This window comes from Acidovorax sp. LjRoot118 (genome assembly GCF_964253575.1).
GTDB lineage: Bacteria > Pseudomonadota > Gammaproteobacteria > Burkholderiales > Burkholderiaceae_C > Acidovorax.
The window spans coordinates 5,323,242-5,438,584 of the sequence record NZ_CAXURB020000001.1 but is presented as its reverse complement, the minus strand read 5'-3'; the positions used below and the strand labels follow the sequence as shown (position 1 = coordinate 5,438,584).

Annotated in this window: 94 protein-coding genes (2 of these 94 cut by a window edge); 58 read left to right on the top strand and 36 right to left on the bottom strand. The window is 65.6% G+C overall.

The features are described 5' to 3' along the window. From ACSQ9E_RS25475 to ACSQ9E_RS25445, 7 genes are all read left to right on the top strand, one after another. Positions 1–906, top strand: the 3' portion of a protein-coding gene (locus tag ACSQ9E_RS25475; protein WP_436219521.1) for a CHASE2 domain-containing protein. It extends 1,167 nt beyond the left edge of the window; 906 of the gene's 2,073 nt are visible here — the last part of the coding sequence; its start codon lies beyond the left edge, outside the window; it ends in the stop codon at positions 904–906. Between the two features lie 55 nt (positions 907–961). Beyond that, positions 962–2,506 (top strand): tetratricopeptide repeat protein, encoded by a 1,545-nt coding sequence (locus ACSQ9E_RS25470; RefSeq protein ID WP_436219520.1) that lies wholly within the window; start codon positions 962–964, stop codon positions 2,504–2,506. A 415-nt stretch (positions 2,507–2,921) separates the two neighbouring features. Next, complete coding sequence (locus tag ACSQ9E_RS25465; RefSeq protein ID WP_436219519.1) at positions 2,922–4,628, top strand: bluetail domain-containing putative surface protein; 1,707 nt, start codon at positions 2,922–2,924, stop codon at positions 4,626–4,628. 239 nt (positions 4,629–4,867) lie between these two features. Continuing rightward, positions 4,868–7,186 (top strand): O-linked N-acetylglucosamine transferase family protein, encoded by a 2,319-nt coding sequence (locus tag ACSQ9E_RS25460; RefSeq protein WP_436219518.1) that lies wholly within the window; start codon positions 4,868–4,870, stop codon positions 7,184–7,186. Between the two features lie 105 nt (positions 7,187–7,291). Beyond that, complete coding sequence (locus tag ACSQ9E_RS25455; protein WP_436219517.1) at positions 7,292–8,827, top strand: class I SAM-dependent methyltransferase; 1,536 nt, start codon at positions 7,292–7,294, stop codon at positions 8,825–8,827. A gap of 146 nt (positions 8,828–8,973) precedes the next feature. Then, positions 8,974–10,545 carry a hypothetical protein gene (locus tag ACSQ9E_RS25450; RefSeq protein WP_436219516.1) on the top strand — a complete coding sequence of 524 codons (1,572 nt, stop codon included), beginning with the start codon at positions 8,974–8,976 and terminating at the stop codon, positions 10,543–10,545. A 169-nt stretch (positions 10,546–10,714) separates the two neighbouring features. Next, entirely contained in the window at positions 10,715–11,260 is a 546-nt protein-coding gene (locus ACSQ9E_RS25445) for a hypothetical protein (RefSeq protein WP_436219515.1), read from the top strand. 55 nt (positions 11,261–11,315) lie between these two features. Here the strand turns inward: ACSQ9E_RS25445 and ACSQ9E_RS25440 are convergent, their stop codons facing one another. Genes ACSQ9E_RS25440 through ACSQ9E_RS25405 form a run of 8 tightly spaced genes read right to left on the bottom strand, consistent with a single transcriptional unit; the run spans position 11,316 to position 20,686 of the window. Further along, entirely contained in the window at positions 11,316–12,209 is an 894-nt protein-coding gene (locus ACSQ9E_RS25440) for a 3-keto-5-aminohexanoate cleavage protein (protein ID WP_436219514.1), read from the bottom strand. Positions 12,210–12,222: 13 nt separating this feature from the next. Then, positions 12,223–13,389, bottom strand: a complete 1,167-nt coding sequence (locus tag ACSQ9E_RS25435) for an acyl-CoA dehydrogenase family protein (RefSeq protein ID WP_436219513.1) — start codon at positions 13,387–13,389, stop codon at positions 12,223–12,225. A gap of 4 nt (positions 13,390–13,393) precedes the next feature. Beyond that, the gene (locus ACSQ9E_RS25430; RefSeq protein ID WP_436219512.1) at positions 13,394–15,373 is read right to left on the bottom strand and encodes a biotin carboxylase N-terminal domain-containing protein; all 1,980 of its coding nucleotides are present in this window, start codon (positions 15,371–15,373) and stop codon (positions 13,394–13,396) included. Next, on the bottom strand, positions 15,370–16,185 hold the full coding sequence (locus tag ACSQ9E_RS25425; RefSeq protein WP_436219511.1) for an enoyl-CoA hydratase/isomerase family protein: 816 nt from the start codon (positions 16,183–16,185) through the stop codon (positions 15,370–15,372). The genes ACSQ9E_RS25430 and ACSQ9E_RS25425 overlap by 4 nt, the downstream gene beginning before the upstream one ends. A 13-nt stretch (positions 16,186–16,198) precedes the next feature. Continuing rightward, the gene (locus ACSQ9E_RS25420; protein ID WP_436219510.1) at positions 16,199–17,380 is read right to left on the bottom strand and encodes an acyl-CoA dehydrogenase family protein; all 1,182 of its coding nucleotides are present in this window, start codon (positions 17,378–17,380) and stop codon (positions 16,199–16,201) included. Positions 17,381–17,432: 52 nt separating this feature from the next. Then, on the bottom strand, positions 17,433–19,046 hold the full coding sequence (locus ACSQ9E_RS25415) for an acyl-CoA carboxylase subunit beta (protein WP_436219509.1): 1,614 nt from the start codon (positions 19,044–19,046) through the stop codon (positions 17,433–17,435). Further along, the gene (locus ACSQ9E_RS25410) at positions 19,043–19,954 is read right to left on the bottom strand and encodes an SDR family oxidoreductase (protein WP_436219508.1); all 912 of its coding nucleotides are present in this window, start codon (positions 19,952–19,954) and stop codon (positions 19,043–19,045) included. Before ACSQ9E_RS25410 ends, ACSQ9E_RS25415 begins: the two co-directional genes overlap by 4 nt. Positions 19,955–19,957: 3 nt before the next feature. Then, on the bottom strand, positions 19,958–20,686 hold the full coding sequence (locus tag ACSQ9E_RS25405; protein WP_057266350.1) for a TetR family transcriptional regulator: 729 nt from the start codon (positions 20,684–20,686) through the stop codon (positions 19,958–19,960). A 313-nt stretch (positions 20,687–20,999) separates the two neighbouring features. Between ACSQ9E_RS25405 and ACSQ9E_RS25400 the strand changes: the two genes are divergently transcribed. The 21 genes from ACSQ9E_RS25400 (at position 21,000) to ACSQ9E_RS25300 (ending at position 46,961) form a co-directional block, all read left to right on the top strand. After that, complete coding sequence (locus ACSQ9E_RS25400; RefSeq protein WP_057266349.1) at positions 21,000–22,109, top strand: carboxypeptidase regulatory-like domain-containing protein; 1,110 nt, start codon at positions 21,000–21,002, stop codon at positions 22,107–22,109. Between the two features lie 735 nt (positions 22,110–22,844). Beyond that, on the top strand, positions 22,845–24,161 hold the full coding sequence (locus tag ACSQ9E_RS25395) for a M12 family metallo-peptidase (protein ID WP_436219507.1): 1,317 nt from the start codon (positions 22,845–22,847) through the stop codon (positions 24,159–24,161). A 160-nt stretch (positions 24,162–24,321) separates the two neighbouring features. After that, the gene (locus tag ACSQ9E_RS25390) at positions 24,322–24,930 is read left to right on the top strand and encodes a hypothetical protein (RefSeq protein WP_057200063.1); all 609 of its coding nucleotides are present in this window, start codon (positions 24,322–24,324) and stop codon (positions 24,928–24,930) included. Continuing rightward, positions 24,927–26,684, top strand: coding sequence for a type I secretion system permease/ATPase (locus ACSQ9E_RS25385; RefSeq protein WP_436219506.1), 1,758 nt, complete (start codon positions 24,927–24,929; stop codon positions 26,682–26,684). The genes ACSQ9E_RS25390 and ACSQ9E_RS25385 overlap by 4 nt, the downstream gene beginning before the upstream one ends. Positions 26,685–26,705: 21 nt before the next feature. Then, positions 26,706–28,454 (top strand): type I secretion system permease/ATPase, encoded by a 1,749-nt coding sequence (locus tag ACSQ9E_RS25380; protein WP_436219505.1) that lies wholly within the window; start codon positions 26,706–26,708, stop codon positions 28,452–28,454. A 58-nt stretch (positions 28,455–28,512) separates the two neighbouring features. Continuing rightward, positions 28,513–29,871 carry an HlyD family type I secretion periplasmic adaptor subunit gene (locus ACSQ9E_RS25375; protein WP_436219504.1) on the top strand — a complete coding sequence of 453 codons (1,359 nt, stop codon included), beginning with the start codon at positions 28,513–28,515 and terminating at the stop codon, positions 29,869–29,871. A 4-nt stretch (positions 29,872–29,875) separates the two neighbouring features. Then, positions 29,876–31,261 carry a TolC family outer membrane protein gene (locus ACSQ9E_RS25370; protein ID WP_436219503.1) on the top strand — a complete coding sequence of 462 codons (1,386 nt, stop codon included), beginning with the start codon at positions 29,876–29,878 and terminating at the stop codon, positions 31,259–31,261. Between the two features lie 196 nt (positions 31,262–31,457). After that, positions 31,458–32,558, top strand: coding sequence for an MraY family glycosyltransferase (locus tag ACSQ9E_RS25365; RefSeq protein WP_057200068.1), 1,101 nt, complete (start codon positions 31,458–31,460; stop codon positions 32,556–32,558). A gap of 164 nt (positions 32,559–32,722) precedes the next feature. Further along, the gene (gene argB / locus ACSQ9E_RS25360; protein WP_057200069.1) at positions 32,723–33,613 is read left to right on the top strand and encodes an acetylglutamate kinase; all 891 of its coding nucleotides are present in this window, start codon (positions 32,723–32,725) and stop codon (positions 33,611–33,613) included. A 16-nt stretch (positions 33,614–33,629) separates the two neighbouring features. Beyond that, on the top strand, positions 33,630–34,322 hold the full coding sequence (locus ACSQ9E_RS25355) for a response regulator transcription factor (protein ID WP_057200070.1): 693 nt from the start codon (positions 33,630–33,632) through the stop codon (positions 34,320–34,322). A gap of 69 nt (positions 34,323–34,391) precedes the next feature. Further along, positions 34,392–35,843 carry an ATP-binding protein gene (locus ACSQ9E_RS25350; protein ID WP_436220266.1) on the top strand — a complete coding sequence of 484 codons (1,452 nt, stop codon included), beginning with the start codon at positions 34,392–34,394 and terminating at the stop codon, positions 35,841–35,843. 178 nt (positions 35,844–36,021) lie between these two features. Further along, positions 36,022–36,690 (top strand): nucleoid occlusion factor SlmA, encoded by a 669-nt coding sequence (gene slmA, locus ACSQ9E_RS25345; protein ID WP_305745096.1) that lies wholly within the window; start codon positions 36,022–36,024, stop codon positions 36,688–36,690. Between the two features lie 136 nt (positions 36,691–36,826). Beyond that, positions 36,827–37,561, top strand: a complete 735-nt coding sequence (locus tag ACSQ9E_RS25340; RefSeq protein WP_436219502.1) for a TetR/AcrR family transcriptional regulator — start codon at positions 36,827–36,829, stop codon at positions 37,559–37,561. A 5-nt stretch (positions 37,562–37,566) separates the two neighbouring features. Further along, positions 37,567–39,363, top strand: coding sequence for an acyl-CoA dehydrogenase C-terminal domain-containing protein (locus tag ACSQ9E_RS25335; RefSeq protein ID WP_057200074.1), 1,797 nt, complete (start codon positions 37,567–37,569; stop codon positions 39,361–39,363). Between the two features lie 47 nt (positions 39,364–39,410). Continuing rightward, positions 39,411–39,851 (top strand): DUF2147 domain-containing protein, encoded by a 441-nt coding sequence (locus ACSQ9E_RS25330; RefSeq protein ID WP_057200075.1) that lies wholly within the window; start codon positions 39,411–39,413, stop codon positions 39,849–39,851. A 90-nt stretch (positions 39,852–39,941) separates the two neighbouring features. Continuing rightward, positions 39,942–42,362, top strand: coding sequence for a 3-hydroxyacyl-CoA dehydrogenase NAD-binding domain-containing protein (locus ACSQ9E_RS25325; protein WP_436219501.1), 2,421 nt, complete (start codon positions 39,942–39,944; stop codon positions 42,360–42,362). Between the two features lie 14 nt (positions 42,363–42,376). Then, positions 42,377–42,892: a DUF4442 domain-containing protein gene (locus tag ACSQ9E_RS25320; RefSeq protein ID WP_436219500.1), complete on the top strand. Its 516-nt coding sequence runs from the start codon at positions 42,377–42,379 to the stop codon at positions 42,890–42,892. A 15-nt stretch (positions 42,893–42,907) separates the two neighbouring features. Further along, a complete protein-coding gene (locus ACSQ9E_RS25315; protein WP_436219499.1) occupies positions 42,908–44,107 on the top strand; it encodes an acetyl-CoA C-acyltransferase in 1,200 nt (399 codons plus the stop codon). A 206-nt stretch (positions 44,108–44,313) separates the two neighbouring features. After that, positions 44,314–45,198, top strand: coding sequence for an alpha/beta hydrolase family protein (locus ACSQ9E_RS25310; RefSeq protein WP_436219498.1), 885 nt, complete (start codon positions 44,314–44,316; stop codon positions 45,196–45,198). Positions 45,199–45,225: 27 nt separating this feature from the next. Further along, positions 45,226–46,095, top strand: a complete 870-nt coding sequence (locus tag ACSQ9E_RS25305) for an acyl-CoA thioesterase (protein ID WP_436219497.1) — start codon at positions 45,226–45,228, stop codon at positions 46,093–46,095. Between the two features lie 89 nt (positions 46,096–46,184). After that, positions 46,185–46,961: an enoyl-CoA hydratase gene (locus tag ACSQ9E_RS25300; protein WP_436219496.1), complete on the top strand. Its 777-nt coding sequence runs from the start codon at positions 46,185–46,187 to the stop codon at positions 46,959–46,961. Between the two features lie 795 nt (positions 46,962–47,756). Here ACSQ9E_RS25300 and ACSQ9E_RS25295 read toward each other — a convergent pair. The 3 genes from ACSQ9E_RS25295 to ACSQ9E_RS25285 all read right to left on the bottom strand — a co-directional run bounded on the left by ACSQ9E_RS25295 (position 47,757) and on the right by ACSQ9E_RS25285 (position 51,917). Further along, positions 47,757–49,922, bottom strand: a complete 2,166-nt coding sequence (locus ACSQ9E_RS25295) for a 3-hydroxyacyl-CoA dehydrogenase NAD-binding domain-containing protein (protein ID WP_436220265.1) — start codon at positions 49,920–49,922, stop codon at positions 47,757–47,759. Positions 49,923–49,945: 23 nt separating this feature from the next. Beyond that, entirely contained in the window at positions 49,946–51,151 is a 1,206-nt protein-coding gene (locus ACSQ9E_RS25290; RefSeq protein ID WP_057200080.1) for an acetyl-CoA C-acetyltransferase, read from the bottom strand. Positions 51,152–51,293: 142 nt separating this feature from the next. Further along, positions 51,294–51,917: an outer membrane beta-barrel protein gene (locus ACSQ9E_RS25285; protein WP_057200081.1), complete on the bottom strand. Its 624-nt coding sequence runs from the start codon at positions 51,915–51,917 to the stop codon at positions 51,294–51,296. A gap of 263 nt (positions 51,918–52,180) precedes the next feature. Here ACSQ9E_RS25285 and ACSQ9E_RS25280 point away from each other — a divergent pair, with 263 nt between their 5' ends. Beyond that, a complete protein-coding gene (locus ACSQ9E_RS25280) occupies positions 52,181–52,486 on the top strand; it encodes a hypothetical protein (protein WP_057200082.1) in 306 nt (101 codons plus the stop codon). A gap of 136 nt (positions 52,487–52,622) precedes the next feature. Here the strand turns inward: ACSQ9E_RS25280 and ACSQ9E_RS25275 are convergent, their stop codons facing one another. The 7 genes from ACSQ9E_RS25275 to ACSQ9E_RS25245 all read right to left on the bottom strand — a co-directional run bounded on the left by ACSQ9E_RS25275 (position 52,623) and on the right by ACSQ9E_RS25245 (position 60,655). Then, positions 52,623–53,786 carry an acyl-CoA dehydrogenase family protein gene (locus ACSQ9E_RS25275; RefSeq protein WP_436219495.1) on the bottom strand — a complete coding sequence of 388 codons (1,164 nt, stop codon included), beginning with the start codon at positions 53,784–53,786 and terminating at the stop codon, positions 52,623–52,625. Positions 53,787–53,904: 118 nt separating this feature from the next. Further along, a complete protein-coding gene (locus ACSQ9E_RS25270; RefSeq protein WP_057200084.1) occupies positions 53,905–55,068 on the bottom strand; it encodes an ABC transporter substrate-binding protein in 1,164 nt (387 codons plus the stop codon). Between the two features lie 96 nt (positions 55,069–55,164). After that, positions 55,165–57,021, bottom strand: a complete 1,857-nt coding sequence (locus tag ACSQ9E_RS25265; RefSeq protein ID WP_436219494.1) for an AMP-dependent synthetase/ligase — start codon at positions 57,019–57,021, stop codon at positions 55,165–55,167. Between the two features lie 5 nt (positions 57,022–57,026). Then, positions 57,027–57,845: an ABC transporter ATP-binding protein gene (locus ACSQ9E_RS25260; RefSeq protein WP_436219493.1), complete on the bottom strand. Its 819-nt coding sequence runs from the start codon at positions 57,843–57,845 to the stop codon at positions 57,027–57,029. Further along, a complete protein-coding gene (locus tag ACSQ9E_RS25255; RefSeq protein WP_057200087.1) occupies positions 57,842–58,681 on the bottom strand; it encodes an ABC transporter ATP-binding protein in 840 nt (279 codons plus the stop codon). Before ACSQ9E_RS25255 ends, ACSQ9E_RS25260 begins: the two co-directional genes overlap by 4 nt. A 17-nt stretch (positions 58,682–58,698) precedes the next feature. Next, entirely contained in the window at positions 58,699–59,775 is a 1,077-nt protein-coding gene (locus ACSQ9E_RS25250) for a branched-chain amino acid ABC transporter permease (RefSeq protein WP_057200088.1), read from the bottom strand. A gap of 4 nt (positions 59,776–59,779) precedes the next feature. Beyond that, complete coding sequence (locus ACSQ9E_RS25245; RefSeq protein ID WP_436219492.1) at positions 59,780–60,655, bottom strand: branched-chain amino acid ABC transporter permease; 876 nt, start codon at positions 60,653–60,655, stop codon at positions 59,780–59,782. Between the two features lie 172 nt (positions 60,656–60,827). Between ACSQ9E_RS25245 and ACSQ9E_RS25240 the strand changes: the two genes are divergently transcribed. The 3 genes from ACSQ9E_RS25240 (at position 60,828) to ACSQ9E_RS25230 (ending at position 62,944) form a co-directional block, all read left to right on the top strand. Continuing rightward, on the top strand, positions 60,828–61,625 hold the full coding sequence (locus ACSQ9E_RS25240; protein WP_436219491.1) for a crotonase/enoyl-CoA hydratase family protein: 798 nt from the start codon (positions 60,828–60,830) through the stop codon (positions 61,623–61,625). Positions 61,626–61,707: 82 nt separating this feature from the next. Continuing rightward, positions 61,708–62,193 (top strand): thioesterase family protein, encoded by a 486-nt coding sequence (locus ACSQ9E_RS25235; protein ID WP_436219490.1) that lies wholly within the window; start codon positions 61,708–61,710, stop codon positions 62,191–62,193. A 157-nt stretch (positions 62,194–62,350) separates the two neighbouring features. After that, positions 62,351–62,944, top strand: coding sequence for a bactofilin family protein (locus tag ACSQ9E_RS25230; protein ID WP_057266322.1), 594 nt, complete (start codon positions 62,351–62,353; stop codon positions 62,942–62,944). A gap of 44 nt (positions 62,945–62,988) precedes the next feature. Here the strand turns inward: ACSQ9E_RS25230 and ACSQ9E_RS25225 are convergent, their stop codons facing one another. Then, positions 62,989–63,432: an acyl-CoA thioesterase gene (locus ACSQ9E_RS25225; RefSeq protein ID WP_057200093.1), complete on the bottom strand. Its 444-nt coding sequence runs from the start codon at positions 63,430–63,432 to the stop codon at positions 62,989–62,991. Between the two features lie 128 nt (positions 63,433–63,560). On the opposite strand from ACSQ9E_RS25225, the gene ACSQ9E_RS25220 reads away from it, so the two are divergent. The 12 genes from ACSQ9E_RS25220 (at position 63,561) to ACSQ9E_RS25165 (ending at position 80,096) form a co-directional block, all read left to right on the top strand. Further along, a complete protein-coding gene (locus ACSQ9E_RS25220) occupies positions 63,561–65,402 on the top strand; it encodes an ABCB family ABC transporter ATP-binding protein/permease (RefSeq protein ID WP_436219489.1) in 1,842 nt (613 codons plus the stop codon). A 212-nt stretch (positions 65,403–65,614) separates the two neighbouring features. After that, positions 65,615–66,781, top strand: a complete 1,167-nt coding sequence (locus tag ACSQ9E_RS25215; protein WP_436219488.1) for a helix-turn-helix transcriptional regulator — start codon at positions 65,615–65,617, stop codon at positions 66,779–66,781. Positions 66,782–66,973: 192 nt separating this feature from the next. Next, positions 66,974–68,032 (top strand): hypothetical protein, encoded by a 1,059-nt coding sequence (locus ACSQ9E_RS25210; protein WP_436219487.1) that lies wholly within the window; start codon positions 66,974–66,976, stop codon positions 68,030–68,032. An 80-nt stretch (positions 68,033–68,112) separates the two neighbouring features. Then, positions 68,113–70,200 (top strand): glycosyltransferase, encoded by a 2,088-nt coding sequence (locus tag ACSQ9E_RS25205; protein WP_436219486.1) that lies wholly within the window; start codon positions 68,113–68,115, stop codon positions 70,198–70,200. Between the two features lie 67 nt (positions 70,201–70,267). After that, positions 70,268–71,407 (top strand): glycosyltransferase, encoded by a 1,140-nt coding sequence (locus tag ACSQ9E_RS25200; protein ID WP_436219485.1) that lies wholly within the window; start codon positions 70,268–70,270, stop codon positions 71,405–71,407. Positions 71,408–71,459: 52 nt separating this feature from the next. Then, positions 71,460–72,431, top strand: a complete 972-nt coding sequence (locus tag ACSQ9E_RS25195) for a tetratricopeptide repeat protein (protein ID WP_436219484.1) — start codon at positions 71,460–71,462, stop codon at positions 72,429–72,431. After that, positions 72,367–73,656, top strand: a complete 1,290-nt coding sequence (locus ACSQ9E_RS25190) for a hypothetical protein (protein WP_436219483.1) — start codon at positions 72,367–72,369, stop codon at positions 73,654–73,656. The genes ACSQ9E_RS25195 and ACSQ9E_RS25190 overlap by 65 nt, the downstream gene beginning before the upstream one ends. Next, entirely contained in the window at positions 73,653–76,295 is a 2,643-nt protein-coding gene (locus ACSQ9E_RS25185; RefSeq protein ID WP_436219482.1) for a rhamnan synthesis F family protein, read from the top strand. Before ACSQ9E_RS25190 ends, ACSQ9E_RS25185 begins: the two co-directional genes overlap by 4 nt. A 20-nt stretch (positions 76,296–76,315) precedes the next feature. Beyond that, on the top strand, positions 76,316–77,497 hold the full coding sequence (locus ACSQ9E_RS25180) for a hypothetical protein (RefSeq protein WP_436219481.1): 1,182 nt from the start codon (positions 76,316–76,318) through the stop codon (positions 77,495–77,497). A 32-nt stretch (positions 77,498–77,529) separates the two neighbouring features. Beyond that, the gene (locus tag ACSQ9E_RS25175) at positions 77,530–78,144 is read left to right on the top strand and encodes a hypothetical protein (protein WP_436219480.1); all 615 of its coding nucleotides are present in this window, start codon (positions 77,530–77,532) and stop codon (positions 78,142–78,144) included. Further along, complete coding sequence (gene rfbA, locus ACSQ9E_RS25170) at positions 78,141–79,019, top strand: glucose-1-phosphate thymidylyltransferase RfbA (RefSeq protein ID WP_436219479.1); 879 nt, start codon at positions 78,141–78,143, stop codon at positions 79,017–79,019. Before ACSQ9E_RS25175 ends, rfbA begins: the two co-directional genes overlap by 4 nt. A gap of 144 nt (positions 79,020–79,163) precedes the next feature. Next, positions 79,164–80,096 carry a 2-hydroxyacid dehydrogenase gene (locus ACSQ9E_RS25165; RefSeq protein ID WP_436219478.1) on the top strand — a complete coding sequence of 311 codons (933 nt, stop codon included), beginning with the start codon at positions 79,164–79,166 and terminating at the stop codon, positions 80,094–80,096. 21 nt (positions 80,097–80,117) lie between these two features. Here ACSQ9E_RS25165 and ACSQ9E_RS25160 read toward each other — a convergent pair whose 3' ends face one another. The 6 genes from ACSQ9E_RS25160 to ACSQ9E_RS25135 form a co-directional block, all read right to left on the bottom strand. After that, positions 80,118–81,647: a TolC family protein gene (locus tag ACSQ9E_RS25160; protein ID WP_369819432.1), complete on the bottom strand. Its 1,530-nt coding sequence runs from the start codon at positions 81,645–81,647 to the stop codon at positions 80,118–80,120. Beyond that, positions 81,644–84,832 (bottom strand): efflux RND transporter permease subunit, encoded by a 3,189-nt coding sequence (locus ACSQ9E_RS25155; protein ID WP_436219477.1) that lies wholly within the window; start codon positions 84,830–84,832, stop codon positions 81,644–81,646. The genes ACSQ9E_RS25160 and ACSQ9E_RS25155 overlap by 4 nt, the downstream gene beginning before the upstream one ends. A 62-nt stretch (positions 84,833–84,894) precedes the next feature. Then, complete coding sequence (locus tag ACSQ9E_RS25150) at positions 84,895–86,193, bottom strand: efflux RND transporter periplasmic adaptor subunit (protein WP_436219476.1); 1,299 nt, start codon at positions 86,191–86,193, stop codon at positions 84,895–84,897. 261 nt (positions 86,194–86,454) lie between these two features. After that, a complete protein-coding gene (locus tag ACSQ9E_RS25145) occupies positions 86,455–87,492 on the bottom strand; it encodes a DctP family TRAP transporter solute-binding subunit (RefSeq protein WP_436219475.1) in 1,038 nt (345 codons plus the stop codon). A gap of 66 nt (positions 87,493–87,558) precedes the next feature. Beyond that, positions 87,559–88,857, bottom strand: coding sequence for a TRAP transporter large permease (locus ACSQ9E_RS25140; RefSeq protein WP_057200099.1), 1,299 nt, complete (start codon positions 88,855–88,857; stop codon positions 87,559–87,561). Continuing rightward, positions 88,854–89,417, bottom strand: coding sequence for a TRAP transporter small permease (locus ACSQ9E_RS25135; RefSeq protein ID WP_057200100.1), 564 nt, complete (start codon positions 89,415–89,417; stop codon positions 88,854–88,856). Before ACSQ9E_RS25135 ends, ACSQ9E_RS25140 begins: the two co-directional genes overlap by 4 nt. Positions 89,418–89,638: 221 nt before the next feature. On the opposite strand from ACSQ9E_RS25135, the gene ACSQ9E_RS25130 reads away from it, so the two are divergent. The 6 genes from ACSQ9E_RS25130 to ACSQ9E_RS25105 all read left to right on the top strand — a co-directional run bounded on the left by ACSQ9E_RS25130 (position 89,639) and on the right by ACSQ9E_RS25105 (position 94,982). Next, complete coding sequence (locus tag ACSQ9E_RS25130) at positions 89,639–90,565, top strand: LysR family transcriptional regulator (protein ID WP_057200101.1); 927 nt, start codon at positions 89,639–89,641, stop codon at positions 90,563–90,565. A gap of 206 nt (positions 90,566–90,771) precedes the next feature. After that, the gene (locus ACSQ9E_RS25125; protein ID WP_436219474.1) at positions 90,772–91,665 is read left to right on the top strand and encodes an amino acid ABC transporter substrate-binding protein; all 894 of its coding nucleotides are present in this window, start codon (positions 90,772–90,774) and stop codon (positions 91,663–91,665) included. Between the two features lie 112 nt (positions 91,666–91,777). After that, complete coding sequence (locus ACSQ9E_RS25120) at positions 91,778–92,677, top strand: amino acid ABC transporter substrate-binding protein (RefSeq protein WP_057200103.1); 900 nt, start codon at positions 91,778–91,780, stop codon at positions 92,675–92,677. A gap of 109 nt (positions 92,678–92,786) precedes the next feature. After that, positions 92,787–93,545, top strand: coding sequence for an amino acid ABC transporter permease (locus ACSQ9E_RS25115; RefSeq protein ID WP_057200104.1), 759 nt, complete (start codon positions 92,787–92,789; stop codon positions 93,543–93,545). 3 nt (positions 93,546–93,548) lie between these two features. Further along, entirely contained in the window at positions 93,549–94,214 is a 666-nt protein-coding gene (locus tag ACSQ9E_RS25110; protein WP_057200105.1) for an amino acid ABC transporter permease, read from the top strand. A 30-nt stretch (positions 94,215–94,244) separates the two neighbouring features. Beyond that, positions 94,245–94,982 carry an amino acid ABC transporter ATP-binding protein gene (locus ACSQ9E_RS25105; RefSeq protein WP_057200106.1) on the top strand — a complete coding sequence of 246 codons (738 nt, stop codon included), beginning with the start codon at positions 94,245–94,247 and terminating at the stop codon, positions 94,980–94,982. Between the two features lie 171 nt (positions 94,983–95,153). Here ACSQ9E_RS25105 and ACSQ9E_RS25100 read toward each other — a convergent pair whose 3' ends face one another. Next, positions 95,154–96,074: a MurR/RpiR family transcriptional regulator gene (locus tag ACSQ9E_RS25100; RefSeq protein WP_436219473.1), complete on the bottom strand. Its 921-nt coding sequence runs from the start codon at positions 96,072–96,074 to the stop codon at positions 95,154–95,156. 101 nt (positions 96,075–96,175) lie between these two features. Between ACSQ9E_RS25100 and ACSQ9E_RS25095 the strand changes: the two genes are divergently transcribed. The 5 genes from ACSQ9E_RS25095 to htpX all read left to right on the top strand — a co-directional run bounded on the left by ACSQ9E_RS25095 (position 96,176) and on the right by htpX (position 101,401). Beyond that, complete coding sequence (locus tag ACSQ9E_RS25095) at positions 96,176–97,345, top strand: M20 family metallopeptidase (RefSeq protein ID WP_436219472.1); 1,170 nt, start codon at positions 96,176–96,178, stop codon at positions 97,343–97,345. 47 nt (positions 97,346–97,392) lie between these two features. Beyond that, entirely contained in the window at positions 97,393–98,382 is a 990-nt protein-coding gene (locus tag ACSQ9E_RS25090; RefSeq protein ID WP_436220264.1) for a Bug family tripartite tricarboxylate transporter substrate binding protein, read from the top strand. Between the two features lie 46 nt (positions 98,383–98,428). Beyond that, entirely contained in the window at positions 98,429–99,475 is a 1,047-nt protein-coding gene (gene pyrC / locus ACSQ9E_RS25085; RefSeq protein ID WP_436219471.1) for a dihydroorotase, read from the top strand. Between the two features lie 44 nt (positions 99,476–99,519). After that, complete coding sequence (locus ACSQ9E_RS25080) at positions 99,520–100,209, top strand: DUF3025 domain-containing protein (RefSeq protein WP_436220263.1); 690 nt, start codon at positions 99,520–99,522, stop codon at positions 100,207–100,209. A 319-nt stretch (positions 100,210–100,528) separates the two neighbouring features. Then, positions 100,529–101,401 carry a protease HtpX gene (gene htpX / locus ACSQ9E_RS25075; RefSeq protein ID WP_057266312.1) on the top strand — a complete coding sequence of 291 codons (873 nt, stop codon included), beginning with the start codon at positions 100,529–100,531 and terminating at the stop codon, positions 101,399–101,401. 87 nt (positions 101,402–101,488) lie between these two features. Here the strand turns inward: htpX and ACSQ9E_RS25070 are convergent, their stop codons facing one another. Then, positions 101,489–102,184 (bottom strand): SDR family oxidoreductase, encoded by a 696-nt coding sequence (locus ACSQ9E_RS25070; RefSeq protein ID WP_057266311.1) that lies wholly within the window; start codon positions 102,182–102,184, stop codon positions 101,489–101,491. Positions 102,185–102,242: 58 nt separating this feature from the next. Then, positions 102,243–103,376 (bottom strand): thiolase family protein, encoded by a 1,134-nt coding sequence (locus tag ACSQ9E_RS25065; RefSeq protein ID WP_436219470.1) that lies wholly within the window; start codon positions 103,374–103,376, stop codon positions 102,243–102,245. A gap of 86 nt (positions 103,377–103,462) precedes the next feature. Between ACSQ9E_RS25065 and ACSQ9E_RS25060 the strand changes: the two genes are divergently transcribed. Together ACSQ9E_RS25060 and ACSQ9E_RS25055 are read left to right on the top strand one after the other, a co-directional pair. Next, positions 103,463–104,044 carry a TetR/AcrR family transcriptional regulator gene (locus ACSQ9E_RS25060; RefSeq protein WP_436219469.1) on the top strand — a complete coding sequence of 194 codons (582 nt, stop codon included), beginning with the start codon at positions 103,463–103,465 and terminating at the stop codon, positions 104,042–104,044. 184 nt (positions 104,045–104,228) lie between these two features. Further along, the gene (locus ACSQ9E_RS25055) at positions 104,229–105,797 is read left to right on the top strand and encodes a methyl-accepting chemotaxis protein (protein ID WP_436219468.1); all 1,569 of its coding nucleotides are present in this window, start codon (positions 104,229–104,231) and stop codon (positions 105,795–105,797) included. Positions 105,798–105,828: 31 nt separating this feature from the next. Here ACSQ9E_RS25055 and ACSQ9E_RS25050 read toward each other — a convergent pair whose 3' ends face one another. Continuing rightward, positions 105,829–106,875, bottom strand: coding sequence for a GlxA family transcriptional regulator (locus ACSQ9E_RS25050; RefSeq protein WP_436219467.1), 1,047 nt, complete (start codon positions 106,873–106,875; stop codon positions 105,829–105,831). A gap of 108 nt (positions 106,876–106,983) precedes the next feature. Between ACSQ9E_RS25050 and ACSQ9E_RS25045 the strand changes: the two genes are divergently transcribed. Next, a complete protein-coding gene (locus ACSQ9E_RS25045) occupies positions 106,984–108,327 on the top strand; it encodes an amidohydrolase (protein WP_436219466.1) in 1,344 nt (447 codons plus the stop codon). Positions 108,328–108,330: 3 nt separating this feature from the next. On the opposite strand, the gene ACSQ9E_RS25040 is transcribed toward ACSQ9E_RS25045, so the two are convergent. The 7 genes from ACSQ9E_RS25040 to cysK all read right to left on the bottom strand — a co-directional run. Beyond that, positions 108,331–108,873, bottom strand: coding sequence for a VUT family protein (locus ACSQ9E_RS25040; protein WP_436219465.1), 543 nt, complete (start codon positions 108,871–108,873; stop codon positions 108,331–108,333). Positions 108,874–108,886: 13 nt separating this feature from the next. Further along, entirely contained in the window at positions 108,887–110,617 is a 1,731-nt protein-coding gene (locus ACSQ9E_RS25035) for an NAD(P)/FAD-dependent oxidoreductase (protein WP_436219464.1), read from the bottom strand. Between the two features lie 89 nt (positions 110,618–110,706). Continuing rightward, a complete protein-coding gene (locus tag ACSQ9E_RS25030) occupies positions 110,707–111,789 on the bottom strand; it encodes a J domain-containing protein (RefSeq protein WP_436219463.1) in 1,083 nt (360 codons plus the stop codon). A 52-nt stretch (positions 111,790–111,841) separates the two neighbouring features. Then, positions 111,842–112,900, bottom strand: a complete 1,059-nt coding sequence (locus tag ACSQ9E_RS25025) for a lysylphosphatidylglycerol synthase transmembrane domain-containing protein (RefSeq protein ID WP_436219462.1) — start codon at positions 112,898–112,900, stop codon at positions 111,842–111,844. A gap of 9 nt (positions 112,901–112,909) precedes the next feature. After that, positions 112,910–114,139: a cardiolipin synthase ClsB gene (gene clsB / locus ACSQ9E_RS25020; protein WP_436219461.1), complete on the bottom strand. Its 1,230-nt coding sequence runs from the start codon at positions 114,137–114,139 to the stop codon at positions 112,910–112,912. Then, positions 114,136–114,903 carry an endonuclease/exonuclease/phosphatase family protein gene (locus tag ACSQ9E_RS25015; RefSeq protein WP_200961061.1) on the bottom strand — a complete coding sequence of 256 codons (768 nt, stop codon included), beginning with the start codon at positions 114,901–114,903 and terminating at the stop codon, positions 114,136–114,138. The genes clsB and ACSQ9E_RS25015 overlap by 4 nt, the downstream gene beginning before the upstream one ends. Before the next feature lie 171 nt (positions 114,904–115,074). Beyond that, positions 115,075–115,343: the 3' portion of a cysteine synthase A gene (gene cysK / locus ACSQ9E_RS25010; RefSeq protein WP_436219460.1), read on the bottom strand. It continues 649 nt past the right edge of the window; only the last 269 of its 918 coding nucleotides appear in the window; the start codon falls outside the window, past its right edge — the gene reads right to left on this strand; the stop codon is at positions 115,075–115,077.

Genomic DNA, 115,343 nt, shown 5'->3' with positions numbered 1-115,343 from the left:
CTGGCCGATGTATGGGTGGGCTGGCTGCTGCCCGCACTCTTCGTGCTGCTGGCGGGGGTGTTTGCCGGCACCATCGAGCACGCCCGCAGCCGCAGCGAGCGTGACCGCCTCTACCAGCACCTGGCCAGCTACCTGCCGGCGCCGGTGGCCGCGGCCCTGGCGCTGCAGCCGCCATCAAGCGCCATCCGCGCCAGCACGCGCCAGGTCAGCGTGCTGCTGGCAGACATCCGCAATTTCTCGGCCTACTGCGAAGCCCGCCCGCCCGAGGAAGCTGCGGCCGTGCTGCACGCCTTCTTCTCTGCCGCCAGCCGCATCGTGCAGGCGCACGGGGGCGTCATCGAGTCGTTCCAGGGCGATGCCGTCCTTGCCGTGTGGAATGGGGCAGACGATATTCCCCTGCCATCGGCCACCGACGAGCAGCACGCCCAGATCCACTCGCGGCAGGCAGTCGCCGCCGCGCTCGACCTGCTCACGGAATCCCTCAAGCTGCTGCCCGACCCCGCGCCTGCCGGCCTGGAACCTCTGAGCCTGGGGCTGGGTCTGGAGACAGGCCCTGCCATGGTGGGCTCCTTCGGCCTCGCCAGCCGCCGCACCCACACGGTCATGGGCCGCACCATCACCATTGCCAGCCGCCTGGTCGACCTGACGGTGGACCTGGCGCACCCCATCCTGGTCGGCGAAGGCATGGCCGCGCAGCTGGGCGGGCAGTTCTCTTTGGGCGCACGGGCCGGTGGCAGCGGCACCCAGGAAACACAGCACCTGCAGTCCATGGGCACCTTCCTGCTCGAAGGCCTGCGCGTGCCCCACCATATATATGCAGTGCCCCTGGACACCCTGGTGGCCGAGCACCCGCCTGCACCAGGGGATGACCAGGCCGCCCGATCCACAGCCCATGGCACAGCGTAGGCGGCATTACCATTTTTCTGCCGAATCCTGCGCAGCATCCACCCCCCCGGGTTCAATGCCCCGCACGGTGTGGCTGCTTGCCATGGCCATGTGCGCCGCCACGGCCGCGCAGGCCCAGCTGCCGATCGCTGGTGGCCGCGGCAGTGCCCTGCCGCCCCTGTCGGCCCCTGCCCAGGAGATGGCACCTGCATTCAACGTCCCGCAGGTGCCGCCAGCAGGTGCAGAACCCAGCGCCGCTCAGGCCGCTGCGGCTGCCGTGTGCGTCCCCGTGCCCGACGGTACGCCTGCCGACCGCCTGACCCCTTATGTGATCACCTGCCAGCGGGTGCCCGAATGGCTGGCCCAGCTGGGCGCCCTGCTCAACAAGGAGGGCCGCTACGACGAGGCCGCCGAGCACCTGGAGCGCTCACTCATGCTGGAGCCCGACCAGATCCAGGCCGGGCTCGACTACGCCGTGGCCCTGGCTGGCGTGGGCGATCTGCTCAGCGCCACCCAGTTGCTGGGCCAGTGGCTGGCCCGCCCCGACCTGCCCGACACCCTGCGCGCCAGCCTGGCCCAGGCCCAGCAGCGCTATGCCGCCGCAGGCCGGGCCAGCACCGGCTGGCAGTGGCGCCGCCACGCCGGCCTGCGGCTGGGGCGCGACAGCAACCTCGCCGGCGCCCCCGGCATCACCAGCCTCACGCTCACCCTGCCCACCGGCAACGTCACCCTGCCGGTGGAAGAAGCCAGCCTTCCGCGCCCCGGCATCTATACCCGCGCCGACGTGCGCATGGACCTGGCGCGCCAATGGGCCGACGGCCAGCGCGTGGAAGTGGCCGCTGCCGTGCTCTCCCGTTCCAGCCCCCGTGCCCCGCAGACCGAAACCACCCAGGCCGAACTGGCGGGCGAATACTCCCGCGTGGCCGGAGAAATCGGCTCTGCTGGCGACACCACCCTGCTGCAGCACTACACAGGTGCCGCCATGGCCAGCCTGCACACACGTGGTGGCACACGTTACACCAGCTTTCATCTGGGCTCGGGCCTGCAGTTGCAAGACAAATACATGCCCAGCAACGGCCCTGGCCTGGCTGGCAAAACTGAAATGTCGTCCATCTGCAACACCCGCGTGGGCGCAGAGGCGCAGCTGCGCAACCTGTACAGCAACCCCGTGCTGTCAGGGCGCTATGCCGGCGTGGCCCTGCAGTGGAGCTGCAATGCGCAGCCCCAGCAGGTGCTCGCAGACAGCCTGGGCCTGAGCGTCAGCCAATGGCAGATAGGCCTGCGCGCCGGGGTGGACATGCCCACCGACGCCACCCGCCCCGGCGGCCGCCAGCAGCAATACAGCCTGCGCGCTGCCGCCCACCTGGGGCCCCGCTGGTACGTCGATGCCGAGCTGGGCCACAACCGCGACACCACTGCCTACAGCCCCATCCTCGACAACGGGCGCGTGCGCAACACCACCCGCGTGTCCATGCGCGCCGAGTACCAGCACCCCCTGCGCCAGCTGGCGCCGGGCGCTGTGGCGGTATTCGGCTTCGAAGGTTTCAGGCAGACCGCCAACCTGCCTCTGTTCGCCATCCGCAGCAGCGGGCCGTATATCGCCATCCGCGGGCAGTGGTAGCTGGCAGGGGGCTGCTTGGGGTGCTGCCCCCTGCGTGCCCTGGGTCCCTGGGTAATGGCCGGCGCGTCTGGTTACCCGGGCGTTGCCGCCCATGCGTGCTCTGCCGAGCCGCCCCTGGTTGTTGGCCGGCTGCAACATAGAGGGCCGCGCAGCTGCGTCGCCCACAAGCGCACAGTACTTGTGATCCGCGTCACGCCCCTTCCGGTGGGTTGCTTGCTACACTTCTTCCCAAGTTGGCTAGGCATTGCTCTTGATTCGCTGGCATTTTTTTAAAAGTGCGTGTGATAATGCCAGAGCAAACTTGTAAAGATGGGGCTGAACTGGCACGCACGGCAGACAAGCGTGGTGCACTAGACGGGCTGGCCTTGCTTTAGCAACTTGTTTTCATTTTTCAACTGTTAATAGGAAGTTTCAAATGCCTAAGCAAATTTTTGGTGTCGATTCGGTTGTCACCTCGCTGAACCGCGCGTTCAACGACCAATCCCCTGCCAACGCGGTTTACAACAACCAAGTGACGCAAGCCACCTCGGTTGGCAACAATGCTTTCGCTCTGTCTTTCGGCTCGAGCTTCGTCGGTCTGACCGAAGACGCTCTGTCCACCAAGATCCTGGGCAACCTGGGCGTGCTGCCAAACACCGGCCTGCAAGCCGCAGTCAAGGACTACCTGGTTTCCGTGGGCAAGGCCAACGTTGGTATCGTTGCTCTGCAACTGGCTGACATCCTGTCCGGCCTGGAAAACGCCACCGGCGACCAAGCTGCTTTCAACGCCGCTGCTGTCAAGTGGAACGCCGAAGTGACCGCTTCGTACACCTACTCGGCCAACCCAGCCAACACCAGCGCTTCGCCTGTTGGTACCGATGACGGCGCCGTGACCGGCGTGACCCTGGCCCTGACGACGGCTGACGACTTCCTGTCGCCCCAAGCTGCTGAAGCCAAGTTCAAGACCACGGCCAACAACGACACGATCGTTGCCACGACGCCTGGTACGCTGAAGAGCGGCGACGTCATCGACGGCGGCGCTGGCACCGACACGCTGCGCGCTGAAATCGACGCCACCGGCTACGCACCTACCGTGACCAACGTCGAAAACTTCTTCATCAAGACCGGCACCGCCTGGAACTTCGACCTGAAGAACGTGACCGGCATCCAGCAATTCTGGAACGAAGGTTCCACCGCTGCCCTGACCGTTAAGTCTGTTGCCCTGGGCACGACCATCGGCGTGAAGGACACCGCCACCGACACCATCGTCGAATTCGCCAAGGCCACTGGTACGGCTGACGCTGCTACCGTTGTTCTGAGCGGCTCCACCGCTGGCAACGTGCAAGTGGACTCCATCGAAACGCTGGCTCTGCAAAGCACCGTGAAGGCCAACACCACGACCATCGTGGGCAACACCCTGGAAACGCTGACCGTGACCGGCGACAAGGGCCTGACCCTGACCGCTTCGGGCCCAGCCGCTGCTTCGCTGAAGACCATCGACGCTTCGGCCATGACCGCTGCTGCCACGATCACCGCCACCGGCGCTGTGAACACGCTGTCCATCAAGGGCGGTACGGCTGCTGACACCATCGTTGCCACGGGCGCTACCAAGGCCGTGACGGTCGACGGTGGCACCGGTGCTGACACGATCCTGCTGACCGCCAACAAGGGCCACACGATCACACTGGGTGCCGGCGCTGACGTGCTGACGCTGGACGTGGGCACCAAGGCCGCCACGACCGGTAGCCTGACCGCCACCGATCTGACGACCTCTGCCAAGCTGATCGCTGCTGCTGTCAAGGTGACCGACTTCGCTGCTGGCGACACGCTGGTTCTGAAGAGCGCTGACTACACGACGGTTGCCAACGTGACCAAGCTGACCGGCACGATCGCCGAAAACCTGGCTGCCACCGGCGACCTGCTGAACATCATCTCCGACCTGACCGACACGGCTCTGCCTGCCGGTGCTGGCACGACCACGACGATCGCTACCGCGATTGGTGTGAACCAAGCCGTGAGCTTCACGCTGGCTGGCAACACCTACATCTTCGTGAACGACGCAGTTGCTGGCCTGAGCGCCGGCGACGCGCTGATCCAGCTGACCGGCGTGGCTGCTCCTGCCACCATCACGTTCGCTGTCTAATCACGGTGTTCGTTACCGGGGTTTGCACCCCGGTGCCCAAAAGGCCGCCTTCGGGCGGCCTTTTTTTGTCCGTATTCAGAACGGATCTCTGGCTTGTGGCTTGTCCTTGCCGCCACCTTGCGCAGTTCGCGCTGCATCGTCTGCGATGGCTTGCGTCCAAGCCGTTGACCGCTAAGGGGCCGCAGGCTTGAATTACCATTGCGCCGTTTTCAGGCGGTCCGCGCCAAAACGCCCTACCTATGACGCATGAACCATCGAATCCCCTGGGTCTGAGCCAACTCTACGCGTCCCGGGAGTACGCGGCCTGCCTGGCCATGGCCCAGCAAGAACTTGCGGACAACCCGCACGATGTTGCGTCGCAGTTCTGGGGGGGGCGCAGTGCGCTGGCCCTGGGGCAGGCGGCATTGGCACGCCAATGGGCGCAGGAATGCTGCCAGGCCCATCCGGGCGATGTGCAGATGCATCTGCTCCTGGGAGACTGCCTGTTGCTGCTGGCCGACCCGGCGGGGGCGCTGGCCGTCTTCGAGCACGCCCTGCTGCTGGCCGATGCCCAACTCGCAGCCTCCGGGCAATATGCAGAACTTGTGGCCGTGCTCTGCAACAAGATCGGCGACGTGCTCTACCAACTGGAGCGTTTTGCACAGGCCCATGCCGCCTTTGCACGCGCCACCACATTGCACCCCGGCCTGGGACAGGCCTGGTTCAACCAGGGCATCACCCTGCTGGCGCTGGGCCAGGGCGAGCCTGCCGAACCTGCGCTGGCGCAGGCGCTGCAGCTGGGCCACAGCCCGCGCGACACCTTGTCTGCACTCGGGGTGAGCCTGATCGCGCAGCGCAAGTGGCACCAGGCCCAGGGGGTGCTGGTTCGGGCGCTCGCATTCGACGCCAGCGACACCATGGTCCTGAACAACCTGGCCCTGGCCCACCAGAATCTGGGGCAGCTGGCACAGGCCGAGGCCCTGATCCGCCGCAAGCTGGAGCTCGAAGGGCGCAATGCCAATGCCTGGGTCCATCTGGGCAATGTGCTGCGCGAACAGGGCAGGGGCGGCGAGGCCACTGCGGCGTTTGGCTCTGCGCTGCAGATCGATGGCCGCCACTTCGGCGCACTGCTGGGCCTGGCCGTACTCCACCGCGAAGCGCAAGCCATTTCGGATGCAATTGCCTGCCTGGAGCAGGCCTTGCAGAACGTGCCCCGCAGCCACCCCCAGTACCCCGATGCGCTGGCCGAGCTGGGCTCGGCCCATGCGGCACTGGGCGTGCACGCACCCTGTGAGGCGCTGTTCCGCCAGGCGCTGGCGCTGCGGCCCCAGGACCGGCAGATCTGGAGCAAGTGGTTTTTCGTGCTCAACAACCACCCCGACAAGACGGCAGAAGACATCTTTGCCGAGTACCAGGCCTTCCAGGTCCGCTTTCAGCCTGCCGGGCAAGAGGCCTTGCAGGCCCCCGTCCCCGCCGGCGGGGGAACTGCCAAGCCCCGCATCCATATCGGCTACGTCTCTGCAGACTTCACGCCCCACGCGGTCAGGCACTTTCTGATGCCCTTGCTCGCCCACCATGACCGCACCTTCTTCGAGGTGTCGGCCTTTGCCGGCATGGCCGGACCGGACGCGGTGTGGGCGCCCTACCGCAACCTGGTGGAGCACTGGCATTTCACCAAGGGAATGACGGCCCCGGAGGTGGCGGCGCTGGTACGGGAGAAAGGCGTGGATGTGCTGGTGGATCTGTCCGGCCACACGGCGGGCAACCGCCTGGACGTGTTCGCGCTCAAGCCCGCCCCGGTGTCCGTGAGCTGGATGGGCTTTGGCTCCACCACCGGCCTCGGTGCCATTGATTTCTACCTTTCCGATGCCCAGGCACTACCCGAACAGGACGCCCCCTTTTTCGCCGAAAAGCCCTGGCGGATGGACAGGCCCTATCTGGCATACCGGCCGGCCACCGGAATGGGCGAGGTCGGTGGCTTGCCCGCGCTCGCCAAAGGGCATGTGACCTTCGCCTCGTTGAGCCGCGCCATCCGCTTCAACGAAGGGCTGCTGGCTGCATGGGCCCATATCCTGGAGCGGGTGCCTGGATCTCGGCTGGTGCTGGACTGCAAGAACATGCAGGATGCAGGTTTCGCCAGGCGCATCGAGGCGCGGTTTGCCGCGCTGGGGATCGATGCCTCGCGCATCGAATGCGGATTCCACAGCCCGCCGTGGGACGTGCTCAGGCAGGTGGACATCACCCTCGACTGCTTTCCGCACAACAGCGGCACCACCCTGATCGAATCCCTGTACATGGGCGTTCCCTATGTCACGCTCAGCGGCCGGCCCGGCGTGGGGCGGTTAGGCGCTGCCGTTCTACACGGGGCCGGCCATGCCGAATGGGTGGCTGCCACGGAGCAAGAATATGTGGAGAAGGCCGTGGCCTTGGCCAGCAACCTGCCGGCGCTGGCCGCGCTGAGGGCCGACCTGCGCATGCAGATGGAGCAAGGGCCCCTGATGGACGAAGCGGGCTTTGCGCGCGCGGTGGAGGGGGCTTACGTGGGCATGCTGGCCCAGGCGCGCGAGCGCACACACTGAACGCCTGCGCCAGCCATGGCTGGCGGCAGATTCCTGGCAAGGGCCGCAGCAAGCGGTTGTCAACGCCATGTCAAAATGCGGCACCTCAACAAGGAGTTGCTCTGCATGTCTGAATGGACCGCCGGCTATGTGGCCGACATTGGATACACCTACGGCTATTACTCCGAGCTCAACCCCTTGCGGCTGCGCCTAGCATTCCTGAACCAGGGCCTGGCTTTCCCCGAGGTGGGCGCGGCCTGCGAGCTGGGCTTTGGACAGGGGCTGAGCGCCAACATGCACGCCGCAGCCTCCCTGGTGCAGTGGCATGGCAACGACTTCAACCCTGCGCAAGCCGGCTTTGCCCAGGAACTGGCCGCCGCAGCAGGGGCAGGGGCACAACTGACCGACGAGTCCTTCGCCGAATTTTCGGCGCGCACGGACCTGCCGCAGTTCGACTACATCGGCTTGCACGGCATCTGGAGCTGGATAAGCGACGAGAACCGCGCCCTGATCGTGGAGTTCATCCGCACCCGCCTCAAGGTGGGGGGCGTGCTGTACATCAGCTACAACACCTTGCCGGGCTGGGCCGCCTTTGCGCCCATGCGCCACTTGCTGACGCTGCATGCCCAGGTGCAGGGCTCCGAGGGGCAGGGCATCGTGGGCCGCATCGACGGGGCCTTCGAGTTCGCAGACAAGCTGCTCGAAGCCAACCCGGGCTACACCCGTGCCAACCCTGGGGTGCCTGAGCGCTTCAAGAAGGTCAAGGAGCAGAACCGCCACTATGTGGCCCACGAGTACTTCAACCGCGACTGGGAGCCCATGCACTTTGCCACGCTGGCCCAGTGGCTGGAGCCGGCAAAGCTGCAGTTCGCCTGCTCGGCCCATATCCTGGACCATGTGGACCCGCTCAACCTGACGCCCCAGCAGCAGACGCTCATCAACGCCACAAGCGACATCACCTTGCGTGAAACCACGCGGGACTTCATCGGCAACCAGCAGTTCCGGCGCGACTACTGGGTGCGTGGTGCGCGCAAGCTCAGCCCGCTGGAACAGAGCGAGGCACTGCGTGCGCAAAAGGTGTTGCTCACAACCCCCCGCGCCGATGTGACCCTCAAGGTCACGGGCATGCTGGGCTCGGCGGAAATGAGCGAGGCGGTCTACACGCCCATCCTGGATTTTCTGGCCGATCACAAGCCGCGCACGCTGGCGCAGGTCGAGCAGGCGGTCAGGGACAAGGGGGTTCCCTTCATCCAGGTGCTGCAGGCCATGCTGGTGCTCAGCGGGGCGGGCCACCTCATGGCCGTGCAGGACGATGCCCTGATCGCCAAGGCGCGCAAGCACACGGACAAGCTCAACGCCTACATCATGCAAAAGGCGCGCGGCAGCCACGAAGTGGGCTACCTGGCCAGCCCTGTGAGCGGTGGCGCTGTGGCGGTGACGCGCTTTCCCCAGTTGTTCCTGGTGGCCCTGTCGCAGGGCAAGAAGCAGCCTTCAGACTGGGTGCCTGTGGTCTGGGCGCTGCTGCAGGCACAAGGGCAAAAACTCATCAAGGACGGCCAGGCCCTGGAAACGCCCGAGGAGAACCTGGCGGAATTGCTGTCCCAGGCCACGGCGTTTGCCCAGAAGCAGTTGCCGATCCTGAAGGCCTTGATGGTGGCTTGAGAAGCGCAAGGCAGCGCGCCGCGCCCTTGCCGGGGCCGGCATATATGCCACGCCTTTCCCGCCCTGGCCGTCCCGTGGACATTGCTGCCACGGGCAATCTGCCCGGGCAAATGGGCACGCAATGGCCCGGGGAAAGGAAGTACACCATGGGACGTCATCTCGTACCAGGCACGGACGCGCAGAACCAGGCGGTATCGGTGGTGGCCGAAACAGCACTGACCGCAGGGGACTATGCAAAATTGGGTGCAGGGGGCTTGGTGCGGCGGGCGGCTGATGGCGTGTCTCTGGCGCTGCAGAATGCGCCGGCCGGGGTGACCGCCCTGGTCCCGGCGGCTACCGTTGAGAGCAGTGGGAGTGCTTGGGGGCGTTCAGCCTTTAATGCACAGATTTTCCGGGCATTACTGGCGTTGGACAATGGCAGCTTTGCGGTTGTCTACAGCGGCAATGGTTCGCAGTCTGACACCGGCGCCAACCTGCGGCTCTACGGCCCGATGCGTGTGCCGCTGTTTTCGAGGATTTCGGTCACCAGCACCAGTGGGGTGGTGGGCACCCGCCTGGCGCGGGCAGGCGGTGACGGCATCGCCATTGTCTGGCTGGAAAGCGTGAGCCTCAAGCTGGCCATCCATTCCGCCGTGACGGGTGCCCTGGTGGTGCCGGAATCCACGCTGGCAACGCTTGCCAACAATGACAACCAGAGCTGGAACGTGGCGACCCTGGCCGGCGGAGATGTCGTGGTGGCCTATGCCAAGAATGGGTCGAATGACCTGGCCTTCAAGCGCTTCAACGTGTCGGGGGTGCTGCAGGGCAGCGAGGTGGTGGTGGAGGCGGGCGCCAACCCGAGCTGTGTTGGCGTGCTACCCCTGGCCGCAGGGGGCTTTGTGCTGCACTACTACCGCAGTGCTGCGGCCACAGCCTACCGATTTGCACGCTTCAATGCCGCAGGGGCCTTGCAAGGGGCGTTGACCACGCTGGCGGCCGTGACCGCCAACCGCAATGTGACTCCTGCGGAGCGCAATGCGATGGAATTGGGCAATGGCAACCTGGCCTTTGTCGACCCGTCCATCAGCACCGCCGCAGCCGTGCGCCTTTACGACGCTGCGGGCAATTTTCTCACTACGGTGCTGGCTGCCACGGGGGGCCCAGGCATGCCCAACACCGTGTGCATCTGCCCCCGCCAGTTTGGCGGCTTCTGGCTGGCGGTGGGAGGGCAGTTGTACGAGTACGACAATGCGGGGGTCAGCCTGCGGCAGTCGGTGGCGGCCGGCTTTGCACCGTTCATGCTGATCGACCGCGCGGGCAATGGTCCGGTCATGGTGTCGCACTTGGTGGGCGGCGGGTTCACCGTCGTGCTGAGCAGCTGGAGTGCCGACCTGTCGGCCGTTGAAAACACGCTCACCTTGAGCACATCCAGTTCATATCCCTTGTCGTATGCGTGGACTGAGGTGCTGTCCAATGGCATGCTGGCCAGCGTGGTGTGTGGCCAGCCATCCACCGGTGCGGCAACCATCCATCTGTCCGTTCCCCAAGCAGCCTCCATTCTGGGCATTGCCCAGGAGGCTACTGCTGCGGGCGCGATGGTGCGTGTAGCGACGGCCGGAAAGTTCGTATCGACACAGTCGTTCAGCGGCCCGGCCTTCGACCGGCGAGCTGCCACTCCACCGGGAACGCGTGGGGTAGCGGTTGGCAACACGGCCATCCTGGGAGGGTTGGCGGGTTAGGTCATAGCGGGGGGGGGGCAGGATGGAGCATCCACAACAGCCCAACACCAAGGGGTAGGGCCACTACGCGGGAGAATGTCCATGCCCCATATTGGCGAGCAATGTTTTCTTGAAGCCACTGGCACATAGGCTCTATGCTCTGCACGTTTCACTATTTTTGGAGCTGTTTGTGGCCGTTGTCCTCTCTGCCGAACTCGAAGTCAGCATTCTGAACCGTGCGTTCAACGACCAGTCCCCTTCGAGCACGACTTTCTACCAGCAGAAGATGGCTGCTGGTGCCACGCCGCAAAGCTGGGAGGCCTACGCCTTCCAGTTCGGCACCAACTACCAGCACCTGACGACGGGGGCCCTGGCGCTGAAGATCGTGACCAACATGGGTATGTCGTACGACATTGGCCTGCAAGGCGCGTTGGTCTCTTACCTCGACGCCATAGGCAAGGAGAATGTGGGCATCGTGGCCGTGCAACTGGGCCATGCCCTGCTCGGCCTGGAAAATGCCACCGGCGACATGGCCGTCTACAACGCCCCCGCTGCGGCCTGGGCCAAGGAGATCGCAGAGGCGTACATGTACTCGACCAACTCGGCCAACGGCACCCCTTCGCCCAAGGGCGCCCCTGCAGGCGCTGCAGCCTGGAGTTCGGCGGCGGAGCACCAGCCGGTCGACGCAGCCATCGTGCAGTTGGTGGGCGTCGACGCCGGTGCTTTGCTGGTCTGAGGACGGCACATCGCTGCCGGGCCGCTGGCCTAAGGCCGTGGGCAGCCGGCCCTCGTCAAGCAGTGGTCGTCGCTTGCAAGCCCAGCAGCTCCCGCGCCTGCTGCGGCGACGCCACGCTGCGCCCCGCGCCGCGCGCCATCTGGGCCAGTTGCTCTATCAGTGGCCCGTTCGAGGCGGCCTTGCTGCCGTCGGGTAGATAAAACGTGTCCTCCAGCCCCGTGCGTAGGTGGCCGCCCAGCTCGGCCACGCGCTGGTGCACGGGCCATATCTCCTGGCGGCCGATCACGGTGGCCTGCCAGGGCGCATCCTTGATCTTGAGCTTGAGCAATATGGGCAGCAGGTCCGGGTCGGCCGGCATGCCCGATTCGACCCCCATCACGAAGTTGTATTCGGGCAGGCGCTCGGTGTACATGCCGGTCTGCACATACATCTCCACGCAGCGCACGATGCCCACGTCGAAGCATTCGAACTCGGGCAGGGTGCCTGTCTCCAGCATCACGTCGATGAAGTCCTTGACCTTGGCGGGCTGGTTGTCGAACAGCATGGGCGGCCAGGCCCAGGTGCCGTTGCTGCGCACCTTGAGGTAGTTGAGCGAGCCGGCGTTGCAGGCGGCCATCTCGGGCCGGGTGGCGCGCAGGCAGTCCAGCGGGCCCTGGTAGTGCGGGCCCACCACGCCGGTGGTCTGGTTGATGATGAGGCCGGGGCACGCTTCGCGCATGGCCTGCACGCACTCGCGCGCCACCTGCGGGTCCCACGAGGGCAGGTGGCCCTTGCCGGCCCCTTGCTGGCGAAAGTGCACATGCACCACGGCGGCGCCGGCATCCACGGCGCGGCGGGCTTCGCGCGCCAGTTGCTCGGGCGTCACGGGCACGTGGTGCTGTGTGGGGTCGGTCAGCACGCCGGTGATGGCGCAGGTGATGATGGCTTTGTCGGTTGTTGTCGTCGTCATGGCGATGTCTCTTTCAGATACCCAGTTGCCGGGCCGCCAGGTCCTTCATGATTTCTTCGGCGCCGCCGCCGATCATCATGACCTTGACCTCGCGGTAGATGCGTTCGCTGACGGTGCCGCGCATGTAGCCCATGCCGCCCAAAATCTGCACGGCCTGGTCTGCGCAGAACTGCATGGTCTGTGTGGCGTGGTTCTTGAGCAGGCAGACCTGGGCCACCCACTCGGCGCCGGTGTGGCCCGCATCGGCCTGCGTGGCCACCGATTCGAGCCAGGCGGCTGTGGAGTGGATGCGCATCTGCATGTCCACCAGCTTGTGGCGTATCACCTGGTGCGCCACCAGCGGGGCGCCAAAGGTTTTGCGCTGGCGCGCCCAGGCCAAAGCCTCGTCGTAGCAAGCCTCGGCAAAGCCCAGGGCCGATGCGGCGAGGCCAAAGCGCTCGGCGTTGAAGTTGCCCATGATCATGCGAAACCCGTCGCCCTCGGCCCCCAGCAGGTAGCGTGCTGGCACGCGCACGTTGTCAAAGCGCAGGTGCGCGGTGTCGGAGCACAGCCAGCCCATCTTGGCCAGGGCGCTGCGCGACAGGCCGGCACTATCGCCGGGCAGCAGCAGCATCGATATGCCGCCGCTGCCCCGGCTGCCGGCCTCGCCCGTGCGCACCGCCACGGTGATCCAGTCGGCGCGCATGCCCGAGGTGATGAACACCTTTTCGCCATTGACCACGTACTCATCGCCCTCGCGCCGCGCGGTGGTGGCCAGTTGCGCCACGTCGGAACCACCGCCCGGCTCGGTGATGGCCAGCGCCGCAATGCGCTCGCCCGCCAGCACGGACGGGATCACTTCGTTGCGCACGGCATCGCTGCCATGCGCCAGCACGGGGGGCAGCCCGATGTTGTGCGAGAGCAGGCTGGCCAGCACGCCCCCGCTGGTGCCATAGCGGCACAGGGCCTGCCACAGCGGCAGGCGCAGCGCATAGCTGGCGGGTGTGCCGCCGTACTGCTCGGGGTAGCCCAGGCCCAGCAGGCCGAGGTCTCCCGCGCGGCGGTATAGCGTGCGGGGGAATTCACCCGCCGCGTCCCAGGCGTCCACATGCGGGGCGATCTCGGTGCGGGCAAAGCGCGTGACTGTGTCGGTCAGCGCGGCGCGGTCTGCGCGCAGCTCATCAGCCGTCGGGACACGCATGGTCTCAAGCCTCCTGCGTTGCAAAACGCGCCAGCACCTGGCCTGGCGCCACCTGCTGGCCCGGCGCCACCAGCAGCTCGGCCACCGTGGCCGCCGTGGGGCAGGCCAGGCTGTGTTCGAGCTTCATGGATTCGAGCACCACCACCGTGGCACCTGCCTGCAAGGCCTCGCCAGCAGAGACGGGAACCGCCACCACGCGCCCGTTGAAGGGGGCTCGCAGTTCGTTGGCACCGCCTGTCGCGCCTGCGCGTGCGACCGGTTCCCAAGAGGCATCTTCCACCCAGCCGTCCACGCCACCGGCCTGCCAGTGCCAGCGGTGCGGGCCCACTGCCGCCGTGCGCACGGCGTGTGTCACGCCCTCCATGGCGCATTGCACGCGCCCGTCGGGCAGCGGCGTGAGGTGCATGCCGACGGATGCCGGCTCGGTACCTTGTTGTTCAACGCGCAGCTGTCCAGGGCCCAGCTCCCGCACGGCCAGCGGCAGCACAACGCCCTGGTGGCGCAGCCGCATGGGGCGCGCAAAGCTGCAGGGCAGGGTGGTGGTGCGGGGCGGGAACAAGGCGGCCATGGCACTGGGCAGCAAGGCGGTCTGTTCCTGCAGGCGCAGTGCGGCGCGCAGTGCATCGCCCTCCTGCGCGAGGAAGGGCACGCGTGCCTGCCCGGCGCGGAACTGCGGGTGTCCCAGGCACGTTGCCAGAAAGGCGCGGTTGCTGGGCAACCCGAGCAGCGCGGTTCCCTCCAACGCACGCACCAGTGCATCGATGGCTTCGCCGCGCGTGGCGGCATGCACGATGAGCTTGCCCAGCATGGCGTCGTAGTGGGGCGTGACCTCGGTGCCTTCCTCCAGCGCATGGTCAAAGCGCAACCCGCCCAGGAGCGCACGTTCGAAAGAGGTGGCCGACGGCGCGGCGAAATGCAGCACGCGCCCGGTGTGTGGCGTGAAGTGCGCGTCTTCCGCGCACAGCCGCACCTCGATGGCATGGCCCTGCAGTGCCACCTGGTGCTGCGCCAGCGGCAACGGCTCGCCACGTGCCACGCGGATCTGCCACTCCACCAGGTCCAGGCCCGTGAGCGCCTCGGTCACGGGGTGCTCCACCTGCAGGCGGGTGTTCATCTCCATCAGGTAGAAGCTGCCTTGCTGGTCTGAATCGTCGAGCAGAAACTCAACGGTGCCGGCACCCACGTACCCTGCCGCCTGGGCCAGCGCCACGGCACAGGCGCCCATGCGCTCACGCAGGGCCATGTCCACAGCGGGGCTCGGCGATTCTTCGATCAGTTTTTGGTGGCGCCGTTGCACCGAGCAATCGCGCTCGCCCAGGTGGATGCAGTGGCCCTGCGCATCGGCAAACACCTGCACCTCCACATGGCGCGGGTTGAGTAGCGCTCGCTCGATCAGCAGGTCGCCATTGCCGAAGCCCGCCAGCGCTTCGGAGCGTGCGCTGGTCAGGGCTGTGGGCAACTGGGCGGCTTCGACCACCAGCCGCATGCCGCGCCCGCCGCCACCGGCCACGGCCTTCACCATCAGGGGAAAGCCGATGCGCTCAGCCTCTGCTCCAAAGCGCTCATCGCTCTGGTCGCTGCCCGCATAGCCGGGCAGGCAGGGCACGCCTTGCGCCTGGGCCAGGGCCTTGGCACCGGCCTTGCTGCCCAGCGCGCGTATGGCGCCGGCCGATGGGCCAATCCACACCAGGCCCGCATCGGCAACAGCCTGCGCGAACTCTGCGCTCTCGCTGAGAAAGCCATAGCCCGGGTGAACGGCGTCCGCACCGGTGGCGCGTGCTGCCGCCAGCAGCTTGTCGATGCGCAGGTAGCTGTCGGCACTGGCGCTGCCGCCCAGCGCCACGGCTTGCGTGGCCTCGCGCACATGCAGGGCCTGGGCATCGGGGTCGGAGTGCACGGCCACGGTGGCAATGCCCATGGTGTGTGCGGTGTGCACGATGCGCCTGGCAATCTCTCCGCGATTGGCAATCAGTATTTTTTTCATGCCGCAGGGTTCCAGGGTGGTGCCTTGCGGGCCGTGAAGGCGGCCAGCCCCTCGGATGCCTCCGGTCCACGCAGCGCGCGGGCAAACTGGTGGGCGGCATCGTCGAGCAGGGCGGGCAGCGGCAGGGCGCTCTGTACCTGCAGCAGCAGGTGTTTGGTGGCCGCAATAGCCTGGGGTGCGGTGGTGGCCATGCGCTGCACGGCGGCCTGCACAGCGTCATCCATCGCGCCCTCGATGACTTCATCTACCAGCCCCGCCTGCAGCGCGGCAGCCGCCCCACTGCGCGCGCCCGACAGCAGCCACCGCCGGGCCGCCGCAGGGCCGAGCCGCCGCACCACGAACGGCGCAATCTGCGCGGGCACCAGCCCCAGCGTGACCTCGGGCGCGCCGAACTGGGCGCCCGCATCCGCCAGCACCAGGTCGCCGCAGCAGGCCAGGCCCAGGCCGCCGCCCATGGCCGCGCCTTCCACCGCGACCACCAGCCACTGGGGCAGGTCGCACAGCGCCTGCAGCAGGCTGCCGAAGCGGCGGTTGAGTGGCACCAGCGGGTCGGGCACCCCGGCATCGAGCGGCTGGCCGATGGCCTTGGTAAAGCCGCCCAGGCTGCCGCCTGCGCAGAAATGCCCGCCTGCACCGCGCAGCACCACGCCGCGCAGTGTGGTGTCGCTCTGGGCGCGTGTGCAAGCGTTCAGCAGGGCGTCCACCAGGGCATCGGTCAGCGCATTGCGGCTGGCCGGGTCGTTCAGGGTCCAGGTCTCGCAGAAAAGGCCGGTACCCAGCGGCGCGCGGTCGATCAGCAGGGCGTCGTGCATGCGGTGTCCTGGCTCAGTGGGCGGCGGGCCGCTTGGCGATGCCCATGGTCTTGGCGAGGATGCCCAGCATCACCTCGTCGGCGCCGCCGCCGATGGAGGCCAGGCGCCCATCGCGGTACATGCGCGAGACCTTGTTCTCCAGCGTGAAGCCCATGCCGCCCCAGAACTGCAGGCAGGTATCGGGCACCTCGCGGTTCAGGCGGCCGGCCTTGAGCTTGGCCATGGAGGCGAGTTCCAGCACGTCCTGCCCGCCCACGTAGAGCTCGCAGGCGCGGTAGGTCAGCGCGCGCAGGGCCTCCACCTCGGTCTTGAGCTCGGCCAGCTTGAACTGCACCCACTGCTGGTCGGCCAGCGCGCCGCCAAAGAGCTTGCGCTCCTGTGCCCACTCTATCGTCCAGCCAATGCAGTTGTTCAGCGCCTCCAGCGTGCTGGAGGCGCACCACAGGCGCTCTTCCTGGAACTGCTGCATCTGGTAGATGAAGCCCTGGCCCTCGGCGCCAATGCAGTAGCGCTGCGGCACGCGCACCTCGTCGAAGTAGAGCAGCCCCGTGTCGCTGCTGTGCATGCCGATCTTGCGGATCTTCTGTGCCACCTCCACGCCCTTGGTGAGCTGGCCGCCAGGGCCGTCGCGCAGGGGCACCATCACCAGGCTCTTGTTGCGGTGCACAGGGCCTTCGCCGGTGTTGACCAGCATGCACATCCAGTCGGCCTGCAGGCTGTTGGTGATCCACATCTTCTGGCCGCTGATCACATAGTCGTCACCATCCTTGCGCGCCGTGGTCTTGATGCCCGATACATCGCTGCCGGCAGCAGGCTCGCTCACGCCGATGCAGCCCACCGTGTCGCCCGCAATGGCAGGGGCCAGAAAGTCGCGCTTGAGCTCCTCGCTGCCGTGGCGCGCCAGTGCCGGGGTGCACATGTCGGTCTGCACACCGATGGCCATGGGCACACCTCCGCAGTGCACGTGGCCCAGCGTCTCGGCCATGGCGACAGAGTAGGAGTAGTCCAGGCCCGAGCCGCCGTATTCCTCGGGCTTGCACAGGCCCAGCAGGCCGAGCTTGCCCATCTTCTTGAAGACCTCGTGCGCAGGGAAGATCTCGGCCGCCTCCCACTCGTCCACATGGGGGTTGATCTCCTCGTCGATGAAGCGCTTGAGGGTCTTCTGGATCTCGCGGTGCTCGTGCGTGAACTGCATGGTTTGTCTCCGTTGATTTTTGTGTGGACCAGTGCAAGAAGGGGATATGCGTCTACATGCGGGCGACCCCGAACTGCATGGGGTGAAGGCTGCGCGCCTGTGCGTCGGCGCAGGTGGCTAGGCACAGGGCCAGCACGGCGCGGGTGTCGCGCGGGTCGATCACTCCGTCGTCCAGCAGCAGGCCGCTGGTGTAGAAGGCATCGGCCTGGGCCTCGAACATGGCCACGATCTTGTCGAACTGGGCCTGCGACTCGGCCGGATCGGGCGTGATGCCTTTGCGCGCCAGCGCTGCCTCGGTCACGATCTGCATGGTGCGTGCGGCCTGCTCGCCGCCCATCACGGCGGTCTTGGCGCCAGGCCAGCTGAACAGGAAGCGCGGTGCATAACCGCGCCCGCACATGCCGTAGTTGCCAGCGCCGAAGCTGGCGCCGCACTGGATGGTGATCTGCGGCACCGTGGCATTGGCCACGGCCTGGATCATCTTGCTGCCGTGCTTGATCATGCCGCCCCGTTCGCTGTCCTTGCCCACCATGAAGCCGGTGGTGTTCTGCAGGTAGACGATGGGGTGGCCGAGCTGGCACATCCACTGTATGAAGTGCGCGGCCTTGTTGGCGCCGGCCACGTCGATGGGCCCGTTGTTGGTGATGAAGCCCACGGGGCGGCCGTCGATGCGGGCCTGCGCGCAGACGGTGGCCATGCCGTAGCGTGCCTTGAATTCGAGCAGCTCGGAGCCATCGACGAGGCGCGCAATCACCTCGCGCATGTCCACGGGCTGGCGCAGGTCATCAGGCATCAGGGCCAGCAGGTCATCAGCAGCCAGCGTCGGGCCTGGGGCCGCAGACGTTGCAGGAGGGTTCGCCCATCCCGATGCCTCGACGATGGCGCGTGCCATGCCAATGGCCTCGCGGTCATCCAGTGCCAGGTACTCGCCCAGGCCCGAGATGCTGGTGTGCATCTCGGCACCTCCCAGTTCCTCCTCGGTGGCGATCTCTCCCGTGGCAGCCTTGAGCAACGGCGGCCCGGCCAGGAAGGCGCGCGAGCGGCCCTGCACCATGATCACCACGTCCGACAGGCCGGGCATGTAGGCCCCACCTGCCGTTCCCGAGCCATGCTGCACGGTGATCACCGGGATGCCGGCTGCCGAGAGCCGCGCCAGGTTGCGGAACAGGCTGCCGCCATGCACGAAGCCCTCGACCCGGTAGCGCATGAGATTGGCGCCCGCGCTTTCGACCAGGTGCACGAAGGGCAGGCGGTTGTGCAGCGCGATCTCCTGCACGCGCAGGATCTTTTCGAGGCCCATGGGCTGGATGGCCCCCGCCTCGATGCCCGAATCGCTGGCCACCACCATGCAGCGCACGCCCGACACCATGCCAATGCCGGCCACGATGCCGCCGCCGGGAACGGATTTGGCCGGGTCTTTCGTGTCCTGCAGATAGCCTGCCAGCGTGGCCAAGGGCAGCCAGGGCGTTCCGGCGTCGAGCAGCAGGGCCACGCGCTGGCGCGGTAGCAATTGGCCGCGCTTGTCGAACTGCGGCAGCGAGCGGGCCGAGGCGGCCGCAGCGCGGTCTTCGAGGGCGCGCAGGGCGTCCAGGCGCGCCAGTTGGGTGCTGCGCCGCCGCTGTACGTCGGGTGCGGAGGCATTGAACCGCGAGGCGAAAGGCGTCATGGCGCCGCCTCCGGTAGCTGTTGCTGCTGCTCTGCAAACACGCGCGGCACTTGCGCGCGGTGAAAGCCCTCGAATGGCCGCACGGCGGGCCGCCGCTGCGTTGCCACATCGGGCACTTGCATGGGCCAGCCCAGGCGCGCTTGGGGCCGTGCGCCATCGACGCGCAGGGTGGTGCCGCTGATGAAGCTGGCCGCAGGGCTGAGCAAAAAGACGATGGCTGCCGAGACCTCGGCTTCGGTGCCAAAGCGCCCCTGCGGCACCGTGTGGCGCATGGCGCGCAGCATGTCGGCGGCGGCGGGCGGGTAGTTGTCCATGCCGCTCGATGCGATGTAGCCGGGCGCCACCGCGTTCACGCGCACGCCGCTGCCGGCCCATTCGAGCGCAGCGGTTTCGGTGAAGCTGACCATGCCGGCGCGCGCTGCGCCGCTGTGCCCCATGCCAGGCATGGAGCCCCACATGTCGGCCACGATGTTGACGATGCTGCCGCCCTGGGCCTGCATCCACTGCCGGTGGCACTCGCGCGCCATCAGGAAGCCGCCGGTGAGGTTGGTGTTCAGCACCGCCTCCCAGCCCTTGGCGGAGATGCTTGCCAGCGGCGCCATGAACTGGCCGCCCGCGTTGTTCACCAGCGCATCGATGCGGCCATGCTCCGCCAGGGCCTGCTGCACCACGATGGCCACGGCCTCTTCGGAGCGGATGTCGCAGGCATGCCAGGAGGCCCGCCCGCCGTCCGCCGTGATCTCGGCCTGCACCGCCTGCAGCTTGTCGGCCTTGCGCCCGACCAGCACCACCTGCGCACCCAGCCGCGCCAGCTCGTGCGCCGTGCAGCGGCCTATGCCCGAGCCGCCGCCGGTGACGATCACCACCTGCCCCACGAGCAGGCCTGGTGCGAACACGCTCTGGTACATGGCTCATGCCTCCCGTATGAACAATGCGAGCGCTTCGCCGGTCAACTCGTCCAGCGACTTGCCACCCTTGGGGGCAAACCACTGCACGGCCCAGTTCAGTGCGCCGAAAAGGAACAGGCGCGCCACGCCCGGGGTGGCCTGCAGTGCGCCCTGCCGTGACAGGGTTTCGAGAGTGGGCATCCAGGCGGCTTCGTAGGCGTCCTTGACGCGGGCGATCCCCTTGCGTTGCGCGGGCGTCAGCGAGCGCCATTCGTACAGCATCACCGGGATGAAGCCGCTGCGCGGGCCGAGCAGTATCTCGAAATGGTGGCGGATCAGCACCTGGAGCTGCTCGCGCGGCGAGGCGTCGAGGGGCAGGGCGGCCAGCGCCTGCTGCTGGCTTTGCAGGGCCATGACCATGCCTTCGTTCATGACCGCGTGGAGCAAGGCGCCCTTGCTTTCGAAGTGGTAGAAGGGCGAGCCGCTGTGCATGCCCGCCGCCGCAGCGATGTCGCGCGTGGTGGTGGCCGCAAAGCCCTTGGTCAGGAACAGCCTGGCCGCGCCGTCCATGAGCTTGCGGCGGCGGTTGCCGTCATCCACTTCTTCGGCGGTCTTGCGCGGGCGGCCGCGCGGGCGCCGGGGTTCTTCTGCCACCCCGACGGCGGTTTTGCGGATGCGGGCGGCAGGCGTGGTAGGGGCTTCAGGAGGGCGGGGAGGCAAGGGACGTTTGCGCCGGACAGCGGGGGTTTCCATGCTCTGCACGATAGCAAAACACTTTATTTTTAGCAAGCAAGTGCTTTGTAAAAATAACGGATCAGGTTGTTGGCGTTCGTGGTTCCGGTGTATGGACAGAGTGCACGGACGAAGCCCACAAAATTGTTCCCAATCGTTGATTCATCCATCAAGTTGAAACAGGCCGCGCTGCAAAAATGGCGGTTTTTGCGAAATCTGTCACGCTTTGTCGGTTTAATGTTCGTAAAAGTGTTCTTTTGCGCATTGGCGGTGATTTGGCACGGCGGCAGTTATCCCCTACGCTCCGCGGTCAATTCAACGAGAGGCTGGTTTCATGAACACATACGGCATTGCCCGCTGGGCGCGTTGCGCAGTGGTCGCCGCGTCCGCAGCCCTGGCGCTTGGTGCGCAGGCACAGGTCATCGATTTCTCCGGCACGCGTGGCGCGGGCGTCAACCAGACGGACGTGCTGCTGGAAAACCTGCGCCTGCTGGTGCCGGTGCCCAACCCGCAGCAGCCGGGCACCACGACCACGGTGGAATCCAACTACAACATCCTGTTCCGCTTCGACCCTGCCACCTTGCACCTGGTGCCGGTGGGGCTGCAGCAGACCGGCGGGTCGGGCTCGGTGCAGTGCGCCACGGCCCAGGTGACGGTGTTCGATGCGTTGCGGGGCGCGAACCAGCCCCTGGCCAATGCGTCGGTGACGCTGGGCACGCGCTCGGCCACCACCAATGCACAGGGCGTGGCCTCTTTCGCGGGGCTGGCACAAGGTTTCTTCACCGTGACCACCACGGCGCCCAACTATTCGCCCGCCAACCAGACGGTGCTGCTCAACTGCTCCGCCCCCAACCAGGTGGCGGTGGCCCTGTCGCCAGCCAGCGGCAGCGCGGGCGGGCTGGCTGCCGGCCAGTTCCGCACCATCCTGACCTGGGGTGAGAACCCGCGCGATCTGGATTCGCACCTGACGGGCCCGGCTGCTAGCGCCAATTCGCGCTGGCATGTGTACTTTGGCGCCAAGACATCCGGCGACATGTGCGCGCTCGATGTGGATGACATCTCGTCCTATGGCCCGGAAACGGTGACCTGCCCGCCCACGGCCAGCGCAGCCAGCGCGCTGCGCCCGGGCGTCTACCGCTATTCGGTGCACCACTATGCGGGCTCTGGCAACCTCGGCACGTCGAATGCCAACGTGCGGCTGGAGCTTTCCAATGGGCAGGCCTATACCTTCACGCCCCCGGCCGCACCCTATACCGGCTCCAACAATGTCTGGACGGTGTATGAGCTGACGGTGCTGGCCGATGGGTCGGTGGGCGTGGCGCCGGTCAATTCGGTGATGGCGAACGTATCGTCTAGCAGCGTGGCCCGCGAACTGCCGATTGCCGAAGGCACCGGCCTGGGCCAGGCGGAGAGCCCTTCAGTGTTCCGGAACCTGGCGAAATAACTGCGCAGGCAGACGCCGCAAGGCGCTTGAAGTGTCCGCGTCCTGCCCAATTCGAGCCCCGGCACCCAAGGTGCCGGGGTTTTTGCATTGCGTCGCGATTGTCTGAGGGGTGACAGATTGTTCTTCGCAACCATGTGGCTCTTCGCCAGGTTTGCAATGCTTTTGATAGCGATGGAGGCAATTTCGGCGAAGTCTTCCAGCAATTTGGCCCTGCTTTTGAGCCCTATGGGTTAGCCTGGCTCACAATCCGTAGTGCCCGTTTAACAGAGACATTTGCAGGGTTAATGCGGCGGCACGCTGGCCACGGTGATAACGTAAGCGCATGAATACACCGAACCAAACCCCTACGCCTTCGCCCTCCGGTCTGGACCCCCAAAAGGTACGCGCAGATCTGGAGAACCTGTTTCGCCAGGCTGTGCCGCAGCCGGGCAAGCCATCTGCCGACAAGCCCGCAGGCAAGTAAGGCACCGAAAACCGCATTCACGCCGCCCATCCGCCTTGCGGATGGGCGGCGTTTGCTTTGGTGGTCTGCACTCCGGTGGGTGATAACTTCGCTGCACCACCGGATGGTGATCATTGGTTTTCTGTATCAACGGCGTGTGGGCGCCGGTGATACAGTGGTGCAGCGATTCACCCTGCGGCCAGATCCTGCCTTTTCACACTGACTTGCTGCCTGCTTCACGGCGGGCTGGGGCGGTTTTGGAAGGAGATGACCACACGCAAGAAAGCCCTGCCATGGCCAACGTCTCCGATCTCCAGCGCATCGTGTACTCCGGCAACCCGCAGGCCGATGCCCTGCTGGACAACCCGTCGCCGTGGAACTTCTTCCCCGATGGCCGCAAGGTGCTTTACTACACGTTTGACGCAAGCCCCGGCAGCGTGGCGGCTTCCGATGCGGGGCGTCCGATCACGGCATTCAACACAGCGCAGCAGCAGGCCACCCGGCAGATACTGCAGCATGCGGCGGCGGTCACGGGCATCGTGTTCACCGAGGTGGGCAGCTCGGCCCAGGCGGACCTCCATTTTGTTGCGACGAATATCCCGGGGGCATCGACGGCGGGATTGGCATCGACGTTCTACAACTACAGCTACAACGGCAGCCAGACGCTGACCCAGCTGAATGCGGAGTCGGTGGTGTACCTGGACAACGTGGAGCATGCCGGCATCAACAACCAGCCCACGGCGGGCGGTGCCGGCTACGAGGTGCTGCTGCACGAGGTAGGGCATGCGCTGGGGCTGGCGCACCCGTTCGACTCCTCGCGGCCGTTGCCATCGGCGCAGGACAACACCAACAACACCGTCATGTCGTACACACGTGCTGGCCCCTACAAGACCACGTTCCAGGCATTTGATCTACTGGCGCTGGACTGGATCTACGGGCGCGATGGCCTGGGCGGGACCTGGGGCATGAATTCCACGAACGGCCCGACGCTGAACTTCGCCAGCCAGCCCAGTGGTACTGCGGGGCCGGACGTGCTTACCAGCACGCAGGCCAGCGAGACATTCAACGGTGCGGGAGGTGTAGACACCTTGGTGGCCCACGGCGCGCGCAGCGGCTACTCGCTCACCCGCAAGGATGGTGGCTGGCAACTGGTGGATGGCACTGCGGGCCGCGATGGTACGGACACCTTGGTGCAGATCGAGCGCGTGCGCTTTTCGGACCGCTCGGTGGCGCTGGACCTGGATGGCGCGGCGGGCACGACGGCGCGCCTGCTGGGGGCGCTGGTCGGTCCGGCAGGGTTGGGCAGCCGCGAACTGGTGGGGGCAGTGCTCAGTGTGGTGGATTCGGGCGCGTCGCAGCTGCAACTGGCGCAGCTGGGCCTGAATGCAGTGCTGGGCGCTTCGGCCACGCCGGAGCAGGTGGTGGCGCTGCTGTTCGGCAACGTGGTGGGGGCGTCGGCCGACGCCTCCACGGTGCAGTCGCTGGCTGGCCTGATCAGATCGGGTGCCTACACCAACGCGTCCTTCACGGTGGCAGTGGCCAACCTGGACATCAATGCGACCCATATCGACCTGGTGGGGCTGAGCACACGAGGGCTCGACTACGTCTGACCACGCCGGGCACCAGATGCCTGCCGCTGGGTTTTCTCCGCCCAGGGTGGCGTGCCTGGGCTCCATCTTGCGTTGCCTGTGATTCAAATCACTCCGACGAGAAGGTGCCTTCGCTTGCGGTAAAAAATTCATATAGGAACTGGTACACTCCGTTTCCTATATGAATTCCCTACTGCGCATTCCGCTCGAAGCGACGCCTGAACAGGTGGAGCGGCTGCGTGCGTTGCAGATGGGGTTTGCCAAGGTGTGCAATGCCATTGCGCCTGTCGTTCGGCAGACCAGGGTGTGGAACAGGGTGGCCTTGCACCACCTGACTTACCGGCCGTTGCGAGAGCAGTTTCCTGAGATGGGCTCACAGATGGTCTGCAATGCCATCTATTCCGTGTCCCGCACGGGGCGCCTGATTTTTCAGCACCCCGCCAGCCCGTTCAATCTTTCGCGCCTGGGGGACAAACCCCTGCCCCTGCTGCAATTTGCAGATACCTGTCCTGTGTACTTCGACCGCCACACCCTGAGCGTCAAGGCGGGGCAGCTGTCGATGTTCACCCTGGACGGTCGCATGCGCTTTCAGCTGGCGCTGCGCACGGAGGACGAAGCGAGCTTTCATGAGAAGAAGCTGCGTGAGATTGTGCTGTCCAGACGGGCAGATGGCGTCTACGAGCTGTCGTTTCTGCTGGGAGATGAGCCCGACGGCAAGGACACCCGGCCGGACACGCCCATGCCTGACGGCGAAATTCCTGAATACATCATGGTCCAAGAGACAGTATGAAACCCAACGCCCCTCCTTCTGAACTGCGCCAAGCCATCTCGTCCTTGCGGCCTTATTTTGTCCGCGCCGGCTGGTTCAGCGTCTTCTCCAGCCTTTTGATCCTGGCACCCTCGGGCTACATGCTGGAGGTGTATGACCGCGTGGTGAACACGCGCAACCATACGACCTTGGTGATGCTTACCTTGATTGTGCTCGGTGCCTATGTGTTGATGGAGGTGCTGGAGTGGGCGCGCAGCGAAGTCATGCGAGCCGCGAGCGTCGAGCTGGATCACTCGCTGAGCAATCGGATCTTTGGTGTGATATTCGATGCGAGCCTGCGTCGCCTGCCAGGTGGCTCGCAGCAGCCGCTCAATGACTTCCGTTCCGTGCGGGACTTTCTGTACTCGCCGGCGCTTCTGGCCGCAATGGAGGCGCCCATTGCACTTGTGATGGCGGTGCTGCTTTTCATGATCAGTCCTGTGCTGGGCTGGACTTCGCTGGTGTTTGGCGTGGTGCAGGTGGCGGTGGCGTGGTTCAACGAGCGCGCCACCAAGCCGCCGCTGATGCAGGCCAATGGCAGCTCCATCGCTGCCCAGCAGTATGCCGATGGCGCCTTGCGCAATGCCGAGGTGATCGAATCCATGGGCATGCTGCGCGACACGCACAAGCGCTGGCTGAACAGGCAGCGCGACTTTTTGCGGCTGCAGGCACTGGCCTCCGAGCGCGCAGGGGGATTTCAGGCACTTTCCAAGCTAGTGCAGAACATCCTGGGCTCGCTGCTGCTCGGGCTTGGGTGCTGGTTGCTGTTGCGCAATGAACTCAACGGCGGTGCGGGGATGATGATCGTTGCATCCATTCTTGGGGGGCGCATGCTCGCTCCGCTGGTGCAGGTGGTTGCCCAGTGGCAGTCAGTGGTCAACGTGCGGGATGCATGGATGCGCCTGGACCAATTGCTGACCGCGCTGCCTGCGCCAATGCAGGGGATGGCCCTGCCCGCGCCGCGCGGCGTGCTGCAGGTGGAGCAACTCATCGCTTCGGCTCCCAACTCTGCCGGCCACATTCTTCGGGGTGTGGGGTTCGCACTGGCTCCTGGTGAGGCGCTCGCCGTGGTCGGCCCCTCCGCCTCAGGCAAAACCACACTGGCACGTCTGCTGGTCGGCTTGTGGCCTGCCGCCGGTGGCAAGGTGCGCCTCGATGGTGCCGACGTGTATACCTGGGCCAAGGCGGAACTGGGCCCTTACATGGGGTACCTGCCGCAGGGCGTGGAGCTCTTCGAGGGCACGCTGGCGGAGAACATCGCCCGGTTCGGCGAGGTGGACATGGTCAAGGTGGAAGCCGCTGCACGCGGTGTCGGCCTGCACGAATTCATTCTGTCCCTGCCGCACGGATATGACAACCCGGTAGGGCCGGACGGGGCAAGGCTTTCGGGTGGTCAACGCCAGCGTGTGGGTCTGGCGCGGGCGCTCTATGGGGATCCCGTATTTGTCGTGCTCGATGAACCCAACTCCAGCCTGGACGAGCAAGGCGATGCCGCGCTGAACCATGCCATTGCGGCGGCCAAGGCTCGCGGCACTACCTTTGTGATCATGACCCACCGCATGAGTGTCCTGGCCGTGGTCGACAAGTTGCTGGTGTTGCGCGATGGCACCCAGCAGGTCTTCGGCCCCCGTGATGAGGTGCTGGCGGCGCTGAACAAGGCCGCGCAGGCGCAGGCCGAGGCACAGGCGCCCGCAGCACAACCTGTTCCAGCTGCACCTGCACTGGCGGCATCCTGATACCCACGCGAGTTCACATTCATGAAGAAAACGGGTTTTTTCCACCGCAGCGAGCTGACTGAGGTCCTGTGGTCCTTTCGGCGGGAGTTCATCGTGGTCGGCATCTTCAGCATGGTGGCCAACCTGCTCATGCTGGCGCCCACGATGTACATGCTCCAGATTTTTGACCGTGTCATGGCCAGTCGCAGCGATCTGACGTTGATCGTGATGTCGCTGATCACACTCTTCCTGTTTCTGGTGATGGCCTTTGCCGAATGGATGCGGTCTCGCGTCCTGGTGCATGCAGGGGTGCGGCTGGACGGAGTGCTTGGCACCCGCGTCTTCAATGCCAGCTTCGAGGCACGCCTGGGCCAGACCGGGGCTTCCGTGGCACGGGCATTCAGCGACCTCATTCAGATCCGCCAGTTCCTCACGGGCAATGGCATCCTGGCGTTCTTCGATATTCCCTGGGCGCCCATTTACCTGGCCGTCTTGTTCTTCCTGCATCCGGTGCTGGGCTACGCGGCGCTGGTTTTTGCAGCAATACAGGGCGCGTTGGCTTGGTTTGGCCATCGCCACACCGTAGCGCCATCGGAAGCCGCGTCCAAGGCGACCGCAGAATCGGGCATGTATCTGCAAAGCAAGCTGCGCAATGCAGAAGCGCTGGAGTCGATGGGCATGGTGCACAACCTGCGTCCCCACTGGAAGGCCCGGCATGACAAGGCGCTGGATCTGCATGGCAGGGCACAGGCGCTGTCGCACCGGATCAGCGCCTGGAGCAAATTCATCCGCTACAGCCAGCAGTCCCTGGCGCTGGGTCTCGGCGCGCTTCTGGTGATCGATGGCCAGCTGTCCCCCGGGGGCATGATCGCGGCCAACGTGCTGATGAGCCGGGCGCTGGCTCCCATCGACATGCTGGTCGGAACCTGGCGCGGCTTCATCGGCGCAAAGGGGGCCTTCGAGCGGCTGGAGTTGCTGCTGAAAGCACATCCCGAGCGCGACCCGGCACTTTCTCGCGTGGCTCCCCAGGGCTCGGTGACTCTGCGCGACGTTGTCGCAACGGCTCCAGGCCGGCCCATGCCCATCCTCAAAGGCGTGAGCACCGCTGTGCAGGCCGGGACTGTCACGGTAGTCCTTGGTCCCTCGGGTTCCGGGAAATCCACATTGGCGCGCTGCCTCATGGGCATCTGGCCGGATGTGTCGGGGGAAGTATTGCTCGACGGGCTGCCCATCGATGGCTGGGACCGCAATGAGTTGGGCCCCCATCTGGGTTACCTGCCGCAGGATATCGAGCTGTTCGAGGGCACGATTGCCGAGAACATCGCCCGCTTCGGCAAGGTCGATCCCGAAAAGGTCATTGCCGCAGCGCGCAGTACAGGCCTGCACGAGATGATCCTGCGCTTCCCCAAAGGGTATGACACCCCCATTGGCGAGGCCGGAAATCTGCTCTCGGGCGGTCAGCGCCAGCGCGTGGGCCTGGCCCGCGCTGTCTATGGGAATCCTGTGCTGGTGGTGCTGGACGAACCCAATGCCAATCTGGATGACGTGGGTGAAGCAGCTCTGGTGCAGAGCGTGCAGCAACTCAAGGCCCGGGGGTGCACCGTGTTCCTCGTGACCCACAGGCCCGGGATTCTGGCGGTTGCTGATCGCCTACTGATCTTGCAGGACGGCGAGGTGCAGGCGGACGGCCCGCGCGATGCAATTTTGAATGCCTTGCGTGCAGCACAGGCTGCTGCGCAATCGCCGCCGCCCGCCGCTGACAAGGGCGGGCTGCAGCCCACGCCCGCCTGAGCCCGCGCTCTGATGGCGTGCACTGTTTTATTGAACCCTCTTTCTGTCGGGTACTGACATGGTCAAATCACTGTTTCCTTTGAATAAAAAGCCGGAGGCTTCGTTCGACGCCGACGAAGCGGCCACGGATTCGCCCGGGAGCTCTTCTCGGCCGGGCCGATTGGGCCTGTGGGCTCTGGCAATTGGCTTTGGTGGCTTTCTGCTGTGGGCCGCCTTTGCTCCTCTGGACGAAGGCGTTCCGGCCGCAGGTATTGTTGCCATCGACACCAAGCGCAAGGCGGTGCAGCACCTGAGTGGCGGCATCGTCAAGGAGGTGCTGGTGCGCGAAGGAGACGAAGTCAAGGAGGGTCAGTTGCTGATCCGCCTGGATTCGGCTGTGGCAAAGGCCAACTATGAATCTGTGCGTCAGCGCTACCTCGGTCTGCGCGCGATGCAGGGGCGATTGCTGGCAGAGCAGGGTGGCCTCGCAAGCATCAGCTATCACGCCGACCTTCAGGCTGCGGCATCGGACCCGCTGATCCGGCAGCAGATGCAGAACCAGGAGCAGTTGTTCATGACCCGGCGCAGCCTGCTGCGCTCCGACCTGCAATCCATCGAAGAAAACATCCAGGGCCAGGAGGGTCTGCTGCAGGCCTATGACGGCATGCTGGCCAGCCGCAAGAGCCAGTTGTCGCTGATCAATGAAGAGTTGGGTAATCTGCGTGGTCTGGTCAAGGAAGGCTATGCACCACGCAACCGCCAGTTAGAGATGGAGCGCATGGTCGCGGACTCCAGCACAGCAATTGCCGACTTGGTGGGCAATACGATCCGCGGTCGCCGCGCTATTGGCGAGTTGCGCCAGCGTGCCATGTCACGCCAGCAGGAGTACCGCAAAGAAGTGGAAACCCAGTTGGCCGAGGTCAGCCGCGAAGTGCTGTCGGACAACGAAAAACTGCATGCTGTCACTGATGACCTGGGGCGCACCGAAATCAAGGCGCCTGCATCCGGCCAAGTGGTGGGCCTTGCTGTCCAGACTGTGGGCGGCGTTATTTCGCCGGGTCAAAAGCTCATGGACATCGTCCCCAAGGATGCCTCGCTGCTGCTGGAGGCGCATGTGGCTCCGCACCTGATTGACCGCGTGCGTTCCGAGTTGCCGGTGGATGTGCGGTTCTCGTCCTTTGCCCATTCGCCCCAATTGGTGGTGGGGGGCAAGGTGGTTTCAATCTCCGCCGATTTGCTGGTCGAGCCGCAAACCAATGTCAGCTATTACCTGGCGCGCATCCAAGTGACGCCCGAAGGCCTCAAGAAATTGGGTACGCGCCAATTGCAACCGGGCATGCCTGTGGAGGTCATCTTCAAGACTGGCGAACGCTCGATGCTGACCTACCTGCTGCACCCGCTGACCAAGCGGCTGGCGGCGTCCATGACCGAGGAGTGATGCAATGACTTTGCAATATGCCATCCTGCCTGCGGGCAGCGCCCGGCGCGGATATGCATCCCGCCTGACCTGCATGGCCGCTGCCGTGGCCGGGCTGCTGGCGGCCGCGCCCGCCTGGTCCATCGACCTGCGCCAGGCCTATGAAGCCGCGCTGGCCAACGATGCGACCATCCGCTCCTCGCGTGCCGCGGCCGATGCCAACCGCGAGCAACTGCCCCAGGCGAAGGCGCAGCGGCTGCCCAACGTTTCTTTCACTGCGGGCCGCAACAAGAACGACCTCACCAGCGAAACCCAGAACATTCTGGGTCAGCCGGTCACGACAGATAACAAGTACTACAGCGGCAACCAGGGGCTGACCATTCGCCAGCCGCTGTACCGCCCGTTCATCGGCGCGCTGGTCAAGCAGGCCGAGGCGGTGGTGAAGGATGCGGATGCCACGCTGGAAAGCGCCGAGCAGAGTCTCGTGGTGCGTGTGGGCGAAGCCTACTTCGAAGCCCTGCTGGCCGAGGAGCAACTCGCTCTTGTCAGCTCGCAGAAAAGCACCTACACCACCCAGCTCGATGCGGCCAAGAAGGGCTTTGCGGCAGGCAGTGGCACGCGCACCGACATCGACGAGGCCCAGGCCCGGCTGGACCTGACCTATGCGCAGGAGCTCGAAGTCCAGCAGAACGTGGAGTTCACCCGCCGCAAGCTGGAGACCATCACGGGGCAGCCGCTGGGCACCCTAGCGCGGCTGGATCTGGCGCGTTTCACGCCAGGGGCGCCCACTCCCAGCCTGGTGGAAGACTGGATTGCCCGTGCCGAGCAGGCCAGCCCTGATGTGAAGGCCCTGCGAGCGCGGCTGGAGGCCTCGACCTTCGAGATCGACAAGGCCAAGGCCGGGCACAAGCCTACGCTGGATGCGGTGGCGCAGTGGTCGCGCAACAGCAGCGACAGCGTGACCAACGTGAATTCGCGCTATGACAACAAGTCCATAGGCTTGCAACTGACCGTTCCGATCTATTCCGGTGGCTATGTCAACTCCACGGTGCGCCAGGCGGTCGCCAGTGCAGAGCGGGCCCGTGAGCTGCTGGAGGCCACGCGCCTGGATCTGAGCGTGCGGGTGCACCGCGAATTCCGCGGAATGACCGAGGGCGTACTGCGCATCAGCGCCCTGGAGCAAGCCGTGCGCTCGGCCGAGCAGGCCGTGCTGTCCAACCAGATGTCGTTCAAGGCCGGCGCCCGCACCACGCTCGACGTGCTGAATGCCGAGCAGCAAAAGACCACGGCGCTGCGCGATCTGGCCCAGGCCCGGTACTTGTACGTGGCCTCGCGCCTGCGTCTGCAATCCCTGGCGGGGGACGAGCGTGCGGCCAGCGTATCGGAAATCAATGCCTGGCTGGCCCTCTGACCCGCAGCCGTAGACCCGTAAATGCCTCGCATGCCGGTGGTCGCTGGCAAGTGGGAGAGGCTCGTCGCGGCGTGCCTCATCCGAAGCGAGACGCATTTCTGTTGTGTGGTGCACGGACGGATTGTGTGACCGGCGGCACGCCGGGGTACATGAGGTTACGCAACGACACGGTCCCTGCAGTTACGATTGGCGCCTCATGATCTGGTTGTCCGTGGTGGGTTTTCTGGTGGCGGCGATGGCTGCAGGGTTCGTCGTACGCTGGGTGCGGGGTCATGCATCTGCGTATGGCAATGGCATGCCCCAGCGTTTCCACATGGGGGACGTACCGCGGTTGGGGGGCGCAGCCTTGCTGCTGGGCCTGGCAAGCGCCTGGGGCCTGGGCATGCTGCAGTCCTTCCTGGGCGACCCGGGTTCCTTGCGGCTCGGTTGGTGGGTTGGCAGTTGGTTGCTGGTGCTCTTGCCCGCCGTGCTCGGCGGCATTGCCGAAGACATGACCCAGCGGCTGGCCGTGCGCTACCGCCTGGCGCTGACCGGCGCCTCGGGGCTCCTGGCCATCTTCCTGCTGGATCTTTCCGTTCCCCGCATCGGTTTGCCCTGGGTTGACATGCTGCTATCGGCCTGCCCCTGGCTGGGCCTGGCCATCGTGGTGCTGGCCGTGGCGGGCCTGCCCCATGCCTTCAACATCATCGACGGTTACAACGGCCTGGCCGGCATGGTCGCCATCATCGTCTGCCTGGCCCTGGCGCACGTGGCCCTGCAGGTCGGGGACCGCTCCCTGGCGGCGCTACTGGTCACAACCGCCGCCGCCACAGGGGGCTTCCTGGTGTGGAACTACCCGCGAGGCATGCTGTTTGCCGGCGATGGCGGGGCCTATGTATGGGGCGTCGTCATTGCCCTGGCCAGTATCTCCCTGGTACAGCGCAATGCCGATGTCTCTCCCTGGTTCCCCATGCTGCTCTTGATCTACCCGGTTTGGGAGACCGTGTTCTCGATCTACCGCAAGGCGGTTCGCGGCGTTTCGCCCGGGGTGGCCGACGCCCTGCATTTCCACCAACTGATCTACCGGCGCATCGTGCGCGGGGTGTTCCACGACGACGAGTCGCGCCGCGTGCTCATGCGCAACAACCGCACCTCGCCCTATCTGTGGGGCTTCACGCTGCTCACCGTGGTGCCCGCTATCCTGTTCTGGAACAACACCTTGGTGCTGATGGGTTTCTGCTGGCTTTTCGTCATCAGCTACGTGGTGGCCTATCTGGCCATCGTGCGCTTCAAGGTACCTGACTGGCTGCGTAGATAGCCGGCTGGCCCCTGAGACGCTTCGCGTCTTCCCCGGGGGCTTTGCAAGGGGTGTGGCATGGGCCGCGCCAGTTCCTTGGACGGCGCGCAGGCACTGCTTGCCAGACCGGCCCGCGAATGCGGCACAATTTGCGCATCCTCGTTTTCTCTTGATGGCACGCCCCCATGACCGATCTTCTCTCGATTGCGCCCCGCGACAAGGCTGAAATACTGGCCCAGGCGCTGCCCTATATCCGCAAGTTCCATGGCAAGACCATTGTCATCAAGTACGGCGGCAACGCCATGACCGACCCGGCCCTGCAGGCCGACTTCGCCGAAGACGTGGTGCTGCTCAAGCTCGTGGGCATGAACCCTGTGGTGGTCCACGGTGGCGGTCCCCAGATCGAGACGGCCCTGAACCGCCTGGGCAAGAAGGGCGAGTTCATCCAGGGCATGCGCGTGACCGATGCCGAAACCATGGAAGTGGTGGAGTGGGTGCTGGCCGGCGAAGTACAGCAGGACATCGTGGGCCTGATCAACCAGGCCGGCGGCAAGGCCGTAGGCCTCACCGGGCGCGATGGCGGCATGATCCGCGCGCAAAAGCTCAAGCTGCTCGATACCAAGGACCCGAGCATCGAGCACGACGTGGGCCAGGTGGGCGACATCCTCTCCATCGACCCCAGCGTGGTCAAGGCACTGCAGGACGATGCCTTCATCCCCGTGATCAGCCCCATCGGCTTCGGCGAAAACAACGAGAGCTACAACATCAATGCCGACGTGGTCGCCAGCAAGCTGGCCACCGTGCTCCAGGCCGAGAAGCTGATGCTCCTGACCAACACCCCCGGTGTGCTGGACAAGCAGGGCAAGCTGCTCACCGACCTGACGGCGCGCGAGATCGACGCACTGTTTGCCGACGGCACCATCTCCGGCGGCATGCTGCCCAAGATCGCCGGCGCATTGGACGCAGCCAAGGCCGGCGTGCACGCCGTGCACATCATCGACGGCCGCGTACCCCATGCCATGCTGCTTGAGATCCTGACCGACCAGGCCTACGGCACGATGATCCGCAGCCATTGATGGTCCTGGTGACGGAATGAGACTGCTGCTGGTCGAAGACGACGTGATGGTGGCCAGCGGCATCAAGCTGGGGCTGTCTGACGCCGGCTACGCGGTGGACTGGGTTGGCAGCGGCGAGCGCGCCGAAGAGGTGCTGCGCGTCGAATCCTTCGATGCGGCCATCATCGACATCGGCCTGCCCGCCATGGACGGGCTCGAGCTCACGCGGCGCCTGCGCCGCCCGGACATGGCCAGCCCTTCGATGCCCGTGCTCATCCTCACTGCGCGCGATGCCCTGCATGATCGGGTGCAGGGGCTGGATCTGGGGGCCGATGACTACATGGTCAAGCCCTTCGAACTGCCCGAGCTGCTGGCGCGGCTGCGCGCCCTGCTGCGCCGCTCGCAGGCTGCCACCACCGCCGTGCTCAGCTTCGGGCCCCTGGAGCTCGATACGGCAGGCCGGCGCGCCAGCATCCGCTCCGATACCGGTGAGCAGGTGATCGAACTCGGTCCGCGCGAATGGACGGTGCTGGAGTACCTGCTCATCAATGCGCCCAAGCCCGCCAGCAAGGACAAGCTGCTGCAGGCGCTCACCGGCTGGGACAAGGAGATCACGCCCAACGCGGTCGAGGTGTATGTCTCCCGCCTGCGTGGCAAGCTGGAGCCGCATGGCGTGGCCCTGCGCTCCATCCGGGGGTTCGGTTACCGGCTCGAACTCCAGGCCGGCTGAACCCCTTCTTTCACAGCCCCGACCATGGAACCCCGGCTCCCTCCTGCGCGTCGGCCCGGGCTGCGTGCCATGACCTCGGACCTGCGCAACCGCTTGCTGCTGCTGCTGGTGCTGCCCCTGTGCGCGCTGGCGACCATCGGCGTCTGGCTGGACTACCGCTCGGCGGACGAGGCCGCCGGCCAGCACGACCAGCGCCTGCTCAGGCTGCTGCCCGCCCTGTCCGATTCGGTGCTGGCCCCGGCCATTCGCGACAACGATCCGCCCCTGCTGCTGCTGGCCCCGCCGCTGGAGGACTTTCTGCGCCAGAACGCGGGCTTCTCGGGCTACAGCGTGCGCGACCCTGCGGGCAAGCTGCTGCTGGGCGACGACTGGGTGCACAGCGCCGTGCCCACCACCCAGGCGCCCGAGTTCCACAGCATGGAGTACGGCGGCGTGACCTACCGCGTTGCCGTGCAGCGCGGGCGCACGGGGGCCGGCGAGATGGTGGTGGCCCTGGCCGATGGTTCCGACCCGCGCCAGCAATGGGCCCAGCAACTGCTGCTGCGCGTGCTGCTGCCCAACCTGGTGCTGGTGGCCGCCGCCGCGCTGGCCATCCACTGGGCTGTGCGCCAGGCCTTCAAGCCGCTGGTGGACCTGGCCGAAGCCGTGGAGCACCGCTCGCCGCGCGACCTGAGTCCCATCGACGAAGCCTCCTCGCCGTCCGAGGTGCGGCCGCTCGTGCACTCGCTCAACCGCCTGTTCGCCCTGGTCAATGCCCAGGCCGAAGGGCAGCGCCGCTTCGTGGCCGACGCCGCACACCAGCTGCGCACGCCGCTCGCAGGCCTGCAGGCCCAGGTCGAGGCCTGGGCCATGATGGCCAAGGCGGCTGCGCCCCAGCGGCAGCCATCGACTGGCCTGGACAAGAAGGGCCCCGTGTCCACCGACGGCCGTACCCAGGGCGCCATCGTGCTGGGCGTGGACCAGATCGAGAAGCTGCGCAATGCCACGCGCCGCACCTCGCAGCTGGCGCACCAGTTGCTCGCCCTGTCGCGCGCCGATGCGCGCAGCCTTGATGCCCAGCAGCCGCAGCGCGTGGACCTCAAGGACCTGTGCGAGACCCTGCTCGAAACCTTTCTCGACCCCGCCACCGGCAAGGGCCTGGACCTGGGCCTGGAGGTGCAACCCGTGCACGTCACGGGTCACGGCTGGCTGCTGCGCGAGTTGCTGTCGAACCTGGTGGACAACGCCATCAAGTACACCCCGCCCTCGGGCATTGTCACGATCCGCTGCGGCATGCGCCAGGGCAAGAGCGGGCCGCCGCGCGTTTTTCTGCAGGTGGAAGACGACGGCCCCGGCGTACCCGATGCCGAGCGCACCCGGGTGATGCAGCGTTTTTACCGGGTGCCGGGCACGGTGGGGGAGGGCACGGGCCTGGGCTTGGCGATTGCCGACGAGATCGCCCGCGTACACCGCGCCTCGCTGACCCTGAGCACCGGCGTGCAAGGCCGTGGCCTGGTGGTGACTGTGGTGTTTCCGCTCTAGCGGGGCTGCTTGCCTGGGGCTCCCCAGGGGCTGTGCGAGAATCATTTCCATACATGATTTACGCCCTGCCGCAGACTGGGCATGCTGTTACCCCGGCATGCGTTCCAGGTGGTGGGGACCACAGGCCCCAGGGCTCTGGGGCTGCCAGCCCCGGGGCGTACTCACTTCCTCTTTGCGCATGTCCGATCTTTTCACGCCTCCCGAGCCAGCCAGCACCGCCGATGCAGGGGACAGCCCTGCCGCGCGCAAGCGGCCCAAGCCCGGTGAGCGCCGGGTGCAGATCCTGCAAATGCTGGCCACCATGCTGGAGCAGCCGGGGGCGGAGCGCATCACCACCGCCGCACTGGCGGCACGGCTGTCCGTCAGCGAGGCCGCGCTGTACCGCCATTTCGCCAGCAAGGCGCAGATGTTCGAGGGGCTGATCGACTTCATCGAGCAGTCCGTGTTCACACTCGTGCAGCAGATCACGGGTCGCGACGTGCCCGATCCGGACCAGCCGGCCGAAGTGGGCCTGCGCCAGACGGCCCGCATCGTCGCGGTGATTTTGCAGTTCGGCGAGCGCAATCCGGGCATGGTGCGTGTGATGGTGGGCGATGCGCTGGTGTTCGAGCACGAGCGCCTGCAGCAGCGCATGAACCAGTTCTTCGACCGCATCGAGTCCACGCTGCGCCAGTGCCTGCGGCCGGCCAGCGCAGCATCCGCCACGCCCACGGTCGACGCCCAGGTGGCCGCCAGCGTGCTCACCGCGTTTGCGCTGGGGCGCCTGCAGCGCTATGCGCGCTCGGGCTTTCGCCGCATGCCCACCGAACACCTCGACGCCAGCCTGGCGCTGATGATCCAGAAGTAAGCGCCATTGGCGCAGCGCCCGCAGGTCGCTGCGGTGCAACAGAGTTTTGGTGCGGTCTCCCTATTTTTGGAGAGGCTTTTGGCGGTGGGGCGAATTTGCTGCAGAATAGTACGAACGTTCGTTTTTATTTGCACGCATGCCCGCCACCTCCGACTCTCCTGCGGTCACCCGCATCCCCCGCGCCCGCAGCGGTACGGGGCGCGCCCTGCAAAAAGGCCAGCATACCAAGGCGGTCATCGTCGAGGCGGCGCTGGGTCTGGCCACGCACATCGGGCTTGAAGGCCTGTCGATTGGCGCACTTGCCGACGTGACGGGCATGAGCAAGTCGGGCGTGTTCGCCCACTTCGGCTCGCGCGAGGAGTTGCAGATCTCCGTCATCCGCGAATACCACACGCGCTTCGAGCAGGAAGTGTTCTACCCCGCCATGTCGGCGCCGCGCGGCGTGGGCCGCCTGAGTGCATTGTTCGACAACTGGATGAAGCGCACCTCGATCGAGATAGATTCGGGCTGCATCTACATCAGTGGCGCGGTCGAGTTCGATGACCGCAACGGCCCCGTGCGCGACGCGCTTGCCAGCTCGGTCCTCACCTGGCTGGCCGCCATGCGCCGGGCCATCGAACAGTGCAAGGAGTGCGGTGAGCTGCGCCCTGACACCAATGAGGAGCAGATGCTCTTCGAGATCCACGGCCTGATCCTCGCGCTGCACTACGAGGCGCGCTTTCTGCGAACCCCCGGCTCCATGGCGCGCTCCGTCACGGGCTTTCGCAACATCCTGGCGCGCTACAGCGCGCAGGCATCCGCACCTGTGGCCGCAGCACCCGCTGCGGCACGCCGCAAAGTTTCCAACCAAACCACCATATCCAAGGAGTAACCCCCATGCCCAGCTATACGCCGCCCCTGCGCGACATGCAATTCGTCATGCACGAAGTGCTCAAGGTCAGCGACGAACTGAAGGCCCTGCCGGCCCATGCCGAGGTGGATGTGGACACCATCAATGCCGTGATCGAAGAAGCCGGCAAGTTCGCTGCCGAGGTCATCTTCCCGCTCAACATCAGCGGTGACACCGAAGGCTGCGTGCTGGACAAGGCCACGCATGAGGTGAAGACCCCTACGGGCTTCAAGGACGCCTACGCCAAGTACGTCGAAGGCGGCTGGGCGGCTCTTTCCTGCGACCCCGCCTACAGCGGCCAGGGCCTGCCGTTCGTGCTCAACCAGTGCCTGTACGAGATGATGAACTCGGCCAACCAGGCCTGGACCATGTACCCCGGCCTGTCGCACGGCGCCTATGAGGCACTGCACGCGCACGGCACCGACGCGCAAAAGGCCCTGTACCTGCCCAAGCTCACCAGCGGCGAGTGGACCGGCACCATGTGCCTGACCGAACCCCACTGCGGTACCGACCTGGGCCTGCTGCGCACCAAGGCCGAACCCCTGGCCGACGGCAGCTACAAGATCACCGGCAACAAGATCTTCATCTCGGCCGGCGAGCACGACATGGCCGCCAACATCGTCCACCTGGTGCTGGCACGCCTGCCCGATGCGCCCAAGGGCAGCAAGGGCATCAGCCTGTTCGTGGTGCCCAAGTTCAACATCAATGCCGATGGCTCGCTGGGCGAGCGCAACCCGATCTTCTGCACCGGCCTGGAGCACAAGATGGGCATCCATGGCAACGCCACCGCGCAGATCGCCATCGACGGCGCCATCGGCACCCTGGTGGGTCAGCCCAACAAGGGCCTGGCCGCCATGTTCGTGATGATGAACGCCGCCCGCCTGGGCGTGGGCAACCAGTCGCTGGGCCTGACCGAAGTGGCCTACCAGAACGCCCTGGCCTACGCCAAGGACCGCATCCAGATGCGCAGCCTGTCGGGCACCAAGGCCAAGGACAAGGATGCCGATCCGATCATCGTGCACCCCGACGTGCGCAAGATGCTGCTCACGGCCAAGGCCTATGCCGAAGGCGGCCGCGCGCTGCAGATCTTCTGCACGCTGCTGCTGGACAAGGCCCACGGCCACGCCGACGAGAAGGTGCGCAAGGACTCCGAGGAGCTCGTGGCCCTGCTCACGCCCATCGTCAAGGCCTTCATCACCGACAACGGCCACATTGCCACCAATGCGTGCATGCAGGTCTTCGGCGGCCATGGCTTCATCAAGGAATGGGGCATGGAGCAGTATGTGCGCGACAACCGCATCAACATGATCTATGAAGGCACCAACACCATCCAGTCGCTGGACCTGCTGGGCCGAAAGATCCTGGGCAACAACGGCGCCTCGCTCAAGAAGTTCGGCAAGCTGGTGGGCAAGCTGGTCGAGGAAGAAGGCGTGAACGAGAAGATGGCCGAGTTCATCAACCCCGTCGCCTATCTGGCCGACCAGATGACCAAGTTCACCACCGAGATCGGCTTCAAGGGCCTGCAGAACCCCGACGAAGTGGGTGCTGCCGCTGTGGACTACCTGCGCGTGGCTGGCCATCTGGTGTTCGGCTACCTGTTCGCCCGCATGGCCCAGGTCGCCCTGCGTGAGATCGCTGCCGGCAACACCGACCCGTTCTACCAGGCCAAGCTGCAGACAGCACGCTTTTACTTCGCCAAGCTCTTCCCCGAGACGGCGACGTTGATGCGCACGGCCCGCGCCGGCAGCAAGGTGCTGATGGACACCGACCTGGCCCTGGCTTGAGTCGCTGGCCTTCGGATCCCGACCTCTTGAACTACGGAGCAGCGTCCATGTACAAAGCAGCAACAGCCGCCCTTGCGTTCGTCGCCCTCGCGGCACCGGCCTGGGCGCAGATGACGCCCGAAGGCCTGTGGCGCAACGTTGACGACAAGACCGGCGAGGCCAAGGCCGAGATCCGCATCCGCGACGCGGGTGGCGGTGCCCTGACCGGCGTGCTGGAAAAGCGCCTGGCCAAGGACGCCAAGCCCGACGAGGTGTGCGCGGAGTGCAGCGATGACCGCAAGGGCAAGCCGCTGCTGGGCCTGGAGCTCATCCGCGGCGCCAAGAAGGCCGATGGCAAGGACGTGTGGGAGGGCGGCAAGATTCTCGACCCAGAGAACGGCCGCAACTACACGCTGCGCATGGCACCCATCGAGGGCGGCAAGAAGCTCGAGGTGCGCGGCTCCATCGGCCCCTTTGGCCGCACGCAGACCTGGGTGCGGGTCCAGTAAGCAAAGAAAGACAACCGCACGCACCGGCCCCTGCCGGCGTGTGCAACAACGGAGGCGCCACGACGCTGCCGCCCCCCAGGAGAAATACCGATGTCAAGATTCCAAGTGAAGAAAGTCGCCGTGCTGGGCGCGGGCGTGATGGGCGCGCAGATCGCTGCGCACCTGGTCAACGTCAAGGTGCCCGTGGTGCTGTTCGACCTGCCGGCCAAGGAAGGCCCGAAGAACGGCATCGTCACCCGTGCCGTCGAAGGCCTCAAGAAGCTCAAGCCCTCGCCCCTGGGCGTGGCGGACGACGCCGCGCTGATCGGCCAGGCCAACTACGAAGAGCACCTGGAGCAACTGCGCGACTGCGACCTCATCATCGAGGCCATTGCTGAGCGCATGGACTGGAAGCTCGACCTGTACAAGAAGATCGCGCCCTTCGTCGCGCCGCATGCCATCGTGGCATCGAACACCTCGGGCCTGTCGATCACCAAGCTTTCCGAGGCGCTGCCCGAGAGCATCAAGCCGCGCTTTTGCGGCATCCACTTCTTCAACCCGCCGCGCTACATGGTGCTGGTGGAGCTGATCAACACGCCCACGACCTCGCCCGAAGTGCTCGACCAGCTCGAAGCCTTCGTCACCAGCGGCCTGGGCAAGGGCGTGGTGCGCGCCCACGACACGCCCAACTTCGTGGCCAACCGCGTGGGCATTGCCGGCATGCTGGCGACCATGAAAGAAGTCGAGAACTTCGGCCTGACCTACGACGTGGTGGACGATCTCACGGGCAAGAAGCTCGGCCGCGCGTCGAGCGGCACCTTCCGCACCGCCGACGTGGTGGGCCTCGACACCATGGCCCACGTCATCAAGACGCTGCAGGACAACCTGGACGACAAGAGCGACCCGTTCTACGCCAGCTTCGGCACGCCCGCCGTGCTCCAAAAGCTGCTGGAACTGGGCAACCTGGGCCAGAAGGCCAAGGCCGGCTTCTACAAGAAGGTCGGGCGCGACGTGCTGCGCTTTGACCTGGAGAGCGAAGAATACGTGCCCGGCGGCCAGAAGGCCGACGAGGTGTACGGCCGCATGCTCCGAAAGCCCGCTGCCGAGCGACTGCGCCTGCTGCGCAATGCCGAAGGCGCGCAGGGCCAGTTCCTGTGGGCCATCCTGCGCAACAGCTTCCATTACGCCGCAGTGCACCTTGGCACCATCGCCGACAATGCGCGCGACGTGGACCAGGCCATGCGCTGGGGCTTCGGCATGAAGCAAGGCCCCTTCGAGCTGTGGCAGGAAGCCGGCTGGCTCGACGTGGCGAAGATGATCCAGGAAGACATCGACGCCGGCAAGGCCCTGTCCAAGGCGCCGCTGCCCGAGTGGGTGTTCAAGGGCCCCGTGGCCGAGGCCGGTGGCGTGCACACCGCACAGGGCTCGTGGAGCGCATCGGCGCAGAAGTTCATCGCGCGCCGTGCGCTGCCCGTGTACGAGCGCCAGCACTTCCCCGAGAAGCTGCTCGGTGAGGCGTTGCCCGACTTCGCCACCGCCGGCACCACGCTGCACGAGGACGACGCCATCCGCCTGTGGACGCTGGAAGGCGCGGACCGCGCGCCCGGCACCGGCATCGTGATCGCCAGCATCAAGACCAAGATGCATGCCATCAGTCCCGACGTGGCCGAAGGCCTGGCCCAGGCCGTGGACATCGCCGAGAAGGACTACGAAGGCGTGGTGATCTGGTCGGGCGACGAACCCTTCAGCGCCGGTGCCGACCTGCAGGCCATGCTGCCCGCCTTCATGGTGGCCGGCGTGAGCGCCATCGAAGGGGCAGAAGCCGAGCTGCAGAACACCATGCTGCGCATCCGCTATGCCAACGTGCCGGTGGTCGCTGCCGTGCGCGGCCTGGCACTGGGCGGTGGCTGCGAGCTGGCCGTGCACTCGGCCCGCCGCGTGGTGCACATGGAGAGCTACATCGGCCTGGTCGAAGTCGGCGTGGGTCTGGTGCCGGGTGCCGGCGGCCTGACCTACATCGCCCGCCGCGCGGCCGAGAACGCCGCCACCTCCACGGGCAAGGACATCCTGCCCTTCCTGACCGAAGGCTTCACCGCTGCGGCCATGGCCAAGGTGGGCACCAGCGCGCTCGAATCGCGCAAGCTCGGCTACCTGCTTGACAGCGACGTGATCGTGCCGCACAAGGACGAGCTGCTGTTCGTGGCCATCAACGAGGCCAAGTCCCTGGCCAAGGGCGGCTGGCGTGCGCCCGCCAAGCGCTTGTTCCCGGTGGTCGGCCGCAGCGGCATCGCCACCATCAAGGGCTCGCTGGTCAACATGCGCGACGGTGGCTTCATCAGCCAGCACGACTTCCACATCGCCAGCCTGATCGCCGAAGTGGTCTGTGGCGGTGACGTGGATGCCGGCACCCTGGTGAGCGAGGAGTACCTGATGACGCTGGAGCGCAAGGCGTTCTGCGCGCTCATCGAGCACCCCAAGACGCAGGAGCGCATCCTCGGGATGCTGTCCACCGGCAAGCCCGTGCGCAACTGATGGATCAGGCCACCATGAGCGAATCCAACCGCGCCCCGAACAAGCTGCAGCGCTCGCTGATGCGGCTGGACGAAGCCCCGGCCTTCATGCGCGGCTTCGTGCAGAACATCATCCTGCGCCGCGCAGTGCCCTTCACGGGCACGGCCGGGGTGAAGTTCGTGTCGCTCACGCCCGAACGGGTCGAGGTGCACCTGGCCAACGACCACCGGGTACAGAACCACATCGGCGGCGTGCACGCCTCGGCCATGAACCTGCTGGCCGAGACGGCCACGGGCATGGTCGTGGGCATGAACGTGCGCGACGACTGCATCCCGCTGGCCAAGGAGCTCAGCATGGCCTTTCGCAAGCGCGCCACGGGCGGCCTCAAGGCCGTGGCCGTGCTCAGCGCCGAGCAGCGCGCCGCCATGCAGGCCAGTGACAAGGGCGAGGTCCAGGTCGCCGTCACCGTGACCGATGAGGCCGGCGCCGAGCCGGTCGAATGTGCATTTACCTGGGCCTGGATTCCCTCCAGCCGCCCAGCCAAGAATTGAAGGAGTTTCACCACCATGGCCAAACAAGTCCAGGAAGCCTACATCGTTGCTGCCACGCGCACGCCCATCGGGCGTTCGCACCGCGGCTTCTTCCGCAACACCCGGCCTGACGACCTGCTGGCGACCACGCTCAAGGCAGCGCTGGCCGCAGTGCCCGGCCTTGATCCCAAGGCCATCGAGGACATCATCTGCGGCTGCGCGATCCCCGAAGCCCAGCAGGGCCTGAACGTGGCGCGCATCGGCGCCGTGTTGGCCGGCCTGCCCACCAGCGTGGGTGGCATCACCGTCAACCGCTTTTGCGCATCGGGCCTGTCGGCCGTGCAGATGGCGGCCGACCGCATCCGCGTCGGCGAGGCCGACGTGATGATCGCCGCCGGTGTGGAAAGCATGAGCATGGTGCCCATGATGGGCAACTCGCCCTCGCTGTCGCCCTCGATCTTCGAGCGCGAAGGCGATGTGGGCATTGCCTACGGCATGGGCCTCACGGCTGAGAAGGTGGCCCAGCAGTGGAAGGTCAGCCGCGACGCGCAGGACGAGTTTGCGCTGCAGTCGCACTTGAAGGCCCTGGCCGCGCAGAAGGCGGGCTACTTCGCCGACGAAATCACGCCCATCGAAGTGACCGACCGCACGGCCAACCTCGAAACCGGCGAGTCGATCGCCAAGAGCCGCACCGTGAGCCTGGACGAGGGCGCCCGCCCCGACACCACCCTCGAAGGCCTGGCCAAGCTCAAGACGGTGTTCGCCGCGCGCGGCTCCGTCACGGCCGGCAACAGCTCGCAGACCAGCGATGGCGCCGGTGCGCTGATCCTGGCCAGCGAGGCCGCCGTGAAGCGCTTCGGCCTGACGCCGCTGGCGCGCTTCGTGAGCTATGCCGCCAAGGGCGTGCCGCCGCACATCATGGGCATCGGCCCGATCGAGGCGATCCCTGCGGCGCTGCGCTACGCCGGCCTCAAGCACGAGGACATCGACTGGTTCGAACTGAACGAAGCCTTTGCGGCGCAGTCGCTGGCGGTGATGAACACGCTGGGGCTCGATGCATCGAAGGTCAACCCGATGGGGGGCGCCATTGCGCTGGGGCATCCGCTGGGGGCGACGGGGGCGATCCGCTCGGCCACGGTGGTACATGCGCTCAAGCGCAACAAGCTCAAGTACGGCATGGTGACCATGTGCGTAGGCATGGGACAGGGAGCCGCCGGCATCTTCGAATCTGTTTGATGTTGGCTGGCTACCGAGCGGGCGATCTGCGTCGTTGGGCGGTGCTCGCCATCCTCACGTACTTCAAGTACGTTCCGGTGGCTCCGCTCCGTCCGCCTAGCAGCTCATCCCGCTCGCTACGCCCTTGAGGGCGGGGTTTGAAGAGCGGGATTGTTTGAAGTGTTTTCCATTGAACCGGCGCAGATCGGTCTTCACAGGAGACGGACATGGACAAGCAGACTTTGCAGGTGGTTGGCGGGGTGCCGTTGGCGCTGCGCGTGTACGAGCCCGAGGGCGGTGTTGCCGCTCGCGCCAGCGTCGTGATTGGCGGGGCCATGGGGGTGCGGCAGGCGTTTTATGAAGCGTTTGCGCGCTGGTTGGCGCAGCAGGGGTTTCGGGTCACCACGTTCGACTACCGGGGGCATGGGGATTCGCTGCAGGGTCCTATGCGGGCCGTGAAGGCGGATCTGTTCGACTGGGCGCAGGACTACGAGGCCGTGATTTCGGCTGCCAAGGCGGCGCTGCCTGCGTCGCCGCTGTACCTGCTGGGGCACAGCCTGGGTGCACAGTTGCCGGGGCTGTTGCGCAACCCGGCGCAGGTCGATGGGCTGCTCAGCGTGGCGGCGGGCAGTGGGTACTGGCGCGACAATGCGCCGCAGCTCAAGCGCATCGTTCCATATTTCTGGTGGGTGCTGGTGCCGCTGGCCACGCGGCTGTGCGGTTATTTTCCGGGGCGCACGCTCAAGAAGGTGGGCGACCTGCCGGCCGGCGTGATCATGCAGTGGCGCCGCTGGTGCCTGAACCCGGCCTACAGCGTGGGGGCCGAAGGGGCTGCCGTGGCGCAGAGCTATGGGGCGGTGCGCTTTCCGGTGCTGGCCCTGTCGATGAGCGACGACGAGCTCATGACGCTGCGCGGCACGCACAACCTGGTCAACCTGTATGCGAACACCGAGCGCCGGGTGGAGAGCATCACCCCGGCGGATCTGCAGGTGCGCCGCATCGGGCATTTCGGTTTCTTTCGCGACCAGTTCAGCAGCAGCCTGTGGCCGCGCGCGGCGGCGGCCTTGCTGGCGGGGCTGGGTGCGGCCACAGTCACCGGCACGACGGTGTAGTCCCGTAATTCGCGGCACACTCAGCGCATGACCAGCACCACGACCCCGCAAGGCAGCGACGCGCCTTCAGTATCCGCCGACCACCCGCTCGACCAAGCGCTGCAGCTGTCCGCCAGCGGCGATGTCCCGGGGCAGTACCAGGGTCAGACCCACCCCGGTTACTGGAACATGGTCGGTCCGTTTGGTGGTGTCACGGCGGCCAGCCTGCTGAATGCCATCCTTTTGCACCCGGACCGGCTGGGCGATCCCCTGTCGCTCACGGTCAACTACGCGGGCGCCTTGGTGGAGGGCGCCTTCACCATCCAGGCCGTGCCCGTGCGCACCAACCGCTCCACCCAGCACTGGACACTGTCCATCCTGCAGGCCGATGGCGAGGGTGCGCTGGTGGTCACCACCACCGGCACGGCGGTGACGGCCGTGCGCCGCGAGACCTGGAGCGTGGGCGATCTGCCCATGCCCGAGGTGACGCCGCCCGGCGAGCTGGCGCCCATTGCCCGGCAAGGGGTGGAGTGGATCAACCGCTACGAAATGCGCCCCTTGAAAGGTCCCATCCCCAACACCTGGGATGGCAGCGGAGACCACAGCACGACGCAGTTGTGGATGCGCGATGCGCCACCACGGCCGTTGGATTTTCTGTCGCTCGCCGCCCTGGCCGATGTGTTCTACCCGCGCGTCTGGCTGCGCCGCGCACGCCGCGTGCCGGCCGGTACGGTTTCCATCACCGTGTATTTCCACGCCAGTGCGGAGCAATTGCAAGCCACCGGCACCGGCCACCTGCTGGGCCAGGCGCGCGGCCAGGAGTTCCGCAACGGCTTCTTCGACCAGACCGCCCAGCTGTGGAACGAGGCCGGCACCATGCTGGCCACGAGCCACCAGATCGTCTACTACAAGGAATGATGGATGCAAGGCGGGCAGGGGGCGTTAGCATCCTGCGCGCGCATCCGTCCTTCGATGCCCCATTCATCCCAAACCCCGAGATTCCCGCCATGACTGCATCCACCCAAGACATCCTCGTCCACACCGAAGCCGGTGTCACCACCATCACCTTCAACCGGGTGGACAAGAAAAACTCCATCACCACCACCATGTACGCGGCCATGGCCGATGCGCTGGTTGCCGCCGAAGCGGACGCTGCCGTGCGCGTGGTGGTGTTCCAGGGCGATGTGGCGATCTTCAGCGCCGGCAACGACATCGGCGACTTCTTGCAACAGCCACCGGCCGCGCAGGACTCGCCGGTGTTCCGCTTCCTGCACGGCATTGCCGCATTCCCCAAGCCCGTCATCGCATCCGTCTGCGGCCCGGCCGTGGGCATCGGCACGACCATGCTGTTCCATTGCGACCTGGTCTACGCGGGTGACAACGCGGCGTTCTCCATGCCCTTCGTGAATCTGGGCCTGTGCCCCGAGGCGGCGTCGAGCCTGCTGGTGCCGCAGATGATGGGCTACCACCGTGCGGCCGAGGCGCTGCTGCTGGGCGAGCCGTTCATGGCCGAGGCTGCGTTGGAAGTGGGCCTGGTGAACCGCGTGGTGCCGCCGACTGAGTGCAATGGCATTGCGCAGGCGCAGGCGAAGAAGCTGGCTGCGAAGCCCTTGTCTGCGTTGATCGAGACCAAGCGGTTGATGAAGAAGGGGCAGATTCAGCCGGTGCTGGAGCGCATGGCGGAAGAGGGCGCGAGCTTTGGGCGCATGCTGCGCGAGCCTGCTGCGCGGGAGGCGTTTTCGGCGTTCATGGAGAAGCGCAAGTCTGACTTCAGCAAGGCCTGATGTTGTGATGGTGGTTGCTTCTGTGCTTTTCTGAGGGCGGAGGCCGGGTCTCGGCCCGGCGGCCGAGGTACCTTTCTTTGAGTCGCCAAAGAAAGGTACCCCAAAGAAAGGCGACCCCGCTGCCCGTGTCCCCACTCGCCTGGCGGCGATTGGGGCAGCCTGCGATGCTCGGCCCTGGGGTGCACCGCGGAACTCGCTGCGTTCCCCCTTCGGGTGAACTCCGCTCGAACAACCGCGGTGAGTCAGTTCACGATGCGCGTGTCCTTCGGCACGCGCTCACCCCAGGCCCTGCGCTTCTCGGCACGGTCAGAAGGGGGCGGGAACGGGCTCCACACGGGCCATTGCTTCGCTCGGCCTGTGGTCCTTCGCTGCGCTCGGCTCGCCAGGGCAATCACGCCCCAGCTGTCGGCAGCGCGCAACGCGCGCGTCCCCGACCCAGGCGCAGCTGCGAAGCAGCAGCCGTCTTTGTCCCCGCTCCCCACCCCTGCTGGCTGCGCCGAGAAGCGCAGGAGCTGGGGTGGGTGCGTGTGCCGAAGGACACACGCACTTCGTGAACTGACTTGCCGCAGCTGTTTGAGCGGAGTTCGAAGAACGCAGCGAGTTCTGCGGCACCACCCCAGATCCGAGCATCGCAGGTTGCCCCCGTTCGCCCGACAGGGCGAACGGGGGACGCAGACTGGGGGTCGCCTTTTCTTGGCCCACCTTCTTTTGGCGACGCAAAAGAAGGTGGGTGCGCCGCCGGGCGCACACCCCGGCCTCCGCCCTCAGCAAAGGCACGCGGCTGGAAAACGACACTCAATTCCGAGGCTGAAACCGCTCAATGGCCGAGCGCGCCGCAGCATCCAGCGCAAACCCAGGCCCGAACCGCTGCGCCAACTCATCCGCCCGCGCAAGGAAAACTTCGATCCCAGTTCCATAGATGAACTGCATCGCCCCCCCAGTCCACGCCGGAAACCCGATCCCGAAGATCGACCCGATATTCGCATCGTGCACACTCGTGAGCACCCCCTCCGCCAGGCACCGCGCCGTCTCCACCGCCTGCCGGTACAGCAACCGATCCTGGATCTCCTGAACGCCCAGAACCTCGGAACCTGCAGCCGGCGCCTTCTCGAACAGCGAACGCAGCTGAGGCCACAACTGCTTGCGACCGCCCGCAGGGTAGTCATAGAACCCGCCCCCACCCGCACGGCCAGGGCGCTTGAGCTCCTTGACCATGCGCTCCACCAGCAACTCCCCGGCCGTGGCCTGGTAGCTGCGGCCCTCTGCCGCGTAGTCCGCACGGGTCTGGTCCAGCACATGCACGCTCAAGGTCAGCGCCGTCTCGTCCAGCACGGCCAGCGGCCCCACCGGCATGCCGGCCTGCATCGCCGCGTTCTCGATCAGCGCGGCGGGTACGCCCTCGCCGAGCAGGGCCGCGCCCTCCATCACGTAGGTGCCGAAGGTGCGGCTGGTATAGAAGCCACGCGAGTCGTTGACCACGATGGGCACCTTGCCCAGGGCCTGCACGTAGTCGAACGCACGCGCCACGGTCTCGTCGTCGGTTTCCTTGCCGCGGATGATCTCCACCAGCTTCATCTTGTCCACGGGGCTGAAGAAGTGGATGCCCACGAACTTCGCGGGCCGGCTGCTGGCCTGGGCCAGGCCGGTGATGGGCAGGGTCGAGGTGTTGCTCGCGAAGAAGCCGCCGTCGGCGAGCTGGAGCTCCGCCTCGCGCGTCACGTTCGCCTTGAGCTCGCGGCTCTCGAACACCGCCTCGATCACCAGGTCGCAACCGGCCAAGTCGGCGGCATCGGCGGTGGCCTTGATCTTGCCGAGCAGCGCCTGCTGCGCCGTGGCTTCCATGCGGCCCTTGTCCACGAGCGCCTGCGAGAGCTTGGCGCTGTAGGCCTTCCCGGCGTCGGCCTTCTCCTGCGTGACATCCTTGAGCACTGTGGCAATGCCCAGGCTGGCCTGGGCCCAGGCGATGCCCGCGCCCATCATGCCGGCGCCCAGGATGCCGACCTTCTGCGGCTTGTAGCGCGGGGATTGGCCGGGGCGCGACTGGCCGCTCTTGATCGCGTTCATGTCGAAGAAGAACGTGTTGATCATGTTGCGCGCGACCGGCCCGGTCATCAGGCGCGCGAGGTAGCGGCTTTCGATGCGCAGTGCGGTGTCGTAGTCGACGATGGCGCCTTCGACCATGGTGGCCAGGATGGCCTCGGGCGCCGGGTAGCGGCCGCGCGTGGTCTTCTTGAGCATGGCCGGCGCCACGCTCAGCGCCGCAGCCACCTTGGGGTTGGCGGGCGTGCCGCCGGGCATCCTGTGGTTCTTGTCGTCCCAGGGCTGCACAGAATGCGGGTGCGTGGCGATGCGTGCCAGCGCGGCGGGCAGCAATTGCTCGGGCGTGGCCACCAGCTCGTGCACCAGCTGCAGCTCCAGCGCCTCGCGCGGGTTGAAGAGCTTGCCTTCGAGCAGATAGGGCTGCGCACCCATCAGGCCGAGCAGGCGGGTCATCTTGGTGATGCCCGTGGCGCCCGGCATCAGGCCCAAAGTCACCTCGGGCAGGCCGAACAGGATGCGCTGGTTGTCCACCGCGATGCGGTAGTGGCCCACCAGCGCCACCTCCCAGCCGCCGCCCAGGGCCGCACCGTTGAGGCAGCTGACCACCGGGATGCCCAGGGTCTCCAGCGTGCGAAAGTGCTGCTTCATGCGCTCGATTTCGCCGAAGGCCGTGGGCGCATCGGCCGGCTTGAGCCGCATGGTGGCCTTGAGGTCCGCGCCCGCGAAGAAGCTGGTCTTGGCCGACGCCAGCACCACGCCCTTGAGCTGGGCGCGGTCGGCCACCACACGGGCCGTGGCCTCGCCCAGGTCGGCCTGCCACTGGCGGCACATGGTGTTGACGCTGGAGTCCGGTTCGTCGAAGGTGATGAGCGCCACCTTGCCGTCGGCGGCGTCGAGGAGTTCGTAGCGGATGGTCTGCATGGTGTTCTCCGTCGTCATCGTCATCACACGCGCTCCACGATGGTGGCAATGCCCATGCCGCCGCCCACACACAGGGTGGCCAGGCCATAACGCAGTTGCCGGCGGTGCAGTTCGTCGATCAGCGTGCCCAGGATCATGGCGCCCGTGGCCCCCAGCGGGTGCCCCATGGCGATGGCGCCGCCGTTGACGTTGACCTTCTCGTGCGGCACGCCCAGCTCGCGCATGAAGCGCATGGGCACGGCGGCAAAGGCCTCGTTGACCTCGAACAGGTCGATCTGGTCGATGGTCATGCCGGTGCGGGCCAGCGCCTTGCGTGCGGCGGGCATGGGGCCGGTGAGCATGATGGTCGGGTCGGCCCCGCTGAGCGCCGTGGCCACGATGCGCGCGCGGGGCGTGAGCCCATGGGCTGCGGCGGCGGCCTCGTTGCCGATCAGCACCGCCGCCGCGCCATCGACGATGCCCGAGGCATTGCCCGCATGGTGCACATGGTGGATGCGCTCGACTTCGGGGTAGCGCTGCAGCGCCACGGCATCGAAGCCCATGCCGCCCAGTTGCTCGAACGAGGGCTTGAGCGCGGCCAGCCCCTCCAGCGTGGTCTGCGGCTTGATGAACTCGTCCTCCTCCAGGATGGGCAGGCCCAGGAAGTCCTGGACGGGCACCACGGATTGCTTGAAGTACCCTGCTGCACGGGCGGCGGCGGCGCGGCGCTGGGATTCGACGGCATAGGCATCGACGTCGGAGCGCGTGAAACCGTCGAGCGTGGCGATCAGGTCAGCGCCGATGCCCTGGGGCACGAACAGGGTGGCCGAGTTGGTGTCCGGGTCCTGCGCCCAGGCGCCGCCGTCCGAGCCGATGGGCACGCGGCTCATGCTCTCCACGCCTCCGGCCACCACCAGGTCTTCCCAGCCCGAGCGCACCTTTTGTGCCGCCAGGTTCACGGCCTCCAGGCCCGACGCACAAAAGCGGTTGACCTGCAGCCCCGAGGCGCGGAAGTCCCAACCCGCCTTGAGTGCCGCCACCTTGGGCAAAACCGAGCCTTGTTCGCCCACGGGTGAAACGATGCCCATCACGATGTCGTCCACCGCAGCGGTATCGAAGCGGTGGCGGCGGTGCAGCTCGGCCAGCAGGCCGGTGAGCAGGCTGATGGGCTTGACCTCGTGCAGGCTGCCGTCCTTCTTGCCCTTGCCCCGCGGCGTGCGGATGGCATCGAACACATAGGCTTGTGTCATGGCGTGTCTCCAGTTGTCGCCGCAGTATAGGGCGGGACAGCTTTATGCAGATCACCCGCTTTGTATAAATGGTGACAGCTGGAGAACGCAGGGGGACGACAGCCGCTGCTGGGGCGGAGCGCGGCGCCCGGTGTGCCGGGGTTCAGAACTTGTAGCGCACGCCCACGGTGGCCATGTCGGCGGGGGCGGTGTCGTCCGAGAAGCGCAGGCGATGGCGCTCCCATTCCAGCACGGCAGCAATGTTCGGTGTAAAGCCCCAACTGGCGCCGACGCCGTAGGACAGGCCCATGCCGCTGTTCTTGCCGGCGCGCAGGCCGTACACGGGCTGCGCGGAGGTGGAGGTCCGGCTGTAGGTGGTGCCGGCCTTGGCGAACAGCTCCAGGCGCTCGCCTATCGGTGCGCGTCCCACCAGGCTCAGGTTGATGCCCTGGGCCTTGGTGCGGCCGTCCAGCCGGTAAGCGCGGCCGAAATCGAGGTAGCCGACCTCGACCCCGACATTGCGGTGGAAGTACCCGCCGGCGCTGAGCTTCCAGGCCGTGTCGGTGTCGTCGTAGGCCAGGCCTGCGGGCCCCGTTGCCAGGTCGTACTGGGAACGCCCGCCCGACAGGCCGATATAGCCGGACTGGGTGAAGGGCAGCACCGAGCGCGAGGACATGGGCGCATCGGCTGGCGCCTGCGCTCGGGCCATGCCGCACACCACGCCGAAGAGGGCGCCGCTGATGGCGGCAATGAGCCAGGGGGAAGTGCTGCGCCGTACATGTCTCATGGAAGTCTCCTGGAAAGAGGACACCGTTCTCGGCGCCCGCACGCGCAGGGCGCCTCACTTCCCAATTTATGCGGCCCATCTGTAACAGCACGTGGGATTTGGTAAGCGGAGTTTGTAGGACTTGGCCTGCAGGGAGCTGCGCTGTCAACGCGCTATCCTGTTGTCTTCCGGGCCGGGCCTGCAGGGGACGCGCTGCCGACATTGGCAGATCGTGCCGTACCCTGTGGACACTGGCTGCTTTCTGATCCTCGACAATCCAGAACATGGCAAAAACCCTTTCTGAATCCCTGCAACTCCTGGCGCGCGACGCCATCGAGTACGACGACGCGCGCTCGGGCTTTTTCCTGGAGCACCATCTGGCGCTGGCCGCAGGCGCAGGGCTGGCCGTGTCGGCATTCATGGCCCCCAGCCGCGGTGCAGCAGCCGCACGCGGGATTGCTGCGGGACTCTTGCTGGTGCGCGGTCTCAGCGGCCGCGATGGCGTGCGCGACTGGCTGCAGGTGCGCGGAACCGCGCCGGCCCCGCGCAAGCTCAGCCCCGAAGAGATCCGCGAGACCTGGCTCCTGTAGGAGCAGCAACCAAGCTCTTCTGGCATCGTTGCCGCGTCTTGCCGTACTGCTCGTACTGCTCGTACTGCCGGCGACGCAGCGCCGGGCCAGAACCGTTTCGCTGAGCTTTGTTGGCCGCTCCTGGCAGCGCTGAGGGCTACTTGCCCAGCCCCATCGCGCGGGTGATCACTTCCTTCATGATCTCGTTGGTGCCGCCGTAGATGCGCTGCACGCGGGCGTCGGCATAGGCCCGGGTGATGGGGTATTCCCACATGTAGCCATAGCCGCCGTGCAGCTGCAGGCATTCGTCCATCAGCTTGCACTGCAGGTCGGTGGTCCAGTACTTGGCCATGCTGGCCGTGGCAGTGTCGAGCTGGCTGGCCACGATCAGTTCGCAGCACTTGTCCACGAACACCCGGGCCACCTGCACCTCGGTCTGCAGTTCGGCCAACGTGTAACGGGTGTTCTGGTAGCTGGCCACGGGCTGGCCGAAGACCTTGCGCTGCTTGACGTAGTCCACCGTCCAGTCGATGGCCGCCTGAGAGGCTGCCACGGCGGTGATGGCGATCTGCAGGCGCTCCCAGGGCAGTTGCTCCATCAGGCAGATGAAGCCGCGCCCCTCCATGGCCGGGCCGCCCAGCAGATTGTCTGCCGGCACCTTCACATCGGTGAAGAACAGTTCGGAGGTGTCCTGCGCCTTCATGCCCAGCTTCTTGAGGCGCTGGCCCTTCTCGAAGCCCGGCATGCCGCGCTCCACCAGGAACAGGCTGGTGCCCTTGGCGCCCGCCGCCGGGTCGGTCTTGGCGACCACGATCACCAGGTCGGCATGCCAGCCATTGGTGATGAAGGTCTTGCTGCCGTTGAGCACATAGTGCGAGCCGTCGGCGCTCTTCACGGCCGTGGCCTTGATGCCCTGCAGGTCACTGCCGGCGGCCGGCTCGCTCATGGCGATGGCGCCCACCATGGCACCGCTGGCCAGCTGCGGCAGGTAGCGGCGCTTTTGTTCCTCGGTGCCGTAGTGCAGGAGGTAGGGCGCCACGATCTCGCTGTGCAGCCCGAAGCCGATGCCGGTGAAGCCGGCACGCGCAATCGCCTCCATCTGCGCCACCGAGTAGAGCTTGTCGGCGCCCGCGCCTCCGTACTCCTCGGGCAGGGCCATGCACAGAAAGCCGTTCTCACCGGCCTTGGTCCACACGGCGCGGTCCACATAGCCCTGTTCCTCCCAGGCCGCATGGTAGGGTGCCACCTCCTTGTCGAGAAAGCGCGCAAAGCTCTCGGCAAAGGCCTGGTGGTCGGCGTTGAAGAGGGTGCGTTCGATCATGGTGTTCGTCTCCAGCGTAATTTTGAAAAGCGGGTGCTTTCCAAAATTCTGCCATGGGTTTGCCACAGTAAAAAGGCCGCCCATGGGGGGCGGCCTGGCAGGCAAGCGCGGACGCTGCTTACTTGACGTAGTCCGACACCACCTTCCACTTGCCGTCCTGGATCTGCGACAGACGCGAGAGGTCGCTGCCCAGGCGCTTTTGCGGTCCGTAGGTCGCCTCGGCGCTGCCGAACATGTCGGGCGGGATCACCATGGTGTCCATGGCCTTGATGAAGCTCTCGGTGGTCAGCGAGGTGCCGGCCTTTTGCGCCGCGCGGATGAAGGCATCGATGGCGCCGTAGCCGTAGACCGAGAACACCGTCGGGTCTTCATTGAACTTGGTCTTGTACTTGGTGGCCCAGAAGCGGATGGGCTGCGAGGCCTCGTCCAGGTAGGGGTGCTGCACCGTCATGGTCGCGTACAGGCCGTCCATGGGCTTGCCGCCCAGCTTGTGGATCAGGTCGGTGTAGGCCGCGCTCGACCCGAGGAAGGTGGGGTTGAAGCCGGTCTTGCGTGCCTCGCCGATGGTGCCGATGGTCTCGCGGATGATGGTGCCCAGGACCACGAAGTCGCACTCCGCCGCTTTCATCTTTGCCACCTGGGACGAGAAGTCGGTGGCGCCGCGCTTGTACGAGGTCTTCTCGGCGAAGTCGGTGCCCATGGCCTTCAGGGCCGCTTCACCGCCGCGCATCACCTCCAGCCCGAACTCGTCGTCCTGGTAGATGGTGCAGATCTTCTTGGCGCCCTTTTCCTTGATGAGTTTGGGCGCTGCCAGGCGGATCTGGTCGTAGTAGGTCGCGGCGAACGAATACTTGAGCTTGTGGAAGGGCTCGTACATCTCGCGCGCGGCCGTCACCGGAAAGAAGTTGATCACGTTCTTGCTGAACTGCACCGGCATGGCTGCCAGGTTCTGCGCCGTGCCGATGTGCGCCACCATCATGAAGATCTTGTCCTGATTGACGAGCTTCTGCGCCGCCAGCACCGCCTTCTTGGGGTCGTAGCCCGAGTCCTCCACCTTGAGGTCGAGCTTGCGGCCGTTGACGCCGCCCTGCTCGTTGGCCTCGTCCACGCGCAGCATCATCCCCAGGCGCACCTGCTTGCCGAAGCCCGCGAGCGGCCCCGACAGATCCTGGATGGAGCCCAGCGTGATGGTGTCCTTGGCCACGCCCTGCGGGGCCTGGGCCTGCGCGGCGCCGCCGGACATGGCCACGATGGCCAGCACGGCAATGGGATGAAGTTTCATGGCACGTCTCCTTGGATGGATCGGATTCGTCGTTATAGAACGATGCCCGATACCGGGCACCAGCACTTTCCCTATGGAACCGGGGCCCGGCACGGCTCAGCGGTACATGGCCTCAATGCGTTCCGCATACTTCTGCTGCACGAGCTTGCGCTTGAGCTTCATGGTGGGGGTCAGCTCCTCGTCCTCGGCCGAGAGCTGCGTGTCCAGCAAGAAGAACTTCTTGATCTGCTCCACGCGCGCGAAGCGGGTGTTCACCCGGTCCACCTCGGCCTGTATCAGGGCCTGCACCTCGGGGGAGCGCGTGAGGCTGGCGTAGTTGGAGAACGGCACGTCGTGGTCCTGCGCGTATTTCTCCACGTTCTCCTGGTCGATCATGATGATCACCGTGAGGTAGGGGCGGGCATCGCCGATCACCACTGCGTCCGTCACATAGGGGCTGAACTTGAGCTCGTTCTCCAGCTCGCTCGGGGTGATGTTCTTGCCGCCGGCGGTGATGATGAGGTCCTTCATGCGGTCGGTGATGCGCAGGTAGCCATCGGGGTCGATCACCCCCACGTCGCCGGTGTGCAGCCAGCCATCGGCATCGATGGTCTCGGCCGTCTTCTCGGGCTGGTTCAGGTAGCCCTTGAACACGTTCGGGCCGCGCACCTGGATCTCGCCGGTGCCCGGGTCCACGCGCACCTCGTTGTAGCTGGCGGCCGGGCCGATGGAGCCGGGCTTGATGCGGCTGGCGGGCACGCCGGTGGCGGCGCCGCAGGTCTCGGTCATGCCCCACACCTCCAGCATGGGCACGCCCAGGGCCAGGTACCACTTCACGAGCTCGGGCGAGATCGGCGCCGCGCCCGTGACCAGGAAGCGCGCGCGGTGGATGCCGATGAGCTTGCGCACGTTGTTGAGCGCCAGCCAGCGCGCCACCTGGAACTGCAGCTTCTGCACCGCCCCCACGGGCTGACCGGCCAGCACCTGGTCGGCAATGCGCGTGCCCACGCCGATGGACCAGGCGTAGGCCGCCTGCTGCAGCGCCGTGGATTCCTTGAGCGCGATCATCACGCCCGAATAGAACTTCTCCCACACGCGTGGCACGGCGGTGAATACCGTGGGGGCGATCTCGCGCACGTTCTCGGGCACGGTGTCGGGGTTTTCCACGAAGTTCAGGCGCGAGCCGGTGTACAGCGAAAAGTATTCGCCCCCCATGCGTTCGGCGATGTGGCACAGCGGCAGGAAGCACATGGCCTCGTCGTCCTCGGTGCGCGAGATCAGCGTGTTGTAGCCGCGCACGGTGTAGGCGAGGGCGCCATGGGTGTGCATGGCGCCCTTGGGCTTGCCGGTGGTGCCCGAGGTGTAGACCAGAATGGCCACGTCCTCGGGCCGGCAGGCCTGCACGCGGCGCTCCAGCTCGCCCGCATGCCCCTGGCTCCACTCGCGGCCCAGCGCGCGCAAGGCCTGCAGGCTGATGATGCCGGGGTCTTCCAGGCTGCGCAGGCCCTCCATGTCGAAGACCACGATCGTGCGCAGCAAGGGCAGTTGGGCGCGCACCTCCAGCGCCTTGTCCAGCTGTTCATCGTCTTCCACGAAGAGCACGCTGGTGCGCGAGTCTTCGCTCAGGTAGTGCACCTGGCTGGCCGCGTCGGTGGGGTAAATGCCGTTGGAGACACCGCCGCAGCTGAGCACGGCCAGGTCGGCCAGCACCCACTCGATGTTGGTGTTGGACAGGATGGAGGCGCATTCGCCCGGCGCGAAGCCCAGCGCCATCAGGCCGCCTGCGATCTCGCGCACGGCATCGGCCGTCTGGTTCCAGGTCCAGCTCTTCCAGATGCCGAGCTGCTTCTGGCGCATCCACACACGCGGGCCGCGCTGGGCCACGCCGTTCCAGAACATCGCGGCAATGGTGTCGCCCGCGAGCACGTCGGTGCCGGCCGGCTGGATGTGGGAGAGGTCCCATAGATTGGACATGCCGGTCACCTCCAGTTCTTCTTCTTCTTCCAGCGCCGCTCGCCGCGCACGCCGGCGTCCTTCATGCCCAGGTAGAACTCCTTGATGTCGTCCTTTTCGCGCAGGCGCTCACAGCTGTCTTCCATCACAATGCGGCCGTTTTCCAGCACGTAGCCGTAGTCGGAGGCGTTGAGCGCCATGTTGGCGTTCTGCTCCACCAGCAGGATGGTGGTGCCGCGCTCGCGGTTGATGCGCACCACGATCTCGAAGATCTCCTTGGTGAGCTTGGGCGACAGGCCCAGGCTGGGCTCGTCGAGCAGGATGAGCTCGGGGTTGGCCATCAGCGCGCGCGAGATCGCCAGCATCTGCTGCTGCCCGCCCGAGAGCAGGCCCGCGTCCTGCCCGGCGCGCTCCCTGAGGATGGGGAAGTAGCCGTACACCAGCTCCAGGTCGCGTGCCACGGCGTCGGCATCGCTGCGCGTGTAGGCGCCCATGAGCAGGTTGTCGCGCACCGACAGCAGGGCGAACACCTCGCGCCCCTCGGGCACATGCACCAGCCCCCGGCGCACGATGGCGGCCGGGTCGGTGGCCGCGATGTGGGCGCCCTGGAACTCGATGGTGCCCCGGCGTGGATCGATGATGCCCGAGATGGTCTTGAGGATGGTCGTCTTGCCCGCGCCATTGCTGCCCAGCACGGCGGCGATCTCGCCGCGCTGCACCTGCAGGCTCACGCCGCGGATGGCCTTGATGGGGCCGTAGGCGCTCTCCACGTTCTGCAGGCGCAGCAGCGGCATGCCCTCGGCAGCGCTGGCGCCGGATGGTCCGGGAAATGGAATGACGGTCATCGTGCCATCCTTGCCGGTGCGCTGCCCGCCGGGCGGCGCAGGTTGCTCACGTCGTCGATGGTGCCCAGGTAGGCCTCGATCACGCCGGGGTGCGACTGCACCTCGCGCGGCGTGCCCATGGCCACCACCTCGCCCTGGTTCATGGCCAGCACGCGGTCGGACACCTTGGACACCAGCGACATGTCGTGCTCCACCATCAGCACGGTGATGCCGAGCTCGTGCTGGATGTCCTGGATCCAGAAGGCCATGTCATCGGTCTCCTCCACGTTCAGACCCGACGAGGGTTCGTCCAGCAGCAGCAGGCGCGGCTCGGTGCACAGCGCGCGGGCCAGCTCCACCACCTTGCGCACGCCGTAGGGCAGGCCGGCCACCAGCGTGTCGCGGTAGTGCTGCAGGTCCAGGAAGTCGATGATCTCCTCGGCCTTCTCGCGCGCACGCACCTCGGCGTCGCGCACGCGGCGGGTGAACAGCAGGTCGGCCCACAGGCCCGTCTCGCGGCGCGTGTGGCGGCCGATCAAGAGGTTGTGCAGCACGCTGGCATGCTCGAACAGCTCGATGTTCTGGAAAGTGCGCGCAATCCCCAGGCCCGCCACCTTGTGCGGCGGCTGGTCGGTCAGCGACAGCATGCCGTCCGGGCCGGCGTAGTGGATGGTGCCGGTGGTGGGCGTGTAGATGCGGCTGATGAGGTTGAACACCGTGGTCTTGCCCGCGCCGTTGGGGCCGATCAGGGTGAACACCTCGCCGCGGCGCACCTCGAAGCCCACGTTGTTCACGGCCAGCACGCCGCCAAAGCGCACGCTGAGGTTCTGCGCGCTGAGCAGGATGTCGTCGGTCATGGGAGAAGCGGTGCCGGTCATTTCAAGCGGTCCGATTTCTGAAAAGCCTTCTGCCGCTTGAACAGGCCCTTGCGGTAGAACGGAAACAGCTGCAGCCAGGTGCGCACCTTGAGCCAGCGGCCATACAGGCCCATGGGCTCGAACAGCACGAAGAGGATCAGCACGGCGCCGTAGACCACGGCCTGCAGGCCGGGCGCCTGGCCGATGCTGGCCGGCAGCCAGTCCTTGCCCAGCGAGATCAGCTGCGGCATGGAGATCAGGAAGATCGCGCCGAGGAAGGCCCCATGCACCGAGCCCAGCCCGCCGATCACGATCATCAGCAACAGGTCGATGGACTGCAAAATGTTGAACTGGTCGGGCGAGATGAACTGCAGCTTGTGCGCATACAACGCCCCGCCGATGCCGGCCAGCGCAGCCGACAGCGAGAACGACAGCGTCTTGTAGCGCGCCAGGTGGATGCCCATGCTCTGCGCCGAGATCTCCGAATCGCGGATGGCCACGAAGGCCCGGCCCGTGGGCGAGCGCAGCAGGTTCAGGATCGCCAGGGTGCTGACCACGGCAATCACCAGGCACAGGAAATAGAACGACTCGGTGGACTCGAACTTGAAGCCCCAGATCTCGGGTGGCACCAGGTGCTTGCCTGAGTTGCCGCCCGTGACCGACTCCCAGCGCGCAAACACTTCCTCGACGATGAAGCCGAACGACAGCGTGGCCATGCCCAGGTAGATGCCCTTCACGCGCAGCGCCGGCAGCCCCACCACCACGCCCACTGCGGCCGACAGCCCGGCCGCGCAGGCCAGCGACAGCGCAAACGGCCAGCCCATGCCCGTGAGCACCGCCTGCGTGTACGCCCCCACGCCGAGGAAGGCCGCATGCCCGAGCGAGAACAGCCCCGTGAAACCGGCCAGCAGCATCAGCCCCAGGCCGACGATGGCGTAGATGAGCACGAAGGTCAGCTGCGCCAGCCAGTACTCGGGTGCCACCCAGGGCGCCACCACCAGGGCCAGGCCCAGCAACCCGTACCAGAACAGGTGCCCGCCATGCTTGGCCAGGCGCAGGTCCTGCTCGTAGGAAGTCTTGAAAAGAAAGCGCATGGGGTCAGACTTTCTTTCTCAGCTTTTCGCCAAACAGCCCGTTGGGCCGCACCATCAGCATGACCAGCACCACGATGTAGGCGGCGGTGTCCTTGAACCCATCGGGCAGGTAAAAGCCCGAGAACGATTCGACGATGCCGATCACCAGGCCGCCGACGATGGCACCCGGCAGGCTGCCGAAACCGCCCACCACCGCGGCCGGGAAGGCCTTGAGCCCGATCAGCCCCATGTTGGCGTGTACGAAGGTGATGGGCGCCAGCAGCAGCCCGGCCACGGCCGCGACAGCGGCCGCCAGGCCCCAGGCCAGGCCGTTCAGGCGCTGCACAGGAATGCCCATGTAGTAGGCCGCCAGCTGGTTTTGCGACGAGGCCTGCATGGCGATGCCGAGCTTGCTGTAGCGGAACAGCGCGAACAGCAGCACGCACAGCACGCCGGTGGCGCCGATCACGGCCAGTTGCTCGGCGTTGACCACCAGGGTGCCCAGGCGGAACGACAGGTCCTTGTAGGGCACGGGCAGGGTGTGCGTCTCGGTGCCGATGGTGGGGGTCATGGTCACCAGGCCACGCAGCACGTAGCCGATGCCGATGGTCAGCATGACGATGGAGAAAGCGGGCTGGCCCAGGATGGGGCGGATCACGGCACGTTCGAGCACCGTGCCGAACAACCCCATGGCCGCGATGCTGGCGAGCACCGCCACCCAGAAGGGAAAGCCGAGCACCGTCATCAATGCCAGGCCGCAGAAGGCGCCCAGCATCATCAGCTCGCCCTGGGCGAAGCTCACGGTTTCGGTGGCCTTGTAGATGAGCACGAAGCCGAGCGCGATCAGGCCGTAGATGCAGCCCTGGGCGACCCCGCTGATCAACAGTTGCACGAATTGCACACTGGCTCTCCAGAATATTTATACAAAGCATTTGCTTTGCATAAATAATGGTGCCTGTGCGCGGCCCGTACCGCACTCGGGGCTAACCCTGATGGGGATCAAGGCGCATGTTGTCCCTTTGCAGGCGTGCGCGCAATAAGGGTTGCGTCCTATGCGGCGCCAGGAGAAACCGATGGCCATAGAGGTAGACAAGCAAGGCCGTGTCACGCTGGTGACATTGCACCGACCCGGCGTGCGCAACGCGGTGGACGCCGCCACCGCCCAGGCGCTGCATGCAGCCTTTCTGGATTTCGAACGCGACGATGGCGCCGACGTGGCCGTGTTCCATGGTGCCGGCGGGCATTTCTGCGCCGGCTGGGACCTTCAGGCAGGTGCCCGGTTGCAGGCCGAAGGCACCTCGCCAGAAGCCTTGGCCAGGGGGCTCGACTACGCGGCCAGTACGCCGGATCCACCGGGGCCCATGGGCCCGAGCCGGCTGCAACTGTCCAAGCCCGTGGTGGCCGCCATCAGCGGCGCCGCCGTGGCTGGCGGCATGGAACTGGCGCTGTGGTGCGACCTGCGCGTGATGGAAGAGGACGCCTACTTCGGCGTGTACTGCCGCCGCTTCGGCGTGCCGCTGATCGATGGCGGCACGGTGCGCCTGCCGCGCCTGATCGGGCTGTCGCAGGCGCTCGACCTGATCCTTACGGGCCGCAAGGTCGAGGCGCACGAGGCGCTGCGCATGGGCCTGTGCAACCGTGTCGTACCACCCGGACAGGCGTTGGTGGCCGCCCTGGCGCTGGCGGGCGAGATAGCCGCCTTCCCGCAGACCACGCTGCGGGCGGACCGTGCAAGCGCGATCGCGCAGGAGGGGCTGCCGCTGGCCGATGCGTTGCTGCAGGAATGGCAGGGCGGCAGGGCCTGCCTGGCCGATGCGCTGCGGGGCGCGGCGAGCTTTGCCGCGGGCCAGGGGCGGCACGGAAAGTTTTGATTGAAAATGACCTGAAATGCTTATTTGGGTGGCATGGCCTGCTATCCATTGAAGAGCGCACGAAGACACCCACAGGAACACCATGAGCAAGACCAGCACCGCACCGCCGCAGGAATTCGAACCCGAATTCGTGGCCGGACTGAAATCCATCTTCGAGGAAAAGATCGTCTTCAACCAGGTGCTGGGCCTGAAGGTCACCGGCCTGCACCCCGACCGGGTGGAGGGGCGCATCGAGATGAAGCCCGAGCTGGTGGGCCACTATGCCTACAACCGCGTGCACGGCGGCGTGATCAGCGCAGGCCTCGATGCCATGGGCGGCCTGGCCGTCATGGCCGCCATCGGTGCGCGCCACATGGACGAGGCGCCCGACCAGCGCCTGCACCGCTTTGCCAAGCTCGGTACCATCGACCTGCGCATCGACTACCTGCGCCCGGGCATCGGCAGCCACTTCACGCTGCATGCCGAGGTACTGCGCCTGGGCTCGCGGGTGGCGACCACGCGCATGGAGTTCAAGGGGCCCAACGGCGAGATCATGTCGGCGGGGGCTGCCGCCTACATCGTCTCCTGAACGTCTGTCGGCCAAGGATGTAACAGGCGCATGTGTGATCCGGCAAGCCTTGCAAGTGCATGCTACGGGTGAACCGTTTGGTTACCGTTCTTGCGTAAAGCGCGCATCCATCGCGTAGGCCCCCTCCTACGATGAAGCCTCTTTTCAAGGAGTACCGATGGCCGTGCAAAACCCCTTCTTTGGCAAGCGTGAACCCGAGTCGTTTCAGCCCCGCCACAGTCCTTCCAATTCCACCGGCCTGAACAGTTCGGTGGCCAACTCCTCTGCAGCTGCCACCAGCGCTGCGGCGGCATCGGCCCCCGCCAGCCCGGCCCTGGCCAAGCCCTCCCCGGCCTCGGATTCCACCGGCAGCAAGCTCACGGTGGGCCCCAACATCAAGCTCAAGGGCGTGGAGATCACCGACTGCGACACCCTCGTGGTCGAGGGCACCGTGGAAGCCACCATGGATTCGCGCGTGATCCAGATCTCCGAGCACGGGGCTTTCCGCGGCTCGGCCGAGATCGACATCGCCGAAATCCACGGTGAGTTCAACGGCACGCTCACCGTGCGCCAGAAGCTCGTGATCTACAGCACCGGCAAGGTCAACGGCAAGATCCGCTACGGCAAGCTGGTGGTGGAAGAGGGCGGTCAGTTGGCGGGCGAGATCGAGTCGGGCATCGGCTCGGGCAGCTCATCGTCCTCGGCATTGCGCAGCGCGCCGGCGCAGCAGCCCGTGCGGGCCGAGCCCACGGCGATGGCCGTGGCGGCCTGAACCCTTGCACGCCCTGACCGGGGCCGCGCAGGTCCCGGTTTCCTTCAGTCCGCCGATCCGGCCTGATCGCCTTCTTTTTTGGGGCGCGGCACTGGGCGCGGGCGGCCTTCGTCGTCGATGGCCACATAGGTCAGGCGCGCTTCCGTCACCTTGACGTAGCGCCCCTGGTCGGAAAAGCGCTCTGCATACACCTCCACCTGCACGGTGACCGAGGTGTTGCCCACGCGCGTGATCGACGAGAAGAACGACAGGATGTCGCCCACGCGCACGGGCTGCTTGAAGATGAATTCGTTGACCGCCACGGTCGCCATGCGGCCCTGCATGTAGCGCGCCGGCAGCACCGAACCGGCCAGGTCGACCTGCGCCATCACCCAGCCACCAAAGATGTCGCCATTGCCGTTGGTGTCCGCCGGCATGGGGATCACCTTGAGCACCAGCTCCTTGTCTGTGGGCAATAGGGCTGCGGGTGGGCTGAAAGTCGCGGACATGGGCACAATCTCGGTTGGGGCTGGCACGGATGCTGGAGGACACCATGGGTGGTTTCCAGGGCCAACCCAAAGAAAAACCCTCCGGGCGCCAGCCGGGTCGGTAAGAACAACAACCGGAATTGTCCCCCATGCGCCCTGTCGGCGAACCCACCCCCCTCCAAACACCGGCTTCCGCAGCCACCGCGCCCTCTGACTGGGCCACCATCGGCCGCCTGCTGCCCTACCTGTGGCAGTACAAATGGCGCGTGGTCGCGGCCATCGTCTTCATGGTGGGCGCCAAGGTGGCCAACGTGGGCGTGCCCGTTCTGCTCAAGACCCTGGTCGACACCATGGACCTGAAGCTGGGCGACCCGGCCACCTTGCTGGTGGTGCCGGTGGGCCTGCTGCTGGCCTACGGGGCGCTGCGACTGTCCACCTCGATCTTCAGCGAGTTGCGCGAACTGGTGTTTGCCAAGGCCACGCAGGGCGCCTCGCGTTCCATTGCGCTGCAGACCTTCGAGCACCTGCACGCTTTGAGCCTGCGCTTTCACCTGGAGCGGCAGACCGGCGGCATGACGCGCGACATCGAGCGCGGCGTGCGCGGCATCGAGTCGCTGATCTCCTTCACCCTGTTCAACGTGGTGGCCACGCTGGTCGAGGTGGCCTTGGTGCTCACGGTGCTGGCCGTCAAGTTCGACGCCTGGTTCGCCTGGATCACGCTGGCAGCGCTGGCGTTCTACATCACCTTCACGGTGCTGGTCACCGAGTGGCGCACCCAGTTTCGCCGCGAGGCCAATGAGTTCGACTCGGCCGCGCACACCAAGGCGGTCGATTCGCTGCTGAACTACGAGACCGTCAAGTATTTCAACAACGAAGCCTTCGAGGCCCGGCGCTACGACGAAAGCCTGGAGCGGCTGCGCCATGCACGGCTCAAGAGCCAGACCACCCTGTCCATGCTCAACGCGGGCCAGCAGCTCATCATCGCCATCGGCCTGGTGGCCATGCTGTGGCGCGCCACGCAGGGCGTGGTCGACGGCCGCATGACGCTGGGTGACCTGGTCATGGTCAACGCCTTCATGATCCAGCTGTACATTCCGCTGAACTTCCTCGGTGTGATCTACCGCGAGATCAAGCAGAGCCTGACCGACCTGGACAAGATGTTCGTGCTGATGGACAAGGAACGCGAGGTGGCCGATGCCCCCGGGGCGCAGCCACTTGCGGGCCTGGGCCAGGCCACGGTGCGTTTCGAGGACGTGCATTTCGCCTACGACACGCGCAAGGGGGAGGGCGTTGCCCGTGGCCGGCCCATCCTGCAGGGCGTGAGCTTCGAGATACCCGCCGGCAAGACGGTGGCCGTGGTCGGGCCCTCGGGCTCGGGCAAGTCCACGCTGGCGCGGCTGCTCTACCGCTTCTACGACATCCAGCAGGGGCGCATTACCATCGCCGGGCAGGAGATCCGCTCGGTCACCCAGGCCAGCGTGCGCCAGGCCATCGGCATCGTGCCGCAGGACACCGTGCTCTTCAACGATACCATCGCCTACAACATCGCCTACGGCCGCCCGGGCGCCAGCCAGGCCGAGGTGGAGGGCGCAGCGCGTTCGGCGCGCATCCACGACTTCATCGCCGGCACGCCTGCCGGCTACGGGGCCATGGTGGGTGAGCGCGGGCTCAAGCTCTCGGGCGGTGAAAAGCAGCGCGTGGCAATCGCCCGCACCCTGCTCAAGAACCCGCCCATCCTGATCTTCGACGAGGCCACCTCGGCGCTGGACTCGGCCAACGAGCGCGCGATCCAATCCGAACTGCAGAGCGCGGCCCAGAACAAGACCACGCTGCTGATCGCGCACCGCCTGTCCACCGTGGTCGATGCGCACGAGATCCTGGTCATGGACGCCGGCCGCATCATCGAGCGCGGCACCCACGCCGAGTTGCTGGCCCAGCGCGGCCGCTACGCCAGCATGTGGGCGCTGCAGCAAAGTGACGGCGCGGTTTGAAACGGGCCCAGCTTGGTCCACGATCTTCGTAGCGTGCATCGGTGGCTCAGATACGCGTATCAACCTTTCTGGAGAACCAGGCTCAAACCCACTGTCCAATAGCGGAAATCCCCCATTTGGGGGAAGACTAAACGGCAAATACCATAAATGATGCATTTTTTCACATATGTATCAAAATGTCGGAGTCTTACGTCCCGCTACCTCGCAGTGCAGTGTCTTCGCCGTTTGAAGAGAGGCTCGAAGAGTTCGATGCTCTGATCCACCTCATCTACAGCGCGGTAGCCAACCCTGATTTATGGACTCAGGTTGTCGGCGCGGTTGCACGTTCTTTAGGCGCAGACAAAGCGCTTCTTTTCACTCCCTTCGCCAGGCCGCAAGACGGTGGCATGGCATACCCCTGGCAAATTCCCGAAGCTCATCTGGGACTGTGGGCCACCAAATATCTTGATCACGATATCTGGGCCCACACAGTGGTGCAAAAAGGGCTGATGCGCAACGGCAGCGTCTACACCGACCAAGACCTCGTGCCAACGAAAGCGTTTCGCGAATCCGCTTTCTATGTGGAGTTTCTCAGCCTGATCGGAATAGGCCAGATGTGCGGAGGCATCATTTCTGAGGGCGAGCCGGGAATGCCCGCTACGAGCCTGTCGGTGTTTCGAAGTCCGGACGACCCAATCTTCGGCGCCATAGAGCGGCGTTGGATAAGTCTAGTGCTTCCACATCTGTCTCGTGCCCTCGGCCTCACGCAACGGCTGTCATTCAAGCGCCATCGCCTGCAGTCCCTGCGCATCGCATTGGATCGCCTTTCCGTGGGTGTTGTCTTGCTCAATGAAGCACTGGAAGTAGTATTCACCAACCGCGTGGCACAAGCAGTTTTTGAGCGCGACGACGGCTTGTTTTTACGAAGTTGCCGGCTCATGTCGCGCCAGCCATCCCAGGGCAGCGAGCAGCAACTGGAAGCCTGGCTTGCCGTGCTGTGTTCTGCACCGCCTGCGCGCCTGGCCGAGTTGGGAGACACGCTAAACGTACCTCGGTCAGAGCTTGGCTCGCGCTATAGCGTGCAATGCTGCCCTCTGGAAATCGACAGTGAGCTCGGAGGCGCCGATGACGCGAAGTACGTTGTGTTCATCACCGATCCAGATCACGCGGTCTGGCCATCTCCTGAGGTACTGCAACGCAAGTTGGGGTTGACTGTTTCGGAGTCGCGAGTCGCGCTGCTCCTGGCGCAAGGATCTACCTACCGGTCGCTGGCCGACACCTTGAGCATCGCGGAAGAAACCGCTCGTAGTCATGTGAAAAACATATATGCAAAGACGCGGATCAATCAGAAAGCGGTGCTCACGCGCCTAGTCTTGTCGCTCGCCACTGCTGCTGTGTGACCTTATGTGATTTGCCGCGACTGCAGTCGGGTTGCAATTTTTTTTCGGATTTACAGCAATACCCCCAATTCGTGGGATGGCCTTCAAGCGAGACGCCTTTTACAGTCTGCAAATAGATTTCAACTATCCACAAGCTGCAGTTGCTACAACTTCTCTTGGGGCAATTTTTAACCTTTTTGCAGGTGAACTGACATGTCTGAATCTTTGGTGGGCGGCGCGTACAGCAGCTTGACGCCTGCGACACAACAATTGCTCGATCGCATTCTTGGCGACACAGTTGGCGGCTCGGCGGTCACGTCAACCCTGCCAGGTGGCGGCACTTTGATCACCGCAACAGGCTCTGGTGGAGTGCTCCAAGGCGCTGTGATTTCTCCCACGGGCCAAGCGGTTACCGGCGAAATCGTGTCGGGCGACCTCACGCTTTCCATTGCGCTGCCCGGTGGCGTGAGTCTGACTTTCGAAGGCCCGGGTACCGCTTTGACTGCGGAACAGGCCAACGCGCACATCACCGGCATTGTGGATGCGGCTTACCCCGCAAACTCCACTGATCCCGCCGTGCAAGCCGCACGCTACAGTCTTGTTGCAGCCATCGATGCCATCACCCAAAGCCTGACAGGGGGCTCAACCCCCGGGACAGTCACGGTGCGGGTGGTGACGCTGACAGACAGCAACACCACCAGCAACGCCCGCCCCTACCTGAAGGACGGTAGTGCATACAGCAGCCAGGCGGCTGCGGCGCCCAACGAAGTGGTGTTCACGGCACAGAGCAAGGCCGGCACCAAAGAGTTGCTGACCTTCATGACCGAACAGTTGGGCACTAACAAGACGCTGGTCCTCAAGGAGGTGCAGAACGCTCTGATCATTGGCGCTGGTACGGTGCGCGTAGACGGCGCTACAGCAGCCTTCCTCAATGCAGATAGCAACAGCCAGGTCATCACCGGCGGCGCTGGAAACGACACACTGGTGGGGGGCGGTGGCCGCGACACCATTACGGGCGGTGCCGGCAAGGATGTGTTCGGCCTCAACGCGTTGGGCCACCTCACCATCACCGACTTCAATGTGAATCAGGACAAGCTGGCGTTCAGCGTGCCCGGCTTCACCAAGGCTACCGACCTGGCGCCGTATTTCACAGGATTGACCGTGGATGCGACTGGCGCAGCGAAGCTGAATTTCGGCGACTACCTCAGTATCACGCTGGTGGGCGTGTCGCCCGAGCAACTGACCCTGGACCTGCTCCAGTTCAAGTTCTAAACCGATAGTTGAACTGCTACAAGGCAGGTTTGGAATGGGGCTCGCAATCGCGGGCCCCATTTCTTGCGTGGCGCTGACCGATGAACATACAACACGAGCCTCTCGGCCTGGTAGAGCAACTGACACCTTTTCGGGTGCAGGGCTGGGCCTTTGATCGGGCAAGGCCGGATCTCGCGCTGGATCTTGTCTTGCGTGTCGACGGCACGGCGGTCCAATGGTTTCGTCCTCATCTGCGGGCGGACTCGATCGCGCAGTATTTGGGTATGTCTGCCAGTTCGCTTGGGCCGACTGCTTTCGACATCCCCGCGCCTGAAGTGTTGGCGGATGGACGCCCGCACCGGGTGGAAGTCGTGCATGCCCCGACCGGGGCGGTGCTTCCCAGCTCTGCAAGCACTGTCCAGTATTTCGACCCGCACGTGCCGCTGGCCCGCATACAGCCGTTGGGCATATCGGCAGCGGCGCTGCAGGCCGACCCCGAGGTCACAGTGGTCGTGCTCAACCGCAACGGCCGTGTCGTGTTGCAGGCTTTGCTCGAAAGCTGGGAGATCTACAACCAATCCACTTCGGTGGAATGGATCGTGATAGACCATGCCTCAACCGACGGCAGCCTGGAACTGCTGGAGTCGTGGAAGGAGCGGTTGAACCTACGTGTCCAGGCTCTGCCAATCAACGACTCCTTTTCCGCCTCCTGCAACCTCGGGGCCCGCATGGCGAAAAGCAAGCACCTCCTGTTCCTGAACAACGACATCGTCTGGCTTCACGACGCACTGCCCTACATGTTGCAGACGCTGCGGAGCGATCCGGACACCGGCGTCGTGGGTATCAAGCTGCTCAAAGCCATCGGCGAAGCCAGCGTAGGCATGCCCGTGACCGACGTGCAGCATCTGGGCGTGCGCTTTATGCAGCATGACCAAGGTTACTGGCCTTATGAGGCAGCACCCTCTGTCGCCCGCCGCGAAGCCGAGTACAGCCCCCAGCAGGTGCCGGTGGTCACAGGCGCCGTCCTCTTGTGCCGTAAGGCGGACTTCATGGCTGTGGGCGGCTTCGATACCTCGTACTTCTACGGGTTCGAAGATGTCGAGCTGTGCCTGCGCCTGGCCCATCGGCTGCGCAAGCGCGTGGTGTGCCGCAACGACCTGACGGCCCTGCACCGGCATGGGCATACTCGTTTGACCGGGCGTGAAGCCCCGATCTTCGACAGAGTCCAGCACAACGCCACAGTGCTCAATCGCCAAATGGGCTTATGGGCCAAGGCCGCTTGGTGGCGCAGCATACTGAGCGCAGACGGAATCATGTGCTCCGAACGCCTGACCATCGGCTTGCTGGTCGGCAAGCTGCCCGAGCCAATCCGGCGTGAGCGTGGCACCCGCGCCAGCGAGAAGCTGCTGAGCGACATGGCCCGGCTGGGTACGCAGCTTGAGGCGCGTTTCCCATCCTCCCGGGTTGTGCTGCTGCACTCCGGTGGCGATGCCTACGATGTGCGCGGCATGCATGCAGTGGTAGTGACCTCCCCGCAGTACAACATACGGTTGCTGCGCAATGTACGCCCTGACATTCGTTGCATAGCCTATGTGCATGGCGCGGCAGAGCCATGGAGCAAAGCCCCTTGGTGGCTGGACTTCGATGGCTACGTAGCCGTCAGCAGCATCGTCTACCAATCGTTGGCAGAGTCCAGCGGTGTCGTGATCGATGAGAGCAGCTACCAGGCGCCCTTCGGCAGATGGCTTCGTGCAGAAAGCAGCGAGGGCCCTGCGGGCACCATGCTACGGATTGCCATCCGCCTCCCCGTGACCGCTGCCAGCGCGGCAACTCGGCCATCTTCAGCCGCTACCGCGTGGGCGCATGCCCAGGCGCTGCGGCAGTCGCTGAAGCAAGAGGGCGCAGCCTGCTGGATCCAGTGGGCGGATGAAGCCCGGCAGCCACTCCAACGCCTGGCGGACGTTTGCATCATCGCCTTGGGTGGTCATGGCTCCAAAACCCTGCCGGCGGCGACGCTGGACCACGCATGCCTCAACGTGGTATGCCAGCAGGCAACCGGTAGCAAAAGGACGTTTCCACTGACAGAAGACTCTGCGCAACCCGACCTGTGGCTGTGCGGCATTCCGCGGCTGGCCGAGCTGCAGCAAGCCATGGAGAAGCGTGTTGGACATACTTTTCTTGCATCCTAACTTCCCTGGGCAGTTCCGGCGCTTGGCGGCTGCATTGGCGAGGGACCCTGCGCTGCGCGTATGGGGCATGGGCGACGCCAGCCAGATGGCTCAAGGCCAACCGGCCGATGGGGTGCAGGTGCTTGCCTACCCGGCCATTTCTCCCGCGAACGATGCAGTGCACCCCATGGCCCGCGGCTTCGAGCAGGCCATACGCCGAGGCGAGCAGGTGGTTGTATCTCTGGCCGAGTACAAGCGGCGAGGCATGGAGCCCGACGTGATCGTTGCCCACCCCGGTTGGGGCGACGCCTTCTTCGTGCGCGACTTTTTCCCTGGTGCACGGGTGGTGGGAATGTTCGAATACTTCTACCATGCGCGCGGCGCCGATGTTGGCTTCGACCCTGAGTTTCCCGCCCAGTTTAGTGACGTGTTCAGGCTTCACGCCAGCAACGCCACCCAGCTGCTGGCCCTCGAGTCGTGCGATGACGCTGTCTGCCCCACAGCTTGGCAGAAGAGCCGCTTTCCCGTCGTCTACCACCACAAGTTGCGGGTCTTGCACGAAGGCATTGATACCAAGCACGTACGGCCTGACCCGCAGGCCAGAACAACCCTTCCCGACGGCACTGTGCTGCGCCACGGAGACGAGGTGCTCACGTTCATCAGCCGCAGCCTGGAGCCCTACCGGGGTTTCCATGTATTCATGCGCGCTTTGCCTGCCATCCTGCAAGCGCGCCCGCACTGCCGCGTAGTTATAGTCGGTGCACAGGAGGGCGTGAGCTACGGCACCGCCCCTGGCGCTGGTGGTCACTGGAAAGATGTCTGCCTTCAAGAGCTGCACGCCCAAGGTCAGGCCATCGATCTGCAGCGAGTGCACTTCACCGGCGCGTTGCCTTATGCCGACTATCTGCGCGTGCTGCAGGTCTCGCGTGCCCACGTTTACCTGACCTACCCGTTCATCCTCTCGTGGTCGCTGCTGGAGGCCATGGCCGTTGGCTGCACCATCATCGCATCCAGTACCGCCCCGGTGCGCGAAGCCATTGCCAATCACGTGCATGGCCTCCTGTTTCCCTTCAAGGATCACGGCACTCTGGCGCGCATGACCATAGGCGCATTGGCCGATCCTGCCGCACATGCCCCGCTGGGCGAAGCCGCACGCCAATGTGCTGTCGAACGCTATGACTTCGACACCGTATCCCTGCCCGCGTACCGCCGTCTGCTGGGGTGCTGAAAAGGCCGAGCCCACAGTCCCTTCGAATCGCACACCTTGAGAAAGCGCCTTCATGTCTACCAAACTGACATCGTTGCTGCAGCAGGCCGCTGCCAAACTTTCTGAAAATGACTATGGCGCCAGCATCCAGTTCTACAAGGACGCCTTGGCCCTGGCTCCCGGCAATGCGGGGGCATCCATGGGCATGGCCATGGTCCTTAACCGGGTCGGCAAGGCGGACGAAGCGCTCGTGCTGCTGAATTCACTGTGGCCTTCAGCCCAGAAAGCCCGCGGAGCCCCTGGCAAGCAATTCCGTGCTGCGGTGCTTGCCCAGATGGGCGTCGCCTATCAATTGCGGGGGCACATGGATCAGGCGCTGGCTTCCTACTGCCAAGCCCAGAAATACTCCGACAGTCCTGATCTGCAACAGCGCATCGAACACCTCCAGGCTGTGGTCAACCAGCCAGATCCCGCACAGCGCCTGCTCATCCATGGAAGCCATATGCAGGCTTCCGGTCGCATGGAAGACGCGCGCCGCGCGTACAGTGATGCGGTAAAGCTCGCCCCTGACAGCGTTGAGGCTCTGCGCAGCCTGGGCAATCTGATGAGCCAGCAAGGCAGCTTGGACGAAGCCCTGCCCCTGCTTCAGAAAGCGCTGGTCCTGGCCCCGGACAGCCCCGAACTGTATAACGAACTGGGCATGCTGTTCCAGCGACGAGGGGACCTGACGAAGGCGGTGAGTTTTCACAAGCGTGCGCTAAAGATCGACCCGGGCTTCGTGTCTGCCTTCATCAATCTAGGCGTGGCCTACAAGCGCAAAGGCGACAACGAGAGCGCGATTGGGGCCTATCGATCAGCAATGGCCATCCGGCCCAACTCGCCCGAGGCACACAACAATCTAGGCAATCTGCTGCGCGTCGAGGGCGATCTGGATGGTGCGCGAATGCACCTCGAGCGGGCGTTAGCCATCCGGCCGGGCTATGAAGATGCGCAGCGCAACCTGGACGATCTCGCTGCTATTGGGCTGCATTCAATGCATCTGTAACGAAGCTGACCTGCCGACCATGGATAGAGGATTGCACGGCAACACGCGCCTGGGCAGGGCTGGAAGTTTTCTGGAAACAGTCATCCACTGCAGTAAATCCGTCGGACAGCAGAGCATTCAAGAAACTGGGGATTCAATGAACCAAAAGAGCACGAAGAAGAGCATCCACTCCGCGTCTATCCGAAAGAGCATCTGCTTCGTCACGGAAACGAGACATGCGGAGCGCCCGTTGCAAGACGCTTCCGCACGATACAGGTGCTACCACCCCGCAGAGACGTTGCTGTCCATGGGGCATCGCTGCTCCATTTACTCGGCTGCCAAATTCTTCGAGACACCCGACTACTACCATGACGTCTACGTCTTTCATAGGCCCAACACAGCCCGTGCGAATTTCTTGGATGTTTTGTCCACACTTCGACGGCAGCGGGCAACGCTTATCGCTGACTACGATGATTTGATTTTTGGTGATTCAGACATCGCCATGAACTCGTCAGCCGTAAAAAATGGAACGCTGGACAGGGACAAGGCTGTGCAAGCATTTGCCAGCAATCTAGCAGCCCTTCAGGAGTTCGACAAAGTCTCAGCTTCAACTGAGCCTCTGGCGGAACACGTCCGCGCGAACCACCCCGACGCCCAAGTGGAAGTGCAGCCCAATTTTCTACCCGCATCCTTGCTGCAATCGCATGAAGAAATGCGGACTCCCTATGTGCGCAGACCATCGGTCGGAATTGGTTATTTTGCAGGAACGCGCAGCCACGACCACGACTTCCCTGTCGTGGAAGCAGTTCTGCACAAGGTGCTTTCGGAAAACCCTAACTTCAATCTGCTGGTCGTGGGTCCGGTGCATGTGCCCTACAGCATCGCCACGTTGCCAAATGTCATGGTCGCCCCGGTGGTCAATTTCCTGCGCCTTCCAGCGCTCATGAGCACCTGTGCCACCGTGATCGCGCCACTAGAGAAGACCCGATTCAATGTCTGCAAATCGCGTGTGAAATTCCTGGAAGCGGCCCTTGCGGGTTGCCGTCTGATTGCCAGCCCTATACCTGATATGGCGGCGGTAGGCCCCGAAAACCTGACCTTGGCGGACAACGGTGACGAATGGTACGAAGCACTCTCTCTCGTCCCTGATGCAAAAAGGCACTCCAAGCTGGTTGAACGCAATTTCACCTCACTGGGCTCCGCCACTAATATGGAAAAATTTCAAATGATTGCGGGCTTGGCATGAGAGTTCTGATCTATGTCGAGCCGTTTCCAATACGCAACTCGCTCACCCACTTTGACTCCATTGCCAAGAAATTCCTGCCTTTGCTGCGCGACCACGCTCTGTTCGACATCCGGATGTTTGCGAACGCAGCCACTCTTGCAACACTTGGCAATGAAATGCCTGCAAACTCATCCAAGCGGCTGATATCACCTACACCGGAAGAATCACGGCTTTTTGAAAGCTACAAGCTCCCGTGGCAACCTGCAGGCGTTTCCCACTGGCTCGATCTGATGCATGGGCGCGGTCGAATAAGCAACGATTCCCAGGAAGTCCTGCGACGGGTATGGCAATCCTTCCCCTTTGAAATAATCATTCACTGGGGAGAAAACGGGGCCGTCAGCCAGTTCCTGGAGATGCATGCTGTCACCAGGATTGCCATGGAACTGGGGTGCACACGCCCTCCGTTCCTAGACAGCATTGTGATGGACCCATTTGGCACCAACGGGGCAACCGTAGTACCAAAGTTAAGTCTGGAAGATATTCGCGAAATTGTGGACAACCGACCCATGTCCCGCCATGACGCTTTGCTTCAGTACTCCCAAAACCTGGCTGTTAAAGGGTACGAAGAGCAATTCGTGCCTATTCCGGCCGAAATTTCGTCTCAGCTGGACGGAGCACAACGCATCGCATTCCTGCCGTTGCAACTGTTCGACGATGCGAACCTACTGAGGTTCTCGGGCTACCAGACGATTGAGGAAGTCGTCCGGGAGGTGGTCCCAAAGTTGGCCAGCAGTGGCTATAAGACCATTGTGAAACCCCATCCCGCATCCAAGTTCCGCACAGGGGCTGTCAACGCGAATGCCGCTGCACGGGCGGCGCTGCGATCCTTGCGAGATCAGGTCGTGTGGTGTGACGCAGACGCTCCCATCCCTAACGCCAGGCTTGTAGCGCTCTCGAACTTCGTCGTCACGGTCAATAGCTCCGTCGGCTTCGAAGCGCTGTACTTCGACAAGCCTGTCGTCGTCCTTGGAGACGCCGCCTACAAGCCGCGCGACTTGTTTCCTTCGCTGGACGACATGCTATCGAGCAGCTTCGATGAGCAGGCATTCGCAAAAGGGGCGGGTCTGCTCAGGAGATTTCTGCTGGGAGGATATTTGCAGCCTGCGGGTATTTTCAGTGACGCCACCGCATTCATGCGATGTGTCGGGGCCATCGACGAGACAGCACGCATGACCAATGGCAGCGCCAAACAATTTGCCCAGGCAATATGGAGAAGCGCATCGGGCGGGACGCAGGCATTCGCGCGGTCCGCAATGTTCTGGGGCTTGTCCTCGACAGCCAACGCAACTTTTACATCACCGGCGAGTGCAGCCCCTGCACTGGCCGCGCGAAAGCGTTTCGAAAGCAAAACCGGCGCGGCGGGCAACACGTACCTTTCCATCGTCCGGCGGCTGCACGCGTATTCGGGCGCGCAAAGCCTAGCCGGATTTCTGAATTGGCTAGACACGAAATGGCGTGCCCCCGAAGGCCGTACGGAGCTAGTGCGCGCGGGGAACATCGTGGACACCGAGTACTACCTAGAGCTCAACGAGGATGTAAGAGCCGCCCAACTCGATCCGATCGAGCATTTCGCGCGCCACGGTATCGGCGAGTCCCGTGCGCCCCAAGCCATGTTGGGAGTCAGCACTGTTGACGATATGCTTTCAGTCCTGCGCGAGACCGCAGCCACGATGCTGATCAACAGCGGGCTCACTGAATACCCTCTGACAGAACGTGAGGAGGAATCGCGACAGGTGCAGTTGGGAAAAATCGGCAGCACCTTGAAGCGTCGGAAGTCCCAACTCGCAGTAGTGGCCCACCTCTATTACCGTGACTTAGTGCCCGAAATACTCGAAAGCTTGAGGACCATCACGGAAAGTTTCGATCTGATCGTGACAGTACCGGATTGGGGGGCCAAGGGAATTGTCGACCTCGTCCTCGCCCAATACCCCAAGGCGACGGTCTACAGCACGCCAAATCGCGGGCGTGACATAGCACCGTTCCTCGATGTTCTCCCATTGCTGTGCGAGCGCGACTACAGTGCTGTTCTCAAGGTTCAAACCAAGCGCGGATACTATGAAAATGGAAAATTGAACGCGCCCCTCGGAGAAATTTGGCGCATTGAGACAATGGCAGCATTGCTCGGTTCAGAAGAACGAGTCAATCAGATTACATCTGCTTTTCGTGCAGACAAGGAACTTGCCATGGTGGGCCCATCTCCGTACTGGATGAGCTTGGCCAACTACCCACACCACGACGGGGGCGAACTGGCCCAATGGTTGCTTGGCAGCGCGGATGGGGAGGGTTTTTTTGCAGGAACGATGTTCTGGTTCAGGCCGTCGCACCTGCAACCTTTCAAGCCCCTTTCGATTCGCAATTTCCCTCCGGAGAACGGTGCGAGCGACGGCGCACTAGCGCATTTGGTGGAGCGAGCTTTCGGGCAGGCGGCAATCGCTGGAGGGCGGATCGCGGGAGCTCCGGTGGATCCAAGTGAACTGATTGAGCACGATTTTCAGGCCCTTCAAGGCCAAACCAAACTGCACGACTATTTGAAGAGTCGGCATTTGGATGCGCAACGTCGCACACACGGAAATGCAGCAGGCGGGCATTTGATATGGTAGGGACGGAGCAATCGCAAGGAGTGCCAGGCGCCAATCTGATCGTTGGTAGCTCGCATGTTGTGCGGTGGCGCACTCTGGTTGCGGCAGATGCCCTGCCTCAAAGCCTACCGCCGCAGCGGTTTATCGGGTTTGGCGGCGCGCCGATTTGGTCTGCAAAATGCTTCAACAACACCGTTGCAGTGGCAGGAGAGATTGGACGCGTGGGAATCATGGTGCCGGATTTCAGATTTGGAAACTCTATCTGCTTGTCCTGCGAGCCACCGATCCCCGTGATGCGCGATGGATTCACCGCCATCAGTCAGCCCGCGATGACCTCAGAGAATGACCATGCGATGCTGGTTCGGTGCCTCGCAGCATTGCAAATCTGGCATGGCCAGTTCGGCCAACGCGCGCGGTACCTGTTCTGGTGCATGCTGGGCAGAGAAGTGCAAGATCGGCTTGCAGGGCGGCACATTCATTTGGGCCGCTACCTCCATCCGGTTTTCAGGCACGAGGAGATTTCCAGCGCTTTGGATGGTCTGGACATAATCGATCTGGGGCCTCTGCTGCGCATGCCGATGCACGAAGTTGTTCGATTGTTCGTCGACAACAGTGCTCACCCCTCGCAGATCGGCTACCTTTTTCTGGACTCAGTGCTATGCCAGGAGCGCTCTCCCACCGAAGGCTATGCACAGGCGGTAGACGCCGTTGAATCCGTGCTGTTCGAGTTGGCCAAGCGCATACGATCTAGGCACAAAAAGCAGGTCTTGCTGACCGGTCGCTCTGTGTGGCTGGACACACTCGCTCGCTATCTTGGCGCCACAGCGGCCAGTCGTCTTGCTGCGGTTGGCCTTCTTGTCGCGCCGCTGGATGCCGCACCTGGCCAGCCATCCATCAGCCAGCTTCTCGCAGACCTGCGAGCCGAGGACTGTCAGGCTGTCGTCTTCTGTGTCTCCGGAACCGATTTGGCAATTCCATTGGCCAGGGCATTTGGCACCAGCACGGAATTCTGGCGCAAGGTGCCCCATATTGATTGGGAAACGGGAACCAATCCCATCATCCGCGGAAGAAATGAAACTCCGCATTTCCCCCCAGCCACCAACGGCGCGGATGGCGCTGCCCACAAAACCGTGGTTCCAAACCTGCAAGAATGCATGGTGGAACTCGGCCCACTTGGTATTCCCACTTGGCGTGGTTTGCAGCTTGTGCTGGAGCAGCTGTGAGGGATCACGGATCACTCGTCGCGCTCCGCAACATGCCCGACTGCATTGGCATCGACGCAGAGGCAGCACGTGCCCGTGTTGCCACAAGAATCAACAAACTATTGCGCTGGACTGGGGATCTGGGCCGCAAGTTCAACCCACCGCTATGCCAGGTCGGAGTGGTCTTGTCACCTGATTGGCCTATCGTCGCATTCCATACATCAGGCGGCTTCAACGATCGCATGGTGGACCTCGTGTTCAGCCCCAAAGCCCAGTACAACGCCACCATACTGTTGTTTGGTGACTCGTTCTTTCGCATGATGCGTCGCCATCTCAGCGCCGTTTTCACTCGCGTCGTATGTTTGCGCAGTCGGTTCTTCCACCCGGAAATTGCCGCCTCCATCCAGTCTGATGTGGTGTTATCAGGAAATGCCGAGCGTTATTTCTCGGCAGTGGCGCCCGACAGTGAAGCGCAATTGTTTTCCCTGTATCTAGGTTTTCTCCGTGCACCCGAGATCCAGGCCGATACCGCGTTCCTGGCTGCTTGGAGCTCGGTGAACGCGCCCCGGTCCTCAGCGTCGCAGCGCTTCTTCTCTGATCTTCGAACGCCACCGCGCGATGGGTCGTCCCCGCCGTTCCCAAACCCAACACGCTCCACCTTTTCATGAGCATCCGCAAAGGCATCATCCTCGCCGGAGGCTCCGGTACCCGGCTGCACCCGGCCACCCTGGCCATCAGCAAGCAGTTGCTGCCGGTGTACGACAAACCCATGATCTATTACCCGCTGAGCACGCTCATGCTCGCGGGCATCCGCGACATTCTGGTGATCAGCACTCCGCAGGACACGCCGCGCTTCGAACAACTGCTTGGCGATGGCAGCCAGTGGGGCATCCACCTGCAGTACGCGGTGCAGGCGAGCCCGGACGGCCTGGCACAGGCCTTCGTGATCGGCGAATCCTTCCTCGGCGATTCTCCCAGCGCGCTGGTGCTGGGTGACAACATCTTCCACGGCCATGACTTTCATGAGTTGCTGGGCAGTGCGACAGAGCGCCAAACGGGAGCCAGCGTGTTTGCGTACCATGTGCACGACCCCGAGCGCTATGGTGTGGCCGAGTTCGATGCCCAGGGCAAAGTCCTGTCGCTGGAGGAAAAGCCCAAGGTCCCCAAGTCGAGCTATGCGGTCACGGGCCTGTATTTCTACGACAACCAGGTGGTGGAGTTGGCCAAGGGGCTCAAGCCCTCGGCCCGCGGCGAGTACGAGATCACCGACCTCAACCGCCTGTACCTGGAGCGCGGCCAGTTGAATGTGGAGATCATGGGCCGGGGCTACGCCTGGCTGGATACCGGCACGCACGAGAGCCTGCTCGAAGCCGGCCAGTTCATCGCCACGCTGGAGCACCGTCAGGGCCTGAAGATCGCATGCCCTGAAGAGATTTCCTGGCGCAGCCAGTGGATCGACAGCGCCCAGCTGGAGCGACTGGCCCAGCCGCTGACCAAGAATGGGTACGGCCAGTACCTGATGCGCCTGGTGCGGGATAGATAGATGGCATTTCTCGGGGGGAAGCGGGATTCTTGGTGGTTTGCGACGCACTGAGCGAAGACGTGTGACACTTTGGAGTGGCCGAAATGTATCACTCGGCCCGAAGTCAATGTCCCTTCTTTGCCGCCGTTGGAGTTTCTTTTGGTTATGAAACCTGTCCTGCTTGCCCTGTCGTTCCTGTCGGAAGAACACTGCGCCCAATTGTCGGAAACCTTTGATCTGGTCTACGTACCTGATGCGCCACAGCACCAGGCCGCCATCGCCGAGCATGGCAGCCGCGTGCGGGTGGTGCTCACCATCGGCTCCATCGGCATCACGCCCGCGCAGATCGATGCGCTGCCGTCCCTCACGCTGATCTGCGCCCTGGGTGCGGGCTACGAGAACATCGCCGTGGCGCACGCCAAGGCGCGCGGCATCGTGGTGGCCAATGGCGCCGGCACCAACGACGACTGCGTGGCCGACCATGCCTTTGGCCTGCTCATCGCGGCCGTGCGTGGCATCCCCAAGCTGGATACCGCCACGCGTGCCGGTGTGTGGCGCACGGCATTGCCGCTGCCGCCCAATGTGTCACACAAGCGCTTCGGCATCATCGGCCTGGGCACCATCGGCAAGAAGATCGCCCAGCGTGCGCTGGGCTTCGACCTGCAAGTGGGCTACCACAATCGCAGCGAGCGCACGGACGTGCCCTACCGCTACTTCGGCGACGTGAAATCGCTGGCCGAGTGGGCTGATTTCCTGGTCGTGGCCACGCCCGGCGGCCCGGGCACACAGCACCTGGTCAACGCCCCGGTGCTAGATGCCCTGGGGCCGCGCGGCTATGTGGTCAACATCGCACGCGGTAGCGTGATCGACACCGCAGCGCTGGCCCTGGCGCTGCGCGAGGGGCGCCTGGCAGGTGCGGGCCTGGACGTGTACGAGAGCGAGCCTGCGCCACCGGCCGAATTGCTGGATCTGGACACCGTGGTGCTCACACCCCACGTGGGCGGCTGGTCGCCCGAGGCGGTGCAGGCCTCTGTGGACCGCTTCGTCGAGAATGCGCGCCGGCACCTCGCGGGCGAGTCGCCGGTTTCGCCTGTCTGAACGCGCGCTGTAGGAGGGGGCTCAGCCCCCGCCGAGCACCTTGTACAAGGTGATGCGGTTGGTCTGCTCGGCCAACTGCAGGCTCAGCAGGGTCTGCTGCGCCGCGTACAGCGAGCGCTGCGCGTCGAGCACCGTGAGGTAGTTGTCGGCCCCGGCCTTGAAGCGGGCTTCGGACAGGGCGTAGACGCGCTCCGTCGCGGCCAGCAGCGAGGTCTGCGCGGTGATGCGGTCCGTCAGGGTGGCGCGCTCGGCCAGGGCATCGGCGGCTTCGCGGAAGGCGGTCTGGATGACCTTCTCGTACTGCGTGAGGGCAATGCGCTGGTTGGCCTGGGCGACGTCCAGGTTGGCCTGGTTGCGGCCGCCGTCGAAAATCGGCAGCCGGATCTGCGGCACGAAGCTCCACAGCAGGTTGCCGCTGCCGAACAGGCCCGAGAGCTCCGTGCTCGCCGTGCCCACGCTGGCCGTGAGCGAGATGCTGGGGAAGAAAGCCGCACGCGCGGCGCCGATGTTGGCGTAGCTGGCCTGCAGGCTGCGCTCGGCGGCCATCACGTCAGGGCGCGACAGCAGCACACTCGAGGGGATCTGCGCGGGCACGGCCAGCAACTGCAGTGCGTTCTCACGCAGCATGGGCACCTGCGTGGCCGCCTGCGTGACGCGCTCGCTGCGCCGCTCGTCCGGCACCTGTGCGGCCACAGGCACGGGGGGCGCCGCCTGTACGGCGGGCAGCAGGGTGGCGGGAACGGGCGAGCCCACCAGCAGTTGCAGCGCATTGCGGTCGCGCGCCACCTGGCTGGTGAAGGCGGCGACATCGGCGCGCGCGCCGTCCACCGTGGTCTGGTTCTGCGCCAGCACCAGGCCCGAGGTGCCGCCCAGGCGGTGCGTGCGCTCGGTCAGGGAGTAGGAGGCTTCGCGCGAGCGCAGTGTTTCCTTCGCCAGCTCCAGGCGTGCCTGGTCGGCCGCGAGGTTGAGCCAGGCATTGGTGACCTCGGCCACCAGGCTCAGCTGCACGCTGCGCTGGGTGTCGGTGACGCGCAGCACCTCCTGCAGTGCGGACTCGTTGAGGTTGCGCACGCGGCCGAAGAAGTCGAGTTCGTAGCTGGTGATGCCCAGTTGCGCGCTGTACTGCTCGCCGATCTGCGAGCGGCCGGCGGTGGTCAGGTCGGCGGCGGTGCGGGCGCGGCTGCCCTGGGCCGTGCCGCTCACGCTGGGCAGGCGATCGGCGCGGCTCACGCCGTACTGGGCCTGGGCGCGCTCGATGGCCAGCGCTGCGGCGCGCAGGTCGCGGTTGTTCTGCAGCGCGAGCGTGATGACGTCGCGCAACTGTGCAGACTGCACCACCGCGTCCCAGCCCAGCGGGGCATAGGTCTCGCTGGCGCCTGCCGTCGTGGCGGCGTTGTCCAAGGCTGCGGGCACCGGGGCGACAGGGCGGTCGTAGCTGGGTGCCAGATTGGTGCAGCCGGCCAGGACCAGCAGGGCGCACAGGGGAGTCATCAGGGCTTTGGACATGCCGGTGGACACAACGGGGTAGGCAAGAACGGTACGGAAGCTCATGCCTGCGCCTCCTGGGCTTCTGCAGGCGGCGTGGCGGGCGCGGCGGGGGCCTGGCCCTGGCCCTTGCGCCGCTGGACCAGGGAGCGCACGAGCAGGAAGAACACGGGCACGAAGAACAGCCCCAGCACGGTGGAGGCCACCATGCCGCCGAGCACGCCGGTGCCGATGGCCTGGCGGCCGCCGGCACCCGCGCCCGTGCCGATGGCCAGAGGCAGCACGCCGAAGCCGAAGGCCAGCGAAGTCATGAGGATGGGGCGCAGGCGCATGCGCACGGCTTCCACCGTGGCGTCGTACAGGTTCTTGCCCTGGGTTTGCAATTGCACCGCGAATTCGACGATCAGGATGGCGTTCTTGGACGCCAGCCCCACGGTGGTGAGCAGCCCCACCTGGAAGTACACGTCGTTGGTCATGCCGCGCGTGTAGGTGGCCAGCAAGGCGCCGATCACGCCCAGCGGCACCGCCAGCATCACCGAGAACGGCACGCTCCAGCTTTCGTACAGGGCCGCCAGGCACAGGAACACGAAGAGGATGGAGACGGCGTAGAGCAAGGGCGCCTGCGAGCCCGAGCGGCGCTCCTGCAGCGAGGCGCCGGTCCACTCCATGCCGATGCCGGGCGGCAGCTTTTTCATGATTTCCTCGATGGCCACCATGGCGTCGCCCGAGCTGGCGCCTGGCGCGGTTTCGGCCTGCAGTTCCAGGGCGGGGCTGCCGTTGTAGCGCATGAGCTGGGGCGGGCCGTTGGTCCACGAGGTGCTGGCAAAGGTCGAGAAAGGCACCATTTCGCCATTGCGGTTGCGCACGCTCCAGTGACCGATGTCTTGCGGCAGCATGCGATAGGGCGCATCGCCCTGCACATACACGCGCTTGACGCGGCCCTGGTGCACGAAGTCGTTCACATAGGTGCCGCCCATGGCGCTGGAGAGCACGCCGTTGATGTCCGCCGTGGTCAACCCCTGGGCCGCGGCCTTGCGGTCATCGATGGTGACCTTGAGCTCCGAGGTGTTGTCGAAATTGGTGGTCCGCACATTGGTGAGGATCGGGTTCTGGCGGGTCAGTTCGATCAACTGGTCCTTGGCGGCGACGAGAGCGTCCTGCCCCAGGCCATTGAGGTCCTTGACCATGAAGTTGATGCCCGCGCTCGACCCCAGGCCGCGCACGGCGGGCGGCAGCGAGACGAAGATGCGTGCGTCGCGGATCTTGGCGAGGTCCTTGGTGGCCTGGCTGGCGATGACCTCCGCCGACTGGCTGCGCAGCGGGCGTTCCGCCCAGGGCTTGAGCCGGATGAACATGTTGCCGGAGTTCTGGTTGCCGTTGTTGCCGGCAATCGAATTCACACGCAGCACTTCGGGCTTGGCCAGAAAGTAGTCCTTGATTTCATCAAGCACCACACCCAGGCGCTCGTCGGTGGCGCCAGAGGGCAAGGTGATCGAGGCCGTCACGAAACCCTGGTCCTCATTGGGCAGAAAGGAGGTGGGCAGTACCTTGAACAGCAGCCCCACGCCCACCAGGATCGCCAGGTAGATCACGACCATGCGCAGGCTGCGCTTGAGCAGGCCGCCCACGACGCGCTGGTAGCGGTTGGCCGTGCTGTCGAACGTGCGGTTGAACCAGGCGAAGAAGCGGTCGCTCAGGCCGAGCAGGCCACGCCTTGGCGGGCCGTCATGGGCTGCGTGGTGGCCCTTTTCGATGGGCTTGAGCAGGGTGGCGCACAGCGCAGGGGTCAGCGTCAGCGCCACGAACACCGACAGCGCCATGGCCGAGACGATGGTGATGGAAAACTGCCGGTAGATCACGCCAGTGGAGCCCGTGAAGAAGGCCATGGGGATGAACACGGCCGACAGGGTGAGGCCGATGCCTACCAGTGCAGGCGTGATCTCCTTCATCGACTTGCGCGTGGCCTCCTTGGGCGACAGGCCTTCCTCGCTCATCACGCGTTCCACGTTCTCCACCACCACGATGGCGTCGTCCACCAGCAGGCCGATGGCCAGCACCATGGCGAACATGGTCAGCATGTTGATCGAGTAGCCCAGCGCCGAGAGCACGCCGAAGGTGCCCAGCAGCACCACGGGCACGGCGATGGCCGGGATCATCGTGGCGCGGAAGTTCTGCAGGAAGATGAACATCACGATCACCACCAGCAGCATCGCCTCGGCCAGGGTCTTGACGACCTCCTCGATGGAGGCGCGCACGAACGGGGTGGAGTCGGAGCTGACGACACCGTTGATGCCATCCGGGAAGAAGGGTTCGAGCTCCTTCATCTTGCGTGCCACTGCATCGGCCACTTCCATGGCATTGGCGCCGTCGGCCAGCACGATGCCGATACCCGCGCCGGGCTGCCCGTTCAGGCGCGACTTGACCGTGAGGTTGTCCGCCTCCAGCGCCACCCGGGCCACATCGGCCATGGTGACCACCGAGCCATCGGTGCCGGACTTGAGGACAATGCGCTCGAACTCCTCCACCGTCTGCAGCTTGGTGCGCGCGGTGATGGTGGCGTTGAGCATCTGCCCGGCGGGCGCGGGCTGCTGGCCCAACTGGCCGGCCGAGACCTGCGCGTTCTGGGCATTGAGCGCGTTGATCAGGTCCGACGGCATCAGCGCGAACTTCTCCATCTTGGCCGGGTCGATCCAGATGCGCATGGCATAGGAGGTTCCGAACACCGTCACGTCACCCACACCGTCCAGGCGGGCGATCACGTCCACCACGTTGCTGGAGATGTAGTCGCCAATGGCCACCTGGGTCACGGTGGGGTCGGGCGAAGTGAACACGTAGGTCACCAGGAAGTCCTGGCCGCCCTTGTTCACGAACACGCCGCGGCTTTTCACGGCCTCGGGCAGGCGGTTCATGGCCGCCTGCAGCTTGTTCTGCACCTGCACCTGGGCCACGTCGATGTTGGCGCCGGGGGCAAACGTGAGCGTGGTGCGCGAGCGGCCGGCGGAGTCGCTGGTCGAGCCCATGTACAGCAGGCTGTCGATGCCCTTGAGCTGCTGCTCGATCACCTGGGTCACCGAGTTGTCGACCGTGCCGGCCGATGCACCGGTATAGGTGGTGTTGATGGTCACGCGCGGTGGCGCGATGTCGGGGTACTGCTCCAGCGGCAGCGTGAAGATGGACATCGCCCCCGCCAGCATGATGACGATGGACAGCACCCAGGCGAAGACCGGGCGGTTGATGAAGAACTGGGCCATGGATCAGCGTGGGTGTGGTGGGGTCGCAGGTCGGTCGGGTGAGGCGTTGCGCGCAGTGCGCCTCAGGAACTGGCTGCGGCCGACGAGGCCGTGGCCGCCGCGGGCGCGGCCTTGTCGCGTGGCTTGACCACCGTGGGCTTGACCGTCTGGCCCACGCGGGCCTTCTGGAAGCCGTCCACCATCACCTTCTCACCGGCCTTGACGCCCGAGATCACCAGCCAGCGGTTGCCCACGGCCTGGCCGAGTTCCACCGGGCGCTTGGTGAGCTTGTTGTCCTCGCCCACCACCTGCACGCTGGGCTCGCCGGCGGCGTTGCGGATCACGGCCTCCTGGGGCAGCAACAGGGCCTGTGGCGCCACGCTGGTGGCCAGCTGGGAGCGTACGTACATGCCCGGCATCAGGAAATGGTCGGGGTTGGGGAAGGTCGCGCGCAGGGTGATGGCGCCCGAGGTCGGGTTGACGGCCGTGCCGGTGAACTGCAGCGTGCCTTCTTTTTCGTAGGTGGACCCATCCTCCAGGATGAGCTTCACCCTGGCCTGGTTGGAATCCACGCGCGTGAACTTGCCTTCCTGCCATTGCCTGCGCAGCTGCAGCAGCTCCGCGCTGGACTGCGTGATGTCCACCTGGATCGGGTCGAGCTGCTGGATGGTGGTCAGCGCATTGGCCTGGTTGGCCGTGACCAGGGCACCGGCCGTGACGGCCGACAGCCCGATGCGCCCGGAGATGGGCGCGACGATGCGCGTGTAGCGCACGTTGATGCGCGCGGTGTCCAGCGCCGCCTGCGCCACGCCCACGTCGGCCTGGGTCTGCTGCACCGCCGCCTGGCTTTCGTCGAACACCTGGCGGCTGATGGCGTCGATCTCGACCAGTTCCGCATTGCGTTTGGCGTTGACCTGGGCCGTGCGCGCCGTGGCCTGCGCCTTGGCGAGCACTGCCTGGGCGCTGGCCTGGGCGGCTTCGTAGGTGGCCGGGTCCACCTGGTACAGCGGCTGGCCGGCCTTGACCAGCGCGCCCTCGGTGAACAGGCGTTTCTGGATGATGCCGTTGATCTGCGGGCGGATGTCGGCGTTCTGGAAGGCCGCCGTGCGGCCTGGCAACTCCGTGCTCAGCGTCTGGCTCTCTGGGGCCAGCACCACTACGCCCACCGCTGGCTCGCCTGCGGGCTTGCCCGCGCCGGCCTTGGCCGGCTGATCCTTGCCGGAGCAGGCCACCAGGCCGCCGATGCACAGGGCCGCGATGCAGGTTCGCACCCAGGCCGGGTTCAGCCGGGACAAGGGGTGGGCAGCGGGGCGGGCGGGGGAGGAGGCCAGCGTCAGCGAGCCCGTGGCAGCCGGGTGGCCAGCATTCAGAAGGAACGGCATGGGAGACGGTGAGTCAGAGTTGAAGGCATTGTGGGGGCCATATGTGTACGCACGATAAAGTTGGCAAAGCCGGAGCCCGTTGACAGGTTTTTTCAGGTGGACGAGCATCCCCCCAACGCTTGGCACTTGCAAGCATCGGGCCAGCAAATGGATGGCCACTCCTTCGGGGGCCGCCCACGAAAAAGGCGCTTCCCTGCCACCGGGAGCGCCTTGGAGATTGTGCCGGCGGCCCTTGTCGGCTGCCGGTATGTGCTTATGCGCTTATTGCTTGCGCGCGGCAATCGCTTTTTCGGCCTGGGTCACCAGGTCGGCGCCGATCTGGCCCTTCCACTTCTCGAACACGGGGCGGGTGGCCTTCACGAAGGCGTCGCGTTCGGCGGGGGAGAGTTGGGTCACGGTCACGCCATTGGCTGCGATGTCCTTGAGCAGGGGCTTGTCGGCCTCGACCATGCCCTTGCGGGCGATGGCGATCTCTTCCTTGCCGGCGTCGATGGCGGCCTGCTTGACGATCTCGCGGTCGGCCGGCGTCCAGGAGTTCCAGATGTCCTTGTTCACCACGAAGACCAGCGGGTCGTTGATGTAGCCCCACATGGTCACGTGCTTCTGGGCCACGGTGTGCAGCTTGGCAGCCATGTACACGGCGATCGGGTTCTCCTGGCCGTCCACGGCGCCACTGGCCATGGCGGGCTGGGCATCGGCCCAGCTCATCTGCGTGGGGTTGGCGCCCAGCGCGGTGAAGGTGTCCAGGAACAGGGGCGAGCCCACGACGCGGATCTTCAGGCCCTTGAGGTCCTCAGGAGTCTTGATGGCCTTCTTGGAGTTGGAGATCTCGCGGTAGCCGTTTTCGCCCCAGGCCAGGGGCACCACGCCGGCCTTGTCCAGCGTCGCGAATATGTTCTTGCCGACTTCGCCCTGCGTGAGTGCGTCCACGGCGGCGTAGTCGGGCATCAGGAAGGGCAGCGAGAACAGGTTCAGCTGCTTGACCTGGGGCGACCAGTTGATGGTGGAGCCCACGGCCATGTCGATCACGCCCTGGCGTAGCGCCGAGAACTCGCGCGTCTGGTCGCCCTGGATGAGCGAGACACCGGGGTACAGCTTGATGTTGATGCGGCCCTGCGTGCGCTCGCGCACCTTGTTGGCCCACAACTCGCCGCCCTTGCCCCACGGGAAGGCAGTGCCCAGCACCAGGGACATGCGGTATTCGCTCTTGTAGGCCGTCTGTGCGATGGCGGCCGGGGCGGCGAAGGCCAGTGCGGCGGCAGCGGCCACGGCGGAAGTCAGAAAGGTGCGCAGTTTCATGTTGTCAGTCTCCTGTGGTCAATTTTGTAGGGTAGAAGGCAAATCGGTCTCGGGGTTTGCCACGGGTCAGTAACCCAGGCGCGCCGGCAGCCACAGCGCCAGTGGCGGGAAGGCGATCACCAGCACCATCACGAGGAACATGGCGAACAGCATCCAGCCGACCCAGCGCACGGTCGATTCCATGCGCACACCAGCGATGCGGCACGAGACCATCAGGTTCACCGCCAGCGGCGGGGTGAACTGGCCCAGCGCCACCTTGAGCGTCAGGATCACGCCGAACCAGACGGGGTCCCACTGGTAGTGCTGCATGATGGGCAAGAGCAGCGGCACGAAGATCAGGAAGATGGAGATCCCATCGAGAAACATGCCCACGGTGATGAGCAGCACGATCAGCAGCGCCAGCACGCCGTATTCCCCTAGGCCCGAGTTCACGATGGCCTTGGCCACCGGGTCGATCACCCCGAGGGTGGACAGCGAGTAGGCAAAGATGCCCGCGAGCGAGACCACGAGCAGGATCACGGCCGACAGCTCGCCCGATTCGCGCAGGATGGGGAACAGGTCGCGCACCTTGATCGTGCGGTGGATCACCATGCCCACGAAGAGGCCGTAGAACACCGCCACCACGGCGGCCTCGGTGGGCGTGAACCAGCCGGCGCGCATGCCGCCCAGGATCAGCACCGGTGCGGCCAGACCCCACAGGGCTTCGCGCAGGCTCTTCCAGAACGGGGGGCGCGGCATGGTGGATTCGAGCGCGCCCATCTTGTGCTTGCGCGCCATCCACACGGCCGGAATGATCAATGCGATGCCCGCCAGGATGCCCGGGATCATGCCGGCGGCGAACAGCGCGGGCACCGAGGCGCCCGGCACCAGCACCGAGTAGATGATGAAGGCGACGGACGGCGGGATCAGGATGTCGGTGGCTGCTGCTGCCCCCACCACGCTGGCCGAGAACGAGGGCGGGTAGCCCGCGCGCGACATGGCGGCGATCATCACGCCGCCCACGGCAGCGGCGTTGGCCGGGCCCGAGCCCGAGATGCCACCCAGGAACATGGCCACGGCAATCGCCACCAGCGGCAGCATGCCCGGGCCGCGCCCGACGATGGCCACGGCGAAGTTCACCAGGCGCAGGGCCACGCCCGAGCGGTCGAAGATGGAGCCGACCAGCACGAACATCGGAATCGCCAGCAGCGGGTACTTGCCCAGGCCGGCATAGAAGTTCTGCGGCACGGCCAGCAAGCCGAACCACTGGCTGTCGGCATTCGCCAGCGCAATCGCGGCGGCGCCGGCCAGGCCCAGGGCAGCGCCTATGGGCACGCCCAGGAACATCAGGCCCAGGAAGGCCACGAACAGGAGCGTGGCGATCATGGCTGTGCGTCCTCGGCGGGGCTTTCGGGCCGCAGCGCTTCACGGCTGCGGCGCAGCAGCAGGCCCACGGCCCGCGCAGCGATCAGCGCCGAGATGACGGGCAGCCAGATGGAGTACCACCACTGCGGCACGCCGATGCCCGGCGAGGTCTCGCCAAAGCGGTAGTCGTCCCAGACCACGCGCACGCTGAGCACGGCGATCAGCGCGAACAGCACGGCCACGGCCACGGCGCCCAGCTGCGCCAGGCGCTTGCGGCGCGCGGCCGAGCCGCCTTCGGCAAAGTATTCGATGCGGATGTGCTGGTCGCGCGCTACGGCGGCAGAGCCCGCCACCAGGGCCAGCACGATCATCAGGAAGACGGAGATTTCTTCCGTCCAGGCAAAAGAGGAACTGGTGAAGTAGCGCACCAGCACGTTGGCAAATGTGATGAGCGCCAGCGCCGCCATGACGATGACGGTGAGCCAGTCCTCGATGCGCAGGGCGCGGGGTTCTTCGGAGGCAGGGGCGGCGACGGGCACGGAGGCGTCGGTCACCGGCCCTTGGGGAGGGGTGGAGGACATGGGAGCGGCGGTACAGGAGAACAAACAGGACGGGCCGGTCGCTCTGCCCGCCGGTGTTGTGCACCTGGGGCCGTGACGCGGGAGCGCGCTTTGGACGCAACTTTCCCTATTATGCGGTGCGTTGCTATGTGTGCACACCAATGGTGCGCTATGGATAAACCCTTGTACAGGCTTTCCACCACAGGCCAGCACGCGGCAGGGCCGGCACCGATAATGCACCGATGGAAACCAAGTGGCTTGAAGATTTCGTCAGTCTTGCGGAAACGCGCAGCTTCAGCCGGTCCGCCCAGTTGCGGCATGTGACGCAGCCCGCCTTTTCGCGGCGCATCCAGGCCCTGGAGGCCTGGGCCGGTACCGATCTGGTGGACCGCAGCTCCTACCCCACGCGCCTCACGCCGGCCGGCAAAACCCTGTACGACCAGGCGCTGGAGATGCTGCAGGCGCTGCAGAACACCCGGGCCATGCTGCGCGCGCACACCAGTGCAGGCAAGGACATGATCGAGTTCGCGGTGCCGCACACGCTGGCCTTCACCTTCTTCCCGGCCTGGGTGTCGAGCCTGCACGACAAGTTCGGCCCCTTCAAGAGCCGGCTGATCGCCCTGAACGTGCACGACGCCGTGATGCGCCTGGTGGAAGGGGGCTGCGACCTGCTGATCGCCTACCACCACCCCTCACAGCCCTTCCAGCTCGATGCCGACCGCTACGAGATGGTGAGCCTGGGCCAGGAGGTGCTGTCCCCGTACTCCAAGGCCGACGCCGACGGGCAGCCTCTGTTCCGGCTACCGGGCCGGGTGGGCCAGCCGCTGCCCTACCTGGGCTATGCGCCCGGTGCCTACCTGGGGCGGGTGACGGAGCTGATCCTCAAGGAGTCGGGCACGGCGATCCACCTGGACCGGGTCTACGAGACCGACATGGCCGAGGGCCTCAAGGCCATGGCGCTCGAAGGGCATGGCGTGGCCTTCCTGCCCCACAGCGCTGTCAAGAAAGAGCTGCGCACGCGCAAGCTGGTCAGTGCCGCCCCGCCGGACACCGAGGGCCTGCAGATGACCATGGATGTGCGCGCCTACCGTGAAAAGCCCTCGGGCAAGGAAGCGCCCAAGGGCACGGCCCAGGCCCTGTGGACTTATCTACAGGCGCAGGCGGCATGAACAGGCGGGTTTTTCATGCCTAGGGTAAATACGGATATAAACAGTTTGCATAGTTGTCCGCGCAAACGGCATTGGAATTTCATGGTAACGACACGTACAGTCGCCCCCATTGCTGGATCAGCGATGGCGATGTAGTCTCTTTCAGGCCCCACGGTGGCACGAAGATTGCAGATCTGATTCCACTTCCTATTTACCGAGACATCCGCATGAAAGTTCAGCATTGGGGATTGGCGTGGGGCATTGCTGCCTTGTGCTGCGCATCCGCGGCGTCTGCGCAGGGGGTGCTCGAACGCGTCAGCGGTGGCGGCAAGATGGTGATCGCGTACCGCGAGTCGTCAGTGCCCTTCTCGTATATCGACACCAAGACCGGCAAGCCGGTGGGCTACGCCATGGACCTGTGCCTGCGCCTGGCCGACGTGGTGCGCAAGAAGACGGGCAAGAAGGACATGCAGGTCGAGTTCCTGGCGGTCACGCCAGCCAACCGGATTGCGATGATCGAGCAGGGCAAGGCCGACATGGAGTGCGGCTCCACCACCAACAATGCCGAGCGGCGCCAGAAGGTGGCCTTCACGGTGCCGCATTTCATCACCGGCGCGCGCCTGCTGGTGAAATCCGCCAGCACCATCGACCGCGTGGAAGATCTCAATGGCAAGAAGCTGGTGTCCACCAAGGGGACCACGCCGCTGAAGGCGGCCGACCAGGCCAACCGCGAGCGCCTGATGGGCATCACCATCCTGGAATCGCCCGACCACGCCAAGGCCGTGGAGATGGTGGAAAAGGGCGAGGCCGATGCCTTCGTGATGGACGACGTGCTGCTGTACGGCCTGGCCGCCGGCCGGCCGAACCCGGGTGCCTTGAAGGTGGTGGGCCGGTTCATGACCACCGAGCCGCTGGCCATCATGCTGCCCAAGAATGACCCCGAATTCAAGAAGCTGGTGGATGAGGAGATGCGCCGCCTCATCACCAGCCGGGATATCTACCCCATATATGAGAAGTGGTTCGCCAAACCGATTCCCCCGAACAACACCACGCTGAACCTTCCGGTCAGTTATCTGTTGCGGGACTTCTGGAAATACCCTACCGACCAGGTCCCGTTCTGACTAATATCGCTGGTCGCGTGGTTCCCTTTTTGGTTTTTTGCCCGCCGGTGCTTCCGGGCTGGGTAAATCTCTAAAATCCCCCCCTTTTTTCGTTTCACACAAGGAGATCCCAATGAAGAAGCATTTGCTCGCGGTTGCCGTGACCGCCCTGGCTGCAGGCAGCGCATTCGCCCAAGCCACCGACACCCTGGCCAAAATCAAGGCCTCGGGCAGCGTGACGCTGGGTGTGCGGGAGTCTTCGGGTCTTTCCTACACTCTGGGCAATGGCAAGTACGTGGGTTTCCACACCGAAATGGGTGAAATCATCCTGGCCGACATCCAGAAGCAACTGGGCCTGGCCAAGCTGGAAACCAAGTACCAGCCCGTGACCTCGCAAAACCGCATTCCCCTGGTAACCAATGGCACCGTGGACCTGGAATGTGGCTCCACCACGAACAACGCCGCACGCCAGAAGGACGTGGCCTTTGCCGTGACCACCTATGTGGAAGAAGTTCGCACCGTCGTGAAGGCCAATTCGGGCATCACCTCCATCAAGGACCTGAACGGCAAGACCGTGGCCACGACCACGGGCACCACCTCGGTGCAGACCCTGCGCAAGCACGAGCGCTCTGGCGGCATCGACTTCAAGGAAGTCTTCGGCAAGGACCACGCCGACAGCTTCCTGATGCTGGAAACCGGCCGTGCCGACGCCTTCGTGATGGATGGCTCGATCCTGGCTGCCAACATCTCCAAGTCCAAGAACCCTGCCGACTACAAGATCGTTGGCGAAGTGCTGTCGGTGGAGCCTATCGCCTGCATGCTGCGCAAGGATGACCCGGCCTTCAAGAAGGCCGTGGACGACAGCATCAAGCGCCAGATCGCCGACGGCTCGCTGGCCAAGCTGTACGACAAGTGGTTCATGCAACCCGTGCCTCCGACCAACACCAAGATCGGCCTGCCCATTTCCGACGCCACCAAGGCGGCTTGGGCCGCCCCGAACGACAAGCCCATGGAAGACTACGCCAAGAAGTAATCTTCGGGATGCTTGCGCCCCTTCGGCCACCGCGGTTTGAAGGGGCTTTTTTGTTGGGTGGGCAAAGGATTGCGCCCAATGCAATACCAAAAAATAAAGGGGTGATCCTATGAGTTGGGATTGGCAGGTGTTCTGCCAGGACACCATGGACAGGGAAGTCGTGCAAAGCTGCTTTGGCAAGGGCGGCGAAATCACTTACCTGGACTGGATGCTGTCGGCCTGGGGCTGGACGGTGTCTGTTTCGCTGCTGGCCCTGGTGCTGGCTCTCGTATTGGGCTCCGTCATTGGCACGCTGCGTACCTTGCAGGACCGGCCGATGGTCGTGCGCCTGGGCAATGCCTGGGTCGAGCTGTTTCGCAACATTCCACTGCTGGTGCAGATCTTCCTGTGGTACCACGTCCTGCCCAGCCTCTTTCCGGTCATGAAGGGCGTTCCCGGCTTCACGCTGGTGGTGCTGGCGCTGGGCTTCTTCACGTCGGCACGCATTGCCGAGCAGGTGCGCTCGGGTATCAACACCCTGCCGCGCGGCCAGCGCTATGCGGGTCTGGCGGTGGGCTTCACCACCTTCCAGACCTACCGCTACGTGCTGCTTCCCATGGCGTTTCGCATCATCATCCCGCCGCTGACCAGCGAGACGATGAACATCTTCAAGAACTCCTCCGTCGCGTTTGCCGTGTCGGTGGCTGAGCTCACGATGTTTGCCATGCAGGCGCAGGAGGAAACCTCGCGCGGCATCGAGGTCTATCTGGCCGTGACGGCGCTCTACGTCATCTCGGCGTTTGCCATCAACCGCATCATGGCGTTCATCGAGAAGCGTGCGCGCATTCCCGGCGTGGTTGTGCCCAGCGGCGCAGGTGGGGGGCACTGACCAATGAATCTCGATTTTTCCTTCTACAACTGGGACCTGATCTCCAACTTCGTGCTCAAGGGGCTGTATTTCAGCCTTTTCCTCACGGTGGTGGCCACCATCGGTGGTGTGCTCTTCGGGACCGTGCTGGCGCTCATGCGCTTGTCGGGCAAGAAGTGGCTGGACGTGCCCGCGACCATCTACGTCAATGGCATGCGCAGCATCCCGCTGGTGATGGTGATCCTGTGGTTCTTCCTGCTGGTGCCGGCCATCATTGGCCGGCCTATCGGCGCGGAAGTGTCTGCGGTGGTGACCTTCATCGCCTTCGAGGCCGCCTACTTCAGCGAAATCATGCGCGCCGGCATCCAGTCCATTGCGCGTGGCCAGGTCCATGCGGGCCAGGCGCTCGGGATGACCTACGGGCAGAACATGAAGCTCGTGGTGCTGCCCCAGGCGTTTCGCAACATGCTGCCGGTGCTGCTCACGCAGACCATCATCCTGTTCCAGGACACCTCGCTGGTCTACGCCATAGGTGCCTACGACATGCTCAAGGGCTTTGAAGTGGCCGGCAAGAACTTTGGCCGCCCCATCGAGGCTTACCTGGCCGCAGCGGTTCTGTACTTTGTGATGTGCTATGCGCTGTCCTGGATGGTCAAACGCCTGCACCAGAAGATCGCGATCATTCGCTGATGCAAAAGAGATTGGATTGAGGAACAAGAAATGATCGAACTCAAGAACGTATCCAAGTGGTATGGCCCCGTGCAGGTGCTCAACGAGTGCTCGGCCGTCATCAACAAGGGTGAAGTGGTGGTGGTGTGCGGGCCTTCGGGCTCGGGCAAGTCCACGCTGATCAAGACCATCAACGCGCTCGAGCCCTTCCAAAAGGGCGAGATCACGGTGGACGGCATCCAGCTGCACGACCCCAAGACCAACCTGCCCAAGCTGCGCAGCCGCGTCGGCATGGTGTTCCAGCACTTCGAACTGTTCCCCCACCTGTCGGTGACGGAGAACCTGACGATTGCGCAGGTCAAGGTGCTGGGCCGCAGCCCCGACGATGCCAAGAAGCGTGGCCTGAAGATGCTGGAGCGCGTGGGCCTGATGGCGCACAAGGACAAGTTCCCTGGCCAGCTCTCGGGCGGCCAGCAGCAGCGTGTGGCGATTGCCCGTGCCCTGAGCATGGACCCCATCGTGATGCTTTTCGACGAACCCACTTCGGCGCTCGACCCCGAAATGGTCGGCGAAGTGCTGGACGTGATGGTGGGCCTGGCCAACGAAGGCATGACCATGATGTGCGTGACCCACGAAATGGGCTTCGCCCGCAAGGTGAGCAACCGCGTGATCTTCATGGACGTGGGCGGCAAGATCCTGGAGGACTGCTCCAAGGACGACTTCTTCAACCACCCCGAAGCCCGCCAGCCACGCACCAAGGACTTCCTCAACAAGATCCTGGCGCACTGAGTGGTGCATGCATGCCTGTGCCCTGCGGGGCACGGCGTGCAGGATTTCATACAAGGCGCCTTCGGGCGCCTTTTTTTGTTCGTGGCGGCAGCGCAAAGCGTGGGAGGCCCAAGCTGGGTTCGCGGCTTCTCGCGCCCGGTGACCTCGGCGCGCTGAGTCGCTGGCTGCCGTCTATTTTCGGACGGGCTTGCGTCCTGGAACTCCCTCCACGATGAGCTGCTGGTCCTCCACATCCTTCCACAGCGTATCCCGGCGCTTGAGTGCTTCCGACACGGCTTCGTGCCGCAGCTGCGCCACGGCCGACACCAGCGCGTTGCACAGGAAGAAGGCGGCGGTATACGAGTCGAATGGCGAGGCGTTCGAGGTGCGCACCAGGATGCGTTCATGGGCCAGCACGGCCAGCGGGGCCGAGGCGCTGTCGGTGATGGTCAGCACCTGGCCACCGGCCTCGCGAAAGCGCTGCGCAACCTTCACCGGCCCGCTCGCGTAGCGGCGGATGCTGAAGGCCAGCAGCACATCGTCGGGCTGCACCCAGAGCAACTGGTCGGTGGCGGCCACAGCACCCGCGCCCAGCTCATGCACACCGGGGCGGCACATGTTCAGGTGCAGCGCCAGCCACGCTGCCACGGGCGCGCTGTTGATCTGTGCGAGCACGAAGACGCGGCCCTTGCCCTGCGCCAGTCGCGTGGCGATGGCCTCGAAGGCCGCCATGTCCAGCCCGTCGCGCGTGGCGCCGATGTTGTGCTGGTCGTGCAGCAGGGCGTCGTCCACGCATTGTTGCAGGCTGCGCCGTGTGCCGATGGTCACGGGCGCGCGCTGCCCGGCCGTCTGCAGCAGGGCCGTGACCTCGGCGCGGGCCTCGCGCTGGGCCTCGGCGTAGCTGCCATAGCCCAGCTTGGCGAACAGCCGCACCACGGTGGAGGCGCTGGTGCCGGTGCGGGCGGCCAGGGCGGTGGCCGATTCGAGCAGCGCATGGGGGTAATCGCGCTCCAGCGACTCGGCCAGCGCGCGCTCGCTGGCCGTGAGGCCCGCGCCCTGGCGGGCCAGGCGCTCGGGCAGCAGTCCGTCTGAGTTCTGCAATGATAATTTCATTGATGTCCATTTTATGAAAAATGTATTGCAAACAAGGCCGCTGCATGCAACACTTTCACTCCATCGCCCAGCCGTCCCCGGGCGTGGGAGCAAAGGAAAACATGCAGGATACCCTTGAAGAAAGCCGCGTGCAGGTACGCACGCGCATCCTCGATTGGCTGGCCGGCCAGCAACAGGCGATGCAAGACCTGTTGCAGAAGGTGGTGGACATCGACAGCGGCAGCCGCGACGAAGGGGGCGTGACGGCGGTGGCCGCAACCCTGCGCGAGCGGCTCGTGGCCGCCGGCGTGGCGGTGGAGTTGGTGCCCGTACCCGGCTATGGCGTGCTGCTGCAGGCCCAGGTGCCTGGCCCCACCGAGGGCGCACCCATCCTGCTCATGGGCCACATGGACACCGTATACCCGGCCGGCACCGCAGCGCGCCGCCCCTTCCGCGTGGAAGAGGGGCGGGCCTATGGCCCCGGCGTGGCCGACATGAAGTCGGGCCTGGTGATGAACACTTTCGTGGCTGAGGCCTTTGCGCGCTGCGGCGGGCTCACGGCGCCGCTGCGGCTGTTCTTCTCTTGCGACGAGGAGATCGGATCGCCCGCCACGCGCGAGCAGATCATGGACGCCGCCCGCGGCGCCCGCGCCGTGCTCAATGCCGAGCCCGGCCGTGTGAGCGGCAACCTGGTCACCAGCCGCAAAGGCTCCATGGCCGTTGAGTTCGAGGTGCAGGGCGTGGCCGCCCATGCCGGCATCAACCATGCGGCCGGCGCCAGCGCCATCGGGGCATTGGCGCACAAGATCCTGGCGCTGCATGTGCTGACCGACGTGGCTGCGGGCATCACCACCAATGTCGGCGTGGTGCAGGGCGGCATCGTGCCGAACATGGTGGCGCCGCACGCCAAGGCCGAACTGGACGTGCGCTACACCGCCGAGACCGACCCCGACGAACTCTTCGAGCGTGTGCGCGCCATCGTCGAGGCCGAGAGCCTTCCCCGCACCCAGGGCCGCGTGACCGGCATGCGCCGCACCCTGCCCATGAAACCCACTCCCGATGCACTGCTGGCGTTGTACCAGCGCGGCGCGCAATCGCTGGGCTTTTCGGTAGAGGGCGAGTTCACCGGCGGCGCGGCCGACAGTGGCCTGACCGCTTCGGTGGGCGCGCCCACGCTGTGCGGCACCGGCCCCGTGGGTGGCCACCCGCACACCGAGCGTGAGTACTGCGAGCTGTCCACCCTGGTGCCGCGCGCGCAGGCCGTGGCGCTGGCCGTTCTCGACCATCCCTGATTTCCGATCCCTGCAAGACCTTGAGAGAAGACCCCGTGAACTCCTTCATGCAACCCAATCGCCGCCACATCCTCAACGCCGGCCTCGGGCTGGGCCTCGCGGGCCTGGCACCGCTGGCCGCACAGTCCCAGGACAAGTACCCCTCGCGTCCCATCACGCTCGTGGTGCCCTTTCCTCCCGGCGGATCGGTGGACATCATGGCTCGCCAGTATTCGGAGCCGCTGTCGCGCATCCTGGGCGTGCCCATCGTGGTCGAAAACCGCGCCGGCGCCGGTGGCTCCGTCGCATCACTGGGCGTGGCGCGCGCCAAGCCCGATGGCTACACCCTGGTGGTGTCCTCGCAAAGTAGCCACCTGGCCAACCCGCTGACGCAGCCCAAGGTGGGCTATGACCCAATCAAGGACTTCGAGAACATCGCCATCCTGGGCCGCCAGCCCAATGCGCTGGTGGTGCATTCGAGCCTGCCCCTCAAGTCCGTCAAGGAGTTCGTGGACTACGCCAAGAAGAACCCCGGAAAGCTCAACTACGGCAGCGGCGGTGTGGGCAGCATGGGCCAGCTCAACGTGGAGATGTTCAAGGCGGTCACCGGTATCTATACCACGCACATCCCCTACCGCGGCGGTACGCCGCTGATCACGGCCGTGCTGGCCAATGAGGTGCAGTTCATCCTCGACAACCTGGTCATCATGCTGCCCCATGTGCAGGCCGGCAAGGTGCGCGCGCTGGCCGTCGCCTCCGAGCAGCGCCTGCCGCAACTGCCCGATGTGCCCACCATGGCCGAGGTCGGCTATCCCGAGCTCAACCTCAGCTCCTGGACCGGCCTGGCCGCCCCTGGCGGTACCCCTGAAGCCATTGTGCAGACGCTGTACAAGGCCGTGCGCCAGGCCGCCACGGCACCGGCCATGGTGGCCAACCTCAAGGAGCGCGGCGTGATCGTGCCCGAGGAGATGCCGCCCGCCGCCTTCGAGAAGATGATGGCCGAGCTCCTGGTGAAGTTCGGCGACGTAGTGCGCAAGGCCGGCATCACGGCCGAATGAGCGGTGCTGGCAGGGGGGTGATGCGGGGAATGGGAGAATATCGCCCATGACCGCAGCAGCCCCCACCAACACCCTCACCATCACCCGCCCCGACGACTGGCACCTGCACGTGCGCGACGGGGAGCCCCTGTTCACCGTGGTGCCGCACACGGCCGCCCAGTTCGGCCGCGCGATCATCATGCCCAACCTGCGCCCGCCCGTGACCACGGCCGAGCAGGCCCTGGCTTACAAGGGGCGCATCCTGGCCGCCGTGCCTGCCGGCGTGCAGTTCGAGCCGCTGATGACGTTGTACCTCACCGACAACCTGCCGCCCGAAGAGATCGTGCGCGCGCGCGAAGCCGGGGTGGTCGCTGCCAAGCTCTACCCTGCGGGCGCCACCACCAACAGCGACGCGGGCGTGACCGACCTGCGCAAGACCTACAAGACCCTCGAAGCCATGCAGAAGAGCGGCATGCTGCTGCTGGTGCACGGTGAAGTGACCAGCAGCGACATCGACCTGTTCGACCGCGAGGCGGTGTTCATCGAGCAGCAGCTGATCCCGCTGCGCCGCGATTTCCCCGAACTCAAGATCGTCTTCGAGCACATCACCACCAAGGATGCGGCCGACTACGTGCAGGCGGCCGACCGCTTCACGGCGGCCACCATCACCGCGCACCACCTGCTGTACAACCGCAACGCAATCTTCATCGGCGGCGTGCGCCCGCACTACTACTGCCTGCCGGTGCTCAAGCGTGAGACGCACCGCGTGGCCCTGGTGCAGGCCGCCACCAGCGGCAGCGCCAAATTCTTCCTGGGTACCGACAGCGCGCCGCACCCCGCGCACCTCAAGGAGCACGCCAGCGGCTGCGCCGGCTGCTACACCGCCCACGCGGCGATGGAGATGTATGCCGAGGCCTTCGACAATGCAGGCGCGCTTGACCAGCTCGAAGCCTTCGCCAGCTTCAACGGCCCGGACTTCTACAGTCTGCCGCGCAACACCGGCATCATCACGCTGCAACGCGAATCGTGGACGCCGCCCGACAGTTTCGCCTTTGGCGAAGCCGAACTGAAGCCTTTGCGCGCGGGTGAAGCGCTGCCGTGGCGGCTGGTCTAGAGGCCATTGACTGGGCCGCCGCCTGGCTGGCCCCGTGGCGGGCGATGGGGGAACCGGTGGCCCGGCAGGAGCTGCCGGTGCACCGCGCGCTGCAGTGCTTGCCGGCCATGCCGGTCCAGTTTGCCCCGCAGGACGACTTGCCCGAAGGCGCGGCCTACGAGCAGCACATCTTCGACACGCGCCGCGTGCCCACGCGCGACAACCTGCACGATTTTTTCAACGGCCTGGTGTGGCTGCAGTTCCCGCAGGCCAAGCGGCGGCTGAACGCGCTGCAGGCCGGTGCCATCGCGGCGCACGGCATTGGTGCGGTGCGCGGCCCGCTGCGCGATGCGCTCACGGTGTTCGATGAGAACGGCGCCCTGCTCGATGCGCCTGCACCGATCTGGCAGGCGCTGAACGCGCGCGAGTGGCAGCGCCTTTTCGTGGATCTGCGCCCGCTGTGGCGTGAAGCCCGGCTGGTGCTGTTCGGCCATGCGCTGCTGGAGAAGCTCGTGACGCCGCGCAAGCCTATCGTTGCGCATGTGTACCGTGCGCCGGCACCCATGGCCTCCCTGGCACAGGCCGATGCCTGGCTGGCGCAGCAGATGCAGCCCGAATATTGGGCCACCAAGCCCTTCACGCCACTTCCGGTGCTGGGCGTGCCCGGCTGGTGGGCGGCCAATGAGGATCCCTGTTTCTACGCCGATCCGCAGGTGTTCCGGCCTTCCCGCGCCATGTCGGACAAGACGCCCTAATTCCCGTCAGCGACTGTGTGATAAGGCCCCTCCAGGCAATTCGCCCTACCATACCGCGAAGGGAAACTGCGGTTGCGGGCCATGGTGTGGCGGTGCTTGAATCGCGCCGGCCCACCCCCCATATAGTGAACCGTAACAGCCAATTCAGAAGTGCTTGCCACGCCTGCGATGCGCAGGGCGTCGTTGCAAATGCTCGCCATAGCTTCGGCTATGGCTGCGCTTTGCGCCTAGCCCTGCACACCGCAGGTGCGGCCCTCACTCCCGAATCGACTGTTGCGGTCCACCGGCCGCAGTTCCTTGTTTACCCCACGGAGAGAACATGAAGCGGATATTTTTGTTTGTACTGACCAACCTGGCCGTCGTCGTCGTGCTGGGGGTGGTGGCGAGCCTGCTGGGCGTCAACCGCTACCTCACGGCCAACGGCCTGAACCTCGGCGCATTGCTGGGTTTCGCGCTCATCATGGGTTTTGGCGGCGCCATTATCTCGCTGTTGATCAGCAAGCCCATGGCCAAGTGGACCTCGGGTGTGCGCGTGATCGACGGCTCGGGTTCGGCCGATGAGCGCTGGATCGTCGAGACGGTGCGCAAGTTCGCCGACGAGGCCAAGATCGGCATGCCCGAAGTTGGCATCTTCGAGGGCGACCCGAACGCATTCGCCACGGGCGCGTTCAAGAACTCGGCGCTGGTGGCCGTGTCCACCGGCCTGCTGCAGGGCATGACGCGTGAAGAGGTCGAGGCCGTGATCGGCCACGAGGTGGCCCACATCGCCAACGGCGACATGGTGACCATGACGCTGATCCAGGGCGTGATGAACACCTTCGTGGTGTTCCTGTCGCGCGTGATCGGCTACGCGGTGGACAGCTTCCTGCGCAAGAACGACGAGAACAGCTCGGGCCCCGGCATCGGCTATTACGTGACCACTATCGTGCTCGACATCGTGCTGGGTTTTGCCGCCGCCATGGTGGTGGCCTGGTTCAGCCGCCAGCGCGAGTTCCGCGCCGATGCGGGTGCCGCCCAACTGATGGGCCGCCGCCAGCCCATGATCAATGCCCTGGCCCGCCTGGGCGGCATGCACCCGGGCGAGCTGCCCAAGAGCGTGGCCGCCATGGGCATCGCCGGCGGCATCGGCAAGCTGTTCAGCACCCACCCGCCCATCGAGGAGCGCATTGCCGCGCTGCAGAACAAGGCGTGATGCGTTGAACGGCCCCGGGGCCGTATCGCTCAGTTAAAAAAAGCCGCCGGGTGTGAACCCGGCGGCTTTTGTTTTTGGGGACCTGCCTCAGCCTGCGTAGGCCGGGGTGGCGCTGGAGAGTGATTGCTTCACATGGCGCGTGGTGTCGTCGGCCAGCACCTCGGCGAGGCCGGCCTGCACGCCCTGCAGCGCCAGGCGTGCGACGTCGAGCGGGGCGGCCTTGGGGGCGTCCAGGCCGCGCGTCATGTCGGTGTCCATGTAGGCCACGTGCAGGCTGGTCACCTGCGTGCCCTGGGCGCGCAACTCGTTGCGCAGGCCATTGCTCAGCGACCAGGCCGCGGCCTTGGAGGCGCTGTAGGTGGCCACACCGGGAATCGTGAGCCAGCTCAGGACCGACAGCACGTTGAGCACCGCGCCACCGCCGTTCGCCTGGAGCACCGGGGCGAAGGCCTGGGCCACGGCCCAGGGGCCGAAGAAATTGGTCTCGAACTCGGCGCGCGCAGCCGCCATGGCATCGGTGCCCAGGAAGCTCGACCCACGCGAGATGCCGCTGTTGTTCACCAGCAGCGTCACGTCGGGGCAAGCGGCCACGGCGGCGGCGATCTGGGCGGGGTTCGTGACATCGAGCTGCACGGGGATGACGCCGGGCAAGGTGACGGTGGCAGGGTCGCGTGCGGCCGCGTAGACCTTGCGGGCACCTGCGGCGAGGGCCGCCTGCGCAAAGGCCAGGCCCAGGCCCCGGTTGGCACCGGTGATGAAGACGACGGAGTTCTGGAGGTTCATGGAAGCAGTCCTTGGGGCAAGAGATACGAGGTGGGGTGGGAGAAATGGTTGGTGGCTGTCACAGCGCCTGCAGCACCGTGGCAATGCCCTGGCCGCCGCCGATGCACTGGGTGGCCAGCGCGTAGCGCCCGCCCTGGCGCTGCAGCAGCGCAGCCGCCTTGCCGGTGATGCGCGCGCCGGTGGCGCCCAGCGGGTGGCCGATGGCCAGGCCGCCGCCGTCGAGGTTGATGGTCTCGGGCCGCAGGCCCAGTTCGCGGATGCAGGCCAGCGCCTGGGAGGCGAAGGCCTCGTTGATCTCGACCACGTCCATGTCGGCTGCGGTCAGGCCTGCGCGCGCCAGCGCCTTGCGCGATGCGGGGATGGGGCCCAGGCCCATGAAGGCCGGGTCCACGCCCGCCGTGGCCATGGCGACGATGCGCGCCAGCGGTTGCAGGCGATGGCGCGCGGCGTAGGCCTCGCTGGTCACCAGCACGGCGGCTGCGCCATCGGTCAGTGGCGACGAAGTGCCCGCCGTGACCGAGCCGGTCTCGCGGAACGCGGGCTTGAGGCTGGCCAGCGCTTCGAGCGAGGTGGCGGGGCGGATGCAGCCGTCCTCGGCCACCACCTGTCCGTCGGGCAGGGCGATGGGCACAATCTCGTTGCGCAGTAGGCCGGCTTCGCGCGCTGCGGCGGCCTTGCGGTGGGATTGCAACGCCAGTTGCTCCTGGTCGGTGCGCGACACCGCGTAGCGCTCGGCCACGTTCTCGGCCGTCTCGCCCATGGCCATGTAGGCATCGGTCTGCTCGAACAGCACAGGGTGGGGCGAGAAGGTGAGGCCGCCCTGCGGCACCATGGTCATGGACTCCACCCCCAGGCACAGGTAGGCCTCGCCCAGCCCGGCCTCGATCTGCGCGGCGGCAATGTGCACGGCCGACATCGACGAGCCGCAAAAGCGGTTCACCGTCATCCCGCTGACCCCGTGCGGCAGCCCCGCCAGCAGCGATGCGATGCGCGCGATGTTGTTGCCCTGCGCGCCCTCGGGGTAGGCGCAGCCGGCGATCACGTCTTCCAGCGTCGCCGGGTCGATGCCGGTGCGCTGCACCAGGCTCCTGATGAGTTCGGCGGCCAGCGTGTCGGGCCGCACCTGGGCCAGGGCACCTTTGCGTGCGAAGTGGAACGGAGTGCGCGCATAGGCGGTGATCAATGCTTTCATGGGAGATGCCTTTTTAAATGTTGTTTGACATGAATAAATATAAATGTCGATCAACATGTAAAATAAGTCAAGCACAAGGAGAAGCCATGAAAGTGACGAGGGCGCAGGCCGAGGCCAACCGCGAGCGCATCGTGGATGTGGCAGGTGAGTTGTTCCGTGAAAAAGGGTTCGACGGCATCGGCCTGAACGAGCTGATGCAGGCCGCCGGGCTGACCCGGGGCGGCTTCTATGGCCATTTCGAGTCCAAGGATGAACTGGCCGGCCTGGCATGTGAGCGCGCACTCATGGCCAACCAGCACTACTGGGAGGAGCTGTCTGCCAAGCCCCCGGCCGAGGCGCTGCAGGCGCTGGTGGGGTTCTACCTCTCGGACCTGCATTGCCAGCACACCGCCAAAGGCTGTGCGATGGCGGCGCTGGCCGGTGACGTGGCCCGCGCTGGTGCCGCGCTGAAGGGCACGTTCGAAACCGGGATCGACAATTTCCTGCGGGTGCTGGAACCGCTGATGCAGGGTGACGAACCCGCCGAGCGCCGCGAACAGGCCTTGGCTGCGCTGTCGCAATTGGTGGGGGCACTGGTGCTGTCACGCGCCGTCCGCAGCCCGGAGCTGTCCGGCGAACTGCGTGCCGCAGCGGGGGCGAGCGTGCTGAGGGGTGCGGCGGCAGGGTGAACTTGAGAAAGGCCCTTTCCTGCCATTTGGCTGGAGTGAGGCTGGTATGGGGCTGGCAGGGGGCTGGCAGGGGGCACGCCGGGTTCAAGTATTCGTCCCATATTGACGATATAAGGGAAAACCCTGATTTGTTGCAATCTGCTACAGATCCAGTATTCACTGACCCCACCAACAGGCCTGCACCATGTCCCTCACCCAAACGCGTGTCGCGTTCCGCCTGGCCCTCGCCTTTGGCGTCGTATGCCTTGTGATGTTCCTGTCGGCAGCCGTGGGGATCTGGCGGCTGGCGGAGCTGCAGGACATCGCCGATGACCTGGGCGGCGCCTCCTCCGAGCGGGCCCTGCTGGCCCGCGAGCTGCACGCCATCGTGGTGCTCAGTTCGGTGCGGGCCGAGACCCTGCTGGAGATCGACAACCCGGCTTACACAGCGCGCATCGACGCCGACCGCAAGGTCACTTCGGCGCGCTCCAGCGAGGTGCGCAAACGGCTCGACGAGCTGACCGAAGACCCCGCATCGCAACGCATCTTCGACACCATCGACAAGGCGGGCAACCAGTTTCGCAGCGTGCGCGACGATCTGGTCAAGCGCCGCAAGGCCGGCGAGGCCCTGCCTGCAGATGCCATTGCCGGCACCCTGCGCCCAGCGGCGGAAGCCTATGCCAAGGCGGTCGACGAGCTGGCCGAATACCAGCGCCAGCGCGTGGCCGATGCGCGCGCTGCGGCCACCCGCAGCGAGAAGATGGGCACCTTGCTGCTGGCTGCGGGCTCCGCGCTGGGGCTGCTGCTGAGCCTGGTGTGTGCCTGGTTGCTGTCGCGCTCCATCCTGCGGCCCCTGGCACGGGCATCGGACGTGACCGACCGCATCGCCGAGGGCGACCTGACCTCGCACGTGCCCGCCGCAGACACCGGCAACCGCGATGAACTGCAGGCCCTGGTGGCCCGCCTGGGCGACATGCAGGCACGCCTGGCGGAGCTGGTCGTGGGCATGCGCGGGGCCAGCGCCTCGGTGGCCGATGCCAGCGGCGAGATCGCGGCGGGCAACAGCGATCTGTCGGCCCGAACCGAGCAGACGGCCTCGAACCTCGAAGAAATCGCCGCCAGCATGGAAGAGCTGCTGGCCACCGTGCGCCACAGCGCCGACGCGGCCGCGCAGGCCAGCAGCCTGGCGACCGGTGCCAGCGGCGTGGCCCAGCGCGGGCGCGATGCGGTGGACCGGGTGGTGGGCACCATGGAGGGCATCGCCCAGTCGTCCCGGCGCATTGCCGACATCACCAGCGTGATCGATGGCATCGCCTTCCAGACCAACATTCTGGCGCTCAATGCGGCCGTGGAAGCCGCCCGTGCCGGTGAGCAGGGCCGTGGTTTCGCCGTGGTGGCCAGCGAGGTGCGCAGCCTGGCCCAGCGCTCGGCCACGGCCGCCAAGGAGATCGGTGGCCTGATCAGCGACAGCGTGCGCCAGGTGGACGAAGGCTCGGCGCTGGTGCATGCCGCTGGCAGCACCATGGGTGAGATCGTCGACTCGGTGAAACAGGTGGCGACCATCATCGGCGAGATCAGCACCGCCGCGCGCGAGCAGACCACGGGCCTGAGCCAGGTGGGCGAGGCCGTGTCCCAACTGGACCAGATGACGCAGCAGAACGCCGCGCTGGTGGAGGAGTCTTCGGCCGCCGCGCAGGGCCTGCGCGTGCAGGCGCAGCAGCTGGCCGAACTGGTGGAGGCGTTTCGCCTGCCCTCGACGGGCACGCTGCGATAGGCCCGGCCCTGGCAGCTTCGCCGCACCCGTCTCAACCCACTTCCACCCGCCAGCGCCTGCGCGGGGCACGCAAGGCGTGGCGCTTGCGGTACTCGGCCGGCGGCATGCCGGTGTGCCGCACGAAGATGCGGCGAAAGGCCGCAGGGTCCGCATAGCCGCAGGCCACGGCGATGCTGGGTACGCTCTCCAGCGTCACTTCGAGCATCACCTTGGCGCGCGCGCAGCGCAGGGCATGCAGGTAGTCGAGCGGCGACTGCGCCAGCTCGGCCCGGAAATGCCGCAGCAGGGTGCGTGTGCTCACCGATGCGGCCTGCGCCAGGCGTTCCAGTGAATACGGCTCTTCCAGGTGGGCCTCCATCCATGCGATGGCGCGCGCCAGGGTGCTGTCGCGCGTGGCCGGGATATGCTGCTGGGCATTGGCCTGCAGGGCGGCCTGCGCGCGCTGGTGGTCGGGCGCCATCACCGTGGCGCAAGCCCGGGCCATTTCCTCGCCAAAGGCATGGCGCACCAGGGCGATGGCCAGGTCCACCAGGTTGTGGGGCAGGGCGCCGCTCAGCCAGGGGCCATCGTCGGTCCAGTCCCGCCCCGGCACCAGCGTGATGCCAGGGAAGTCCCGCGCAAAGCCAGCCATGTAGAACCAGGGCAGGCTGGCCGTGCGCCCCTGCAGGCGGCCGCTGGCCGCGGCCAGCCAGGCGCCATCGCCCATGGTCAGCAGCTTTTGCCCGGCATCCACTGCAATGCCGACCTGCCGCACCAGCGCGGGGTGGCGCGCCACCACCTGGCGTATGGCCGGAATGTCGGCCGCGAGGAACGAGGCAATGAACACCGCCTGTGCCGGGCCGCTGTGCACTTCGGTGGACGGTCCGGCAGCGGTGTAGTGCGCCCATGGTCCGGTCAAGGCGGGCAGGGGCTGGCCGTCGGCATCGAGAAGCCGCCAGTCCATGCGCGGCGCCTGGTTCCCCGACCGCAGGCGGGCCAGCAGGTTGGCGCTGCGCAACAGGTCGATGAAGTGCAGGGCAGTGCCCAGGGAGGATTCAGGCACCAGCGGAATGTCGATGCGGAAGGTGGGGATGGGCATGGCGGTATCGGCTCTGTAGATGGCGATTTTCGCTTGTCATGAAACATCTGGGCACCCGTAGCATGAACGCTCGTTCTTTTTTAACTCCCCCTGCACGGACCCCGCCTCATGCACAAAACCCTCTCGTCGATCGCCATTGCCGCCGGCCTCGTTGCCGGCAGCCTGGCCCTGGTCTCTTCCGCCCATGCCCAGGCCCTGGATGCCGCTGGCCTGCAGGCCATCGATACCGCCGTGAACGGCGTGGCCGGCAAGATGGTCAGCTGGCGCCGTGACATCCATTCCCATCCCGAACTCTCGGGCCAGGAAGTGCGCACCGCCAAGCTGGTGGCCGAGCACCTCAAGCGCCTGGGCATGGAGGTTCAGACCGGCGTGGGCGGCACCGGCGTGGTGGGCACGCTGCGCGGCGGGCTGCCGGGCAAGGTGGTGGCCCTGCGCGCCGACATGGATGCGCTGCCCGTGCCCGAGAACACCAACCTGCCGTTCGCCTCCAAGGTCAAGGCCAACTACCTGGGCAAGGAAGTGCCGGTGATGCATGCCTGTGGGCACGATGCCCACGTGGCCATGCTCATGGGCGCGGCCGAGGCCCTGGCGGGCATGCGGGCCACGCTGCCGGGCACCATCAAGTTCATCTTCCAACCCGCCGAGGAAGGCGCGCCGGTGGAGGCCGACGCCAGCGGCAAGGTACCCAGCTTCGGCGCCAAGGCCATGGTGGAAGAGGGCGCGCTGAAAGACGTGCAGGCCATCTACGGCCTGCACATCACGGCCAACCTGCCGTCCGGCGTGGTGGGCTACCGCAGCGGCCCGCTGATGGCGGGCTCGGACAACATCAGCATCCAGGTCGAAGGCCGCGGCGGCCATGGCTCGTCGCCCTGGAACGCGGTGGACCCGGTGGTGGCTGCCAGCCAGGTGGTACTGGGCCTGCAGACGGTGGTGAGCCGCCAGCTCAACATCAGCCAGGAGCCGGCCGTGATCACCATCGGCTCCATCCATGGCGGCACGCGCTACAACATCATTCCCGACAACGTGGAGCTGCTGGGCACGCTGCGCACCTTCGATGAAGGCATGCGCCAGGAGGCACTCAAGCGCATCACCACCACGGCCGAGTCCATCGCGGCATCAAGCGGTGCCAAGGCCAAGGTGCGCTTCGGCCCCGTCGCCTACCCCGTGACCTCCAACCCTGCGGCGCTGACCGAAGCCTCGCTGCCTGCGCTCAAGCTGGCCACCGGCGGCAAGGCCATGATCATCCCCAAGGTCAGCGGTTCGGAAGACTTCTCCGAATTCCAGAAGGTGGCCCCTGGCTTCTTCTACTTCCTGGGCGCGCCACCCAAGGGTGCGGACTTCACCAAGGCACCATCCAACCATTCGCCGTTGTTCGACATCGACGAAGACCAGATGCCCGTGGGTGCCCGTACCCTGGCTGCGCTGGCCGTCGACTTCCTGCAGCGCAAGTAAGCTTCAGTGGAGCTGCGCTGCCCGGTTGCCGATGAGCAGGCGAAAGGGCAGCAGCAGCGCCACGCCCAGCACCAGCTTCACGGCCAGGTCGCCCAGGGCCCAGGTGACCCACGGGTCGCTGGTGCCTGCAAACGCGATGCTCCAGAAGACCGCCGTGTCCAGCACGGCCGCGAGCAGCGTGGCCACCAGCGGCGCGCGCCACCAGCTGCCGTGGCGCAGGCGGTCGAACACGCCAATGTCCAGCCACTGTGACAGCAGGAAGGCCGTGCCCGAGGCCACGGCAATGCGGGCCGGCGCCAGCACCAGCGAGGCCACCACCGCCACCGCGAAACCCACCCATGCCACCCGCCGCGCCTGCTGCGGGCCATGGCGGCGGTTGACCAGCTCGCTCACCAGGAAGGCCACCGGGTAGGTGATGGCACCCCAGGTGAGCCAGTCGTTGATCGGAAACTGCACCAGGATGTTGGAGGCCAGCACCACGGTGGCCATCGCCAGCGCCGCAGCGATGAACTGTGCGCGCGTGGGCGCTGTAAGCAGGAGGTCCATAGGGGCGGTGGCCTCAGGCCGTGCCCAGCAGCGCGCGGGCCACGGCTTCGCCGACCTTGATTCCATCGACCCCGGCTGAAAGGATGCCGCCCGCGTAGCTCGCGCCCTCGCCCGCCGGGTAGAGCCCGCCAGTGTTCAGGCTCTGCAGGTTCTCACCGCGCCCGATCTTGAGCGGGGATGAGGTGCGCGTCTCCACCCCGGTGAGCACCGCGTCGTGCATGTCGAAGCCCTTGATCTTGCGGCCAAAGGCCGGCAGCGCCTCGCGCAGCGCCGCGATGGCGTAGCCGGGCAGGGCTGCATGCAGGTCGCCCAAGGCCACGCCGGGCTTGTACGAAGGCTCCACGTCGCCGAGCTGCTTCGAATCGCGCCCGGCGATGAAGTCGCCCACCAACTGGCCGGGCGCACTGTAGTCGCTACCGCCCAGCACATAGGCATTGGATTCGAGCTGGCGCTGCATCACGATGCCCGCCAGAGGGTGGTGCTGCCCGGCCGGCTGCGCTTCGGCGCCATAGGTCGCGCCCAGGTGCAGCGCGAAGGCCTCGGCATCGGTCGGGTAGTCGGTGGGGTCGATGCCCACCACCATGCCGGCATTGGCATTGCGCTCGTTGCGCGAATACTGGCTCATGCCGTTGGTGACCACGCGGCCCGGCTCGCTGGTGGCAGCCACCACCGTGCCGCCGGGGCACATGCAGAAGCTGTAGACTGCGCGCCCGTTGGCCGCGTGGTGCACCAGCTTGTAGTCGGCCGCGCCCAGCAAGGGGTGGCCGGCATGGCGGCCCCAGCGGGCGCGGTCGATCACGCCCTGCGGGTGTTCTACCCGAAAGCCGATGGAAAACGGCTTGGCCTCCATGGCCACGCCGCGCTGGTACAGCATGGCGAAGGTGTCGCGCGAGCTGTGGCCCAGCGCCATCACCACATGGTCGGCACGCAGTTCGGTGGTCTCACCCGTGGCCTGGTTGAGCACCGTGAGGCCGCGCAGGTGTCGGCTCTCGCCCGTGCCTTCGACGACGACGTCGGTCACGCGCTGTTCGAAGCGGATCTCGCCGCCCAGTGCGATGATCTGCTCGCGCAGGTTCTCCACCACCTTCACCAGCTTGAAGGTGCCGATGTGCGGGTGTGCCACGTACAGGATCTCTTCGGGCGCCCCGGCCTTGACGAACTCGCCCATGACCTTGCGGCCCAGGTGGCGCGGGTCCTTGATCTGGCTGTAGAGCTTGCCGTCGCTGAAGGTGCCTGCGCCGCCTTCGCCGAACTGCACATTGCTTTCGGCGTGCAGCTCGCGCTTGCGCCACAGGCCCCAGGTGTCCTTGGTGCGCTCGCGCACCGGCTTGCCGCGTTCCAGCACGATGGGCTTGAAGCCCATCTGCGCCAGCACCAGTGCGGCAAAGATGCCGCAGGGCCCGAAGCCCACCACCACGGGCCGCAGCGCCAGGTCGGCGGGCGCCTGACCCACCGGCTGCCACACCATGTCGGGCGTGGGCTGGATGTGCGGGCGGCCGGCATGCCGGGCCAGCAGCACGGCTTCGCCCGACGGGTCGGCCAGGGCGAGGTCGATGATGTAGACCGCCAGCAGGTCGGCCTTGCGCGCATCGAAGCTGCGCTTGTGTACATGCACGCCGGCAATGTCGGTCGGGGCGATGCCCAGGATCTGGACGGCCTGGGCGCGCAGCGCGTCCAGCGGGTGTTCGGCGGCGTCGGCCGGCACGGCGGCCAGCGGCAGCTTGATTTCGGAAAGGCGGATCATGGTCTTGCAGGCCCGTGTCGATCGGGCGATGGCAATGTCGTAGGGCTGGTATTTTAAAGGAGGCGGTCCCGCCATGCCCGCCAGGGTGCTCAGTCCGGGTCCAGCATGTCGGCGGCCTGTGCCTTGAGCCATTGCTTGAGGTAGTCGTTGTCGGCTACCGCCTGCACCTCCCGCTGCAGCAGCGGAATGTCGTGCTCCAGTGCCTGGATCTGGCTGCGCAACTGGGCAATCAGCTGGCCGGGCTGCAGCTTGCGCTTGGATGCAAGGCCCAACTGCAGCCGCATCGTGTTCTCCAGCGTCACCACCTCCTGGCGCAACTCTGCCAGTTGGTCGGTGAGGACCTGGTTGTAGCGCTGCAGGTGCGTGTCGCCCACGCCCGCCATGTGCTGCGCGTCGATCTGCTCCACCTCCAGCTGCAGTTGCAGCAGGTCGAGCAGGCTGTTGGCGGCATAGGCCAGGTTCACGCGCTGCATGAGGGCGGTCTTGCGCAGGCGCTCGGCTTCGTCGGGCTCGCGGTCGGGGTGCAGTGCACTGGCCAGCTTGCGGTACACCGCGCGCACCGACTGGCTGGCCTCCTGGGCGGCTTCCTGCTGCGCACGCTCCTGCGCACTGGGCTTGCGGGCACGGCCGGCACGGTGGCGCTCGCGCTCCTGTTGCGCGCGCGCCTGCCGGGCCTGCATTTCCTCCTCCACCCGGCGCACGATGTCTTCGGGCGATTCCTGCTCGGTTGCGGATGGCAGCCGCGGCGCGTCGGTGCTGTCGGGTGTTTCCTCGGTGTCGAGCGGCTCCTCGGTGTACTGGGCGTGCAGCGCCTGCATCGTTGCGCGCGTGGCGGCATCGCGCACGTTGTGGGCCAGGTCGCCAGCGAGCCGGGCGATCACGGCATGCAGGTCGCGCAGCAGCGTGCGGCCCAGGCCCTTGCGCGCCGAGGCCTCTACCAGGGCGTTCACCAGGCCGGCGTGCGCAGCGTAGTACCTGTCGAGCAGGGGGGCGACGTCTTTGGCGTAGCGCTGGTGGTAGGCGTCGATGGCCTGGTTCCATGCAGCCAGGATCTCGCGCTGTTCTGCGATCTGCGCGAGCAAGCCGTTGAACGACTGTTGTGCCAGCGAGAGCGGCGCCTGGCCTTGCTGCGCGGTGATGCGCAGCGGGGTGGCGGGGAGGGAAGAAGACATGAAGCGCGTGGCAGGGGCAAAAGGCCCCCGATTTTGCCCGCACGGGGGCTGTTCAGTTCGAAGAGGTCGCTGAGGCCGGTGCCGGCGTACTTGTCCCACCCTTGCGCCAACGCAGTTCCACCAACCCGAAGGCCAACGCGGCGACGGCCAGCGGCGCAAAGAAGTAGAGCGTGCGGTAGGCGAGGATGGCGGCCAGCGCCTGGGGGGCCGGCATATAGGCTGACAGCACGGCCGTACCCACGGCCTCCAGCACGCCCAGGCCCGCAGGGATGCGCGAGATCAGGCCGGCCACGGCGCCCAGCAACACGGTGGCCAGGGCCGCCACATAGGGCGCCTGCTGCTGGGTGAGCAGCCAGATCGCTCCGCCCATCACCATCCAGTTCACTGCAGACACTGCCACCTGCAGCAATCCCACCGACCAGTGCGGCATGGGGAAGCTGTGGCCCCGCAGCGTGAGCGGCTGGCCCCGGCGCCACACGCAGGCCACCAAGTAGGCCGCGGTGACGCCCGCCATGGCGCCGCCAATCCAGCGCAGCTGGCCGGAGGCCATGTCCCAGCCCTCGGGCAGTTGCGGCGTCCAGAGCCAGAACACCGCGCCCGCCAGCACGAAGTAGCCGAGCCAGTTGGTGATGATGCTGATGGCCACCACCTGGCCGATGTCGCCCACCGACAGGCCCTGGCGCGAATACAGCCGGTAGCGCACCGTGACCCCGCCGATGAGGGAGCCCAGGTTCAGCGTGAACGGGTAGGCGATCAGTGTGGTGCCCACGGTGCGTGCCACCGGCAGGCCATGCCGGGTGTAGTAGCGCCCGAACAGGTCGAAGCTGCTGTAGATGCCGTGGCTGGCGAATGCCAGCGCAGCGCCACCCAGCAGCGCGGCCATGGGCAGGTCGATCAGCGCATTCCACACGGCGCCCCAGTCCACGCTGCGTGCCTGCCGGAACAGCAGCGCGCCGATCAGCAGCACGAACGCGCCGGTGACCAGCGTGATGGCCCAGGGCCACCAGCGGCTGTTGCGCACGGTGCTCCAGCGGCCAGTCCCCTTGTGCGGGGCTGCGGTGGAGGGTGGCGTGGCAGTCCCGCGCAAAGGGTGGGTGGCGGGAGCGCTCATGGCTGCATCCTAAGTGGCCGAAGCCGCCTGGGGATTGTCAGTTGCCAGCGCATTGGCCTTGACCAGGGAGATGGTGGGCTCGTGGCGTGGCAACCAGCCGGCCCAGGCCGGGAACCAGCGCATCAGGTGGAACACGCAGTAGCTGCGCACCAGGCGCAGGCCTTCCCAGCGGCTTTTGGGCGTGGGCTCCACCTGCTTGCAGGAGTTCTCCATCAGGTGTGCCAGGCGCCCGTACAGGGTCGAATTGAAGGCCCGGTCCCGGATGATGACATTGGCTTCGAGATTGAGCGACAGGCTCAGCGGGTCCAGGTTGCTCGATCCCACGGTGGACCATTCGTCGTCCACCAGCGCCACCTTGCCGTGCAGCGGCCGGTCGCAGTATTCGTAGATGCGTACCCCGGCGCGCAGCAGGTGGTCGTAGAGCAGGCCTGCCGCCGTCTTCACGATGGGCATGTCGGGCTGGCCCTGCAGGATCAGGCGCACGTCCACCCCCCGGCGCGCCGCGCGCCGCATCTCGCGGATGAAGCGGTAGCCGGGGAAGAAATAGGCGTTGGCGATCACCACCCGCTTGCGCGCCGAGCGCAGCGCAATGCGGTAGTGGCGCTCGATGTCGTTGGTATGGCCGTGGTTGTCGCGTGTGACAAAGATGGCATGCGCCGTGCCCTCGTACGGCAACCCGCGCGTGTTGGACGCCTTGTTGCGGCGGCGGTCATCGGGGTCGAGCACCGCTTCACGCGTGAAATGGTGCATCTGGGCGACGATGGGGCCACGCACCTGCACGGCGTAGTCCTGCTTGGCCTCCGGCCCGAAATCGGCCACATGGTCGGCGGAGTAGTTGATGCCCCCGATGAAGCCGAGTTCGCCATCCACCACCACGATCTTGCGGTGCATGCGGCGCAGGACGTTCAGACGCTGTCCCATCACGCGCTTGCCGGGGTCGAAAACGCGAAAATGAACGCCGGCTTCCACCAGGGCACGCAGGTACTGGTCCGGCAGGTCGGGTGAGCCGAAGCCATCCACCAGCACATGCACCTGCACCCCGCGCTGTGCCGCGGCGAGCAGAACGGCATGCAGTTCCTGGCCGATCTTGTCGTCGAACAGGATGAAGGTCTCCAGCATGACCTCGCGGCGCGCCTTGCGAATGGCATCGAAAACACGGGGAAAGAAGTCTTCCCCGTTCTCGAGCAGTTCGAACTGGTTGCCAGGTACCCATCGAGAAGACTGTGATGCGCGGGTCATAGCGAAATCTCCGCAGCCAGGGGGGCGTGGTCCGACAGCTTGTCCCAGGGCTTCTTCGGCAGGTTCAAGGGGGTGTGCACGGAGGCATTGCGCACGTAGATGCGGTCCAGCGCCAGCAAGGGCATCGATGCGGGGAAGGTGCGTACCGCACGGCCGGTGGACTGCACGAACACTTCATGCAGGTTGGCACGCTCGCGCAGAACTTCGTGGGCGCGGCCACGCCAGTCGTTGAAGTCGCCGGCCACCACGACGGCCTCGTCGGGATCGAAGCTGTTGACCAGGTCGCACACGCTGCGCAGCTGGCGCTGGCGGTGGGCTTCCTGCAGGCCCAGGTGCACGCAGATCGCATGCACAGGGCTGTGGTGGTTGGGCGGCTGCAAAACACAGTGCAGCATGCCGCGCCGCTCGGGTCCGCTCACCGAGATGTCGTGGTTCTCGTAGTGGGTGATCGGAAACTTGGACAGCAGCGCATTGCCGTGGTGGCCGTTGTCGTACACCGCATTGCGGCCATAGGCGAACTGGGTCCAGATGGTGTCTGCCAGGAACTCGTAATGGGGCTCCTGGGGGAAGTTTTCCACCCGCCCTGCATGGCGGTGGTGCGTGCCCAGCACCTCTTGCAGGAACACGAGGTCCGCCGCCACGTTGCGCACGGCATCGCGCAACTCGTGCAGCATGAAGCGCCGGTTGAAGGTGGTAAAGCCCTTGTGCACATTCACGGTCAATACCTTGAAGGCAATGGGCTGGGTGGTGGAAGCGTGGGCCATGCAAGCAATCGGAAAGAGGTGTCGCACCCTGGTGGTGCGGTGCACCACCCCGGATGCGCTGGGCAATGGGGTGGTGGCGTGTCACCTTGATTGTTCCGGCCGCAGGCCGGGCCTGCTGTAGGACGGTTGGCCGTCAGCGCGTGCAGCGCCTACCCGCCGTGCGGGGTGCTTTCAGGCAGGCAGGAAGCCTTCGACCGACAGGTAGCGCTCGCCCGTGTCGTAGTTGAAGCCCAGCACGCGCGCGCCCACCGGCAGCTCGGGCAGTTTCTGGGCAATGGCGGCCAGCGTGGCGCCCGAGGAGATGCCCACCAGCATGCCTTCTTCGCGGGCGCAGCGGCGTGCATATTCGCGGGCCGGCTCGGCATCGACCAGGATCACGCCGTCGAGCAGGGTGGTGTCGAGGTTCTTGGGCACGAAGCCTGCACCGATGCCCTGGATGG

Excerpts from the sequence above, each read along its gene's own strand:
- ACSQ9E_RS25145 (WP_436219475.1), bottom strand. The coding sequence starts at position 87,492 with ATGAAACTGCGCACCTTTCTGACTTCCGCCGTGGCCGCTGCCGCCGCA.
- ACSQ9E_RS25365 (WP_057200068.1), top strand. The coding sequence starts at position 31,458 with ATGATCTGGTTGTCCGTGGTGGGTTTTCTGGTGGCGGCGATGGCTGCA.
- clsB (WP_436219461.1), bottom strand. The coding sequence starts at position 114,139 with ATGACCCGCGCATCACAGTCTTCTCGATGGGTACCTGGCAACCAGTTC.
- ACSQ9E_RS25110 (WP_057200105.1), top strand. The coding sequence starts at position 93,549 with ATGAATCTCGATTTTTCCTTCTACAACTGGGACCTGATCTCCAACTTC.
- ACSQ9E_RS25330 (WP_057200075.1), top strand. The coding sequence starts at position 39,411 with ATGTACAAAGCAGCAACAGCCGCCCTTGCGTTCGTCGCCCTCGCGGCA.
- ACSQ9E_RS25450 (WP_436219516.1), top strand. The coding sequence starts at position 8,974 with ATGGGACGTCATCTCGTACCAGGCACGGACGCGCAGAACCAGGCGGTA.
- htpX (WP_057266312.1), top strand. The coding sequence starts at position 100,529 with ATGAAGCGGATATTTTTGTTTGTACTGACCAACCTGGCCGTCGTCGTC.
- ACSQ9E_RS25055 (WP_436219468.1), top strand. The coding sequence starts at position 104,229 with ATGTCCCTCACCCAAACGCGTGTCGCGTTCCGCCTGGCCCTCGCCTTT.
- ACSQ9E_RS25220 (WP_436219489.1), top strand. The coding sequence starts at position 63,561 with ATGCGCCCTGTCGGCGAACCCACCCCCCTCCAAACACCGGCTTCCGCA.
- ACSQ9E_RS25190 (WP_436219483.1), top strand. The coding sequence starts at position 72,367 with ATGAAGATGCGCAGCGCAACCTGGACGATCTCGCTGCTATTGGGCTGC.
- ACSQ9E_RS25275 (WP_436219495.1), bottom strand. The coding sequence starts at position 53,786 with ATGATCGAACGCACCCTCTTCAACGCCGACCACCAGGCCTTTGCCGAG.
- ACSQ9E_RS25240 (WP_436219491.1), top strand. The coding sequence starts at position 60,828 with ATGGCCATAGAGGTAGACAAGCAAGGCCGTGTCACGCTGGTGACATTG.
- pyrC (WP_436219471.1), top strand. The coding sequence starts at position 98,429 with ATGACCGCAGCAGCCCCCACCAACACCCTCACCATCACCCGCCCCGAC.
- ACSQ9E_RS25185 (WP_436219482.1), top strand. The coding sequence starts at position 73,653 with ATGAGAGTTCTGATCTATGTCGAGCCGTTTCCAATACGCAACTCGCTC.
- ACSQ9E_RS25250 (WP_057200088.1), bottom strand. The coding sequence starts at position 59,775 with ATGCGCTTTCTTTTCAAGACTTCCTACGAGCAGGACCTGCGCCTGGCC.
- slmA (WP_305745096.1), top strand. The coding sequence starts at position 36,022 with ATGTCCGATCTTTTCACGCCTCCCGAGCCAGCCAGCACCGCCGATGCA.
- argB (WP_057200069.1), top strand. The coding sequence starts at position 32,723 with ATGACCGATCTTCTCTCGATTGCGCCCCGCGACAAGGCTGAAATACTG.
- ACSQ9E_RS25135 (WP_057200100.1), bottom strand. The coding sequence starts at position 89,417 with ATGTCCTCCACCCCTCCCCAAGGGCCGGTGACCGACGCCTCCGTGCCC.
- ACSQ9E_RS25205 (WP_436219486.1), top strand. The coding sequence starts at position 68,113 with ATGAACATACAACACGAGCCTCTCGGCCTGGTAGAGCAACTGACACCT.
- ACSQ9E_RS25335 (WP_057200074.1), top strand. The coding sequence starts at position 37,567 with ATGCCCAGCTATACGCCGCCCCTGCGCGACATGCAATTCGTCATGCAC.
- ACSQ9E_RS25045 (WP_436219466.1), top strand. The coding sequence starts at position 106,984 with ATGCACAAAACCCTCTCGTCGATCGCCATTGCCGCCGGCCTCGTTGCC.
- ACSQ9E_RS25060 (WP_436219469.1), top strand. The coding sequence starts at position 103,463 with ATGAAAGTGACGAGGGCGCAGGCCGAGGCCAACCGCGAGCGCATCGTG.
- ACSQ9E_RS25140 (WP_057200099.1), bottom strand. The coding sequence starts at position 88,857 with ATGATCGCCACGCTCCTGTTCGTGGCCTTCCTGGGCCTGATGTTCCTG.
- ACSQ9E_RS25035 (WP_436219464.1), bottom strand. The coding sequence starts at position 110,617 with ATGATCCGCCTTTCCGAAATCAAGCTGCCGCTGGCCGCCGTGCCGGCC.
- ACSQ9E_RS25470 (WP_436219520.1), top strand. The coding sequence starts at position 962 with ATGCCCCGCACGGTGTGGCTGCTTGCCATGGCCATGTGCGCCGCCACG.
- ACSQ9E_RS25465 (WP_436219519.1), top strand. The coding sequence starts at position 2,922 with ATGCCTAAGCAAATTTTTGGTGTCGATTCGGTTGTCACCTCGCTGAAC.
- ACSQ9E_RS25150 (WP_436219476.1), bottom strand. The coding sequence starts at position 86,193 with ATGCCGTTCCTTCTGAATGCTGGCCACCCGGCTGCCACGGGCTCGCTG.
- ACSQ9E_RS25405 (WP_057266350.1), bottom strand. The coding sequence starts at position 20,686 with ATGGAAACCCCCGCTGTCCGGCGCAAACGTCCCTTGCCTCCCCGCCCT.
- ACSQ9E_RS25325 (WP_436219501.1), top strand. The coding sequence starts at position 39,942 with ATGTCAAGATTCCAAGTGAAGAAAGTCGCCGTGCTGGGCGCGGGCGTG.
- ACSQ9E_RS25380 (WP_436219505.1), top strand. The coding sequence starts at position 26,706 with ATGAAGAAAACGGGTTTTTTCCACCGCAGCGAGCTGACTGAGGTCCTG.
- ACSQ9E_RS25370 (WP_436219503.1), top strand. The coding sequence starts at position 29,876 with ATGACTTTGCAATATGCCATCCTGCCTGCGGGCAGCGCCCGGCGCGGA.
- ACSQ9E_RS25280 (WP_057200082.1), top strand. The coding sequence starts at position 52,181 with ATGGCAAAAACCCTTTCTGAATCCCTGCAACTCCTGGCGCGCGACGCC.
- ACSQ9E_RS25340 (WP_436219502.1), top strand. The coding sequence starts at position 36,827 with ATGCCCGCCACCTCCGACTCTCCTGCGGTCACCCGCATCCCCCGCGCC.
- ACSQ9E_RS25300 (WP_436219496.1), top strand. The coding sequence starts at position 46,185 with ATGACTGCATCCACCCAAGACATCCTCGTCCACACCGAAGCCGGTGTC.
- ACSQ9E_RS25210 (WP_436219487.1), top strand. The coding sequence starts at position 66,974 with ATGTCTGAATCTTTGGTGGGCGGCGCGTACAGCAGCTTGACGCCTGCG.
- ACSQ9E_RS25395 (WP_436219507.1), top strand. The coding sequence starts at position 22,845 with ATGGCCAACGTCTCCGATCTCCAGCGCATCGTGTACTCCGGCAACCCG.
- ACSQ9E_RS25290 (WP_057200080.1), bottom strand. The coding sequence starts at position 51,151 with ATGACACAAGCCTATGTGTTCGATGCCATCCGCACGCCGCGGGGCAAG.
- ACSQ9E_RS25320 (WP_436219500.1), top strand. The coding sequence starts at position 42,377 with ATGAGCGAATCCAACCGCGCCCCGAACAAGCTGCAGCGCTCGCTGATG.
- ACSQ9E_RS25270 (WP_057200084.1), bottom strand. The coding sequence starts at position 55,068 with ATGAAACTTCATCCCATTGCCGTGCTGGCCATCGTGGCCATGTCCGGC.
- ACSQ9E_RS25455 (WP_436219517.1), top strand. The coding sequence starts at position 7,292 with ATGTCTGAATGGACCGCCGGCTATGTGGCCGACATTGGATACACCTAC.
- ACSQ9E_RS25130 (WP_057200101.1), top strand. The coding sequence starts at position 89,639 with ATGGAAACCAAGTGGCTTGAAGATTTCGTCAGTCTTGCGGAAACGCGC.
- ACSQ9E_RS25230 (WP_057266322.1), top strand. The coding sequence starts at position 62,351 with ATGGCCGTGCAAAACCCCTTCTTTGGCAAGCGTGAACCCGAGTCGTTT.
- ACSQ9E_RS25070 (WP_057266311.1), bottom strand. The coding sequence starts at position 102,184 with ATGAACCTCCAGAACTCCGTCGTCTTCATCACCGGTGCCAACCGGGGC.
- ACSQ9E_RS25440 (WP_436219514.1), bottom strand. The coding sequence starts at position 12,209 with ATGACGACGACAACAACCGACAAAGCCATCATCACCTGCGCCATCACC.
- ACSQ9E_RS25355 (WP_057200070.1), top strand. The coding sequence starts at position 33,630 with ATGAGACTGCTGCTGGTCGAAGACGACGTGATGGTGGCCAGCGGCATC.
- ACSQ9E_RS25415 (WP_436219509.1), bottom strand. The coding sequence starts at position 19,046 with ATGACGCCTTTCGCCTCGCGGTTCAATGCCTCCGCACCCGACGTACAG.
- ACSQ9E_RS25090 (WP_436220264.1), top strand. The coding sequence starts at position 97,393 with ATGCAACCCAATCGCCGCCACATCCTCAACGCCGGCCTCGGGCTGGGC.
- ACSQ9E_RS25175 (WP_436219480.1), top strand. The coding sequence starts at position 77,530 with ATGCCCGACTGCATTGGCATCGACGCAGAGGCAGCACGTGCCCGTGTT.
- ACSQ9E_RS25310 (WP_436219498.1), top strand. The coding sequence starts at position 44,314 with ATGGACAAGCAGACTTTGCAGGTGGTTGGCGGGGTGCCGTTGGCGCTG.
- ACSQ9E_RS25165 (WP_436219478.1), top strand. The coding sequence starts at position 79,164 with ATGAAACCTGTCCTGCTTGCCCTGTCGTTCCTGTCGGAAGAACACTGC.
- ACSQ9E_RS25100 (WP_436219473.1), bottom strand. The coding sequence starts at position 96,074 with ATGAAATTATCATTGCAGAACTCAGACGGACTGCTGCCCGAGCGCCTG.
- ACSQ9E_RS25160 (WP_369819432.1), bottom strand. The coding sequence starts at position 81,647 with ATGAGCTTCCGTACCGTTCTTGCCTACCCCGTTGTGTCCACCGGCATG.
- ACSQ9E_RS25315 (WP_436219499.1), top strand. The coding sequence starts at position 42,908 with ATGGCCAAACAAGTCCAGGAAGCCTACATCGTTGCTGCCACGCGCACG.
- ACSQ9E_RS25105 (WP_057200106.1), top strand. The coding sequence starts at position 94,245 with ATGATCGAACTCAAGAACGTATCCAAGTGGTATGGCCCCGTGCAGGTG.
- ACSQ9E_RS25375 (WP_436219504.1), top strand. The coding sequence starts at position 28,513 with ATGGTCAAATCACTGTTTCCTTTGAATAAAAAGCCGGAGGCTTCGTTC.
- ACSQ9E_RS25200 (WP_436219485.1), top strand. The coding sequence starts at position 70,268 with ATGGGCGACGCCAGCCAGATGGCTCAAGGCCAACCGGCCGATGGGGTG.
- ACSQ9E_RS25350 (WP_436220266.1), top strand. The coding sequence starts at position 34,392 with ATGACCTCGGACCTGCGCAACCGCTTGCTGCTGCTGCTGGTGCTGCCC.
- ACSQ9E_RS25195 (WP_436219484.1), top strand. The coding sequence starts at position 71,460 with ATGTCTACCAAACTGACATCGTTGCTGCAGCAGGCCGCTGCCAAACTT.
- ACSQ9E_RS25095 (WP_436219472.1), top strand. The coding sequence starts at position 96,176 with ATGCAGGATACCCTTGAAGAAAGCCGCGTGCAGGTACGCACGCGCATC.
- ACSQ9E_RS25065 (WP_436219470.1), bottom strand. The coding sequence starts at position 103,376 with ATGAAAGCATTGATCACCGCCTATGCGCGCACTCCGTTCCACTTCGCA.
- ACSQ9E_RS25260 (WP_436219493.1), bottom strand. The coding sequence starts at position 57,845 with ATGACCGTCATTCCATTTCCCGGACCATCCGGCGCCAGCGCTGCCGAG.
- ACSQ9E_RS25390 (WP_057200063.1), top strand. The coding sequence starts at position 24,322 with ATGAATTCCCTACTGCGCATTCCGCTCGAAGCGACGCCTGAACAGGTG.
- ACSQ9E_RS25050 (WP_436219467.1), bottom strand. The coding sequence starts at position 106,875 with ATGCCCATCCCCACCTTCCGCATCGACATTCCGCTGGTGCCTGAATCC.
- ACSQ9E_RS25420 (WP_436219510.1), bottom strand. The coding sequence starts at position 17,380 with ATGCAGTTCACGCACGAGCACCGCGAGATCCAGAAGACCCTCAAGCGC.
- ACSQ9E_RS25120 (WP_057200103.1), top strand. The coding sequence starts at position 91,778 with ATGAAGAAGCATTTGCTCGCGGTTGCCGTGACCGCCCTGGCTGCAGGC.
- ACSQ9E_RS25015 (WP_200961061.1), bottom strand. The coding sequence starts at position 114,903 with ATGGCCCACGCTTCCACCACCCAGCCCATTGCCTTCAAGGTATTGACC.
- ACSQ9E_RS25435 (WP_436219513.1), bottom strand. The coding sequence starts at position 13,389 with ATGCGTGTCCCGACGGCTGATGAGCTGCGCGCAGACCGCGCCGCGCTG.
- ACSQ9E_RS25040 (WP_436219465.1), bottom strand. The coding sequence starts at position 108,873 with ATGGACCTCCTGCTTACAGCGCCCACGCGCGCACAGTTCATCGCTGCG.
- ACSQ9E_RS25285 (WP_057200081.1), bottom strand. The coding sequence starts at position 51,917 with ATGAGACATGTACGGCGCAGCACTTCCCCCTGGCTCATTGCCGCCATC.
- ACSQ9E_RS25425 (WP_436219511.1), bottom strand. The coding sequence starts at position 16,185 with ATGCACGACGCCCTGCTGATCGACCGCGCGCCGCTGGGTACCGGCCTT.
- rfbA (WP_436219479.1), top strand. The coding sequence starts at position 78,141 with ATGAGCATCCGCAAAGGCATCATCCTCGCCGGAGGCTCCGGTACCCGG.
- ACSQ9E_RS25460 (WP_436219518.1), top strand. The coding sequence starts at position 4,868 with ATGACGCATGAACCATCGAATCCCCTGGGTCTGAGCCAACTCTACGCG.
- ACSQ9E_RS25125 (WP_436219474.1), top strand. The coding sequence starts at position 90,772 with ATGAAAGTTCAGCATTGGGGATTGGCGTGGGGCATTGCTGCCTTGTGC.
- ACSQ9E_RS25305 (WP_436219497.1), top strand. The coding sequence starts at position 45,226 with ATGACCAGCACCACGACCCCGCAAGGCAGCGACGCGCCTTCAGTATCC.
- ACSQ9E_RS25400 (WP_057266349.1), top strand. The coding sequence starts at position 21,000 with ATGAACACATACGGCATTGCCCGCTGGGCGCGTTGCGCAGTGGTCGCC.
- ACSQ9E_RS25385 (WP_436219506.1), top strand. The coding sequence starts at position 24,927 with ATGAAACCCAACGCCCCTCCTTCTGAACTGCGCCAAGCCATCTCGTCC.
- ACSQ9E_RS25115 (WP_057200104.1), top strand. The coding sequence starts at position 92,787 with ATGAGTTGGGATTGGCAGGTGTTCTGCCAGGACACCATGGACAGGGAA.
- ACSQ9E_RS25080 (WP_436220263.1), top strand. The coding sequence starts at position 99,520 with ATGGGGGAACCGGTGGCCCGGCAGGAGCTGCCGGTGCACCGCGCGCTG.
- ACSQ9E_RS25225 (WP_057200093.1), bottom strand. The coding sequence starts at position 63,432 with ATGTCCGCGACTTTCAGCCCACCCGCAGCCCTATTGCCCACAGACAAG.
- ACSQ9E_RS25295 (WP_436220265.1), bottom strand. The coding sequence starts at position 49,922 with ATGCAGACCATCCGCTACGAACTCCTCGACGCCGCCGACGGCAAGGTG.
- ACSQ9E_RS25265 (WP_436219494.1), bottom strand. The coding sequence starts at position 57,021 with ATGTCCAATCTATGGGACCTCTCCCACATCCAGCCGGCCGGCACCGAC.
- ACSQ9E_RS25155 (WP_436219477.1), bottom strand. The coding sequence starts at position 84,832 with ATGGCCCAGTTCTTCATCAACCGCCCGGTCTTCGCCTGGGTGCTGTCC.
- ACSQ9E_RS25430 (WP_436219512.1), bottom strand. The coding sequence starts at position 15,373 with ATGAAAAAAATACTGATTGCCAATCGCGGAGAGATTGCCAGGCGCATC.
- ACSQ9E_RS25025 (WP_436219462.1), bottom strand. The coding sequence starts at position 112,900 with ATGAGCGCTCCCGCCACCCACCCTTTGCGCGGGACTGCCACGCCACCC.
- ACSQ9E_RS25255 (WP_057200087.1), bottom strand. The coding sequence starts at position 58,681 with ATGACCGACGACATCCTGCTCAGCGCGCAGAACCTCAGCGTGCGCTTT.
- ACSQ9E_RS25030 (WP_436219463.1), bottom strand. The coding sequence starts at position 111,789 with ATGTCTTCTTCCCTCCCCGCCACCCCGCTGCGCATCACCGCGCAGCAA.
- ACSQ9E_RS25235 (WP_436219490.1), top strand. The coding sequence starts at position 61,708 with ATGAGCAAGACCAGCACCGCACCGCCGCAGGAATTCGAACCCGAATTC.
- ACSQ9E_RS25410 (WP_436219508.1), bottom strand. The coding sequence starts at position 19,954 with ATGTACCAGAGCGTGTTCGCACCAGGCCTGCTCGTGGGGCAGGTGGTG.